The sequence below is a fragment of the Photorhabdus akhurstii genome (genome assembly GCF_018448925.1).
GTDB classification, from domain to species: domain Bacteria; phylum Pseudomonadota; class Gammaproteobacteria; order Enterobacterales; family Enterobacteriaceae; genus Photorhabdus; species Photorhabdus akhurstii.
Window position 1 is genome coordinate 230,687 of the sequence record NZ_RCWE01000004.1, and the last position, 115,343, is coordinate 346,029.

The 115,343-nt window shown below is 43.1% G+C and carries 84 protein-coding genes, 2 tRNA genes and 1 other annotated feature (1 of these 87 cut by a window edge); of the genes, 60 read left to right on the forward strand and 26 right to left on the reverse strand.

Annotation, left to right across the window (positions count from 1 at the left end; all coding sequences use genetic code 11):
• From EAE93_RS07590 to EAE93_RS07675, 18 genes are all read left to right on the forward strand, one after another.
• Nucleotides 1–21,306: the end of a non-ribosomal peptide synthase/polyketide synthase gene (locus tag EAE93_RS07590; protein ID WP_214039425.1), read on the forward strand. It extends 27,810 nt beyond the left edge of the window; only the last 21,306 of its 49,116 coding nucleotides appear in the window; the start codon falls outside the window, past its left edge; its stop codon occupies nucleotides 21,304–21,306.
• 406 nt (nucleotides 21,307–21,712) lie between these two features.
• Nucleotides 21,713–23,641, forward strand: coding sequence for a threonine--tRNA ligase (thrS, locus tag EAE93_RS07595; protein WP_036775941.1), 1,929 nt, complete (start codon nucleotides 21,713–21,715; stop codon nucleotides 23,639–23,641).
• A 3-nt stretch (nucleotides 23,642–23,644) separates the two neighbouring features.
• Nucleotides 23,645–24,184 (forward strand): translation initiation factor IF-3, encoded by a 540-nt coding sequence (gene infC / locus EAE93_RS07600; protein WP_071647077.1) that lies wholly within the window; start codon nucleotides 23,645–23,647, stop codon nucleotides 24,182–24,184.
• A gap of 97 nt (nucleotides 24,185–24,281) precedes the next feature.
• Nucleotides 24,282–24,479, forward strand: coding sequence for a 50S ribosomal protein L35 (gene rpmI, locus EAE93_RS07605; RefSeq protein ID WP_011146889.1), 198 nt, complete (start codon nucleotides 24,282–24,284; stop codon nucleotides 24,477–24,479).
• Between the two features lie 41 nt (nucleotides 24,480–24,520).
• Nucleotides 24,521–24,877, forward strand: coding sequence for a 50S ribosomal protein L20 (gene rplT, locus EAE93_RS07610; protein ID WP_036775937.1), 357 nt, complete (start codon nucleotides 24,521–24,523; stop codon nucleotides 24,875–24,877).
• Nucleotides 24,878–24,979: 102 nt separating this feature from the next.
• Nucleotides 24,980–25,104: a sequence feature (Phe leader region), on the forward strand.
• A 211-nt stretch (nucleotides 25,105–25,315) separates the two neighbouring features.
• Nucleotides 25,316–26,299 carry a phenylalanine--tRNA ligase subunit alpha gene (pheS, locus tag EAE93_RS07615; protein WP_036805277.1) on the forward strand — a complete coding sequence of 328 codons (984 nt, stop codon included), beginning with the start codon at nucleotides 25,316–25,318 and terminating at the stop codon, nucleotides 26,297–26,299.
• A gap of 15 nt (nucleotides 26,300–26,314) precedes the next feature.
• Nucleotides 26,315–28,702, forward strand: coding sequence for a phenylalanine--tRNA ligase subunit beta (pheT, locus tag EAE93_RS07620; RefSeq protein WP_214039426.1), 2,388 nt, complete (start codon nucleotides 26,315–26,317; stop codon nucleotides 28,700–28,702).
• Between the two features lie 4 nt (nucleotides 28,703–28,706).
• Complete coding sequence (gene ihfA, locus EAE93_RS07625) at nucleotides 28,707–29,003, forward strand: integration host factor subunit alpha (RefSeq protein ID WP_011146885.1); 297 nt, start codon at nucleotides 28,707–28,709, stop codon at nucleotides 29,001–29,003.
• 66 nt (nucleotides 29,004–29,069) lie between these two features.
• Complete coding sequence (gene btuC, locus EAE93_RS07630; protein WP_036805290.1) at nucleotides 29,070–30,077, forward strand: vitamin B12 ABC transporter permease BtuC; 1,008 nt, start codon at nucleotides 29,070–29,072, stop codon at nucleotides 30,075–30,077.
• A 34-nt stretch (nucleotides 30,078–30,111) separates the two neighbouring features.
• Nucleotides 30,112–30,858 carry a vitamin B12 ABC transporter ATP-binding protein BtuD gene (btuD, locus tag EAE93_RS07635; protein ID WP_214039488.1) on the forward strand — a complete coding sequence of 249 codons (747 nt, stop codon included), beginning with the start codon at nucleotides 30,112–30,114 and terminating at the stop codon, nucleotides 30,856–30,858.
• Between the two features lie 173 nt (nucleotides 30,859–31,031).
• Entirely contained in the window at nucleotides 31,032–32,177 is a 1,146-nt protein-coding gene (gene arnB / locus EAE93_RS07640; protein WP_214039427.1) for a UDP-4-amino-4-deoxy-L-arabinose aminotransferase, read from the forward strand.
• Complete coding sequence (gene arnC, locus EAE93_RS07645; RefSeq protein WP_036805296.1) at nucleotides 32,178–33,155, forward strand: undecaprenyl-phosphate 4-deoxy-4-formamido-L-arabinose transferase; 978 nt, start codon at nucleotides 32,178–32,180, stop codon at nucleotides 33,153–33,155.
• On the forward strand, nucleotides 33,156–35,138 hold the full coding sequence (gene arnA / locus EAE93_RS07650; protein WP_214039428.1) for a bifunctional UDP-4-amino-4-deoxy-L-arabinose formyltransferase/UDP-glucuronic acid oxidase ArnA: 1,983 nt from the start codon (nucleotides 33,156–33,158) through the stop codon (nucleotides 35,136–35,138). It abuts the gene before it with no gap.
• Nucleotides 35,138–36,031 carry a 4-deoxy-4-formamido-L-arabinose-phosphoundecaprenol deformylase gene (arnD, locus tag EAE93_RS07655; RefSeq protein WP_036805301.1) on the forward strand — a complete coding sequence of 298 codons (894 nt, stop codon included), beginning with the start codon at nucleotides 35,138–35,140 and terminating at the stop codon, nucleotides 36,029–36,031. The genes arnA and arnD overlap by 1 nt, the downstream gene beginning before the upstream one ends.
• A 7-nt stretch (nucleotides 36,032–36,038) precedes the next feature.
• Nucleotides 36,039–37,700, forward strand: a complete 1,662-nt coding sequence (arnT, locus tag EAE93_RS07660) for a lipid IV(A) 4-amino-4-deoxy-L-arabinosyltransferase (protein WP_214039429.1) — start codon at nucleotides 36,039–36,041, stop codon at nucleotides 37,698–37,700.
• Complete coding sequence (gene arnE / locus EAE93_RS07665; protein WP_214039430.1) at nucleotides 37,697–38,038, forward strand: 4-amino-4-deoxy-L-arabinose-phosphoundecaprenol flippase subunit ArnE; 342 nt, start codon at nucleotides 37,697–37,699, stop codon at nucleotides 38,036–38,038. The genes arnT and arnE overlap by 4 nt, the downstream gene beginning before the upstream one ends.
• Nucleotides 38,035–38,415, forward strand: coding sequence for a 4-amino-4-deoxy-L-arabinose-phosphoundecaprenol flippase subunit ArnF (gene arnF / locus EAE93_RS07670; RefSeq protein WP_214039431.1), 381 nt, complete (start codon nucleotides 38,035–38,037; stop codon nucleotides 38,413–38,415). Before arnE ends, arnF begins: the two co-directional genes overlap by 4 nt.
• A 95-nt stretch (nucleotides 38,416–38,510) precedes the next feature.
• Nucleotides 38,511–38,996: a C40 family peptidase gene (locus tag EAE93_RS07675; protein ID WP_214039432.1), complete on the forward strand. Its 486-nt coding sequence runs from the start codon at nucleotides 38,511–38,513 to the stop codon at nucleotides 38,994–38,996.
• Nucleotides 38,997–39,267: 271 nt separating this feature from the next.
• Here the strand turns inward: EAE93_RS07675 and EAE93_RS07680 are convergent, their stop codons facing one another.
• Nucleotides 39,268–40,071, reverse strand: coding sequence for a YrpD family protein (locus tag EAE93_RS07680; RefSeq protein ID WP_214039433.1), 804 nt, complete (start codon nucleotides 40,069–40,071; stop codon nucleotides 39,268–39,270).
• A 445-nt stretch (nucleotides 40,072–40,516) separates the two neighbouring features.
• Between EAE93_RS07680 and EAE93_RS07685 the strand changes: the two genes are divergently transcribed.
• The gene (locus EAE93_RS07685) at nucleotides 40,517–41,452 is read left to right on the forward strand and encodes a hypothetical protein (RefSeq protein ID WP_214039434.1); all 936 of its coding nucleotides are present in this window, start codon (nucleotides 40,517–40,519) and stop codon (nucleotides 41,450–41,452) included.
• Between the two features lie 174 nt (nucleotides 41,453–41,626).
• Nucleotides 41,627–41,851 carry a type II toxin -antitoxin system TacA 1-like antitoxin gene (locus EAE93_RS07690; RefSeq protein ID WP_044467082.1) on the forward strand — a complete coding sequence of 75 codons (225 nt, stop codon included), beginning with the start codon at nucleotides 41,627–41,629 and terminating at the stop codon, nucleotides 41,849–41,851.
• A 100-nt stretch (nucleotides 41,852–41,951) separates the two neighbouring features.
• On the opposite strand, the gene EAE93_RS07695 is transcribed toward EAE93_RS07690, so the two are convergent.
• Entirely contained in the window at nucleotides 41,952–42,374 is a 423-nt protein-coding gene (locus EAE93_RS07695) for a flagellar protein FlhE (RefSeq protein ID WP_332008543.1), read from the reverse strand.
• Nucleotides 42,375–42,694: 320 nt separating this feature from the next.
• Nucleotides 42,695–43,108 (reverse strand): flagellar protein FlhE, encoded by a 414-nt coding sequence (locus tag EAE93_RS07700; protein WP_214039436.1) that lies wholly within the window; start codon nucleotides 43,106–43,108, stop codon nucleotides 42,695–42,697.
• A gap of 319 nt (nucleotides 43,109–43,427) precedes the next feature.
• Between EAE93_RS07700 and EAE93_RS07705 the strand changes: the two genes are divergently transcribed.
• The 16 genes from EAE93_RS07705 (at nucleotide 43,428) to EAE93_RS07780 (ending at nucleotide 65,900) form a co-directional block, all read left to right on the forward strand.
• Nucleotides 43,428–44,171, forward strand: a complete 744-nt coding sequence (locus tag EAE93_RS07705) for an ABC transporter ATP-binding protein (RefSeq protein WP_250150930.1) — start codon at nucleotides 43,428–43,430, stop codon at nucleotides 44,169–44,171.
• Nucleotides 44,164–45,378: an ABC transporter permease gene (locus EAE93_RS07710; RefSeq protein ID WP_250150931.1), complete on the forward strand. Its 1,215-nt coding sequence runs from the start codon at nucleotides 44,164–44,166 to the stop codon at nucleotides 45,376–45,378. Before EAE93_RS07705 ends, EAE93_RS07710 begins: the two co-directional genes overlap by 8 nt.
• Nucleotides 45,371–46,849 carry a TolC family protein gene (locus EAE93_RS07715; RefSeq protein WP_214039437.1) on the forward strand — a complete coding sequence of 493 codons (1,479 nt, stop codon included), beginning with the start codon at nucleotides 45,371–45,373 and terminating at the stop codon, nucleotides 46,847–46,849. Before EAE93_RS07710 ends, EAE93_RS07715 begins: the two co-directional genes overlap by 8 nt.
• A 43-nt stretch (nucleotides 46,850–46,892) precedes the next feature.
• Nucleotides 46,893–48,116, forward strand: coding sequence for an efflux RND transporter periplasmic adaptor subunit (locus EAE93_RS07720; RefSeq protein ID WP_214039491.1), 1,224 nt, complete (start codon nucleotides 46,893–46,895; stop codon nucleotides 48,114–48,116).
• Nucleotides 48,117–48,395: 279 nt separating this feature from the next.
• Nucleotides 48,396–48,884, forward strand: a complete 489-nt coding sequence (locus EAE93_RS07725) for a hypothetical protein (protein WP_040150591.1) — start codon at nucleotides 48,396–48,398, stop codon at nucleotides 48,882–48,884.
• A 487-nt stretch (nucleotides 48,885–49,371) separates the two neighbouring features.
• Nucleotides 49,372–54,462 (forward strand): RHS repeat-associated core domain-containing protein, encoded by a 5,091-nt coding sequence (locus tag EAE93_RS25295; RefSeq protein ID WP_214039438.1) that lies wholly within the window; start codon nucleotides 49,372–49,374, stop codon nucleotides 54,460–54,462.
• A 395-nt stretch (nucleotides 54,463–54,857) separates the two neighbouring features.
• Entirely contained in the window at nucleotides 54,858–55,313 is a 456-nt protein-coding gene (locus EAE93_RS07735) for a hypothetical protein (RefSeq protein WP_036805339.1), read from the forward strand.
• Nucleotides 55,314–55,700: 387 nt separating this feature from the next.
• Nucleotides 55,701–56,765 (forward strand): cell division protein ZapE, encoded by a 1,065-nt coding sequence (zapE, locus tag EAE93_RS07740; protein ID WP_046394508.1) that lies wholly within the window; start codon nucleotides 55,701–55,703, stop codon nucleotides 56,763–56,765.
• A 42-nt stretch (nucleotides 56,766–56,807) separates the two neighbouring features.
• Nucleotides 56,808–57,554: a sulfite exporter TauE/SafE family protein gene (locus EAE93_RS07745; protein ID WP_036775912.1), complete on the forward strand. Its 747-nt coding sequence runs from the start codon at nucleotides 56,808–56,810 to the stop codon at nucleotides 57,552–57,554.
• A gap of 33 nt (nucleotides 57,555–57,587) precedes the next feature.
• Nucleotides 57,588–59,114, forward strand: a complete 1,527-nt coding sequence (locus EAE93_RS07750) for a 4-hydroxyphenylacetate 3-hydroxylase family protein (RefSeq protein ID WP_214039439.1) — start codon at nucleotides 57,588–57,590, stop codon at nucleotides 59,112–59,114.
• Nucleotides 59,115–59,316: 202 nt separating this feature from the next.
• Nucleotides 59,317–60,357 carry an aromatic ring-hydroxylating dioxygenase subunit alpha gene (locus EAE93_RS07755; RefSeq protein ID WP_051560629.1) on the forward strand — a complete coding sequence of 347 codons (1,041 nt, stop codon included), beginning with the start codon at nucleotides 59,317–59,319 and terminating at the stop codon, nucleotides 60,355–60,357.
• Nucleotides 60,358–60,382: 25 nt separating this feature from the next.
• Nucleotides 60,383–61,738: a diaminobutyrate--2-oxoglutarate transaminase family protein gene (locus EAE93_RS07760; protein ID WP_044467214.1), complete on the forward strand. Its 1,356-nt coding sequence runs from the start codon at nucleotides 60,383–60,385 to the stop codon at nucleotides 61,736–61,738.
• 24 nt (nucleotides 61,739–61,762) lie between these two features.
• Nucleotides 61,763–63,067, forward strand: coding sequence for a SidA/IucD/PvdA family monooxygenase (locus EAE93_RS07765; RefSeq protein WP_214039440.1), 1,305 nt, complete (start codon nucleotides 61,763–61,765; stop codon nucleotides 63,065–63,067).
• A gap of 140 nt (nucleotides 63,068–63,207) precedes the next feature.
• A complete protein-coding gene (locus tag EAE93_RS07770) occupies nucleotides 63,208–63,813 on the forward strand; it encodes an FMN-binding negative transcriptional regulator (protein ID WP_214039441.1) in 606 nt (201 codons plus the stop codon).
• Nucleotides 63,814–64,687: 874 nt separating this feature from the next.
• Nucleotides 64,688–65,176: a hypothetical protein gene (locus tag EAE93_RS07775; RefSeq protein ID WP_214039442.1), complete on the forward strand. Its 489-nt coding sequence runs from the start codon at nucleotides 64,688–64,690 to the stop codon at nucleotides 65,174–65,176.
• Nucleotides 65,177–65,564: 388 nt separating this feature from the next.
• Nucleotides 65,565–65,900, forward strand: a complete 336-nt coding sequence (locus tag EAE93_RS07780; protein ID WP_214039443.1) for a hypothetical protein — start codon at nucleotides 65,565–65,567, stop codon at nucleotides 65,898–65,900.
• A 100-nt stretch (nucleotides 65,901–66,000) separates the two neighbouring features.
• Here EAE93_RS07780 and EAE93_RS07785 read toward each other — a convergent pair whose 3' ends face one another.
• Entirely contained in the window at nucleotides 66,001–66,366 is a 366-nt protein-coding gene (locus tag EAE93_RS07785) for a helix-turn-helix domain-containing protein (protein WP_036775906.1), read from the reverse strand.
• Between the two features lie 263 nt (nucleotides 66,367–66,629).
• Between EAE93_RS07785 and EAE93_RS07790 the strand changes: the two genes are divergently transcribed.
• Nucleotides 66,630–67,244 carry a hypothetical protein gene (locus EAE93_RS07790; RefSeq protein WP_040149853.1) on the forward strand — a complete coding sequence of 205 codons (615 nt, stop codon included), beginning with the start codon at nucleotides 66,630–66,632 and terminating at the stop codon, nucleotides 67,242–67,244.
• Between the two features lie 49 nt (nucleotides 67,245–67,293).
• Here the strand turns inward: EAE93_RS07790 and EAE93_RS07795 are convergent, their stop codons facing one another.
• The 8 genes from EAE93_RS07795 to ppsR form a co-directional block, all read right to left on the reverse strand.
• Complete coding sequence (locus tag EAE93_RS07795) at nucleotides 67,294–68,088, reverse strand: heme ABC transporter ATP-binding protein (RefSeq protein ID WP_036775904.1); 795 nt, start codon at nucleotides 68,086–68,088, stop codon at nucleotides 67,294–67,296.
• Nucleotides 68,088–69,089 (reverse strand): FecCD family ABC transporter permease, encoded by a 1,002-nt coding sequence (locus EAE93_RS07800; protein ID WP_040149854.1) that lies wholly within the window; start codon nucleotides 69,087–69,089, stop codon nucleotides 68,088–68,090. The genes EAE93_RS07795 and EAE93_RS07800 overlap by 1 nt, the downstream gene beginning before the upstream one ends.
• On the reverse strand, nucleotides 69,086–69,907 hold the full coding sequence (locus tag EAE93_RS07805; RefSeq protein WP_040149855.1) for a heme/hemin ABC transporter substrate-binding protein: 822 nt from the start codon (nucleotides 69,905–69,907) through the stop codon (nucleotides 69,086–69,088). Before EAE93_RS07805 ends, EAE93_RS07800 begins: the two co-directional genes overlap by 4 nt.
• Nucleotides 69,904–70,977: a hemin-degrading factor gene (locus EAE93_RS07810; RefSeq protein ID WP_214039444.1), complete on the reverse strand. Its 1,074-nt coding sequence runs from the start codon at nucleotides 70,975–70,977 to the stop codon at nucleotides 69,904–69,906. Before EAE93_RS07810 ends, EAE93_RS07805 begins: the two co-directional genes overlap by 4 nt.
• 30 nt (nucleotides 70,978–71,007) lie before the next feature.
• Entirely contained in the window at nucleotides 71,008–73,029 is a 2,022-nt protein-coding gene (locus EAE93_RS07815; RefSeq protein ID WP_214039445.1) for a TonB-dependent hemoglobin/transferrin/lactoferrin family receptor, read from the reverse strand.
• Between the two features lie 89 nt (nucleotides 73,030–73,118).
• The gene (hemP, locus tag EAE93_RS07820) at nucleotides 73,119–73,316 is read right to left on the reverse strand and encodes a hemin uptake protein HemP (protein WP_082300897.1); all 198 of its coding nucleotides are present in this window, start codon (nucleotides 73,314–73,316) and stop codon (nucleotides 73,119–73,121) included.
• A 173-nt stretch (nucleotides 73,317–73,489) separates the two neighbouring features.
• Complete coding sequence (locus tag EAE93_RS07825; RefSeq protein WP_214039446.1) at nucleotides 73,490–74,536, reverse strand: 3-deoxy-7-phosphoheptulonate synthase; 1,047 nt, start codon at nucleotides 74,534–74,536, stop codon at nucleotides 73,490–73,492.
• 141 nt (nucleotides 74,537–74,677) lie between these two features.
• Nucleotides 74,678–75,559, reverse strand: coding sequence for a posphoenolpyruvate synthetase regulatory kinase/phosphorylase PpsR (gene ppsR / locus EAE93_RS07830; RefSeq protein WP_214039447.1), 882 nt, complete (start codon nucleotides 75,557–75,559; stop codon nucleotides 74,678–74,680).
• Nucleotides 75,560–75,773: 214 nt separating this feature from the next.
• Between ppsR and ppsA the strand changes: the two genes are divergently transcribed.
• A complete protein-coding gene (ppsA, locus tag EAE93_RS07835) occupies nucleotides 75,774–78,152 on the forward strand; it encodes a phosphoenolpyruvate synthase (RefSeq protein WP_036775898.1) in 2,379 nt (792 codons plus the stop codon).
• A 568-nt stretch (nucleotides 78,153–78,720) separates the two neighbouring features.
• Here ppsA and ydiK read toward each other — a convergent pair.
• Nucleotides 78,721–79,830: an AI-2E family transporter YdiK gene (gene ydiK, locus EAE93_RS07845; protein WP_214039448.1), complete on the reverse strand. Its 1,110-nt coding sequence runs from the start codon at nucleotides 79,828–79,830 to the stop codon at nucleotides 78,721–78,723.
• A gap of 223 nt (nucleotides 79,831–80,053) precedes the next feature.
• On the opposite strand from ydiK, the gene ydiJ reads away from it, so the two are divergent.
• Entirely contained in the window at nucleotides 80,054–83,113 is a 3,060-nt protein-coding gene (gene ydiJ, locus EAE93_RS07850) for a D-2-hydroxyglutarate dehydrogenase YdiJ (RefSeq protein ID WP_214039449.1), read from the forward strand.
• Nucleotides 83,110–83,526, forward strand: a complete 417-nt coding sequence (gene menI / locus EAE93_RS07855) for a 1,4-dihydroxy-2-naphthoyl-CoA hydrolase (protein WP_036805375.1) — start codon at nucleotides 83,110–83,112, stop codon at nucleotides 83,524–83,526. The genes ydiJ and menI overlap by 4 nt, the downstream gene beginning before the upstream one ends.
• A 402-nt stretch (nucleotides 83,527–83,928) precedes the next feature.
• Here the strand turns inward: menI and EAE93_RS07860 are convergent, their stop codons facing one another.
• Nucleotides 83,929–84,087, reverse strand: coding sequence for a Hok/Gef family protein (locus tag EAE93_RS07860; RefSeq protein WP_071647127.1), 159 nt, complete (start codon nucleotides 84,085–84,087; stop codon nucleotides 83,929–83,931).
• Nucleotides 84,088–84,605: 518 nt separating this feature from the next.
• Entirely contained in the window at nucleotides 84,606–84,764 is a 159-nt protein-coding gene (locus EAE93_RS07865; RefSeq protein WP_071824117.1) for a Hok/Gef family protein, read from the reverse strand.
• Between the two features lie 762 nt (nucleotides 84,765–85,526).
• On the opposite strand from EAE93_RS07865, the gene sufA reads away from it, so the two are divergent.
• From sufA to EAE93_RS07900, 7 genes are all read left to right on the forward strand, one after another.
• Nucleotides 85,527–85,895 carry a Fe-S cluster assembly scaffold SufA gene (sufA, locus tag EAE93_RS07870; RefSeq protein ID WP_036805386.1) on the forward strand — a complete coding sequence of 123 codons (369 nt, stop codon included), beginning with the start codon at nucleotides 85,527–85,529 and terminating at the stop codon, nucleotides 85,893–85,895.
• Between the two features lie 12 nt (nucleotides 85,896–85,907).
• Nucleotides 85,908–87,404, forward strand: a complete 1,497-nt coding sequence (gene sufB / locus EAE93_RS07875; protein ID WP_046395357.1) for a Fe-S cluster assembly protein SufB — start codon at nucleotides 85,908–85,910, stop codon at nucleotides 87,402–87,404.
• Nucleotides 87,405–87,460: 56 nt separating this feature from the next.
• Nucleotides 87,461–88,207, forward strand: a complete 747-nt coding sequence (sufC, locus tag EAE93_RS07880; protein WP_040149869.1) for a Fe-S cluster assembly ATPase SufC — start codon at nucleotides 87,461–87,463, stop codon at nucleotides 88,205–88,207.
• On the forward strand, nucleotides 88,182–89,495 hold the full coding sequence (sufD, locus tag EAE93_RS07885; protein ID WP_214039450.1) for a Fe-S cluster assembly protein SufD: 1,314 nt from the start codon (nucleotides 88,182–88,184) through the stop codon (nucleotides 89,493–89,495). Before sufC ends, sufD begins: the two co-directional genes overlap by 26 nt.
• Nucleotides 89,492–90,730, forward strand: a complete 1,239-nt coding sequence (gene sufS / locus EAE93_RS07890; protein ID WP_214039451.1) for a cysteine desulfurase SufS — start codon at nucleotides 89,492–89,494, stop codon at nucleotides 90,728–90,730. Before sufD ends, sufS begins: the two co-directional genes overlap by 4 nt.
• Nucleotides 90,731–90,765: 35 nt before the next feature.
• A complete protein-coding gene (gene sufE, locus EAE93_RS07895; protein WP_036805400.1) occupies nucleotides 90,766–91,182 on the forward strand; it encodes a cysteine desulfuration protein SufE in 417 nt (138 codons plus the stop codon).
• A 115-nt stretch (nucleotides 91,183–91,297) separates the two neighbouring features.
• Nucleotides 91,298–92,368, forward strand: coding sequence for a L,D-transpeptidase family protein (locus EAE93_RS07900; protein ID WP_214039452.1), 1,071 nt, complete (start codon nucleotides 91,298–91,300; stop codon nucleotides 92,366–92,368).
• A gap of 109 nt (nucleotides 92,369–92,477) precedes the next feature.
• Here EAE93_RS07900 and EAE93_RS07905 read toward each other — a convergent pair whose 3' ends face one another.
• The gene (locus tag EAE93_RS07905; RefSeq protein WP_036805405.1) at nucleotides 92,478–92,714 is read right to left on the reverse strand and encodes a major outer membrane lipoprotein; all 237 of its coding nucleotides are present in this window, start codon (nucleotides 92,712–92,714) and stop codon (nucleotides 92,478–92,480) included.
• A 440-nt stretch (nucleotides 92,715–93,154) separates the two neighbouring features.
• On the opposite strand from EAE93_RS07905, the gene EAE93_RS07910 reads away from it, so the two are divergent.
• Nucleotides 93,155–94,006 (forward strand): enoyl-CoA hydratase-related protein, encoded by an 852-nt coding sequence (locus EAE93_RS07910; protein ID WP_214039453.1) that lies wholly within the window; start codon nucleotides 93,155–93,157, stop codon nucleotides 94,004–94,006.
• A gap of 1,178 nt (nucleotides 94,007–95,184) precedes the next feature.
• Here EAE93_RS07910 and pykF read toward each other — a convergent pair.
• From pykF to EAE93_RS07930, 4 genes are all read right to left on the reverse strand, one after another.
• Nucleotides 95,185–96,594 carry a pyruvate kinase PykF gene (gene pykF / locus EAE93_RS07915; protein ID WP_214039454.1) on the reverse strand — a complete coding sequence of 470 codons (1,410 nt, stop codon included), beginning with the start codon at nucleotides 96,592–96,594 and terminating at the stop codon, nucleotides 95,185–95,187.
• 460 nt (nucleotides 96,595–97,054) lie between these two features.
• A tRNA-Val gene (locus tag EAE93_RS07920) sits at nucleotides 97,055–97,131 on the reverse strand.
• Nucleotides 97,132–97,190: 59 nt separating this feature from the next.
• A tRNA-Val gene (locus tag EAE93_RS07925) sits at nucleotides 97,191–97,267 on the reverse strand.
• Between the two features lie 170 nt (nucleotides 97,268–97,437).
• Nucleotides 97,438–98,811, reverse strand: a complete 1,374-nt coding sequence (locus tag EAE93_RS07930) for an MATE family efflux transporter (protein WP_036805411.1) — start codon at nucleotides 98,809–98,811, stop codon at nucleotides 97,438–97,440.
• A gap of 224 nt (nucleotides 98,812–99,035) precedes the next feature.
• Between EAE93_RS07930 and EAE93_RS07935 the strand changes: the two genes are divergently transcribed.
• From EAE93_RS07935 to EAE93_RS07950, 4 genes are all read left to right on the forward strand, one after another.
• The gene (locus EAE93_RS07935) at nucleotides 99,036–99,692 is read left to right on the forward strand and encodes a riboflavin synthase subunit alpha (RefSeq protein ID WP_110091281.1); all 657 of its coding nucleotides are present in this window, start codon (nucleotides 99,036–99,038) and stop codon (nucleotides 99,690–99,692) included.
• 424 nt (nucleotides 99,693–100,116) lie between these two features.
• Nucleotides 100,117–100,875 (forward strand): leucyl aminopeptidase, encoded by a 759-nt coding sequence (locus EAE93_RS07940; RefSeq protein ID WP_250150932.1) that lies wholly within the window; start codon nucleotides 100,117–100,119, stop codon nucleotides 100,873–100,875.
• 60 nt (nucleotides 100,876–100,935) lie between these two features.
• A complete protein-coding gene (gene tnpA, locus EAE93_RS07945; RefSeq protein WP_040154654.1) occupies nucleotides 100,936–101,364 on the forward strand; it encodes an IS200/IS605 family transposase in 429 nt (142 codons plus the stop codon).
• Between the two features lie 141 nt (nucleotides 101,365–101,505).
• On the forward strand, nucleotides 101,506–101,682 hold the full coding sequence (locus EAE93_RS07950) for a hypothetical protein (RefSeq protein WP_250150933.1): 177 nt from the start codon (nucleotides 101,506–101,508) through the stop codon (nucleotides 101,680–101,682).
• Nucleotides 101,683–101,868: 186 nt separating this feature from the next.
• On the opposite strand, the gene cfa is transcribed toward EAE93_RS07950, so the two are convergent.
• Together cfa and punC are read right to left on the reverse strand one after the other, a co-directional pair.
• The gene (gene cfa, locus EAE93_RS07955) at nucleotides 101,869–103,020 is read right to left on the reverse strand and encodes a cyclopropane fatty acyl phospholipid synthase (protein WP_214039455.1); all 1,152 of its coding nucleotides are present in this window, start codon (nucleotides 103,018–103,020) and stop codon (nucleotides 101,869–101,871) included.
• Nucleotides 103,021–103,317: 297 nt separating this feature from the next.
• On the reverse strand, nucleotides 103,318–104,514 hold the full coding sequence (gene punC, locus EAE93_RS07960; RefSeq protein ID WP_250150934.1) for a purine nucleoside transporter PunC: 1,197 nt from the start codon (nucleotides 104,512–104,514) through the stop codon (nucleotides 103,318–103,320).
• 147 nt (nucleotides 104,515–104,661) lie between these two features.
• On the opposite strand from punC, the gene punR reads away from it, so the two are divergent.
• Complete coding sequence (punR, locus tag EAE93_RS07965; RefSeq protein WP_110086981.1) at nucleotides 104,662–105,570, forward strand: DNA-binding transcriptional activator PunR; 909 nt, start codon at nucleotides 104,662–104,664, stop codon at nucleotides 105,568–105,570.
• 6 nt (nucleotides 105,571–105,576) lie between these two features.
• On the opposite strand, the gene purR is transcribed toward punR, so the two are convergent.
• On the reverse strand, nucleotides 105,577–106,602 hold the full coding sequence (gene purR / locus EAE93_RS07970) for an HTH-type transcriptional repressor PurR (protein ID WP_036805429.1): 1,026 nt from the start codon (nucleotides 106,600–106,602) through the stop codon (nucleotides 105,577–105,579).
• 693 nt (nucleotides 106,603–107,295) lie between these two features.
• Here purR and EAE93_RS07975 point away from each other — a divergent pair.
• The gene (locus EAE93_RS07975; protein WP_036805431.1) at nucleotides 107,296–107,643 is read left to right on the forward strand and encodes a Grx4 family monothiol glutaredoxin; all 348 of its coding nucleotides are present in this window, start codon (nucleotides 107,296–107,298) and stop codon (nucleotides 107,641–107,643) included.
• A gap of 113 nt (nucleotides 107,644–107,756) precedes the next feature.
• Here EAE93_RS07975 and rnt read toward each other — a convergent pair whose 3' ends face one another.
• Both rnt and gloA read right to left on the reverse strand, forming a co-directional pair.
• Complete coding sequence (gene rnt, locus EAE93_RS07980; protein WP_214039457.1) at nucleotides 107,757–108,413, reverse strand: ribonuclease T; 657 nt, start codon at nucleotides 108,411–108,413, stop codon at nucleotides 107,757–107,759.
• Nucleotides 108,413–108,826 (reverse strand): lactoylglutathione lyase, encoded by a 414-nt coding sequence (gloA, locus tag EAE93_RS07985; RefSeq protein WP_214039458.1) that lies wholly within the window; start codon nucleotides 108,824–108,826, stop codon nucleotides 108,413–108,415. The genes rnt and gloA overlap by 1 nt, the downstream gene beginning before the upstream one ends.
• A 172-nt stretch (nucleotides 108,827–108,998) precedes the next feature.
• Between gloA and EAE93_RS07990 the strand changes: the two genes are divergently transcribed.
• Entirely contained in the window at nucleotides 108,999–109,238 is a 240-nt protein-coding gene (locus tag EAE93_RS07990) for a DUF1289 domain-containing protein (RefSeq protein WP_214039459.1), read from the forward strand.
• Nucleotides 109,239–109,797: 559 nt separating this feature from the next.
• The gene (gene slyA, locus EAE93_RS07995) at nucleotides 109,798–110,229 is read left to right on the forward strand and encodes a transcriptional regulator SlyA (RefSeq protein ID WP_036805437.1); all 432 of its coding nucleotides are present in this window, start codon (nucleotides 109,798–109,800) and stop codon (nucleotides 110,227–110,229) included.
• Nucleotides 110,230–110,315: 86 nt separating this feature from the next.
• Here the strand turns inward: slyA and EAE93_RS08000 are convergent, their stop codons facing one another.
• A complete protein-coding gene (locus tag EAE93_RS08000) occupies nucleotides 110,316–110,786 on the reverse strand; it encodes an outer membrane lipoprotein (protein WP_214039460.1) in 471 nt (156 codons plus the stop codon).
• A 347-nt stretch (nucleotides 110,787–111,133) separates the two neighbouring features.
• Between EAE93_RS08000 and anmK the strand changes: the two genes are divergently transcribed.
• The 4 genes from anmK (at nucleotide 111,134) to pdxY (ending at nucleotide 115,307) form a co-directional block, all read left to right on the forward strand.
• Nucleotides 111,134–112,246: an anhydro-N-acetylmuramic acid kinase gene (gene anmK / locus EAE93_RS08005; protein WP_036806540.1), complete on the forward strand. Its 1,113-nt coding sequence runs from the start codon at nucleotides 111,134–111,136 to the stop codon at nucleotides 112,244–112,246.
• Between the two features lie 49 nt (nucleotides 112,247–112,295).
• Nucleotides 112,296–112,949 carry a pyridoxamine 5'-phosphate oxidase gene (gene pdxH / locus EAE93_RS08010; protein ID WP_105398752.1) on the forward strand — a complete coding sequence of 218 codons (654 nt, stop codon included), beginning with the start codon at nucleotides 112,296–112,298 and terminating at the stop codon, nucleotides 112,947–112,949.
• A 119-nt stretch (nucleotides 112,950–113,068) separates the two neighbouring features.
• The gene (gene tyrS / locus EAE93_RS08015; RefSeq protein WP_105398751.1) at nucleotides 113,069–114,343 is read left to right on the forward strand and encodes a tyrosine--tRNA ligase; all 1,275 of its coding nucleotides are present in this window, start codon (nucleotides 113,069–113,071) and stop codon (nucleotides 114,341–114,343) included.
• Between the two features lie 100 nt (nucleotides 114,344–114,443).
• A complete protein-coding gene (gene pdxY, locus EAE93_RS08020; RefSeq protein ID WP_214039461.1) occupies nucleotides 114,444–115,307 on the forward strand; it encodes a pyridoxal kinase PdxY in 864 nt (287 codons plus the stop codon).
• Nucleotides 115,308–115,343 lie beyond the last annotated feature (36 nt).

Sequence of the window (115,343 nt, forward strand, 5' to 3'; positions counted from 1 at the left end):
ACCTCCGGCTCAACGGGCACGCCTAAAGGAGTGATGGTACCGCATCGGGCAGTGGTTCGGCTGGTGATTAATAATGGGTACGCCGAAATCGGGCCGGATGATCGGGTAGCGTTTGAAGCTAACCCGGCTTTCGATGCCAGTACCTTTGAAGTTTGGTCGCCGTTGCTCAATGGTGGCGCACTGGTGGTGATTGATCACGCCACGTTGCTAATGCCTAAAGAATTTGTTCAGGCATTACAGACTTATCGCATTACCGTGCTGTGGCTAAGTGTCGGGCTATTTAACCGTCTGGCGGCAGAGTTGTCCCCGGCTCTCCCGCAGCTCAAAATCCTCATTGTCGGCGGCGATGTGCTGGATCCACATGTGATTAGGCAAGTTCTGCGTGATAATCCACCGCAACAGTTATTGAATGGTTATGGACCAAGTGAGGGCACTACCTTTACCACCACCTACCGAATCACGGCATTATCGCCAGAAGTGGCGAGAGTCCCCATTGGTCGACCGATAGCTAATACACGGGTTTATCTGTTGGATGCTTATGGTCAGCCGGTGCCGCAGGGAGCAACCGGTGAGATTTATATCGGTGGAGATGGCGTTGCTTGTGGCTATCTTAATCGTTCTGAATTGACGGCTGAACGTTTCCTGGCAGACCCGTTTAGTCATATTCCAGATGCTCGGATGTACCGCACCGGGGATTTAGCCCGTTACCTGCCGGACGGTAATCTGGAATTTCTGGGTCGTAACGACCAGCAGGTGAAAATCCGTGGTTTCCGCATTGAACTGGGGGAAATCGAAGCCCGATTGCTGGAACACCCAGCAGTGCATAAAGCGGTTGTGCTGGTGATGGATGACGGTCAGGATAAACGGCTGGTAGCTTATGTGGTGGCAGAAGTGGATGAGGGATTGGTCAATTGTCTGCGTACTCACTTAAGTTCGATTTTACCGGATTATATGGTGCCGGCCGCTTTTGTACGTCTGGATACCTTCCCGCTGACGCCAAATGGAAAACTAGATCGGCGGGCATTACCAGCCCCAGGGGAGGAAGATTTTGCCCGGCAGATTTACGCTGTGCCGTCAGGGGAGATAGAAACCACATTGGCGACTATCTGGCGTGAATTACTGGGTGTCGAGCGGATTAGTCGATATGACAACTTTTTCGCTTTAGGCGGCCATTCGTTGTTGGCAGTACGAATGATGAACCGGATAGCGGCATTGGGGATTGAATTGCCATTGTCCACGTTGTTTACATTCCCTGTTTTAACCACTTTTGCTGAAGCGATAAGCGCCCAGTTTGGTGAATCGGACAGGATATTACCCGCTATCGTTCCGTTATCTCGTGAGAGCCAATTGCCGTTGTCATTTGCGCAACAGCGTCTGTGGTTCTTGACCCAGTTTGACGGGGTGAGTGAGACTTATCATATTCCGCTGGCCTTACGTCTACATGGTCGGCTGGATATCGCCGCCTGGCAACAGGCGCTTGATACACTGTTTGCCCGCCATGAAGCGTTGCGCTCTGTCTTTGTTGCTGTCGATGGTCAACCGCAGGTGGAGTTGTTGCCAGCGGCATCAGGCTTGCCGATGAGAAAATATGATCTGCGTGACACGCCTGATGTGGATGCGCAGCTTGCGTCCCTCTCTGCTCAGGAAGTTGAAACACTATTTGATCTTGCCTGTGGCCCATTAATTCGTGCCAGTCTGGTACAACTGGCTGATGATAATCACGTTTTCTTGCTGACCCTGCATCATATTGTTTTTGATGGTTGGTCTGTCAGTGTATTGATGCGTGAATTGAGCACTCTTTATACCGCGTTTCTGGCGGGGCAGTCAGATCCGTTGCCACCGTTGATGATTCAGTATCCTGATTATGCCGCCTGGCAACGTCAATGGTTGTCGGCTGAACGCATACAATCTCAATCTGATTATTGGCGTGCGAGACTGATTGATGCACCGGTTCTGCTGGATTTACCTACTGACCGTCCTCGTCCGCCTCAGCAGTCATTTGCCGGGGCTTTATTGCCCGTCAGTCTGGATACCGAGTTAACCCAATCTCTTAAACGCCTGAGTGAGCAACAGGGCGTCACGTTATTTATGACTGTGTTAGCTGCCTGGGCAACAGTGCTGTCACGCCTGTCAGGTCAGGAAGATCTGGTTATCGGTACGCCAAGTGCTGGTCGCGGGCGTCAGGAAGTGGAATCCCTGATTGGCTTCTTTGTGAATACGCTGGCGTTGCGGATGGATTTATCCGGTGCGCCAAATGTGGCGGAATTGCTGGCACGTGTACGACAAACTGCGCTGGCGGCACAGGAACATCAGGACCTGCCATTTGAACAGGTGGTGGAAATCGTGCAACCGCCGCGCCAACTGGCGCACACCCCGTTGTTCCAGGTGATGTTTGCCTGGCAGAACAATGAGAACACGGAATGGCAACTGCCGGGAGTGGCGGTTTCACCGGTTGAGCAAGCTTTTGATGTGGTTAAGTTTGATCTTGAGCTGAATTTGTTTGAGGTGGAAGGCCAGATTGTCGGTTATCTGAATTATGCCACCGCGCTATTTGATCAAGCTACCATTGAGCGGCAGGTGGGCTATCTCCATACCGTACTGCGAGAGATGGCAGCTAATCCTCAACAGTCGGTCGGGGAAATTAATATCCTGACCGTGGCGGAGCGCAAGCTGTTATTGGAAACCTGGAATGCAACTGAAATGCCGTATTCTGCTCACTGTTGTATTCATCGGCTGTTTGAGCAACAGGCAGAGAGAACCCCGGATGCCACGGCACTGATGTATACAGGGCAAGTCCTCAGTTATGCCGAATTAAATGCCCGTGCTAATCGGCTGGCGCATCAACTGATTACGTTAGGAACGGTACCGGATCAGCGGGTGGCAATCTGTGCCGCGAGTTCGCCAGCGCGGATAGTGGGGCTGCTGGCAGTACTGAAAGCGGGTGGTGCTTATGTACCCCTAGACCCGTCCTATCCTGGGGAACGTCTGGTTCATATTTTAACCGATGCTGCGCCGGTTATTGTGCTGGCGGATGATGCTGGACGTACCGCGTTAGGCGAAAAGGTACTGGTAGGTCTGACTGTACTGGACCCAAATTCATTGCCTGACCAGCCAGATAGCAACCCGCAGATATCGGTATTGACTCCACAACATCTGGCGTATGTGATTTATACCTCCGGTTCGACCGGTATACCCAAAGGGGTGATGGTCGAACATCGTGGTTTGGTTAACCTGATTCAAGAAAAAATTGTTCAGTTTGATATTCATCCGGGTAGCCGAATGTTGCAGTTTGCCTCATTTGGTTTTGATGCTGGTGTTTGGGAAACCATGATGGCGTTGTGTAGTGGGGCTATTTTGTCTATCCCTGCCGATACGGTTCGTCAGGACCCCCGCTATCTCTGGCATTATCTGGAAGAACAGGCGATAACCCATGCTTGCCTGACCCCGGCCCTACTTCGGGAGGGGACCGATGTGCCGGAGATGACAATAAGACTGACGTTGATACTCGGTGGTGAAGCGCCCAGCGCAACGCTGCTTCAAGCACTGAGTCGTCGAGCAACGGTGTTTAATGCGTATGGTCCAACGGAAATCACGGTGTGTGCAGCTACCTGGCGTTGTCCGTCAGACTACACTGAGGGTGTCATTGCTATTGGGCGTCCGACAGCTAATACGCGGGTTTATTTGCTGAATACTGACGGTCAGCCGGTACCGTTAGGCTCAGTCGGTGAGCTCTATATTGGCGGTGTCGGGGTAGCGCGAGGTTATCTCAACCGGCCTGACTTGACGGCGGAACGTTTTCTGGCCGATCCGTTTAGTGGTGAATCCGATGCCCGGATGTACCGGACCGGGGATTTGGCCCGCTACCTGCCGGATGGCAATCTGGAATTCCTGGGCCGTAATGACCAGCAGGTGAAAATCCGTGGTTTCCGTATTGAGCCGGGGGAAATCGAAGCTCGATTGCTGGAACACCCAGCGGTGAGTGAAGCGCTGGTGCTGGCTTTGGGTGACGGTCAGGATAAACGGTTGGTGGCTTATGTGGTGGCAGAAGCAGATGAGGCGTTGGTTAATCATCTACGTACTCATCTGAGTGGGATTTTACCGGATTATATGGTACCGGCCGCTTTTGTGCGTTTGGATACCTTCCCGTTGACACCGAACGGTAAACTGGATCGCCGGGCGCTACCGGCACCGGGGGGAGATGCCTTTGCCCGTCAGGTTTATGCCGCGCCGCAAGGGGAGACAGAAACGCTGCTAGCCGCTATCTGGTGCGAGTTGTTGGGCATTGAACAGGTCAGTCGGCATGACAGTTTCTTTGCTCTGGGCGGTCATTCGTTGCTGGCGGTACGGATGGTTGAACGTCTGCGTAATGTAGGGTTAACCCTGGCGGTACGGGATTTATTCCAATCTCCAGTGTTATCTGAATTTGCCCAAACAGTAGGGCAATCACAGGCAGTGGTGGTACCGGCGAATGTCATTACCCCGGAGACTACGGAACTTATACCAGCGATGTTGCCGTTGATTGAGCTGACCCAACTTGAGATTGACCATATCGTGGAACAAGTGCCGGGTGGAGTGGCTAATATTCAGGATATCTATGCCCTGTCACCGTTGCAGGATGGCATTCTGTTCCACCATTTGCTGGCGAATAAAGGCGACCCGTATTTGCTGGCTGGTCAGATGGTCTTTGCTGACCGAGCCCTGTTGGATGGCTATTTGGTGGCAGTGCAACAGGTGATTAACCGTCATGACATTCTGCGTACAGTTTTTATCTGGCAAGGATTGTCCACGCCGGTTCAGGTGGTCTGGCGTCAGGCTTCATTGTTAGTCACCGAACTGACATTGAACCCGATTGATGGGCTAGTCCGTGACCAGTTAGCTCAACGTTTTGATCCGCGTCGATATCGTATTGATCTGCAACGAGCACCTTTGCTGCATTTTGTAGTGGCTCAGGAGGAGGATGGCCGCTGGAGCGTATTACAATTGTTGCATCATTTGATTGGCGACCATACGACGCTGGAAGTGATGAACCGTGAAGTTCAGGCTTATCTTGCCGGACAGGAAGATAGTCTGCCCGCGCCAGTCCCTTTCCGCAATTTGGTGGCGCAAGCCCGGTTGGGGGTGAGTCAGGCCGAGCATACCCGTTTCTTTACTGACATGTTGGCTGAAGTGGATGAACCGACTCTACCGTTCGGGTTGACGGAAGTCCATCGGGATGGTTCACAAATGGCGGAGTCGCACCGGATGTTGACGCCTGAGCTGAATGACCGCTTGCGTAACCAGGCCCGGCGTCTGGGCGTCAGTTTGGCTGCGTTGTGTCATCTGGCCTGGGCACAGGTGTTGTCGCGTACCAGTGGACAGGCGAAAGTGGTATTTGGCACCGTACTGTTTGGGCGGATGCAGGCCGGGGAAGGGGCTGACAGCGGCATGGGATTGTTTGTCAACACTCTGCCGTTGCGGCTGGATATAGATGATACCTCGGTACAGGAGAGTGTGCGGTTAGCCCATACCCGGTTGGCCGGATTGCTGGAGCATGAACATGCGTCACTGGCGTTGGCTCAACGTTGCAGTGGGGTACAAAATGAAATTCCGCTCTTTAGCGCCTTATTGAACTACCGGCATAGTACGTCGCCGATAGCCACGGATGAAATCATCAGCGGTATTGAATTTCTGGGCGGGCAAGAGCGAACGAACTATCCGTTGGTGCTCTCAGTGGAGGATTTTGGTGATGCACTGGGATTGACGGCACAAATCGTTCAACCGATTGATCCAGAGCGGATATGTGGTTATATGCAACAGGCATTGGAAAGTCTGATACAAGCGCTTGAACAGCAGACGGAAGCTCCAATACGGTTACTGAATATTTTGCCGGCAGCAGAAAAGAGGTTGTTACTGGAGACCTGGAATGCGACTGAGGCGCCATATCCTGACCAGTGTTGTATTCACCGGTTATTTGAACAACAGGCAGAAAATACCCCTGATGCGATAGCGTTGGTGTATGGAGAACACATTCTCAACTATGCCGAATTAAATGCCCGTGCCAACCAACTGGCTCACTGGTTAATTGGGCAGGGGATACTGCCGGATAACCGGGTCGCTGTGCAGTTAGAGCGTTCTATTGAACTGGTGGTGGCTCAGTTGGCTATCCTCAAAGTCGGAGCTGTTTATGTGCCGATCGATCCCAGAGTGCCGGACGAGCGGAAGCACTGGCTGATGACCGACTGTTCAGCCAAGTTATTGCTTACTGATATCCCGGTTAACTTGGTTGATGAGATCGGCGCTGTTAGGGCGGAAGATTACCGCAATCCTGACTTGCCCCGCTCCAGTACTGAGCTGGCTTATATTATGTATACCTCTGGCTCGACCGGCACACCCAAAGGGGTAATGGTGTCGCACCGGGCGGTGGTTCGGCTGGTGATTAATAACGGATACGCTGAAATTGGGCCTGATGATCGGGTGGCGTTTGAGGCTAATCCGGCTTTCGATGCCAGCACCTTTGAAGTTTGGGCGCCATTGCTCAATGGCGGTACGCTGGTGGTGATTGATCATGCGACTGTGCTAACGCCCAAAGAGTTTACCCAAGCATTACAGAGTTATCGCATTACCGTACTGTGGCTGAGTGTCGGGCTGTTTAACCGGCTGGCGGCAGAGTTGTCGCCAGCTCTTCCGCAGCTCAAAATCCTGATTGTCGGCGGCGATGTGTTGGACCCGCATGTGATGGCGCAAGTTCTGCGTGATAGCCCGCCGCAACAGTTATTAAATGGCTATGGACCAAGTGAGGGCACCACCTTTACCACTACCTACCGTATTACAGCGTTACCGTCGGGAGTGGTGAGAATTCCCATTGGCCGACCGATAGCCAATACGCGAGTTTATCTGTTGGATGCCAATGGTCAGCTAGTGCCGTTGGGAGCGGAAGGGGAAATTTATATCGGCGGAGATGGGGTTGCCTGTGGCTATCTTAATCGTCTTGAACTGACTGCGGAACGTTTCCTGTCAGATCCGTTTAGTGATAAACCGGATGCCCGCCTGTACCGGACCGGGGATTTGGCCCGTTACCTGCCGGACGGCAATCTGGAATTCCTGGGACGTAATGACCGGCAGGTGAAAATCCGTGGTTTCCGCATTGAGCTTGGAGAAATCGAAGCCCGGCTGATGGAACATCCGGTGGTGAGTGAAGCCGTTGTTCTGGTGTTGGGCGATGGTCAGGACAAACGGTTGGTGGCTTATGTGGCGGCAGAAGCGAATGAAGAGTTGGTCAGTCGTCTGCGTACTCACTTAAGTGCAGTGTTACCGGATTATATGGTGCCGGCCGCTTTTGTCCGCCTGGATACTTTCCCGCTGACCCCGAATGGCAAGCTGGACCGTCGGGCGCTACCGGCGCCGGGGGAAGAGGCTATTGCCCGGCAGGTTTACTCCGCTCCATCAGGGGGGATGGAAATCACATTGGCAGCTATCTGGCGTGAATTACTGGGCGTTGAACGAATTAGCCGGTATGACAACTTTTTCGCATTGGGCGGCCATTCGCTGTTGGCGGTGCGGATGATGAACCGGATAGCGGCGTTGGGGATTGAATTACCGTTGTCTATGCTGTTTAAATCACCGGTTTTAGCTGCTTTTGCCGAAGCAATGAGCGCCCAATTCGATGAGCAGAGTGACAAATTACCGGCCATTATCCCACTGTCTCGTGAGGACAAATTGCCGTTGTCATTTGCGCAACAGCGCCTGTGGTTCCTGGCGCAGTTTGAGGGGGTGAGTGAGACCTATCATATTCCGCTGGCCCTGCGTCTATATGGTCAGTTGGATATTGTGGCTTGGCAGCAGGCGCTTAATATGCTGTTTGCCCGTCACGAAGCGTTGCGTTCTGTTTTTGTTGCTGTTGACGGCCAGCCGCAGGTGGAATTGTTGCCGGCGGCATTAGGTCTGCCGATGAAGAAATATGATCTGCGTGACGTGCCGGATGCGGATAATCAACTTGCGTCTCTCTCTGCTCAGGAAGCCGGAGCCCCGTTTGATCTTGCCTGCGGCCCATTAATTCGTTCCAGTCTGGTACAACTGGCTGATGATGATCATGTTTTCTTACTGACCCAGCACCATATTGTTTCTGATGGCTGGTCTTTAGGGATACTGAAATCAGAACTGGAGACGCTTTATTCGGCTTACTTGAACCAACAGCCAGATCCACTGCTACCGTTGACGATTCAATACCCGGATTACGCCGCTTGGCAACGTCAGTGGCTGTCGGCTGAACGCATACAGTCTCAATCCGATTATTGGCGTGCAAGGCTAGCTGAAGCACCGGTATTGCTGGATTTGCCTACTGACCGGCCACGTCCATCTCAGCAATCATTTGCCGGAAATATCTTGCCTGTCAGTCTGGATGCAGAGTTAACCCAATCCCTTAAACGCTTGAGTGAGCGGCAGGGCGTCACGTTATTTATGACGGTGTTGGCGGCTTGGGCAACGGTTCTATCGCGTTTGTCAGGTCAGGAAGATCTGATTATCGGTACGCCGAGTGCCGGCCGTAGTCGGCAGGAAGTAGAATCCCTGATCGGCTTTTTTGTGAATACGCTGGCGTTGCGGATGGATTTATCCGGTGAACCCAATATGGAGGAAATATTGGCGCGGGTGCGACAAACCGCGTTGGCGGCACAGGAACACCAAGATTTACCGTTTGAACAGGTGGTGGAAATTGTGCAACCGCCACGCCGACTGGCACATACTCCGCTGTTCCAAGTGATGTTTGCCTGGCAGAACAATGAGAATACGGAATGGCGGTTGCCGGGACTGGTCGTTTCACCTGTCGAGCAAGCTTTTGATGTGGTTAAGTTTGATCTTGAGCTGAATTTGTTTGAGGTGGAGGGCCGGATTGCCGGTTATCTGAATTATGCCACCGCTCTATTTGATCAACCGACCATTGAGCGGCATGTGGGATATCTCCATACCGTACTGCGGGCAATGGTAGCTAACTCTCAACAGCCGGTCGGGAAGATCGATATCCTGACCGTAGCGGAGCGCAAGCTGTTATTAGAAACCCGGAATGTCATTGAAACCCGGTATCCTAAGCAGTTATGTATTCATCAGTTATTTGAACAACAGGTGGAGGATGCGCCTAATGAGACGGCAGTGGTATATGAAGAACAGACCCTCAGCTATGCCGAGCTCAATGCTTGTGCCAACCGTCTGGCACATCAACTGATAGCGTTGGGAGTCACACCGGACCAACGGGTGGCGGTTTGCGTGTCACGTTCATCGGCAATGGTGGTGGGGGTATTAGCGGTGCTGAAAGCCGGGGGGGCCTATGTGCCGCTAGATCCGGTCTATACCGGTGAGCGTCTGGCACATATCCTGACCGATGCGGCCTCCGCTATTTTGCTGGCGGATAAAGTCGGGCGTGATGCGCTGGGTGAGAATACGCTGGCAGGGCTGACAGTACTTGACCCGAATAATCTGCCAGATCAGCCGGACAGTAACCCGCAGGTGCCGGCATTGACGGCACAACATCTGGCGTATGTGATTTACACCTCGGGCTCGACCGGCACGCCGAAAGGGGTGATGGTGGAACATCGTCATATCCTGCGTTTGTTTGACGCGACTGAATCCTGGTATCGCTTTAACCGGCAGGATATTTGGTGCCTGTTCCATTCCATAGCGTTTGACTTCTCGGTATGGGAATTATGGGGGGCATTACGCTACGGCGCTAAACTGGTGCTGGTTCCGCACGCGATTGCTCGTTCACCTCAAGAGCTGCATCAATTCGTGTGTCAACACGGCATCACGGTGTTGAATCAGACCCCCAGTGCCTTCAAAGCCTTTATTGCCAGTTATATCGCCAATCCATTACCGGACTGCTTGCGTTATATCATCTTTGGCGGGGAAGCCCTTGATCCGAGTATTTTGAAGCCGTGGTATGCCTTGCGTGAGGAGACGTTGCCTCAGTTGGTGAATATGTACGGTATCACCGAGACCACGGTTCACGTCACTTACCGGGCACTGGGCCGCCATGATGCAGAACAGACAACGAGTCCTATTGGCACGCGTATTCCGGACTTAACCCTCTATTTGTTGGATAAGTATGGTCAGCCAGTACCGTTAGGCGCTGTAGGTGAGTTATATGTTGGCGGGGCCGGTGTGGCACGGGGTTATCTCAATCGTCCTGAACTGACTGCGGAGCGCTTTCTACCGAATCCGTTCAGTAGTGAACCGGATGCCCGGATGTATCGTACCGGGGATTTGGCCCGTTACCTGCCGGATGGCAATCTGGCGTTTCTGGGCCGAAATGACCAGCAGGTGAAAATCCGCGGTTTCCGCATTGAGCCGGGTGAAATCGAAGCCCGATTAATGGAACACCCGGCGGTGAGTGAAGCGGTTGTACTGGCGCTTGGCGACGGTCAGGACAAACGGTTGGTGGCTTATGTGGCGGCAGAAGTGGATGAGGCGTTAATTAATCATCTGCGTACTTACTTAAGTGCGATTTTACCGGATTATATGGTGCCGACAGCGTTCGTCTGTCTGGATGTCTTCCCGTTGACACCGAACGGCAAACTGGATCGACGGGCGCTACCGGCACCGGGGGAAGATGCCTTTGCCCGTCAGGTTTATGCCGCGCCGCAAGGGGAAACAGAAACCCTATTGGCTGCTATCTGGAGCGAGTTGTTAGGCATTAAACAGATCAGCCGACACGACAGTTTCTTTGCTTTGGGAGGCCATTCATTGCTGGCGGTGCGAATGATTGAACGTTTGCGTAACGCGGGGTTAACGCTGGCGGTGCGTGATCTGTTCCAATCCCCGGTGTTGTCCGCATTTGCTCAAACAGTAGGGCAGTCACAAGCGGTGGTGGTGCCGCCGAATGTCATCACCCCGGCAATCACTGCCCTTGCACCTGAGATGTTGCCATTGATTGATCTAACTCAGACTGAGATTGATCATATCGTTGAACAAGTGCCGGGTGGGGTTGCTAATATTCAGGATATTTATGCCCTGTCGCCGTTACAAGACGGTATTCTGTTCCATCATCTGTTGGCGAATAAAGGTGATCCGTATCTATTAGTCAGTCAGACGGCTTTCGCTGACCGATCTCTGTTGGACAGTTATTTGGCGGCAGTGCAACAGGTGGTTAACCGCCATGACATCTTGCGTACTGCTTTTATCTGGCAAGGATTATCAGCACCGGTTCAGGTAGTCTGGCGTCAGGCGCGGTTATCAGTGACTGAGTTGACGTTGGATTCCGTTGATGGACCGGTTTATGAGCAACTAATTCAACGTTTTGACCCGCGTCATCACCGTCTCGATTTGAGCCAAGCCCCCTTGTTGCGCTTTATGGTGGCGCAAGAAACGGATGGTCGCTGGATTGCCCTGCAATTGCAGCATCATCTGATTGGCGATCATACGACGCTGGAAGTGATGAACCGCGAAGTTCAGGCGTACCTTACCGGGCGGGAAGAGAACTTGCCTGCGCCGGTCCCTTTCCGCAATCTGGTGGCTCAGGTCCGGTTGGGAGTGAGCCAGGTCGAACATACCCGTTTCTTTACTGACATGTTGGCTGACGTGGATGAACCGACGCTGCTATTCGGGTTAACGGAGGTACATCGAGATGGCTCGCAGGTGACAGAATTGCACCGGATGTTGCCCGCCATATTGAATAATCACTTGCGTAGTCAGGCCCGGCGTCTAGGCGTCAGTTTGGCGGCGTTGTGTCATCTGGCTTGGGCACAGGTGTTGTCACGTATCAGCGGACAAGAGAAAATGGTGTTCGGCACTGTGCTGTTTGGGCGGATGCAGGGTGGGGAAGGCGCTGATAGCGGCATGGGACTGTTTGTCAACACCTTACCGTTGCGACTGGATATAGATGATACCCCGGTGCGAGACAGTGCACGGTTAGCCCATACTCGGTTAGCCGAATTGCTAGCGCATGAACATGCTTCACTGGCGCTGGCTCAACGTTGCAGTGGAGTGTCGGGGGAAACGCCCCTCTTTAGTACTTTGCTGAACTACCGGCATAGTGCGCAGCCGATCACCGTAGATGAAACTATCAGCGGTATAGAATCCTTTAATGGGCAGGAACGTACCAACTATCCGTTTGTGCTATCGGTGGAGGATTTTGGTCACGCTTTGGGATTGACTGCACAGGTGGTGCAACCATTTGATCCAGAACGGATATGCGGCTATATGCAACAGGCGCTGGAGAGTTTGGTGGAAGCACTTGAACAGGAGCCGGAAACACCGGTACGGACACTGAATATTTTGCCAGAAGTGGAACGCCGGTTGTTGCTAAAAACTTGGAATGCGACTGAAACTGTCTACTCTGAGCAGTTATGTATCCATCAGTTATTTGAACAACAAGTGGAGAAAAACCCGGATGTCACGGCACTGGCGTATGAAGAACAGACGTACAGCTATGCGGAACTAAATACTCGTGCTAACCGACTGGCTCATCAACTGATTGCGCTAGGTGTTGCGCCAGACCAGCGAGTAGCGATTTGTGTGACACGTTCATTGGCGATGGTGGTGGGCTTGCTGGCGGTGTTGAAAGCGGGAGGGGCCTATGTTCCACTGGACCCGGCTTATCCAGGGGAACGTTTGGCACATATTTTGACTGATGCAGCACCGGCTATTGTGCTGGCGGATAATGTCGGATGTATCGCACTGGGTGAGGAGGCACTGGCAGGACTCACTGTGCTGGACCCGAATATTTTGCCTGATCAGCCGGACAGTAACCCGCAAGTGACCGCACTGACTGCGCAGCATCTGGCGTATGTGATTTACACTTCGGGTTCAACTGGCACACCAAAAGGCGTGATGATTGAGCATCGTGGGCTAATTAATCTTGTTCAGGATAAAATCGCCCAGTTTGACATTCGCTCGGATAGCCGGATGTTGCAGTTTGCCTCGTTGAGTTTTGATGCAAGTGTTTGGGAAATCATGATGGCGTTGGGGAGTGGGGCTTGTCTGATTATTGCTGTCGATATCGTCCGTCAGGACCCGCTTCGTCTCTGGCATTATCTGGAGCAACAGTCGATGACTCATGCCTGTCTGCCCCCGGCACTGCTCCGGGAAAGGATCGATTTACCGGAAATATCGATAAGACCTACGTTGATACTCGGTGGTGAGGCACCTAGCGCAATGCTGCTTCAGGCACTGAGTCGTCGGGCGACGGTGTTTAATGCCTATGGCCCGACAGAAATCACGGTGTGTGCGACGACCTGGCGTTGTCCGCCAGACTACACGGATACGTTAGTGCCTATCGGCTATCCGACGGCGAACACCCAGATTTATTTGTTGGATACCTACGGCCAGCCAGTACCATTGGGGGCCGTGGGTGAATTGTATGTGGGTGGTGCGGGGGTGGCGCGTGGCTACCTTAATCGTCCTGAACTGACGGCTGAACGCTTCTTAGCTGACCCGTTTAGTGAGATGCCGAATGCGCGGATGTATCGGACTGGGGATTTGGCCCGTTATCTGCCAAACGGCAATCTGGAATTCCTAGGCCGCAATGACCAACAGGTCAAAATTCGTGGTTTCCGTATTGAACCGGGGGAAATCGAAGCCCGACTGATGGAATACCCAACTGTGCAAGAGGCTGTTGTGTTGGTGCTAGGTGATGAGCAGGGCAGACGGTTGATAGCTTATGTGGTGGCAGAAGCGGATGAGGAGTTAGTTAATCGTCTGCATACACACTTGAGCGCAATTTTACCGGATTATATGGTGCCAGTGGCTTTTGTACGCCTGAATGCCTTCCCGCTGACCCCGAACGGTAAGCTGGATCGTCGCGCATTACCGATACCGAGGGAAGAGGCTTTTGCCCGGCAGATTTACGCCGAGCCGTTAGGAGAGATGGAAAGCACATTGGCGGTTATCTGGCGTGAATTACTCGGTGTTAATCGGATTAGCCGGTATGACAACTTTTTCGCTTTAGGCGGCCATTCGCTGTTGGCAGTGCGGATGATGAACCGGATAGCGGCGTTGGGGATTGAATTACCGCTGTCCACGTTGTTTAAATTCCCGACCTTAGCCGATTTTGCTGAAGCGATGAATACTCGATTTGATGAACAGAGCAGCAAATTACCAGCTATTATCCCGCTATCCCGTGAGGGTAAATTGCCGTTGTCATTTGCACAACAGCGTCTGTGGTTCCTGGCCCAGTTTGAAGGAGTGAGTGAAACTTACCATATTCCGGTGGCATTGCGTTTACGTGGTCGGCTGGACATCGCTGCTTGGCAGCAAGCGCTTAATACGCTGTTTGCCCGCCACGAAGCGTTACGCTCTATCTTCGTTGCTGTTGATGGTCAGCCACAGGTGGAGTTGTTGCCGGCGGAATCAGGCTTACTGATGAAAAAATATGATCTGCGGGATACACCTGATAGGGATGCGCAGCTTGCGTTTCTGTCTACTCAGGAAGCCGGGACGCCGTTTGATCTTGCCCGCGGCCCATTAATTCGCGCCAGTCTGGTACAACTAGCTGACGATGACCACGTTTTCTTGCTGACTTTACATCATATTGTTTTCGATGGCTGGTCTGTCAGCGTGTTAATGCGTGAATTGAGCACCCTTTACACCGTTTTCTTGGCAGGGCAATCAGATCCGTTGCCACCGTTAGCGATTCAATATCCTGATTACGCCGCTTGGCAGCATCAGTGGCTATCGGCTGAACGCATACAGACTCAATCTGACTATTGGCGCACAAGGCTGGCTGATGCGCCGGTACTGTTGGATTTACCTACTGACCGGCCACGTCCACCTCAGCAGTCGTTTGCCGGGGCTTTATTGCCCGTCAGTCTGGATACGGAATTAACCCAATCCCTCAAACACCTCAGTGAACAGCAGGGCGTCACTTTATTTATGACGTTGTTGGCTGCCTGGGGGACAGTTCTGTCACGCTTGTCAGGTCAGGAAGATCTGGTGATCGGTACGCCGAGTGCGGGCCGTAATCGGCAGGAAGTGGAATCTTTGATCGGTTTCTTTGTGAATACGTTGGCGTTGCGGATGGATTTATCCGGTGCGCCAAATGTAATGGAATTGCTAGCGCGTGTGCGGCAAACCGCGCTGGCGGCACAGGAGCATCAGGATCTGCCGTTTGAACAGGTAGTGGAAGTCGTACAACCACCGCGTCAACTGGCGCATACCCCATTGTTCCAGGTGATGTTTGCCTGGCAGAGCAATGAAAACAAGGGTTGGATGTTACCCGGACTGGACGTTTCACCTGTTGAACAAACTTTTGATGGGGTTAAATTTGATCTTGAACTGAGTTTATCTGAGGTGGATGGCCGAATTGTTGGTTATCTGAATTATGCCACAGCCCTGTTTGATCAACTCACCATTGAGCGACAGGTGGGATATCTCCATACCGTACTGAGAGAGATGGCAGCTAACCCACAACAGCCGGTCGGGAAAATTAATATCCTGACCGAGGCGGAACGCAAGCTGTTACTGGAAACCTGGAATGCAACCCAGGTGCCGTATCCTGACCAGTTATGCATTCACCGGCTGTTTGAGCAACAGGCAGAGAAAACCCCTGATGCAGTAGCACTGGTGTATGAAGAACAGATTCTCAGCTATGTGGAATTAAATGCCCGTGCCAACTGGCTGGCCCGCCAGTTAATCGAACAGGGGATACGGTCGGATGATCGAGTTGCAGTGCTGTTAGAACGCTCTATTGAGCTGGTTGTGGCTCAGTTGGCTATTCTCAAAGCCGGGGCTGTTTATGTGCCGATCGATCCCCGCATACCGGACGAACGGAAAAACTGGTTGATAAACGATTGTTCCGCCAGATTATTGCTCACTGATATCCCGGTTGATTTGAATATTCCCCAGTATTGTCTTGCTGATGAGATGGGCATTATCAAGGAGGAGGATTACCTTAATCTTGACTTATCCCGTTCCAGTACTGAACTGGCCTATATCATGTATACCTCCGGCTCGACCGGCACACCAAAAGGGGTAATGGTGCCGCATCGTGCGGTGGTTCGGCTGGTGATTAATAATGGGTACGCTGAAATCGGGCTGGATGATCGGGTGGCTTTTGAAGCGAATCCGGCTTTTGATGCCAGTACTTTTGAAGTCTGGGCGCCGTTGTTAAATGGCGGCTCATTAGTGGTGATTGATCACGCCACCTTACTGACGCCTAAAGAATTCGTCCAAACACTACAGAGTTATCGTATTACGGTGCTGTGGTTGAGTGTCGGGCTGTTTAACCGGTTGGTGACAGCGTTGTCTCCGGTGTTGCCACAAATCAAAATTCTGATTGTTGGCGGTGATGTCCTTGATCCCCATGTGATGGCGCAGGTTCTGCGTGATAGCCCGCCTCAACAGTTATTGAATGGCTATGGACCAAGTGAGGGTAGCACCTTTACCACCACCTATCGTATCACGACGTTGCCATTGGGAGTGACTCGGATACCTATTGGTCGGCCAATAGCCAATACACGAGTTTATCTGTTGGATACTTATGGTCAGCCGGTGCCGCAGGGGGTAACCGGTGAGATTTATATCGGTGGTGATGGTGTTGCTTGTGGCTATCTCAATCGTCCTGAACTGACCGCAGAACGTTTTCTGCCTGATCCATTTAGTGGTGAACTAGATGCTCGCATGTATCGAACCGGGGATTTGGCCCGTTACCTGCCGGATGGCAATTTAGAGTTCCTAGGCCGCAATGATCAACAGGTGAAAATCCGTGGTTTTCGCATTGAGCCGGGGGAAATCGAGGCTCGGCTAATGGAACATCCGGCGGTGAGTGAAGCGGTTGTATTGATACTAGGTGACGGTCAGGACAAACGGTTGGTGGCTTATGTGGAGGCAGAAGCGGATGAAGAGTTAGTTAATCACTTGCGTACTCATCTGAGTGCCATTTTGCCGGATTATATGGTGCCGGCAGCGTTTGTCCGTCTGGATTCCTTCCCGCTGACGCCAAACGGCAAGTTAGATCGTCGGGCGTTACCGGCACCGGAAGAAGAAGCGTTTGCCCGGCAGGTTTATGAAGCGCCGCAAGGGGTGACAGAAACCACATTGGCCGCTATTTGGAGCGAGTTGTTGGGTATTGAACAAGTCAGTCGGCATGACAGTTTCTTTGCGTTGGGTGGTCATTCATTGTTGGCGATACAGATGATTGAGCGTCTGCGTAGTGCGGGGTTAACGTTGGCGGTGCGTGATCTGTTCCAATCTCCGGTACTGTCCGCATTTGCCCAAACAGTAGGACAGTCTCAAGCGGTGGTGGTACCGGCGAACGTCATCACTCCGGCGGCTACAGCACTCACGCCTGAGATGTTGCCGTTAATTGAGCTGACCCAACTTGAGATTGACCATATTGTGGAACAAGTGCCGGGGGGAGTGGCTAATATTCAGGATATCTATGCCCTGTCACCGTTACAAGATGGCATCCTATTCCACCATTTATTAGCGAACAAGGGCGATCCATATCTGCTGGCCTATCCTATGAGTTTTGCTGATCGTTCGTTGCTGGATTGTTATTTGACGGCAGTGCAACAGGTGATTGATCGCCATGATATTTTGCGTACTGCCTTTGTCTGGCAAGGATTATCAGTTCCGGCTCAGGTAGTCTGGCGTAAGGCACCGTTATCAGTGACTGAGTTGACGTTGGATTCCTCAGATGGACCGGTTTGTGAACAACTGGCTCAACGTTTTGATCCGCGTCAGCATCGTCTTGATTTGGGTCAAGCACCACTGTTACGTGTTGTTATTGCACAAGAAACGGATGGTCGTTGGATCGTATTGCAGTTGCAGCATCATTTGATTGGTGACCATACTGCAATGGAGGTGATGAATCGCGAAGTTCAGGCGTACCTCGCCGGGCAGGGGGGCCGCTTGCCTATTCCGACTCCTTTCCGCAATCTGATAGCTGAGGCCCGGTTGGGGGTGAGTCAGGTTGAACATACTCGCTTCTTTACCGATATGTTGGCAGGGGTGGATCAACCGACGTTGCCATTCGGATTGATGGAAGTACATCGGGATGGTTCACAGGTGGCACAATCACACCGGATGTTGCCCGCCACGTTGAATGGCCGTTTGCGTAGTCAGGCTCGGCGTCTGGGAGTCAGTTTGGCTGCGTTATGCCACTTGGCTTGGGCACAGGTATTGTCACGTACCAGCGGACAGGAGAAAGTGGTGTTCGGTACCGTGCTGTTTGGGCGGATGCAGGCAGGACAAGGAGGTGACAGCGGCATGGGACTGTTTATCAACACCTTGCCGTTACGACTGGATATGGATGATACCTCGGTGCAGGACAGTGTACGGGCAGCACATGCCCGGCTGACTGGATTACTGGAACATGAGCACGCTTCACTGGCATTGGCTCAACGTTGCAGTGGGGTACAAAATGAAATTCCACTCTTTAGTGCTTTGTTGAACTACCGACATAATGCGCCAATAATCGCCACGGATGAAGTTATCAGCGGCATTGAATTTCATGGCGGGCAAGAGCGCACTAACTATCCGTTTGTTTTGTCGGTGGAGGATTTTGGTAATGCTCTGGGGCTGACGGCACAAATCGTTCAACCGATTGATCCGGAGAGGGTATGCGGTTATATGCAACAGGCGCTGGAAAGTCTGGCAGCGGCGCTTGAACAGCAGCCGGAGGCTCCAGTACGGTTACTGAATATTTTGTCGGCAGCAGAAAAGCGGCTGTTGCTGGAGACCTGGAATGCGACTGAGGCGCCATATCCTGACCAGTGTTGTATTCACCAGTTGTTTGAACAACAGGCAGAGAAAACCCCTGATGCGATAGCGCTGATGTATGAAGAACATATTCTCAGCTATGCGGCATTAAATGCCCGTGCTAACCGGCTGGCCCGCCGGTTAATCAGGCAGGGGATACGGTCAGACGATCGCGTGGCGGTGCTGTTAGAGCGTTCTATCGAACTGGTGGTAGCTCAATTGGCAATCCTTAAAGCCGGGGCCGTTTATGTGCCTATCGACCCCCGAGTGCCGGACGAGCGGCAGCATTGGTTGATAAACGATTGTTCAGCCAAATTGTTGCTTACAGATATTCCGGTTAACTTGGATATTCCCCTGTATTGCTTTGCTGATGAGATGAGTGATATCGAAGAGGAGGATTACCTTAATCTTAACTTACCTCGGTCCAATATCGAGCTGGCTTATATCATGTATACCTCCGGCTCGACCGGTACGCCTAAAGGGGTGATGGTGCCGCATCGTGCTGTGGTTCGGCTGGTGATTAATAATGGCTACGCTGAAATAGGGCCGGATGATCGGGTAGCTTTTGAGGCTAACCCGGCTTTCGATGCCAGCACCTTTGAAGTTTGGGCGCCATTGCTAAATGGCGGAACTTTGGTGGTGATTGATCACACGACTGTGTTGACGCCTAAAGCGTTTGTCCAAGCATTACAAGCTTATCGAATCACAGTGATGTGGTTGAGTGTTGGGCTGTTTAACCGGTTGGCGGCAGAGTTGGCTCCGGCTCTTGCGCAACTTAAGATCCTGATTGTCGGCGGCGATGTGCTGGACCCGCATGTGATTGCGCAGGTTCTGCGTGATAGCCCGCCTCAACAGTTATTGAATGGTTATGGGCCGAGTGAGGGTACCACTTTTACCACTACTTACCGTATCACGGCATTATCATTGGGGATGACCCAGATCCCCATTGGTCGACCGATAGCCAATACGCGGGTTTATCTGCTGGATGTCTATGGTCAGCCGGTACCTCTGGGGGTAGTAGGGGAGTTGTATATTGGGGGAGCAGGTGTAGCGTGTGGTTATCTCAATCGCCCTGAGCTGACGGCTGAACGCTTCCTTGTTGATCCCTTTAGTGATTTACCTGATGCCCGCATGTATCGGACCGGGGATTTAGCCCGTTACCTGCCGGATGGTAATTTGGAGTTCCTTGGCCGTAACGATCAACAAGTTAAAATCCGCGGCTTCCGCATTGAGCCGGGTGAGATTGAGGCTCGATTGGTGGAACACTCAACGGTACAAGAGGCCGTGGTGTTGGTGCTAGGTGATGGGCAAGATAAACGTTTGGTTGCTTATGTCGTGGCACGACAGGATGAGGGACTGGCTAATAGCTTGCGCATTTACCTGAGTGCCATTTTACCGGATTACATGGTGCCGTCGGCTTTTGTGCGTCTGGATGATTTTCCGTTGACCCTTAACGGTAAATTGGATCGTCATGCACTACCTGCCCCAAGCAATGAAGCTTTTGCCCGGCAGATTTATGAAGCGCCACAAGGAGAAACGGAAACCGTATTGGCGGCTATTTGGTGTGAATTACTGAGCGTTGAGCAGGTCAGCCGGTATGACAATTTCTTTGCCTTGGGTGGTCACTCATTGTTGGCTATGCGGATGATAAATCTTATAGCTAATCATGGATTTATTTGCACATTGAATGATCTGTTTCAATTCCCTGTGCTGTCTGAACTGGCAGCAAAAATGACATCAGATACGTTGTCTCAACCGCGAAACAGTGCAATATCGGTGCGACTTGGTGGAACGGGCCTGCCGTTATTCTTTGTGCCTAGCGGGATGGGTGATTATTCCTATGTGTTCGGGTTGTCTCAGCAGCTTCATTCAGGCTACCCGATTTATGCATTGCCGTGGCCATCCATAAGTGAAGAGCCGATGTCGACTATGGAAGAGCAAGCCGCAAGAATGATCCACTTTATGAAAGTGGTTCAACCGGAAGGTCCATATCAGATATGTGGTTACTCTTCCGGTGGCATATTGGCTTATGCGATTGCCCAGCAACTTCTGTATTCTGGTGAAGCGGTTAATTTCCTTGGTCTGATAGATACGCCAGTTCCTCATTATTACAGGCCGCGGATAACGCCGCCAAAATTCCAATTTTTTATCGAGTTGGCAAGACAAGCAGAAGACGGACATATTGAAGAAATTACGGCACTGTACCAACAAATTGATGAATTAGATTTGGTGCAATTTATCGAAATGGCGCAGAAATTGGCGTTATATCCGGCAAATCTGCGTGCTGATTTAATCGCAAGACGTTGGGAACAGATAGCAAATTATGCACAAATAGTTAAAAACTATGAGCCGCAAGTATCGGCGATAACACTGCATCAATTCTACGCAATGGAGCCTTCTCCACCTGTATCTGTTGTTATGGAAACTAATGCTATGGATACTAAAGTTATGGATGTTGAATCACCGCCTTTAAACAGGGATATGTCGTTAGGCTGGGCGCGGATATTGCCTGATTCTTCGCTTCGGTTAATTCCAATTTCGGGTAACCATTTTAGTATGTTGGAGAATAATGAGGATAGAGCTGTTTTAGTTCAGGCTTTAAATATGGCGTTGGCGGAGGGGGGTGACGAGGAAGTTCAGTAATGGCTTAAAAGAGACTAAACGATCCTGTATCCATATGTATGATAATCCGGCATATATAACTTATGCCGGATTTGTTCTATGTGTGTTTTGAAGAGCATGTTATCTGTTTTTCCTTAAAACATATTATTTCATTATAAAATTATTTTTTATAGTTTGTGCATTTGCATAAAAATAAGTGCAAATGATTGTACCTACACTAAACATCGCCGTGACCTGAATGGTTGTTGGTGGTATATTTTCGCGATGTTTAGGTATTGAAGGCAGTCACTTTTTACATTGTGTACCAATTTTAGTACCAAACTTTAATGGATTGACGAGATAATAATTTAAATCGTTATTTTAGTTGAATATCAAACTCCTTCAAGTGACCTTTCGTGTGGGTCACCACTGTAGATAAGGATTTTAAATGCCTGTTGTTACTCTTCCTGACGGTAGCCAACGCCAGTTTGACCGTGCCGTTTCTGTAATGGATGTTGCCTGTGATATTGGTCCAGGTTTAGCGAAAGCATGTATTGCTGGCCGCGTAAATGGTGAGCTAGTGGATGCTTGTGAATTAATCGATTCAGATGCAAATCTTGCCATCATCACTAGTAAAGATGATGCAGGGCTGGAAATTATCCGCCACTCATGCGCTCATCTATTAGGCCATGCGATTAAACAACTATGGCCAGATACGAAAATGGCTATCGGTCCGATTATTGATAATGGTTTTTACTACGATGTTGATATTGGCCGTGCTCTGACGCAGGAAGATATTACGCTGCTTGAAAAGCGTATGTTGGAACTTGCCAAAAAAGACTATGACGTCATCAAGAAAAAAGTGAGCTGGCAAGAAGCTCGTGATACTTTCGTTGCTCGTGGTGAGGATTATAAGGTACAGATTTTGGATGAAAACATCAGTCGTGATGATCGTCCCGGCCTCTATAATCATGAAGAATATATTGACATGTGTCGTGGCCCACATGTGCCAAATATGCGTTTCTGCCACCATTTTAAGTTGCAGAAAGTCGCAGGAGCATATTGGCGTGGTGATAGCAACAATAAAATGTTGCAACGAATATACGGTACCGCGTGGGCTGATAAGAAACAGCTCAATACTTATCTGCAACGTTTGGAAGAAGCGGCTAAACGTGACCATCGTAAAATTGGTAAACAATTAGATCTGTACCATATGCAGGAAGAAGCTCCTGGTATGGCATTCTGGCATAACGATGGTTGGACTATTTTCCGTGAGCTGGAAACTTTTGTTCGCACTAAACTGAAAGAATACCAATATCAGGAAGTTAAAGGTCCGTTTATGATGGACCGTGTAATGTGGGAAAGAACGGGTCACTGGGAAAACTACGGTGAGCATATGTTTACCACTTCTTCAGAGAACCGTGAATATTGCGTTAAGCCGATGAACTGCCCGGGGCATATTCAGATTTTTAATCAAGGCTTAAAATCCTATCGTGATTTGCCGTTACGTATGGCTGAATTCGGTAGTTGTCACCGTAATGAACCATCGGGGGCATTACATGGTTTGATGCGTGTCCGTGGTTTTACTCAGGATGATGCTCATATCTTCTGCACAGAAGAGCAAATTCACCGGGAAGTCAGCAGTTGCATTAAGATGGTGTATGACGTTTACAGCACTTTTGGTTTTGAAAAGATCGTGGTTAAGCTGTCAACCCGCCCGGAGAAGCGCATTGGTACTGAGGAACAATGGAATCAAGCGGAAGCAGCTTTGGCGGCAGCACTACAAGAAAATGGCGTTCAATTTGAATATCAGCCGGGCGAAGGCGCCTTCTACGGACCGAAAATTGAATTTACTTTGCATGATTGTTTGGATCGTGCGTGGCAATGTGGTACTGTGCAGCTCGACTTTTCACTACCAGGCCGTTTGAGTGCGTCCTACGTAGGTGAAAATAATGAACGTAAGGTTCCTGTAATGATTCACCGTGCGGTTCTAGGTTCACTGGAACGGTTTATCGGCATCCTGACCGAGGAGTATGCGGGTTTCTTCCCGACATGGATTGCTCCACAGCAGGTGGTAGTGATGAATATCACCGATAACCAGGCTGATTATGTACAGGAATTAGTAAAAAAACTTCAAGATGCGGGCATTCGTGCAAAAGCAGACTTGAGAAACGAGAAGATTGGTTTTAAAATCCGTGAACACACTCTTCGTCGTGTTCCCTACATGCTTGTCTGTGGTGAAAAAGAGGTCGAATCAGGAAAAGTTTCCGTTCGTACCCGCCGTGGTAAAGATTTGGGTAGCATTGATGTTAACGAGTTCATCGAAAAACTGCTTATAGAAATACGCAGTCGCAATCTTCATCAATTGGAGGAATAAGGTATTAAAGGCGGAAAAAGAATTCAAACAGCGCGTCCTAATCGCATTAATGGAGAGATTCGCGCTTCTGAAGTTCGTTTAACAGGTTTAGATGGCGAACAGATTGGCATTGTCAGTCTGAGGGAAGCTCTTGAAAAAGCTGAGGAAGCGGATGTTGATTTAGTTGAAATCAGCCCGAATGCCGAGCCGCCGGTTTGCCGTATTATGGACTACGGCAAGTTCCTCTATGAGAAGAGTAAGTCGATCAAAGAGCAGAAGAAAAAACAAAAAGTTATTCAGGTTAAGGAAATTAAATTCCGTCCTGGTACAGATGAAGGCGACTATCAGGTCAAACTACGCAACCTGATTCGCTTTCTTGAAGATGGCGATAAAGCCAAAATCACCCTGCGTTTCCGTGGGCGTGAAATGGCGCACCAACAGATTGGCGTCGAAATGCTTAACCGCATCCGCGACGATCTGGATGAACTGGCGGTAGTTGAATCCTTCCCTTCGAAGATTGAAGGCCGTCAGATGATAATGGTGCTCGCTCCTAAGAAGAAATAGTTAGGCAATCAAGTAATAAGCTCCAGTCGGTTCATCTGGTTGGGGCTTGTTCGCCTGATTAATTCGTTGTAATTCACAATGCGAAGTGGAAATTAAAATGCCAAAGATTAAAACAGTACGCGGCGCCGCTAAACGCTTTAAAAAAACTGCAAGTGGTGGTTTTAAGCGTAAGCGCGCTAACCTTCGTCACATTCTGACTAAGAAATCAACCAAGCGTAAACGTCATTTACGTCCAAAGGGCATGGTCTCCAAAGGTGATCTGGGCCTGGTTGTTGCTTGCTTGCCTTACGCGTAAGCAATTTTTAGATTAGAACTCAGAGACGATAGGAGAAGTATATGGCTCGCGTAAAACGTGGTGTTGTCGCCCGTGCACGTCACAAGAAAATTTTAAAGCAAGCGAAAGGTTACTACGGTGCCCGTTCGCGCGTTTACCGTGTTGCCTTCCAGGCAGTAATCAAAGCAGGGCAGTACGCTTACCGTGACCGTCGTCAGCGGAAACGTCAGTTCCGTCAACTGTGGATTGCACGTATCAACGCTGCTGCACGTCAGAATGGTATCTCTTACAGCCGTTTCATTGATGGTCTGAAAAAGGCTTCTATTGAAATCGACCGTAAGATCCTGGCTGACATCGCTGTGTTTGACAAAGCGGCGTTTGCTGCTTTAGTTGAAAAAGCGAAGAGCGCTCTGGCATAAGTTAGGGTAGTAAGGAGGGAGCATGCTCCCTCTTTTACTTTGTTGTCAAATGCGGTTTACAAGAGTGTTGTTGCCAAAACAGAATTTTATTCCGAGAGAACCAACATTATGTCCTTAGCTTTTTTTCGCATCTTTTTTTACTTTAGCACCTGAATTCAGGGGGCTTTGCGCGTAAGAAAAGAAACGAAAAGTAGCGCCTGAGCCTCCGTTGTGGAGGTTTTTTTGTTTTTATGACAGTAAAAGCAGAAATAGGTATACCCTATGGATTTTAAAGTGCGTCGCGACGGTAAGGGAGCGAATCCCCGGGAGCATAGCAAACTATGTGGCCGTGGGAAGCGAGTTCAGCCAACAAAGAGGCAACTTGAAAGATAACGGGTATATATAAGGTCATTAACGATCATTACTAGCAGGCCGTTAGGCCGAAGGAAGAGGAAAACGATGCCACATCTCGCTGAACTGGTTGCAAAAGCAAGAGCAGCCATAGAAGATGCCCAGGATGTTGCTGCGTTGGATTTGGTGCGTGTTGAATATTTAGGCAAAAAAGGCCATTTAACTCTCCAAATGTCATCGCTGCGTGATCTGCCGGTCGAAGAACGTCCAGCAGCAGGGGCGGTTATTAATCAGGCTAAGCAGGAAGTTCTGGAATCTCTGAATATCCGTAAAGAAAAATTGGAGACTGAACTTCTGAACTTCCGTTTAGCAGCGGAAAAGATTGATGTATCATTGCCTGGTCGCCGTATGGAAAATGGCGGACTACATCCGGTTAACCGCACAATAGAGCGTATTGAAACTTTCTTTGGTGAATTAGGGTTTTCTGTAGAATCAGGCCCTGAGATTGAAGATGATTATCATAATTTCGATGCGCTGAATATTCCTGCTCACCATCCTGCCCGTGCTGATCATGATACTTTCTGGTTTGATGCCAAACGTCTGTTGCGTACTCAGACTTCAGGTGTTCAGGTTAGAACTATGCACAGTCAACAGCCGCCAATTCGCGTCATTGCACCGGGGCGCGTGTATCGTAATGACTACGATCAGACACACACACCCATGTTCCATCAGGTAGAAGGTTTGATTATTGATCGTGATATCAGTTTTACCAATCTGAAAGGAACGTTGCACGATTTCCTGACTAACTTTTTTGAAGAAGATTTGCAGGTTCGTTTCCGGCCTTCTTACTTTCCATTTACAGAACCTTCGGCGGAAGTTGATGTCATGGGTAAAAACGGCAAATGGCTGGAAGTATTGGGTTGCGGTATGGTTCATCCCAATGTATTGCATAATGTTGGCCTTGATCCTGAAATTTATTCTGGTTTTGCTTTCGGTATGGGGGTGGAGCGCCTGACAATGTTACGTTACGGTGTAACTGATTTGCGTGCGTTCTTCGAAAATGATCTGCGTTTTCTCAAACAGTTTAAATAAAGGCGGGAATATCTCATGAAATTCAGTGAACTCTGGTTACGCGAATGGGTAAACCCAGCCATTAGCAGTGAAGTATTATCTGATCAAATTACCATGATAGGTCTGGAAGTTGATGGCGTTGAAGCCGTTGCCGGTCAATTTCATGGTGTAGTTGTCGGTGAAGTTGTTCAATGTGCCCAGCATCCAAATGCAGATAAGCTACGGGTAACAAAAGTGAATATCGGTGGTGAACGACTGCTGGACATTGTTTGTGGTGCGCCAAATTGCCGCTTGGGGTTGAAAGTTGCAGTAGCAACCGTGGGTGCTGTATTACCGGGTGACTTTAAAATCAAGGCGGCAAAACTGCGAGGTGAGCCTTCCGAAGGGATGCTATGTTCTTTTTCTGAACTGGGTATTTCTGAGGATCACGACGGTATTATTGAATTGCCGATTGATGCTCCTTTAGGTGTTGATCTGCGTGAATATCTGAAGCTGGATGATAAAGTCATTGAAATTAGTATTACGCCTAATCGCGCTGACTGCCTAAGTATTATAGGGGTTGCGCGTGATGTGGCGGTTGCTAATAAAATGCCCCTATCTGAGCCACAAATTGAAGCAATAAAACCGACAACAGATGCTGTTTTCCCTATTCGTGTTGAAGCAACAGAAGCTTGCCCACGTTACCTGGGACGGGTAATTAAAAACATTAATGTGAAAGCGGCAACGCCACAGTGGATGCGTGAAAAATTACGTCGTGGTGGTATCCGTTCTATCGACCCGATTGTCGATGTGACTAACTATGTATTGCTTGAATTAGGCCAACCATTGCATGCGTTTGATTTGGAACGTCTGAATGGCTCAATTACTGTGCGTATGGCGAAGCAGGATGAAAAATTAGTGCTGCTGGATGGTACAGAAGCCAACCTTTCTACTGATACGCTAGTTATTTCTGATGAAAAACAAGCTGTTGCAATGGCAGGTATTTTTGGCGGTGAACATTCAGGTGTGAATGAAGAGACGCAAAATATTTTACTTGAATGCGCATTTTTTGCCCCTTTAGCGATTGCTGGCCGTGCTCGTCGCTATGGTTTACACACTGATGCTTCTCACCGCTATGAACGTGGAGTTGATTCTCAGCTACAACACAAAGCAATAGAGAGAGCGACTCAACTGCTGATTGATGTTTGTGGTGGTGAAGCGGGTCCAATTATTGATGTTACTGATGAATCTCAATTGCCACAGTCTGCGACAATCACATTACGTCGTGAAAAACTGGATCGTTTGATTGGTCACTATATACCTGATGAACAGGTTGGTGACATCCTGACCCGTTTAGGTTGCAAGGTCACTATTCAGGAAAATGGCTGGCAAGCGGTTGCGCCAAGCTGGCGTTTTGATATGGAGTTGGAAGAAGATCTGGTGGAAGAAGTTGCCCGTATCTACGGTTACAACAATATTCCAGATGTACCGATGCGTGCCGATCTTATCATGAAAAAACATCGTGAAGCGGATCTTTCCCTGCAACGAGTTAAAACGATGCTGGTTGACAGAGGTTATCAAGAAGCGATTACTTATAGCTTTGTTGATCCCAAAATTCAGGCACTGTTACATCCACAGCAACAAGCGTTGATGCTGCCTAATCCAATTTCGGCGGATATGTCAGCAATGCGTTTATCTCTACTCACGGGTTTATTAACGACGGTGGTATATAACCAGAACCGTCAGCAAAACCGTGTGCGCTTATTTGAAACGGGTTTACGTTTTGTTCCTGATGAAAATGCGGAGCAGGGCATTCGTCAGGAGCTGATGTTGGGGGGAGTCATTACCGGCAATCGTTTTGAAGAACATTGGTCACTGGACAAACAGTCAGTTGATTTCTTCGATATGAAAGGCGATTTGGAAGCCATTCTGGAGTTAACTGGAAAATTATCTAAGATTTCTTTTAGAGCAGATGTAAATCCGGCGTTGCACCCAGGTCAAAGCGCCGGGATTTATTTGGAAAATGAATACATCGGATATATTGGTGTAGTTCACCCAGAATTGGAAAGCAAACTTGACTTAAATGGCCGCACAGTGGTATTCGAAGTACTCTGGAACAAGCTGGCAAGCCGCGTGATTCCTGATGCGAAAGAGATTTCACGTTTTCCGTCAAACCGTCGTGATATTGCGATCGTAGTGCCTGAAAATATTGCTGTAGAAGATGTTTTGGCTGAGTGCAAGAAAGTTGGCGTAAATCATATAGTTGGCATAAACTTGTTTGACGTGTATTGTGGTAAAGGTGTAGCAGAGGGTCATAAGAGCCTTGCTATAAGTTTTATCTTGCAGGATACCGCGCGTACACTGGAAGAAGAAGAGATTGCTGCGACTGTTAATAGATGTGTTGCAGTGCTGAAACAGCGATTCCAAGCATCCTTGAGGGACTGAACCTATGGCGCTTACTAAAGCTGAAATGTCAGAAAATCTGTTTGAGAAACTGGGAATTAGCAAGCGTGATGCTAAAGATCTGGTTGAATTATTCTTTGAAGAAGTGCGTCGTTCTTTGGAGAATGGTGAGCAGGTAAAATTGTCTGGATTTGGCAACTTTGATTTACGGGATAAAAACCAACGTCCGGGGCGTAATCCTAAGACTGGTGAGGACATTCCGATTACAGCTCGCCGAGTAGTGACATTCCGTCCTGGTCAGAAGTTAAAAAGCAGGGTTGAGAAAGCCACGCCTAAAGAATAATCAAAAAGGCCGCATCGATAGCGGCCTTTTTCTTAAACGAATCCTCCCTCATGAGCTTGATTTACCATGCAACCCATCTCTTCCATCACTGAATTAGTGACTCGCCAGAAAAAGCGTGATTATCGTTTTCTGGCGATTCTCACTTGTTTATTTCTATTGGTTCTTTTTCTCTCACTCTGTGCCGGGGAAAATTGGATCTGGCCTGATAAATGGTTTTCTGAAACAGGTCAGTTGTTTGTGTGGCAATTGCGTTTTCCCCGTGTATTAGCTGTAGTTGCTGTGGGTGCAAGCTTGACTGTGGCGGGTGCCGTAATGCAGGCACTGTTTGAAAATCCGTTGGCGGAACCTGGGCTATTAGGCGTCAGTAATGGTGCTGGCGTGGTGGTAGTGTTTTTGGTGTTGATGTTTCATGGTATTGCGCCATTCTGGTTACTAAGTATTAGCGCTGTGCTCGGAGCGTTGACTGTCACAATGATATTGCTGACTTTTGCAAGAAAGCGTTATTTGAATAATGCCCGTTTATTATTGGTAGGGGTTGCTTTTGGTGTCGTTTCAGGTGCGTTAATGACCTGGATGGTTTATTTCAGTACTAGCCTAGACTTGCGTCAGCTAATGTATTGGATGATGGGAAGTTTCAGTGGAATAGACTGGAGGCAGCAATGGTTAGTCGTTGCTTTGTTTCCTTTGATCATTTGGTTGAGCAGGCAAGGAAAAGTACTTAATTTTCTGTCACTGGGAGAAACACAGGCTCAACAGTTGGGTATCTCGCTTTATTATTGGCGTAATTTATTTGTATTTGCTGTTGGGTTATTGGTCGGGTTAAGTGTTGCACTTGCTGGAACGATCAGCTTTATTGGTTTGGTTATTCCACATATTTTACGTTTATGTGGTCTGACAGATTATAAAACACTACTGCCCGCCTGTGTTCTATCCGGCGGTTGTGGATTATTGTTGGCTGATTTATTTTCTCGCCTTAGCTTGAATAATGCAGAAGTGCCGATTGGCGTTGTGACTGCAACATTGGGTGCGCCGGTATTTATTTGGTTATTATTGAGAGTCAGAGACTGGAGTTAAGAACGTGGACAGTGTGCAAGTGACCAATCAGTTGATGGCTCTCAATCAAGTATCAGTACGAAACAGATTAATGCCGCTGACCGCATTGGTGCGACAAGGTGAACAGGTACATCTCATTGGGCCGAATGGTTCAGGAAAAAGTACATTACTGGCCTGTATGGCCGGTATTTTACCCTATAGTGGCGCAATCAATTTGCAACAAAAGTGTCTTAGTCAATATAGTCACTGCCAATTAGCACGGCACAGAGCATGGCTTAGCCAGCAAATTTCTTCTGTGCCAATAATGCCGGTTTTTCAATATCTGCAACTGTACTTAGCTGCCCATCTTGTTAATTGTGACAGTGTGTTGTCAGAACTTTGCTCCTTTTTTAAGTTGGGAAAACTTCTGGAGACACCTGTAGGTCATCTATCTGGTGGTGAATGGCAAAGGGTGCGATTAACAGGGGTTTTTTTGCAAGTCTGGCCGACAATCAATTCGGAAGGCAAATTATTGCTCTTGGATGAGCCTACGAATAATCTTGACATCACTCAGGTAGCCGCACTTGATCTATTAATAAAGAAATTTTGTGAACTCGGTGGAACCGTAGTCATGAGTGGTCATGATCTCAATCATAGCTATGATAAAGCTGATCGGATCTGGTTGCTTGCCAATGGAACACTAGTTGCGAATGGAAAACCGGATGAGGTAATGAAAGAAAATACGCTCTCTAAAGTTTTTGCTGCTGACATCAAATGTGTGCCAGAAAGGACAGATAAGTATTGGCGGGTTTTCTTACCTTAATTATAGTCCCGCCGTATGTGCCTACCGTGAATCTGTACGTATCGTGGATCTGTACGTACCGTAGATCTATAGTAATTTCCACTTAATTTGTTAAATCATACCTGTGTTTACGATTCGTTAAAATATAGTCATCTAATATATCGTTATATTATGAATGAATTGGACTGTGTTTTATGGATCGTTTTCTTCCATTTTCTCGTCCTGCGATAGGTGATGAAGAAATTCAGGCAGTAGAAAAGGTTCTTCGTTCGGGTTGGATTACAACAGGCCCGCAAAATCATCAATTGGAACAGGACTTTTGCCGCATGTTTGGTTGTAAACATGCGGTTGCATTGGCCTCTGCGACGGCGGGTATGCATCTGACGCTAATGGCGTTGGGAATTGGCCCTGGTGACGAAGTGATTACACCATCTCAAACTTGGGTTTCCACAATAAATATGATCTGCTTGCTTGGTGCTGAACCGATCATGATTGATGTTGATCGTCATACGTTAATGGTCGACGCGCAGGCAGTAAAAAAGGCGATTACTTCCAGAACCAAAGCGATTATTCCTGTTCACTATGCCGGTGCGCCTTGTGATTTAGATGCATTGCGTGGGATTGCTCAGGAGGCGGGTATTCCATTGATTGAAGACGCGGCTCATGCATTAGGAACCCGTTATAAGAATGAATGGATTGGTGAGCATGGTACTGCGATTTTCTCTTTTCACGCCATAAAAAATGCCACTTGTGCGGAAGGGGGGTTAATTGCTACTGATAATAATGAACTTATTGAACGAATTCGGTGTCTAAAGTTTCATGGATTGGGTATTGATGCTTTTGATCGTCAGATTCAAGGCAGAAGACCACAGGCAGAAGTTGTAGAACCGGGCTACAAATATAATTTATCTGATATTCATGCTGCGATTGCTGTTGTGCAATTAAGTAAATTGGAATCAATGAATATTCGCCGTCGGCAAATTGTTGCCCGTTATTCAGCGGCATTAAAAGATTCGCCTTTGCAGATGTTAAGTGTGCCTGATTATGAGCATATGCATGCACATCATCTATTTATGGTGCGGGTTGATCAGGATGTTTGTGGCATTGATCGCGATACGTTAATGGAACGTTTGAAAGAGAAAAATATTGGTACAGGTTTGCATTTCAGGGCTGCGCATACACAAAAATATTATCGGGATCGGTATCCGCAATTGTCATTACCCGAATCAGAATGGAATTCAGTAACACTTTGTTCATTGCCGCTCTTTCCTGATATGAGTGATGACGATGTGGATTATGTCATTGATGTTTTACAAGAAATTATTTCGGAGCACAGATAAGTGTTATTTGAACAAATTAAAAAAGTTTCTGTTGTTATTCCGGTTTATAACGAAGAAGAAAGTTTACCTCTTTTATTGGAAAGAACCTTAGCGGCCTGTAAACAGTTGACTCAGGAATATGAGCTTATTCTTGTCGATGATGGCAGTAGTGATAGATCTGCGGAAATTCTGATTCAGGCTGCCGAACAATATGAAAATCATATTGTTGCAATTTTACTTAATCGTAATTATGGTCAGCATTCAGCGATTATGGCGGGGTTTAATCAGGTCAGTGGCGATTTAATTATTACGCTTGATGCCGATTTGCAGAATCCGCCAGAAGAGATCCCCCGTCTGGTTAAAACGGCTGAACAAGGTTATGACGTTGTGGGTACTCGCCGGGCTAATCGGCAGGATTCTCTGTTTCGTAAAACAGCTTCAAAACTCATCAATGCACTGATTACTAAGGCAACAGGCCGCTCTATGGGAGATTATGGCTGTATGCTCCGTGCCTATCGCCGCCATATTGTTGAAGCTATGTTGCAGTGTCATGAGCGCAGCACCTTTATTCCTATTCTGGCAAACACGTTTGCCCGTAAAACCATTGAGATTGATGTCGCTCATGCAGAGCGTGAATTTGGCGATTCTAAATATAGCTTCATGAAGCTGATTAATCTGATGTATGACTTGCTGACCTGTCTGACAACCGCGCCTTTACGTTTGCTGAGTGTGGTAGGTAGTGTGATTGCAGTTTCTGGTTTTTTGCTGGCTGTATTATTGGTGGTTTTACGTCTGATTTTCGGCGCCATATGGGCAGCAGAAGGGGTATTTACTCTATTTGCCATCCTTTTCATGTTTATTGGCGCGCAGTTCGTCGCGATGGGCTTATTAGGTGAATACATAGGCCGTATCTATAACGATGTTCGGGCGCGCCCACGTTATTTTATTCAAAAAGTGGTCGGAAATAAAAAGACCAACAACAACCAGGAAGAGTACTAAATGAAAGCAATTGTATTTGCCTATCATGATATCGGCTGTGTCGGGATCAATGCCTTAACTAAAGCGGGTTTTGATATTCAGGCGGTATTTACCCATACAGATGATCCTAATGAAAACCATTTTTTCTCTTCTGTTGCCCGTTTAAGTGCAGATTTAGGACTACCGGTTTTTGCGCCAGAGAATGTCAACCATCCACTTTGGATTGAACGTATCCGGGAACTAAAACCTGATGTGATTTTCTCTTTTTATTACCGAAATATGCTGAGCGAGGATATTTTATCGCTGGCGAGCACAGGCGCATTTAATCTGCATGGTTCACTGTTGCCAAAATACCGTGGTCGCGCCCCGATTAACTGGGCGATTTTAAATGGTGAAGTGGAAACCGGTGTAACCTTGCATAAAATGGTGTTGAAACCTGATGCAGGGGATATTATTGCTCAACACAAAGTTACTATTGCAGAGACAGATACCGCGTTGGCTTTGCACGGTAAAATTCGTGAGGCAGCTGAAAAACTGCTTAATCACATATTACCTCAGATTAAAGCAGGAACTTATCCAGCGATACCTCAAGATGAAAGTCAGGCAACTTACTTTGGGCGTCGTACTGCTGCGGATGGTGAGATTGACTGGAGCAAATCAGCCGCTGAAATTAACAATCTTGTCAGGGCAGTGACTGAGCCATATCCAGGGGCGTTTACTTTCTTAGGCGAGCGTAAGATTACTATCTGGCGTGCTTCTCCGTTGAATGAAACGCATGACAAACAGCCGGGAACAGTATTATCGGTAGATCCGTTAATTATTGCCTGTGGAGAAGGCGCGTTAGAAATTATTAATGGGCAAAGCGAATCAGGTTTATATGTTCAGGGCCATCGTCTGGCGGTAGATATGAGCATGGTGACTGATATCCGTGTTGGTCCAAAGGCAACCGCTCAAATTAGCCACCGGAAACGTGTATTAATTCTCGGTGTAAATGGCTTTATCGGTAATCATCTAACAGAACGTCTATTACGTGATGGCAACTATGATATTTATGGTATGGATATCGGTTCTTCCGCCATTGAGCGTTTTATTGGTAATCCGCGTTTCCACTTTATCGAAGGTGATGTCAATATCCATACTGAATGGATCGAATATCACATTAAAAAGTGTGATGTTGTTTTGCCATTAGTAGCCATTGCGACTCCAATTGAATATACCCGTAATCCGCTGCGTGTATTTGAATTAGATTTTGAAGAGAATCTAAAAATTGTCCGTTATTGCGTTAAATACAATAAACGGATTATTTTCCCATCCACATCAGAAGTTTATGGCATGTGTGATGATAAAGAATTTGATGAAGATGACTCTCGTCTGATCGTTGGTCCTATCAACAAACAGCGTTGGATCTATTCTGTATCAAAACAATTGCTAGATCGTGTTATTTGGGCATATGGTGAGAAAGAAGGACTCAAATTCACACTATTTCGTCCATTTAACTGGATGGGGCCACGTTTGGATAATTTGAACTCCGCGCGTATTGGCAGTTCCAGAGCGATCACACAATTAATATTGAACTTAGTTGAAGGTTCACCGATCAAACTAGTGGATGGTGGTGAACAGAAACGCTGTTTTACTGATATTAATGATGGTATTGAGGCGCTGTTCCGTATTATTGAAAACCGGGATGGGTTATGTGACAGCCAAATTATCAATATTGGCAATCCAACTAATGAAGCCAGTATTCGTCAATTAGCGGAAATATTACTTGATAGCTTTGAAAACCATGAATTGAGAGATCATTTTCCTCCGTTTGCTGGATTTAAAAAGATTGAAAGCGGCAGTTACTACGGAAAAGGTTATCAGGATGTTGAACACCGTAAACCAAGTATTAGAAACGCGGAGCGGTTATTAGGTTGGAAGCCAACCATCGACATGAAACAGACGATAAATGAAACACTGGATTTCTTCTTGCGTGGCGCAGTGGAAGAATTAGGGAAAAATTAATGAAACAAGTTGGCTTGAGAGTTGATGTGGATACCTATCAAGGAACCGTTGAAGGGGTGCCGCAATTACTCAAGATTTTGGCAAAACATCAGATTCAGGCCAGTTTTTTCTTTAGTGTTGGGCCGGATAATATGGGGCGCCATTTGTGGCGTCTTTTACGGCCGAAATTCTTATGGAAAATGTTGAGGTCAAATGCAGCGTCTCTATATGGTCTTGATATTTTACTGGCGGGAACGGCATGGCCGGGTAAGAAGATCGCTAAGGATTTAGGCTATTTAATGAAACAAACTCTGGATGCAGGCCATGAAGTGGGTCTGCATGCTTGGGATCATCAGCGTTGGCAGGCGAAAGTCGACCGTTGGTCAGAAGCTCAGTTAACAGAGCAGGTTAAACTGGGGGTGGATGCATTGGTACAGGCAATTGGCCAACGGGTAACTTGCTCTGCTGTTGCGGGTTGGCGGGCTGATGAACGCGTACTCGCGGTAAAGCAACAGTTTGGTTTTGATTACAACAGCGATTGTCGAGGAACTCATCCATTCAGGCCCATTTTGCCTGATGGTACTCTTGGTACGGTGCAAATTCCGGTGACGTTGCCAACTTATGACGAAGTGATAGGAATTCAGGTTAAAGATGAAGATTTTAACCAATTTATCCTTGATAAGATGAAAAACAGCCAGGGAGTTCCGGTATATACCATCCATACGGAAGTTGAAGGGATGTCCAAGTCCACAGAATTTGCAATGCTGTTGGAAATGGTTCATCAGGAAAACATACAATTTTGTGCATTGAGTCATCTGCTGCCTGAAAATATACAGCGACTTCCTGTCGGGAGAATTATTCGTTCCGAATTTCCCGGCAGAGAAGGATGGTTAGGATGCCAACAAGAGGTTTAACTTATCTATGTTAAATAACCGGGCGTGTAAAGTGGGGGCCTTTCTGATGGCTCTTTTTTTTATCCTCACCTACTTATTACCCCTTAATGGCCGTCTGCTATGGCAGCCTGATGAAACCCGTTACGCAGAAATTAGTCGAGAAATGCTGCAACGAGGGGATTGGATTGTTCCGTATTTGCTGGATATTCGTTATTTTGAAAAGCCAGTAGCGGGTTATTGGATTAATAATATTAGCCAATGGATCTTCGGCGATAATAATTTTGCTGTTCGTTTTGGGTCGGTTTTCTGTATTTTTATCAGCGCGATTTTATTATATCGACTTGCTATGATGATGTGGCATAACCGGCATATTGCTTTTGCCGCCAGCCTTATTTACATCTCAATGTTTCTGGTATTTGCCATTGGTACTTATAGCGTACTTGATCCAATGTTTTCTTTATGGATAACGGCTGCCATGATATCTAGCTTCTGGGCGTTAAAAGCCGATTGTACTAAACAGCGGATTATGGCATATCTGGTACTTGGCTTATGTTGTGGTATGGGATTTATGACCAAGGGATTTCTGGCATTGGCCGTTCCGGTCATTGCGATGTTGCCCATTGTCATTTATCAGAAGCGGGTTCTGCAAATAATATACTTTGGCCCACTTGCCATTATTTCGGCGGTAGCAATCAGTTTGCCGTGGGTGATTGCGGTTGCCCAACGGGAGCCTGACTATTGGCATTATTTTTTCTGGATTGAGCATATTAAGCGTTTTTCTTCCGATGACGCACAGCATATTGCACCATTCTGGTATTACATACCGATTCTTATTATTGGTGTGATCCCGTGGTTGGGATTATTACCCGGCGCGGTAATTAAAGGTTGGAAAGAGAGAAAATCCAATCCTGAAATGTTTTTTCTACTTTGCTGGTTTGTCGTACCATTTTTATTTTTCAGTATCGCGAAAGGAAAATTGCCAACCTATATCTTGCCTTGCATGGCGCCATTGGCAATGATGATGGCTAAATTTGGCGTTGATTGCGTAAGAGATGGCAAAATGAAATTGCTGAAGATCAATGGAATGGTTAACGTATTGATTGGTCTGATGGCGGTAATGATTCTGTTTGCTATGGAAGCAGTAACAAAACACTCTTTATATCAGCCATCAGAATGGCCTAAATGGGTTTTAGCGATTGTTGCTTTTGGTATTTGGGGAATTATTGGTTATCTGTGTTTTGCGTTGAATGGAAAATACTGGTTGTGGTCGGCATTTTGTTCCATAGTTGTCAGTTTAGTGATAGGTAATGCGTTGCCTGAGAATACCGTTAATTCTAAATTACCGCAAAGTTTTATTAATTTACATCATCAGGAACTTGCAGACAGTCGGTACATTTTATCGGAAAGCGTTGGTCTTGCAACCACGGTGGCTTGGGAGATGAAGCGTAGCGATATTTATATGCTTGAGAATTGGGGTGAGTTGGAATATGGGTTGAATTATCCAGATAGCCGATATCGATATATCAGCTATAAAGATTTTCCACAATGGTTAGAGAAAGCGCGTAAAGAAGGGCGGGTATCAGTACTGTTTCATTTATATAAAAATGAAAAATTACCTGATTTGCCAAAAGCGGATCACATTAATCGCAATTATCGCTTTGCTATTTTAGTTTATGAGAAGCGACCATGATAAATTTCACTTTATTGTTGCTGGTTAGCTTACTGACATGTGCTGGTCAGTTATGTCAGAAACAGGCTGTGATATGTTGGCAGAGTGATATTTATCAGCGGGTATCTGCGCTGAAATGGTTGATAGGGGCTGTGATTCTATTGGCTGTTGGCATGTTATTCTGGCTTCGTCTATTGCAGATATTGCCATTAGGAATTGCTTATCCCATGTTAAGTATAAATTTTATTATGGTCACGTTAGCGGGGAAATTTTTCTATCAGGAGAAAGCAGGCAGAAAACATTGGAGTGGAGTTGTATTTATCATGTTAGGAATTTTGCTGATGAGCTTGAATGAATGAAAGGTTATATTTGGGGATTAGTTAGCGTATTACTGGTGACAATAGCCCAGTTATTACTGAAATGGGGTGTTGTCAATTTACCGGTATTGAATCTTGGTTTGGATTGGTTTGATATTGAGTGGCTGTGGAGTCATCGCCATTCTCTGATGATGGTAATGGCTGGTCTGGCTGGGTATCTATTATCTATGCTGTGTTGGTTATTTACGTTAAAATATTTACCATTAAATAAAGCCTATCCGTTAATAAGCTTAAGTTATGTATTTGTCTATTTAATGGCGGCTTTATTGCCTTGGTTTAATGAAACCATCACATTATTGAAAACCGCGGGTGTCATTTTCATTTTGTGTGGTATCTGGTTGATTAGCCGGCCAGAATGAAGAATATTTAACTGTTTTACTTAAAGTACAACCTTGTTTTTTTATCGAGTGCCGGATAGAGTTAACTTGTTTTGCTGATCTTATGAGGAGGGGGAATGATAATAAGAACAAAAGAGTTACTATTGTTGCTCAGTCTGTTACTTATTGGCTGTTCCAGCCACGCCCCCAGGACACCGGCGCCTGAGTTAAAAACGGCGCTTTCTGATCCCATCATGGTAATTGCTCAACTTAAGGAGCAGCTTAATCAATGGCATGGTACGCCATATCATTATGGAGGAATGGATCGTCGGGGAGTAGATTGTTCTGGTTTTGTTTACCGTACTTTTAGTGACCGGTTTGATATTCAGTTACCTCGCACTACCGATGGGCAAATAAAATTAGGCACTCGTATTGATAAAAGCGATTTAATGCCGGGTGATTTGGTCTTTTTCAGAACAGGTAGTGGCGAACATGGGTTACATGTTGGCATTTATGATGCTAATAACCAGTTTATTCATGCATCAACCCATAAAGGTGTTACTCGCTCATCTATGAATAATGTTTACTGGAAAAAAGCTTTTTGGCAAGCCCGTAGAATTTAAATGGATTTTTATCAACGATCTGTAAAAATTATTCTTATTAGGATAGCTGTTATATTTAAATTTCAGTAATTAATAGCAGTAATTTTATCAATTGAATTTTAATCATTGGGAATAATAATGATTTTATGACAGTAAATAAATTATCCATACTGTATTTAACTTGGTCAGGGAATACTTGATTTTGATTTAAGATATATTGGTTAAAAAAGATTAAAAATAAATAACCAGTTCCTTAGATATTAGGAAACTGGCTAAAGTGTCTATTATGGTATTATCTGGTTGTTATTTTTATTGCGGCACTGTTCGAACTTGTATTAATACTTGCTCCTTTTGTTGCATGAATTATTGGATTAACAGATTTATTATCTATAACTACATTTTTAAATGTAGCAATGTATTCTTTATGAACTTTAATATTTCCTTCTGGTGTTCCACTAGGTATAGCGATTGTGGATAATATTTTCCAGTGACTTACTGAGCTGACATGAGTATTTTTTATCTCTGAAATCAGTCTGCCGGCATAACCATTATTGGAGGTTCCCCAATATGTCGCTCTTGTTGCACCATTTAAATTTTTATATATGGTAAGTTGTACCTCACTACCGGGTTTAAAACCATTTTTATAAGTAAAGTTATCTTTTCCTTCAATATATTGAACCGTGTCTTGTCCACGGCTTCCTACTTTCATATATGGTTTCCAGACATTATAGGTAGTACTATATTGGAAACCAACATCTGATTCTACTTGACCAGAAAAACCAGAGTATACATATAGCGTTCCACCCGATGCTTTAAACGAAGAACCTTGTTTAATCTCTGGCAAGGTTACTTTTGTGGTGAGAATAGCTCCTTGACTATTCAGAATTGCTCTTCCTCCGATACCGCCTTTAATAGTTTCTTCACGAAGAGATGATCTATTTGAAAACGATTCTGTTTCCGCTGCTTTAACTTCATATGCGTTAATTATTGAGAAAGTATTAATTACAATTATACTGGCTAAAGCTATTTTAGTGAGTTTATTACTTGAGGTGACAATATTATCTCTCATAGAAAATTTATTTTTAAATTGAATCATATTATTTTTCTCATTAATGTATTTTTAAGTTTAGTTATCAATATGAATAATATTGACAGGGTTATATTAATATAATGCCATAATTTATTGTCAGTAAATCATATATTTTAATGAATTTTTCATTCATTAATAAAATACCATTAATTCCAAACACAACAAAAAACATTTTTATTTTGTTTTATGATAAAAAAGGCTTAAATATTATTTATCAAACTGACGTGTTTTTATGGATTATATTTTTGTTTGCTTGATTACACTGGTGAGTGTATTTTTTAAGATGAAATATAAATAACTGGTCTGTGAAGCGCAATATTTAAAACAGTTTTACATTCTCGGATTATAAATGTGATTAATTAACCAGATGATTTTTATCTGCCAGAAATTAATTATTATTTTGGCGAGAGGAATAGACCTAATAACTTAAATCATCTTAAGAGGAAAACTGATGACAGATAAACATCCCTATTCACCGGAAATAAAATATTCTCCGTGGGCGCCCAATGATGCTCCATTATTTATCATACTTGGGCAATCCAACAGTTATGGTCATGGAACACAACTACCACAAGATGAAGAAATTACACAAGGTTTAAAAAACGTATTCACATTATCTCTGCCAGAAGTTTACAGCGTTGACTTTCCCGCAATTAACTGGACAGGGCTGACTAGCCTTGGTAATGCCAATATTGGCGCTCCTATCGGTTTACCTATTGGCAATCAGGATCACTCTGTTAATGCCGCTAATCGTTTTGCCAAACTCTGGCAAGACCATATTAACCGGGGTAATGCGCTTAATTTGCCTGATCTTTATGTCATTTTAATGGGGTGGGGCGGCCAGGGCATGTATCTGGATAATCCGCCGGATAACCGTTGGGCGCCTGAGCGAAATCCCTGTGATGTGGAATCGCTCTATCCGCGTGCTATCAGAACCTTGCGTATGGCGGTCGAATCACTGCGTAAACTAGGCAAAAATCCTCGTATTTTGGCTGTTCATTGGAACCAGTGGGAAGCAGAAACCGAAAGTTTATTAGCGGCACAGGCATCAGAGCGGAATTTTACCCGCATCATTACTGGTATCAGTGATGCTTTGGGTTCTCGCTGTATACCGTGGAGATTGTATTATCCACTTTCGGTTGTATTTGAACCCATTAACACTCGTTATGTACTTGAAGCAATTAACAATGTTATCGCTGATGCTCCCCAATACCGAACGCTAATTGATGCACGGAATTCTCCTGACTATACCGGAAAGGCGCCGGAGTTTGGTGTTTTTCTGCCTGATAGTGTTCATTATGATGACAAAACCCAGACATGGTTTGCCCAACAGGAGTGGGAATTGATTTTATCTGGTTATAAAGGGGTTCAATTACCGCAGGATTAATTATCTGAGGGAGACTAAGATGGCGGCCGAGGCCGTCGTCATCTATTATCAGGTAGAAAATAATACATTCTTGGATGTTCATATTGTGCCTTTTCGACATACATATTAATGAACGTCTATTTTTTATGCCATAATGGCACCATGTTTATATGGATTAAAAATGCAGATGAAATCATGGCTACTAATACAGAACGCAAAGAGACTCGTTTAGTTGCAAGAATTTCCACAGAGATTCAAGAGATCATACAAATAGCGACTGAACGAACTGAAACCTTACATCTTTCGATGAAGGGGGCTGATGCTTTGTTGGCAGCTTTGGAAAATCCGCCAAAAGCAAACTCTAAGCTACTTAAAGCCGCGAAGCACTATAAGGATAGGGTGAATGTCCGTAATCATTGAAGAAATCATCTAGCAACTTTCTTAGATCCTACAATATTCAAAGCAAATCAAAATTGCCGCCTATAATACAGACGGCAATCTTTGGAGAGTTATTGAAATATTATTCCCAGTTGACAGTAACTGTTCCGGTTTGGCCAGATACAGGTACTGTTCCACCACTTGCAACTCTCAGAGCATAAAAGAATTGCTGTGCCGGGTCTCTATTATTGAATGCGGTAGTCGTCATTCTTTGAATGCGTGATACATCTAGGCAACTGTTGGTATCTCCGTGGCAAAGATAAACGGATAGTCCTTGAGTATTAGCAGGCCATCCAGCAACGCTCCAAACCCAAGATACTTGAGTAATACTACCCGTCGTTGGTGTAGATCCAACAATAGGAAGATAGGCAATTTCCGTGAAGTTTCTGGAGTATACCGTTGGTAGAGTAATCGAAGATGTATAGCTCCAGCTTGTCGTGAATCCTGTTTGTGGAAACATTGTTAACAATAATGCACTGCTGATGCCACAGAGGGTTGTGAGCACTTTCTTTTTCAATTTCATAATTGCTCCCGATAACTTAATGTTTTCTGTTGCGAGGGCCGGGATGTCTCCTGCGATCTCACACTTTTCGCCACCTAAATCATAAGTGAGGATAGATAAAATACATTAGATGACTTTATTAATTGAGGTATTTTTTCCTCGAGTTGTCAATGAAAAATGGGAATTTAAATTAAATTTATCTAATGAATTAATGAAATGAAGCCAGAGTTGGAAGACTATTTAGCAGACTATATTGATATTCAAAGCAAATCAAAATTGCCGCCTATAATACAGACGGCAATCTTTGGAGAGTTATTGAAAAGTTATTGCCAACTGACAGTAATTTCTCCGGTTTGACCTGCTATTGGCATAACGTTACCGTTTCCAACACTTAAGGCGAAAAGGAACTGCTGGGCTGGGCTTCTATTATTAAATGCGGCTGTCGACATTCTTCGCGTGCGTGATATATCTACGCAACTGCTGGTATCTCCCTGACAAAGATAAACCGATAAATTCTTAGGCCATCCAACAACGTTCCAAGTCCAAGATACATTGGAAATCTTTCCTGTTGCAGGGGGAGAACCGACAATAGGAACGTTAGCAGTTTCTAAGAAATTTTTGGAATACAGTGTGGGCAGAACAACTGAAGAGTGATAGCTGCCACTTGCCGCAGCTGTCTGTGAGAGCATAGTTAATAATAAAGCGCTACCAATCCCAAAGATTTTTTTCAATTTCATGGTTGTTATCCTGATAATTTAATTTCTTCATATTGATGAGATCTTGGATATGTCTTTCGATCTCGCTCCCTTTTGCTTCCTCAATTTCATAACAACACCCACCATGTACTAAAGGTGGTAGCATCAATTTGGGTGCATTAACCCTATTACGTCAATGGGTAATGTTGATTTTTGTTAAATAACTCTAATTAATTTTTGGCATCTGATGTTTTTGTCTTTTATTCAGACGGCAATCTTTTACAACAGGATCTCCCCATGATATAAAACCTGCTAAGCAACCCAGTGGAGTCAGTAATACGTTTAATGGATGCCAAAAACGATGAATAAATCAGACATGACAATCACGACTTCCCTATGTCAGGAAGCATTGATTCACATGGAAAATATTTGTCGATCTTATCGTATGGGGGAAAAATATTACCCAGTGCTTGATAAAATATCATTCACTATCATGCGTGGACAAAGTTGTGCGATTGTCGGCGCTTCCGGCTCGGGTAAAAGTACTCTACTCAATATTCTTGGTTTACTGGATCAACCCACTTCTGGCTATTTTCAGTTTAGGGACGTTAATATAACAAATGTTACTCCTAATGAACGGGCGAAAATAAGAAATCAGGAAATTGGTTTCGTGTTTCAGAGTTTCAATTTACTTCCCAGAATGCAGGCGTTAGATAATGTCGCGCTACCATTATTATATCGCGGATATTCTCGTTCTCTAGCTCGGCAGGAGGCGAAATACCAGCTTGAGTTGGTTGGTCTGGCTGGCCGTATTTACCATCGTCCGGCTGATCTCTCCGGGGGACAGCGGCAACGTGTCGCCATTGCCAGAGCCTTGGTTGGTAAGCCTTCTCTGATTTTGGCGGATGAACCGACAGGCAATCTCGATAGTGCGACGGCGCGAGATATCATGGCGCTTCTTCTGTCATTGAACCGTGAGCAAGGCGTTACGCTTGTCATGGTTACGCATGATGAAACCATAGCCAAAAACATGCGGCGCTGTCTCTATGTTAACAACGGGCGGCTTTCCGAAACCGATCTGTGGCTGGGTAGCCCCGATGCTTAATGTGAATTCTGGCCGCTACGGTTTTTCCTTCACGCAAGCCCTGCGAGAATCACTGGGTAGTCTGCGCCTGCTAGGAAAACGCTCCTTGCTTGCTTTGCTTGGTATTGCAGTCGGATGTGCTTCGGTTATTGCACTTTTAAACATCGGTCATAACGCTGTTAATGAAGCTATCAGCACTTTTAAAAGTATGGGAAGCAATATTTTAGTTGCTCATTTTGCTTTTATTCCCGGTGTCGATGTCAAACCCGCGCCCTCTACGCTGGATACTCAGGCGCTGACTCGTACAATACCGACTATTACACATGCTGCGCCCATCACGTTATATTCGACTCGTGTACGCTTTCACGGGCAAGGAATCGATACGAATATTACCGGTACCTCCTCTGATCTGGCTGCGGTGCTGGATTTACAGATCGAGCAGGGACGTTTTCTATCGGATTATGATCGCCAAACCACCTATGCCGTGCTTGGCGCGGATATTGCCAAACAATTAAAAGTAGCCAATCAACCTATTCGAGTAGGCAGTCAATTACAAATCGGGGAATATCTGTTTGAAGTGATAGGAATTCTCGCGGCTCAGGGGCCGAACCCTTTACTCCCCGGCTCTATTGATCATTCCATCATACTGCCCATTGAAGCAATGCGACGGTTGCGGTCTGCGCCAGAAATTGGCAGCGTCGTTGCCAGAGCGCGTGACACAACAACGCTAAGCAGTGACGCGGTATCGCTACGTGATTACCTGGTCTCATTATCAAAAGGTCGTCGTGTCGAAGTTGAGATTCCGAAACAATTGCTTGATGGATTGACGCGTCAGGCAAGGACATTCTCCTATTTGCTCGCGGGCTTAGGGGGAATTTCGTTGCTGGTGGGAGGAGTGGGCGTGATGAATGTCATGCTGATGAATGTTTCGGAACGCAGGCGTGAAATTGGTGTTCGTATGGCTTTGGGCGCTCGGCCTGTTGATATTGGTATGCTGTTTATGTTGGAGGCTGCCATTCTGTCCATTGCCGGTGCAATGATTGGTTCATTGTTGGGGGTTGCGGCAGGGTACCTATTTGTAAAATTTTCGGGCTGGGTATTTACGTTATCTCTATTCTCTTTGCCTCTGGGTATCGCCAGTTCATTAGTGATCGGTCTGTTTTTCGGTATCAATCCGGCATTATCGGCGGCCAGATTACAACCTGTAGAGGCGCTTCGTGATGATTAGCCAAGTTTTTCAACGTGCTATTGGCATCATCATTGCCTTGATAATAGCTGCATCTGTCAAACAGGCTTTAGCGGAGCCGTTGAATCCATCACAGGCAACCATGCCTGCAACAAAGACAATTTCGCTTAATCAGCAAACTATTGGTCTGACGCTCAGTGATGCAATCTATTTAGGGTTACGAAACAATCGTTCGATTCGCAGTGCTTATCTGGATCGGATTGCGCAGAAATTCGATTTACGCGTTGCTGAGGATCGTTTTACGCCCAAGTTACTGATTAATAGCCGTTATATCGCTGCCCGTAATCAGAGCGATCGTTATCGCCAAAGTGAGATTACCCCCACCTCTACGCTGCTTGGAGAATATGGCACTCGATTTAGTTTGTCTTGGACGAATCGAACGACATGGGCAGACAATGCGGGTCGTAGCCGTAATGATGGTGTTTCATTTTCAGTTATTCAGCCCCTGCTGCGTGGTGCCGGCAAAGATGTGGCGACAGCGCCTGTGCGCCTTGCTCAATTGATGGAGCAGACAAATCGTTTGAACCTAAAAGCGACGGTATCCCAGACTATCACGCAAATTATTATGGCTTACCGTGAATTGTTGCGTGCTCAAGAACAATTACAAATTGCCCGTGATGCTCTTGAACGTTCGCGTCAATTGCTGGAAGTTAACAAAGCCATGATCTCCGCAGGCAGAATGGCGGCTTTTGAGATTGTCCAGACCGAGGCCGATGTTGCAATGCAGGAACTGTCTGCGGAGGAAGCAGCTAATCAATTGGATACCAGTCGTTTGGAACTACTGCGTCTGCTTGCCTTAGACTTACAAACTCAGGTCAAGGCGACTGATAGATTGGAAGCTAAACGCGTAGATATTAACCTGCTACAGGCGCAGAATTTAGCACAAGAGCAACAACCATCGTATCTTACTCAATTGATTACTGCGGAACAGGCTGCAATTAACCTGACAGTTGCCCGTAACGAACGTTTATGGGATGTCTCTTTGGTTGGTGGAGCCAGCCAGATACGAGATCGAACAGGGTCAAATAGTTCCCGTAATTGGGAAAATTACGCCGGTGTTCAGGTAGAGATACCCATTGGTGATTTGAGTCGGCGTCAGGCGGAAGTGCGGGCGCGGGTTGATGTTCAGAATCAGGACATTCGTCTTGCAGAGGCAAAACAATCACTGGAACGTAATGTGGGTAATGCGGTGCGCGATATTGGTACGCGTTGGCGTCAATATGAGATCGCGCAGCGTGCCAGGGATCTATCCTTGCGCAAGTTAGAAATTGAACGTGAAAAATTGACGGTGGGCCGCTCCAGTAACTTTCAAGTATTGAGCTTTGAAACCGATTTGCGTAATGCCGAGAATGTTCGTCTTAATGCGTTGATCACCTACTTAAATGCACAAGCGGAGTTGGACGAAACATTGGGCACCACGTTAGGGAGTTGGGATATTGCACTTAACGACTAAGATCAAGGGACTTGCCCGTTCCAAATATAAGACGCGTTGGCTGATGACACTTGCCATTGCATTAGTCATTGGAGCTGCCATTGCTTATGTTTTCCTCTCTTCCTCAACTGATACATCATCACCGCAACGGTGGGTACATGTTGAACCTCAATTACTGGAAAATCGTCTTGGGTTAGTTGGTCGCATTCAGGCGGCAACCAGTTTGACGATCGCCGCGCCATTTGATGGCGTTATTGCCGAAGTGATGGTAACGGAAGGCCAGCGCGTTAAGCGCGAGCAACCGCTGTTGAGCCTTGACACGACACAGTTGGACATTCAGTTGCGGCAGGCGCTCACGGAACTATTGAAAGCCCAGAAGACTGTACAAGATTTAGTGGGGTGGGAGAACAGTCCCGATGTCGCCAGGGTACGTAGAACTTTAACCAATGCCCAGTTAAGTTTGAGTGATACCGAACGCAAGCTAATCGATACCCGGGCTTTGTTTGAGCGTGGCATTGTTCCCCGTATGGAGGTTGATACGCTGGAACAACAGGTCAGAGTCCAACAGCTTGATCTTGCCGCCGCTAAGGCGGAGTTGAGCACTGCTCTCGATAAGGGTACAGGGGAGAATCGCCAAATTGCTGATATGGAATTAGCCAATGCCCAATCGCGTTATCAGGCGCTTCAGGCCCAGCAAGCCCAACGTGAATTGGTTTCTCCTTTTGACGGCATTGTTATTCGCCCCCAGGTACCGGAATCAGATAAGGGGCTATTTATTCAAAAGGGAACACGAGTCACTCAGGGAACACCTCTGCTAGGGATAATCAATTTGGAACAAATTCAAGCGGTAGCCCGTATTGAAGAGGCTGACCTTCATCAAGTATATGAAGGAATGCCGGTTGAGATCACCGGCGATGGTTTTGCCGGGCTATCTCTAAGGGGGCAAATTAAGACAATTGGTGTACAGGGGAATTCAAAGGAAATGCAGGGAGCGGGTGTAACCTATGACTTATTAGTGGCGATTGATCCTCTGACTTCTGAACAGCGGCGGCGTATCCGGCTGAATATGAGTGCGAAACTGGCTATTGTCACCTATCGCAATGAACGTGGATTAGCCGTGCCAGCGGAGGCATTACATACCGGCTCTGATGGACGAACTTTCGTTAACTATCGCAGTGAATTAAACGCACAAACTCAGCAGATTATAGTGACGCCGGGGCATGCTGTTCCTCAAGGTGTAGAGGTGAGCGGATTGGAAGCAGGCTATGTTGAAGTCCCTGGGCAGTAATGACTGATTCGAATTAAGTGCAGACATAACCGATTATATCCCGTTTGCCGCTGACGATTGTCTGCGGTGCTGGATATATTTTGCTGTTTTTCGGTAGACAAAATGTGCTCTCGATAATACTTTCTCGATTTTTTGATATAGATCAAATTTCATATTTGCGCTGATGAGAATGTATTACTTTAATTAGATATTAATTGGCATAGACTTCTGCTAACAGTAAATATGAATATATAGCCGTTCAAAATATTAATTAAATAATGAAACTTTGAGGTAGACATTATGAGTATTATTCGTCATTCGCTATCGGTTATTTCATTCGTCGCTCTGATTCATCTATCTGGACATGCATACGCATTTGGTTTGCCTGAAAATAATATTCCAACTTCTCATGATCCAGCTTGCTGGGCCGTTTCCAATCAAATTCAATTTGATCGATTAATGAAAGAGATGGAATCAGTTGATGGCGATTCTGAGAGAGAAAAGAGAGAAATTGTGCGGCAGATAGGGAAATATGCTACTCCGAAAAAAATCCATATAGATGTTAAGGTAATTCAGGAAAAACCGGGGGATAAGATTAAACTCGATGCCAGCGGCTCTACGGTACCCAGTGGAAATATCGGATATAATTGGAATAAAAAAGGGCCCGACCAAGCTGTCATTGAAGTCGCTCCAGGTAGTTCAAGGACTTATTATCAACAGAGTGTTCAAATTATTGATAAAACCTGTGGGATTTATAATGCAACGATGATTAATGTACATTCAAAATAGTGATTGCTACTAATTATTAAATATCGTTATTTTCTCATCAATACGTTAATTAATTCTTGACGAATATTATATTTGTTTAATTAAATAATATCTGTGTTTGAATTGAGGATTTTCATTCAAATCATGAGGTTTTATTTATGTAAATATCCGTCTTTTATCAGGTTTTATTATTCTCTATCAGACAAAAAGCATTGTGCGAAATACACGGAATTATCTTTCCAGTAAGAGTATATCCGGGAATTTATCCATATACTCCAGGTATATATACTATCATTAATATTAAGGATTTATAATCATGTCCACAAGAACACATAGCGGTAAGGTAAATTTTCATAGTTATATTGAAAGCGGGGTTGATACTCGCACGGGGACTTTTTCTTCAAATATATGTCTCTCAAGCCTCATAGAAACTCAATTTGATATTCGACTTCTCTATTCACCATTAAATCAGAAAAATGTTGGGCTAGGAAAGGGATGGCGAATCCCAGTGACAGTCTATAATGAAGACAAAAAACTGCTTTCTCTGGCTGATGGTAGATTATTTCATGTGACTGAGAAAAAAGGTGCTCTCATATTAGAAGGGGGTATTGGTGATGTGTTCTTTGAGAAAATAGATAAATTCTATAAAGTCACTTATCGTAACACTGGGATGATTGAATTACTTAAAATAAATGATTTTAGTGATAACAAACCCTGCGTATTTCGTAGTTCGTCTTTGGGGGAAATATTAGAATTTAATTGGCATAAAGAAGGTAAAGAAGTTAAATTAACCGATATAAACAGATATACCGATGCGCAAGAGATAAAGAAATCATTGGTCACTATTTCCTATTCAAATGAGAAAGTGTCCCTGCTAGTTTTCCCTGATAGTAATGAAAAAAAGGAATTTAATCTAACTATAAATAATAATCTCCTGACTGGAATAGAAAATGCTTCATTCAGCACACCATTAAAATGGAAATTATCCTACACTGAATTGTCAAATAAGAATTCGGAAAAAACAGCTTATCTTACAGAAATTGTTTCTCCGCTAAATAAGATAGAAACCGTTTCGTATGAAGACGATGGTCATAATAGTTTTAAAGTCTGTTTTCATAAGATTGCAGATGGAACGGGAAAAAGTGAAGCTATTTGTACATATTATAGTTATGAAGTTAGTTATAATTCATATTATGATGATAATAACGATAATATGTTCTCTTATGGTTACTCAATTGGTTCTCCATTTGGTTCCCCTATGTATATCACCACAGTTCAAAAGCAAAAACATAACTATTCACGTTTATATAATAAAACAATTTATATTTACAATGCTCTTTATCTTGAAGAGTTTAATTGTGATATTATTGGTTCCTATGATGAGAATATGAAACATGATAGAGATTCGATACAATATTATGATCCTATGTTGAGACGTGGAAGTAATATAGAAACTTATCTTAATGATCCAGGTATTATTAAGGCCAACATCAGTAAATATCGGGCAATTAAAGATAAGCCTTTTCCAGAGCAACCAGAATTTTTCTCTTTAAAGAAAGAAGAAAAAACAGTCTATTTTGAGTATAAAGATAATAGTAACTCATTGAAAAATAAAGGTAATAGTGACATAAATAGGAAGGTAAAACTAGGAACAGTAGAAATAATAGAAACTAGCGTAACATTAAAATCGATAGAAGATAATACCATTGATTCTGTCTCAATATTAACAACCCGATTTGAATATGATAATGAGGGGCGCATTATAAAGAAAGAGCACCCCGATGGTAGTATTGATAATTATAGTTATTTTAAAGGAAAGACACTGCTTTTGGAGACGGAAAAGCATATCCCCTCCTCTAATAAAGGTAATGAGAAAACGTATATAAAGAAATATATTTATGATAGTTTTCCGGTGAAAGAGAAGAAAGGCTTTCCTGTTAATCTTGGTAATTGTGATTTAATGGCGTGTATGTTGATGCAACATACAGATGATAAATCTGGTGTAGCCACATACGAAATTAATCGGGCATTTTATATAAATAATCCTTCTCATTTTAATCATGGAAAATTGGAAAAATCAATTGATTATCTGATTAATGATAAGCTGTTATTGGGCAATGTTAAATCTTCCTCTGAAATTGATAATTTAGTCAATAAAGATGCAAAAATTAACGCTGTATCATATAAATATTCATTTTATGAGGGTAATCTTAAAGCAGTGATGACGTTTACCGGGCATGATGGAAAAAACTCTATGACTGAAAAAGTGATTTCTATTCAGACGGGTTTAACGTTAAGTGAAAAAGATAAATATGAAAATATATCTGAATATGAATGGGATGCGTTATCAAGACTGAAAAAGATCAAAAATAACCCTAAAAAGGAATTTAGTACAACAGAAAGCTACGATCATGGGATTATTATAAATGATGATTATACTACGGTTTTTAAAGAGAAAGTCGATAATGCCAGATTTGCAGGATATATCATGCATACTAATGCACAAGGTGTGAAAGTTCTGACTGGTCATGATGTATTTAATCGAGAGGTACAGATATGGAAATCTTCCCCTGAGAAAGGTCAGAATAAGTGGCTGTTGGTGTGTGATAAACAATATGATGAAAATTTCCTTGTTACGGTTGAAAAGAGATTTGATTTATTACCAGACGTAAAATCAGGGGATATTATTGTCACTGAGGATATTTACAGAACCTATTATATTTCACCATTCTGTTATTTCAATTTACATAGACGTCATGATCAACAGTTCGATATAACGTATACTTTCATCAATGAGGTCAAGAAAACACGGAAAACTATTTATATTGACTCAATTAATATTGATGATGAACATGAAGTGACCGAAGATTATATTCTATCGTTGTTGAAAAAATATCAGAAATCATCATTTGTCTGTTATGATTCTACTAGTTTTTATTCTCTTAATTATAATTACCCAACACAAGATAATAACAAGGATGATGAATCAAAACTTTGTATACCGGCTATTATGTTGAAATCGGGGAAAGATATTGCGTGGTTTACCGAAGAAACTTTCGATAGTCATGGCAATGTGATTAAGAATAACCGATATACATTGGATTCTGAGGTTAAGGATGATGAATCTAAGGATGAAGATGAAATTATCAGGAAATTAATTCTATCACCAATATTATATTCTGCTACAGAGCATCAATATGGTGCCAATAATAAGCTTATTTCGTTGACTGATGAAATAGGAAACAAAACGGATTTTATTTATGATATCTACCATCGTGTAATAGGGATTATACAACCGAATGGTGTGAAAATTAATAAACAATATGCTCCCCATACAGATAAGGAACTTGTCACACAAATTAGTATCACCAATGCGAATAAAACATTTATTCCTGGCAGTCAAAAATTTGACTCTCTGGAGCGATTGATTGAGGTAAATAATGGTGGTCGTATTCAGAAATATACTTATAAAGATTCATCTCCAGTTCCAGATACAATGATCAAACCGGACGGAACGGTATTGCAATATCAAAATATCCATGAACTTGGTGATGTGATTAAATCAATTAAAGGTGGTAATATTGACCACCAATTTGATTATGACAAAACAACCGGTCAGCTTAAACGTTACAAAGATCAAAGTGGTTATATTAGCCAATTAACTTATGATGGTCTGGGTAATATTACTGGGGAAAACATTACTCCTATTGCAGAAGGTGTTGAGCAATCCTTGTCTCAAATATTTTCAGTAGGTGGTAAATGTATTGAATATAATGATATTACCGGTAAGAAACAGGAACATCTTTATAATTTACAAGGGAAACTTATTAAAGTCGTTGATGATGATATCGAGACTGAGATGGAATATGCAGCCTTTGATCGATTGATGCGCCAAAGTGTATTAAATAAACGTGATCAGACTAAATTAGTGATGGAATTTGGTTATGATATATTTGGTCGTGAAATTTCCCGCACGATAACCCCATCAGGGCAGGCTGATAAGATGCTGACTATGACACAACGTTGGCATAAAAACGACCAGTTGGCATCACGTATGATATGTAATGGCACAATCGTACTGCGCGATGAAACCTTCAAATATAATTCACTCAATATGTTGGTGGAATATATTTGTACCGGCGATGAATTACCCCTTGATGGCTATGGGAAACCTATTTCCAAGTTGACATTGAGTTATGATGCGTTAGGCAATATTACCCAATGCATAACCCAATTTAATAGTGAACAGGATGAGGCTCGTTTTATCTATTCAAGTCCTCACGATCCCTGCCAATTGACGGAAGTTAGGCACACTCACAAAGATTATCCTGTGTTGATAACATTGGAGTACGATGCAAATGGTTGTATGACGAAGAACGAACAAGGTCAAATTCTGACTTATGATGCGCTTAATCGGTTAAAAACATTAAAAGCCGGGGAAGACATTTATCTCTATCACTATGATCCCCAAGGTAAACTGGTATCCCGCAGTAAGCTTGAAACCCGTAGAGAATGGTATTATCAACAAAATGCCAATTATCCGTTGTTGAGTAATGAGTTGGCGGGGGAACTCAAAACCCGGGTGTCGCGTGTTTCAGAACAAATTACCGGCATTATTACCTCTGGCCTGAAAGATGATAAGCAGCGAGACAATATATTGCTCATTGGTGCAGATGAAATGAACTCACCAATATTAACGCTGAATAAGGAAGGGAAAAGTAGTTTACTCAGCTATAGCCCGTTTGGTTCTTCTGCCGTACCGCTGATTGTCGGGTTTACCGGGCAGATGGTTGATGATGTTAGCGGTGTCTATCATTTGGGTGAACGGCAATACAGCCCTTGTCTGTTCCGTTTTACAACACCTGACAGTTGGAGTCCCTTTGGTGACGGTGGGCCAAATAGTTATGCCTATATCGACCCAATTAACTGCCGTGATCCGCAAGGTCATATCTCTTGGGGAGGGATATTTGGGATTATTTTTGGTGTCATTACCGTTGTCGTTGGTGTTGTGACACTCGGTGCAGGATTGGCCGCAATGGCTGCCGCGGGTATGACTTTGGCTGTAGGGTTATCGGTCATCGGCGGTGTAGCAACCGTTGCTTCTGGCGGATTTGCCATTGCTGCCGGTGCAATTATGGATACTAACCCTGAACTTGCAGAAACATTCAGTTGGGTTGCGTTTGGCCTTGGTGTAGTGGGCATGTGTGCGACTATGGGAGCAGGATTTGCGCAAGGGGCGGGAGCGACGATGATGAGGTCAGTCAGTTCGAATGCGCCCAGAATTGGCAGAATGGGGGGAAGGTATGTTGTACAAGAGAGAGTGTTAGGTAGTGTTTCTAGGGAATTATTAGGTCCTGTGACAAGCCGCTCAGGTGTGGCAATGGAAAGCCATTTTATGCTGACAGGTACGCGAATGGGAGGAGGAACTGCTGCTTCGATGATAGGGAGTGGACCAAGTGTAGGGAGTGCTCTGTTTCTGGATATGCTCGGCAGTATTGCTGCTTCCGCTCCAGCCAGAATGATAGGACTTACTATAGGCATGGAGGCATTACTGGGATTGGGGCTGGCGGGATTCTGGCACTCAAAAAAGAGTAAATAGACCTAACTTATAGAAGGTAATAATTAAAACAAGCGTGCTGCTTAAAGGCAGTGCGCTTTGGCCTTGCTATTAGACTAGGCAAAACCGCAGGCTATATTGGTGGATTGTGAATGTTTTCCGTTATCAAATTACGGTTTTCTTAACTAATTACGGTTTTTTTAACTATCAAGCCGTTATTAATTTCTTAAGGTCAGAGTATTTGTCAATTTTATGACGGAGAACCTCTTACTCTTTTAAATAAGTTCTGCAAAGTGGTCTATATTAATAGGGACATAAAGTGGAAATTTGCTTTATGGGGTTGAACATATATTGTACGAAAAAATAAATTATAGAAAAGAAAGTTGTATTGAAACGCAGTAAGCCATTCCAAACAACATATAAGGAGAGTATCTAACATGTTAGTACGTAAATCGTTGTTGGCCCTGTTTGCAACTGCTTCCTTAACTGCCGCAGGTATCGCTTATGCAGGCCCGCCGGTAACAGTTACATTTAAGCATCTTGGTGCGTCTGGTAGCGGAGATGCTGTTTATACCATCATTACTAATAATGAATCCGGTACCTATGTCAATGCGACACCCAAACCTACTCCAAACGTAGCGCCAGGAGGAGTCGATATTTATCAGGTTCAAAGCCCGCTTTCACCGGACGTAAACTATGCGATGGTGCGATATAAGATAGGGGTTAAAACCTGCGAATTTATGACTACCTTTGTGAACGGATATGTTAATGGCGTTAAAATTCCAAAATGGAATAAAGGAGCAACACCGAGTGGAGGCGCAGTTTGTAATGCAACCATCACTTCTACTAATATTGCGACCTACGCATGGTCAGTTGAATTCACGATGAAGTAGCAGAGGCGAGCCAGATACTTTATGAGATATGTCTGGCTCATCATGTTTTTCACTTGGTTTATTGAGAGTGAGATCATATTTTTTCAGTTAATTAATCTTTCCGTTGCATAATTGATGATAACAAGATCCTTAAGAAGAGCTTGTTACTATTATCAAAAGCCTGTGAATTTATTGAAAAATGTGTCAAAGAACATAGTGGTATGACATTATTATTCCTATGTGATACATATGTGATAGGAATCATAAAAATCATAAAAACAACTTTAGGGTATTGTGTAGTTCCCTTTGTTGGTGTTTATTTATTTTAGGGAAAAATTTTCTAAAAATGGACTGCGATTTTATTAGTTTTTATTTTAATAAGTTAAACACTAAGGGTCTGGTTTATATATGGAAAAGCGAGCGAAAGGTATAGAGCTACAACAAGCTATTCAAAAAAAAGCTCAATTGTATAAATACACGCTTGATAAATATCAAATATCTGTCGTTGAGAATATGGTATGTTTAATTAATACGATGCTTCATCGCTCTTGGTTTAAACGTCCCTGTGTAAAGGGAATTTATATTTGGGGCCCGGTAGGAAGAGGCAAGAGTTTCATACTAGATGCTTTTTTCGAGACGGCGCCTATAAAAAATAAACGTAGAGTCCATTTCCACCATTTCTTTCGTGAACTTCATCAATTAATGAACCTTCAAGCAGGAAAGAAGGATTCAATGGAAGCAACTTTACATACTCAGCTACAAAACTGCCAATTATTGTGTTTCGATGAATTTCATCTGCATGATATTGGAGACGCAATGCTTATTAGCCGGCTTTTAAATTTTATCTTTCAGCGTGGTATAGTCTTGATAACGACTTCAAATTATCCCCCTAATGATTTACTGGCAAACCCCCTTTATCATGAGCGGTTTTTACCTGCTATTCAGCTAATTGAAAAAAATATGAAGATAGTTTCGATGGAGGGAGAAATTGATTATCGATGTCTGGCTGGCAATGATGTCGATCCTTTTTGCCAAGGTGCTTATGTTTGGCCTGGGAATGAAGAACAACGTATTAAGCTATCTTTGCCAGAACGCCTTATGTCTACTATAGATCTAAAAGTTGGCTACCGTATGTTGTCTGTATTATCTGCTGCCAATGGCACAATTCATTTGACTTTCCAAGATCTGTGCATCAGTCCGACAGCGGTAATGGACTACCTTGCTTTAAGTGAACGCTATCAGTGCTGGATTATTGAGGATGTTCCTGAATTAGGTCAGGTCTCCAGCGCTGCTCAACAACGTTTTATTAATGTGGTCGATGTGCTTTATGACCAACGCTGTCAGCTCTTTTTGATCGGTTGTCGCCCACTGGATGATAAAATGTTTGATGGTGTTGAATTGGCAGATATTTCGCGTACACGCAGCCGCCTTAGTCAATTGAAACAATATGGTTTGGGCTGTTCTATAGCGTGAATATGATCTCATTAACCACTTATAAAATAGGCTAAGAAAAAAATGTTGGATGCTTTAACTTACTCAAATTATGCCGTAATAGTCGGTGCTCTGTTGATTGCTTACATTATATTTGGAATTGCTGGTTTTGGTACGGCCTTAATTGCCAGCCCGGTACTAGCGTTATATATTCCGGTGGCTAAAATTGTTCCCTTGCTGGCACTACTAGATATGTTTGCCGCGATCGTTAATGTTAGTCGTGACGGACGTAAAGCCGATTGGAAAGAATTAAAACGCCTTGTTCCATTAATGATTTTCGGTAGCCTTATTGGTGCGGCGATATTACTTAAAACTAAACCTGAAATACTCTTGCTTGCCTTAGGTGTATTTGTTGTTCTCTATTCTGTCTACTCTTTGAGTGGCTTAAAACCAAATCGGAATTTTTCATCGACTGCTTCGTTCCCTTTCGGATTAATTGGCGGCGTATTCAGTGCATTATTTGGTAGCGGTGGTTTTCTATATGCGATTTATCTAAGCGGGCGGATTGAAAATAAAGAGGCTATGCGTATCACTCAAACAACGCTTATTGGTCTCAGTACATTAACGCGAGTAGTAATTTTTGGTTTAGCTGGCGTATATTTCGATACTGATTTGATTTTGTTGGTGTTGGTACTTGCTCCTGGCATGTTAGTTGGTATTACATTTGGTCGGTATATTACGTTGAGAATGTCGCGTGAGCAATTCTTAAAACTGGTTAATATTGTAGTATTAGTTTCTGGTGTGATGTTAATAGTTAAATATTTTTATTAATACTCAAGATAGAGAGTTATAAGGAGTAATAGTATGGCAAGTGTTGATAAGAATGAAATGATGACCGGTGAAGAATATCTTAGTAGCTTAGATGATGGACGTGATGTATTAATATATGGGCAAAAAGTGCGTAATGTTACGACACATAAGGCATTCCGCAATAGTGCTTATTCGATATCTAGACTCTATGACGCGTTACATAATTCAGATTCTCAGGAGATATTAACCGATATTGATCCTGACGGCTATCGAACGCATCGGTATTTCATGCCGTCCAAGTCCGCTAAGGATTTATTAAAAGCACGAGATGCCATAGCACATTGGGCAAAATTAACCTATGGATTTATGGGAAGAACACCAGATTATAAAGCAGGGTTTACGGCTACGTTGCGTTCAACTCCTGAAATATATGGTTCGTTTAGTGATAACGCTCTGTCTTGGTATCGTAAAAGTGCGCGGAAGGTACTATTTCTTAACCACGTATTAGTTAATCCCCCTGTTGGCAGGGCTAAGAATGTTTCAGATATGAGAGATATTTATTTGCATGTCGAAAAGGAAACTGATGCGGGAATCATTGTCAAAGGGGTAAAAATGGTTGCGACGAGTGCGGCAATTTCAAATGCTACCTTTGTTGCACAAAACAGTGCCACTCATTATGAGAAGGGCAGGGAAGAGGATTTTGCTCTATGTCTTATAGTGCCAATGAATTCTCCTAATCTAAAAATAGTATGTAGAAAATCTTATGAGTTGGCGGCATTAAGCCCGTTTGATAATCCTTTATCGAGTCGTTTTGACGAAAATGATTCGGTCTTGATTTTCAATGACGTTTTTGTTCCGTGGGAAAATGTATTGATTTATCGAGATATAGAGAGAGCACGAAATTTCTATTCAGTATCTGGTTTTCTCAATCGTTACCCTTTGCAGTCAGGTACAAGATTGGCCGTTAAAATGGATCTGATATGTGGGTTGTTTGCTAATGTTTTGAAATCCAATGGTTCAGATCAATTCAGAGGAGTCAGAAGCCATTTGGCTGATATTGTTGCTATACGCAACCTAATGTGGTCGTTAACAGAAAACCTTTGTCAAAATCCTGAAAAAAGAGATGACGGTTCTGTAATACCTAAATTGGATGCAGCTACAACGGTGAGATATTTCAGCACTCAAGTCATGTCACAGTTAAAACCTATATTCAACACGATCTTGGGAGGCTCGCCTATTATGCAAGTTTCAAGTTGGTTGGATATTGAAAATACGGAGATTAGGCCACTGATTGATTGCTATTATCAGGGTACTGACCAATCCGCTATTGAACGCCAGAAACTGATTAAACTTCTTTGGGATGCATTGGGCAGTGAGTTCGCCGGGCGTCATGAACTATATGAACATAATTATGCCGGTAATCATGAGCAAATTCGCCTTGATATGCTGAAACATTGTGAAGCTACTGGAATAATGGATCAATGTAATGATTTAGTGACTCAATGTTTATCTGACTATGATTTGAATGGTTGGGTAGATAACGGTTGGCGCTTTGATCCTAATAACATAGAAACATTATAGTCATATTATTTAAATCGTATTTCTATCAGCATTATTACACTATTTAAAGTTCTATTATAGCCTATGGATTTCAAGTTGCATCGCGACGGCAAGGGAGCGAATCCCCGGGAGCATAGATAACTATGTGACCGGGGTGAGTGAGTGCAGCCAACAAAGAGGCAGCTTGAAAGATAACGGGTATATATTAATGGTGGAGGTTACGATGTTGTATTCAGGAAAATGGAATAGAGAGGAGCTTGATTATTGTGCTTTAAATAATCAATGGCATGTTGTTGCAGATTCTAAGGAGGTCAAAAATAATCGACCAAAAGCGATTCGTTTATTAGGTGAAGAATTGGTGCTTTGGCGAGATAGTGAGAATAAAATACATGCATGGAAAGATTATTGTGGACATCGGGGCGCTAAACTATCATTAGGTTGTATTAAAAATGGGAATATTGAGTGTCCATATCATGGATGGCGATATGACGCTAAAGGGAATTGTACTTTTACACCCGCTCATCCGAATAATATCCCACCTTCGTCAAAAAGATTGATTTTCCGTCACTATGCAGAAGAAAAATATGGTTTTATATGGGTAAGCCTATTAGAACCATTGCGTCCTATTCCTTTCTTCCCTGAATGGGATAAACCCAATTTCAGGAAAGTGGTTGCAGGTCCTTATTATTATAAAGCTAATGCGTTAAGGTCATTGGAAAACTTTATAGATGCCTCGCATTTTCCTTTTGTTCATGCCAATCTTAACGGCTTGCCTGATGCTCCAGAGGAGATAAAGAAATATACTGTTAATCAAGATGATCGTGGGCTCCACTCTTCTGAAATTAGCGTATTTCAACCTTATGGCGACCATCGGGGAATACCGGTTACTGCACGTTATTGCTATTCAGTACTCAATCCTACTACGGCTTATTTTGAGAAAAAGACCGGGGATATTGAGCGTTTTTGTACTTTCTTCAATGCGACCCCAGTTGATGAAGATGAATGTATTATATGGCTGATTGTTGCAATTAATTTTGGTCATGATCTCACATTGGAGCAGATACTTTCCAGACAAGATACTGTATTTGAACAAGACAGAATTATTGTTGAATCCCAACGACCAGTAAGATTGCCGCTTGATCCACGGCAAGAAATGCACCTCAGTAGCGATCGAATGGGGTTGGAATACCGTCGATGGTTAAAAATATTGGGGCTTAAAGCATGTGAAGTCATTCTCTCAGAAACAAGAGAATCTGATTTTTAATTTCCTATTTAAAAAAGGTATTAGAATGAATAATGATTTTAGATTATATCGACTTGTCGATCGCGAATCTAATGCGCGTACTTATTCGCGAAATATAGACAGGATATTAAGTAAAGGGAAATTGTCTTATGTATATGACAGTGAAAATAAAGAATATATTGATTGTTTAGCTTGTGCCGGCGCTTTACCACTCGGGCATAATCATCCTTTTGTAAAGCAAAAAGTTATTGAGTTTTTGGAGTCTGGTCAATTACAGCAGGCTTTGGATATAGCAACCCCCGCGAAAATTAACTTTGTTGAACAGCTTTATCAAATATTGCCTCAAAGTTTTGCTCGTCAGGCAAAAATACAATTTTGTGGTCCAACGGGGACTGATGCGATAGAAGCAGCGTTAAAATTATTTAAAACAGCCACCGGGAGGCGTTCTATTATTGTATTTCAGGGGGCTTACCACGGTATGACTCATGGCGCACTTTCTTTGATGGGTAATTTGACACCAAAGAGATCTGTGACAGGGCTTTCTGCTGAAATTCAGTTTCTACCTTATCCATATACTTTTCGTAGCCCTTTTGGTGCAAATACCAGTGTCAGCGAAACGGAGCGCTTGAGTCTTGTAAGCCTGGAAAATCTCCTTAGTGATCCAGAAAGTGGTATAACCAAACCCGCAATGGTGTTGGTTGAAGTTATTCAGGGGGAAGGTGGCTGTATTCCGGCGAGTGCTAATTGGTTACATCAGATCCGGGAAATAACCGCGCGACATGATGTTCCTCTGGTTATTGATGAAGTACAGACAGGAATTGGGCGTACGGGTGATATGTTTGCTTATGAATTTGCTGATATCACGCCTGATGCGATTATTCTTTCTAAAGCGATAGGGGGAGGATATCCGCTTGCTGTGCTTCTCTATCGAGACATATATGATCAGTGGTTGCCGGGTGCACATGCCGGTACATTTCGGGGTAATCAGATTGCTTTAGTCAGTGGCGCTGCTACTTTAGATTTCATCCAGCGAGAAAATCTTCTCGATCAGATTAAATATACAGGTAATCTCCTGAAAAACAGATTACTTGAATTACAAGATGATTATCCTGCTATTGGTGATGTGCGTGGTCGGGGGCTTATGTTGGGTCTAGAATTGATTGATTTAAATTCCCCTCCTGATGCGCTTGGGCATCCTCTAGCTAATGGAAAATTAGCTCAAATGGTAAAAAAATGTTGTTTTGATGCAGGCTTAATTATCGAAAGTGGAGGGCGGCAAAGTGCTGTTTTGAGGATGTTGCCTCCTTTGATCATTACTCCTCAAGACGTAAATAATATTGTAGAGCGTTTAAGAACAGCATTTTCTATTGCTTGCTCAAACTATAATTATCAGCCATCGTGAAGCAAAATAATTTAAGGAGAGATTATGAAAAACTCTTCATCAATTTATGATATCTTGGGTATTGGATTTGGGCCTGCTAATATTGCTTTGTCTATCGCTTTAGAGGAATTAGCCCCGCATTTTTCAATCCGGTTTATTGAACGTCAACAAAGCGCATGTTGGCAGCCAGGAATGATGTTGCCAGGATCTGATATTCAAAATCATCCGTTGCGTGATTTGGTTACGCCAAGAAATCCCAAAAGTCATTATTCGTTTACCAATTTCCTTTATGAAACTGACCGATTATATCAGCACCTTAATTTACCATTGCATTATCCTTTGCGTTTAGAATATGCGCAATATATAAGTTGGGTGGCGAATTTTTTCAATGATCAGGTTGATTACGATTGTGAGGCGACAGAGATTTTTCCTGTTCTGGACGGCCAAAATGAATATATAGATCATTATTGTGTCAATACCGTTAAAGGAGATATCTATAGAGCGAGAAGTATTGTCCTTGCTCCCGGCCGTACTCCTTTCATACCTGAACCTTTTAATCAATTGAAAGATGCGCGTGTTGTTCATCCTAACCATTATTTGCCTTCATTAGATCAGGCCAGGAAATACAGTAATTCTTTAAGCGTTGCGGTTATTGGCGGCAGTCAAAGCGCAGTAGAAATTCTATTACATGCGAGTACCCAAAATGATATCAAAAGACTCGTTGGCGTCACCCGGAATTTTGGATTTCGGCAGAAAGATACGAGTCCTTTCTCTGATGAGGTTTATTTCCCTGAATTTGTCGATACATTCTATGAAGCTACGCCGGAGAATAAGGCTCGCCTTCGTCGAGAATTGGTACATACGAATTATTCGTCGGCAGATATTGATGTTTTGAATCAACTGTATATTAAACAGTATGAAAATAAACTGTCACATCAAAATTCAATGCAGATATTAACTTGCAATGAAATAGTTGATTGCCGGAGTATTTCAAATGGTATACTGCTAAAAAGTCGAAACTTTATTAATAGCAATGAATTTGAAGAGTGTTTTGATTTAGTTGTACTTGCTACTGGATTCCTTGATTTAGGCACTGGAGAACGCCAGGAGCTTTGTCCTAAATTATTATTACCTATTAAGAAATTACTGACCAATCAGGGAGATATATTGTCTATAGGAAGAGATTACAGGGTGCAATATTTGACGAAGGGAGATTTTACCCCTATTTATTTAAATGGATTGTGTGAATCGACTCATGGTATGGGTGATGCTGGTTCATTTAGCTTGCTTGCATTGCGTTCTAAAACAATTGTCGATTCGTTAAATCAATATCTATCCCGAACCAGATGAGTATAAGGAATGTGCCTAACATTTTGTGCTAGAAATGATTGAATTGTCTATTGAGAGTAAAATATATAGTATTAAGGGTGGAAATATTATTTAAATAGACGTTGAAATTAATGAAGAAAATTTAGAGGATAATTAATATTATGAAAATTTTCCCGTTCCATTATCATGAATTCATTTGCAAAAATGTAGAATTATTATGGCGATTTATTGATGCATATCCTCTGGCACTAATAACGCGTTACATGAATAATGGTTTTATTACCAGCCATATTCCTTTATTCCAAGGTGTTGATAAGATGTTATTCGGGCATACAGATCGTCGTAATCCTATGGTTAATGATCTCGTTTCATTTGAAGCTCATATTGTATTCATGGGACCATCCAGTTATATCCCTCCTGAAGCTTATAAGAATAGGCAGTTGCCTACGTGGAATTATACCGCAGTACATATGGATGCCAGTATTGATATTATTGTAGAATCTTCAATGAATTTAAATATTTTGCTAGAAACCAGTGAGCGTTTGGCGACTAGCAAAGGTTCTTTCCGACCAAATAAGGAAGATCCTCGTGTAGTTAAGAATTTACCTGGAATTCTGGGGCTGAAAGTTGTACCGAAATACATTGAAGGTCGTTTTAAATTATCTCAGGATAAACCATTCGTTGATTATGAGTCAGCTATGCAGTGGCTGTTAGATAATAATCCATCGGAGTTTGATTCATTAATTAAAAGTTTAATCAATGGTTAGAGTTATTTTTATGATAAAAGAATAAATAATATATTAATAACAATGAGGGTTATCATGCCTATAGTAAAGATAGACGATATATTTAAACGGTAGTGCCTTGCCAGAAGCGCAATCATTATAAGATAGGGTTTAAGACCTGTAAATTTATGACCACTTTTGTCAAGACATATGCTAATGGCGTTAAAATTCTAAAATAGAATAAAGGAGCAACGCCGAGTGGAGGTGCTATTTATAATTCAACCATCACTTCTACTAATATTTCGACTTACACATGGTCAGTTGAATTTACCATCAAGTGGTGAATAGTGAGTCGGATTATCCATTAGAGATATCTGGCTCATTTTATTTTTTGACATTTTTCCTGATGTGGTGGCTGTTATTCAACCGGCTATTGTGATTTTTAATAGCTGATCTGATTTCGATGCGAAATATCTCGCTCTATTGCTATAACTATGTGAATCTTAGATTATCTATTAGCTATATTTTCTATCTTGAATTTTATGTTGATCATATAATTACGGACCACTATTATTAGGAGGATTTTTTCTTTACTGTATGTTTAATGTAAATAACACAATATATGAACCATGTAGCACTAGGTTAAAAATAGAAAAACATACGGTAATCTAATTTGTTATTATAAATTAATGTTGAATGCTTATTTTTTTTAGTTTTAATTTTCTTTGGTATTTTATTGACGCACTATTGGTTCTGCACTATTTTTAAAGTTGAAAAGTGTGTTTATTTTTTATAAGTTTATGGATTATGGTGGTTGAATATGGATGTTCAGTAAATTAGTTAAGTTTTTTAGTTTAATATGATTTTCTATATTTATAACTTGGTGTGAATTCAACCTTATAAGGAATAATATATTATGATTGATCAAAACAATTCTAATAATATAGTTGCACCTAATGTAACGATTTCTGATGTAACTGTGTCTTCCATTCAAATTGCTCCAGAGATAGCCAGAAACAATGTTCATGTAGTAATTGTTGATGATAAAGGTGCTTCACGGGATTTTCTTTTGGATAATTCTGATGGTGGTTATCAAGGGAGTGGTGGTTTAATAGCTTTGATTCTTGCACATCTTAATTCAAAGAAAGTCACTATTAGAACTACCGGATATGAATATAATAAACATGGATATATCAACGGTGTATTAATTAAGGAGGATAAGGGATCTGGCGGCGGAACTGGTGGTGGAACTGGCGGCGGAACTGGTGGTGGAACTGGCGGCGGAACTGGCGGCGGAACTGGTGGCGGAACTGGCGGCGGAACTGGTGGTGGAACTGGTGGCGGAACTGGCGGTGGAACTGGTGGCGGAACTGGTGGTGGAACAGGCGGCGGAACTGGTGGATAATAAAGGACGGTAAAAATTAGGAATGATAGAAGTGAGAATTCCTGTGGAAAATATTATTCGCTATTATTTACGTTAAGGTATTAAAAGTCTATCCCATTAAATTATTTTATTTGCCATTTTAAAATTTGGCCGTATTCAAACTGTCAGCAAAATAATGCCCATTGGGATAAATAGTTAATTGGAATTAATTTCGAATAAAAACCCTGAGGTTTAATCTTTAGGGTTTTTACTCTTTAATAACTGAACATACATGGAGCTTGAGGAAAAAGACACTTATAAATACCTGATATATATTTTTTCAGTTTTCTTCTGCTGGGTTGTTAAGTGCTATTAAAAAGTCATTTTAATTAATACTATTTAATAAATAAGTAGCTTTCGTTAATATACATTGACTAAAAATAAGCAAGATGGTGTTTTTATGTTTTTTATCTGTTTGCTGGCAGTAAAAGATTGTATTTATGGTTGGATGAAGATATTTCATATTATGGTTATGATTTATATGAAAATATTTTTGTTTTTAAATTATACTAATTGGTTTATTCGCAGTGGATTAATAGAACTGAATGAATTTTATTGTCATTTAATAAAATTATTTTCTGAGATAATTTATGCTGGTATATATGGTAATTTTCCTGGAAGACTTATAGAAATTTTTTCTCCATTTCCAGAAAATAACGCGGGGTTAGCCAATAGTTATCTGAAAAGTCTTTATTTGGTTCTTTGAACAATTAGGACGTTAATGAATTCAGATAGCATAAAAATTAAATGGCCAATAAAATATTGACCATTAGGGAATACTATCAATAAGGTTATTATGGACCCGGTTATTGCTTATGATCTAAGAAGTACATTAATTCAGGTAGATTGCCATTTTCTCTGAATCTGGCAGGCGTGGTATTAAAGTGTTTTTTAAAGATCCGAGTGAATGTTGCCTGAGAGCTGAACCCATACTGTAAGGCGATATCAAGGATTGGTAAGTTTTCTTCACGTAGAGATCTTGCTGCTTCATGTAAACGCCGTTTGCGAACATATTCACCCAGGGTATAGCCTTTCACTTCTTTAAACACTCTTTGTAGATGCCACTTTGAATAACCGCTTTTGTCAGCAATGGTCGCTATTTTTATACCTTCGTTACGTTCGAGCTGAGTTTCGAGCCATCTGACAATATCATTTACTACATTTTCTGACATTTTCACCTCCCACTAATGGTGGGCTAGTTGCTAAAGCATTAGATTTCGTTAGTTATTTTCATAAGGATAATAACGATGGTTACTAATGTGTGTATTTTAAAATAAATCCGGGATATCTATAGGCAAAAAGTGCTATTTATAATTGATAATTATTATCATTTGTGCAAATTCCCTTTGTTTTAATAATAATTAGCATCAAATGATCTTCACTAATTTATTTAAAACAGTATCATCGTTCGTCATTTAATTTAATGGAGGTTGTAATGCAATCGGACTTGATTTTTTTAACGAAAAAGTTGGCATTTTTTGTTCTTTATGCTCTGATTTTAACTATAGTTATAGGCTTACTCTTTGTTGATGTTATCTATTTGCAGAATGCGGTAAAGGAGAACTCAGTAACTGAAATTTCTCAGGAAAGTATACTGTTTGTTATTTCTGCTGTATTTCTATTAGAAGCAAAGAAGAATTGTCAATTACGTCCCTCATTAGTCTTGATATCAGGTTTTTTTGCTTGTTTATTGATAAGAGAGCTGGATGCTATTTTCGATGAAATATTTCATGGCGCCTGGGCGTGGATTGCTATTCCGTTAGCGCTAATTTGTATTTTTTACGCTGCTTATAAAGGCAGGGATACGTTGGTTGGTCTTGTTCATTTTACCCGCCATCAAAGTTACGGCATGATGGTTGCGGGTATTTTGTGTGTACTCGTTTTTTCCCGTTTGTTTGGTATGGGAGAATTATGGAAAGGTTTGATGCTCGAAAATTTTGATCGAACCGCAAAAAACATGGTTGAGGAAGGGTGTGAACTTCTGGGTTATTGCTTGTGTTTGATTGCAACTTTTTGGTATCTGCCCGATGCAATAAAATTTCGTAAGTGAAAAGTAAGACAGGCAAGAGATTGAAATAATTTGCCTGTCAGATTTGCTGTTATTGCCTCAAATAAATCTGAGGTTGCTGAGTTTCAGGATGGCGGGTAATACCAAGATCTGCTTGGTACCATTTTCTCAGAGTATGATCATTTAGTACCTCTTCTGGTGTACCCGCAGCGACAAGCTTCCCTTTATGTAACAGAAAGATTTTATCTGCATAGAGAGCAGCAAGATTCAGGTCATGTAGAACACAGCACATAGCCATAGGTTGTTCCCGCGTTAGTCGGTAAAGCAGGCGCAAAGTATGTTGCTGGTGGTAGAGATCCAGGGCTGATGTCGGTTCGTCAAGAAATAAACAGCATTCTATTGGTGTTGGATACCAAAGTTGAGCCAGGACGCGAGCGAGTTGTACTCTTTGCTGTTCACCACCGGAGAGTTGCCGGTAGTCGCGGTGACGTAACTCCTGGCAGTCCGTTTGCTCAATGACGGTATCGATCGCTGTCTGTTTATGATGTGTGCCATGAGGAGAACGTCCCATAGCGACCACTTCTTCAACACTGAAAGGGAAGGAGAGTGAGTTATGTTGACGCATGACGGCGCGAGTACGGGCTAATTGTTCCGCCGGCCATTGCTCAATGGGTATTCCATGTAAATAACATTGCCCATGTTCAGGTTTTATATATCCCGTTAATAGTCGCAATAATGTGGATTTCCCAGCGCCATTTGGCCCAATGATGGCGACAATTTCGCCTTTATTTACCGAGAGCGAAACATTATCAATTATTTTCTGGTTGCCAATTGAGTAGCTTAAATTCTGTGCTTGCAGAGAAATATTGTTTTTTATGGCATCCATTATGCACGGTTCCCCGGTTGTTTGAGTATCAACCATAGAAAATATGGACCGCCGATTAAACCAGTGATAAGGCCAACGGGCATTTCTGCCGGGGAGACCAATGTTCTTGCCAGTGTATCCGCGGTAAGCAAAAGAGAAGCTCCGCCTAACGCAGCACCGGGAAGCAGCCAATTATGATCACCGCCAAATCGCATTCTGATCAAATGTGGGACAATTAGCCCAACAAATCCAATAACGCCACTTAATGCAACAGCGCTGCCAATGAGCAGGGCGCTGAGTAGTAATAACTGGAATTTAGTGCGCTGGACATTTATACCAAGATAGTGGGCCTCTTCATCTCCTAATTGCAGTAAATTCAGTTTGCGGGCCTGGCTGAAAGTTAGGATAGTGGCGGGAATAATTAAAGAAGCGGTAATTGCCAACGTCGGCCACTCTATTTGGCTGAGTGAACCCATCATCCATAAGGAGAATTGGCGTAGCTGTTGATCGTCACTGATATAGCTCAGGACGCCAATAGCAGACATACAAAGGGCATTGATAGCAATCCCGGCGAGTAATAAGCGGGCCAGATTTCCGTAGTTATATTTATTGAGTGAAAAAATCAGTAATGAAATTAGCAGGCTGCCAATAAAAGCAGCGATAATATGTCCGTACATAGCAATTGCAGATGGCAGGCTAACGGGCAGAACAATTGCCATTGCAACCATCAGTGCGGCTCCACTGCTGATACCTAGCAGACCAGGATCAGCCAGTGGATTGCGAAATAATCCTTGCATTACAGCGCCGGAAGCCGCTAAAGCACAGCCAACCAGTATGGCTAATAGCACCCTTGGCAATCTGATATTAAGCCAGATTTGCCACTGGGGATCACTAATGGAAGATTCCCATAATGTCTTGAAAGATAATGATAATGCGCCAATATTGGCAGAGCCGATAGCCAAGCCGGATAATATCAAACAAAGAAACGCTAAACCCAATCCCGGAGACTTCATACGGCTCATTGAGTCTTCTCCGCCGCCTGTCTGAGTTGTTTCATTACTGAGGGGGTTTCGAGGCCAAAACCGAGTAGCCCCATATCATCTACAATTAAAACCTGTTGTTTCTGGCCGGCAGGGGTATGTTTCAAGCCGGGCAATTGCCAGATTTTATCCAAACCGCCCATTGATTTAATCCCATCTTCCGTTACCAATAGCAGATCTGGTGCGCTGGCAATAACACCCTCCTGGGAAAGTGGACGATAATTATTGAAACCTTGCATGGCATTAGTGGCGCCAACAGCGCGAATCATTTTGTCCGCGGCGGTTTTTTGCCCGGCGGCCATTGGCATGATACCCCCGTGACTCATTACAAACAGAATACGGGTGGGCAATGTCGTTGTCGGTATTTCTGCCAGCGATTTTTGATATTGTTGAATCAGTTGTTCACCGCGTTCAGCCTGATTGACCGCCTTAGCGACGGTCTTAATTTTTTCAGGAATGGCTTCTAACGCTGCTTTTCCGGTTATCTGAATAACTTCTACGCCAGAATCTTGGAGTTGCTTAAGTGCCAGTGAAGGTTTTGCCAACTCACTGGTTAGAACCAGTGTCGGATTCATAGAGAGAATACCTTCAGGATTGAGCATTCTCATATAGCCGACATCGGGTAAAGTAAGCAATTCGGTTGGTTTCTGGCTGGTGCTGTCTCTGGCGACAACTTTTTCACCTTCACCAAGTGCAAAAACAATTTCAGATACATCGCCACCGATAGTGACGATCCGTTCAGTGGAAAAAGCACTGGACGATAATACCGCAAGGGCAAATGTCAGAAGCCATTGTTTCATGCTATACACTCTTCCTGTTTTGATTGCAGTTTTGGCAGAGCAGCTATTTGCTCACGCCACTGAGTTTGTTCAGGAGTGCCTTCTGTACGCTGACCAAACAGTTGAGCAATTTGGTTGCCATTAGCATCAAATAGCTCAAGGCTAGTGACAAAACCATCCTCTGTTGGCTTACGAGTTACCCAGCTTTCAGCGATAGCACTCTCTATTAAATGTAGTGTGAAATTGCGGTTAAAGATATTAATCCATTTTTGATCTGAGTTTTCTTCCTGATGTGGCATCAGTCGTTCCAGCTTTCCGGTGAAAATTTGTACGCAGCCGTGGTTGCTAACGAAAATCATGATTTCATTCTGATCGTTATAAGCGGTGTTGATGAGCTCATTCAGCGCAGAATTTTCCACCTTGTAAGCCAGATCATCCTGTACCGCATTGAAAACTTGCTGGCGGTTCAGATTATGACGTTTAAGTAACGTAAAGAATTGATGAACGTTAGTCATTGCTCGCCACTCTTCATCAAGCTGGGCTTTCAGTTCATTTGTTACGGTTGAATAGGTGGTTTCTTCTATAGGTTTGATGACCAATTCAGGGTTGTCTTCTGTCTGGTATTTTTCAATCAGCGCTTCCCAGGCTGCCATATTAGTATTGTTTGTTGCATAAACTTTATGCAATGCATCACCCTGATGATCAAAAAATTGAATGCTATGGCGCATACCATTTTTTGCGGGTTCAACCAGATAAAATATACTACTCCAAAGTTCAAAGAATATCCGCAAGTCGAGTTCACGAGGATTCAGGACTAGCCCTGCATGGCTGTTGAAACGTGTATTTTCATAACGGCCAATCTGTTCATGAACAGCAAAATCGTTGCGGGTGATCGCTTTAGTTTCACCAACAATAGCTAACTCTTCCAGTAAAGTTGGGGCGTCAACGTTAAGGCGTTTGGCATCGATGCCAACGCGGCTATGCAATAATTCACCTTCACTGACATTCAGATAGGCAGCTAAATCACGGGCATATTTGGCCTTATTATCAGTTTTGGCTTGCAAGTAACGTTCATAAAGTGACGAATTCACAGTTTAACTCCTTGAAATATATTTATTTAATTACCACTGGTAACTGACTAACAGTTTGGCGTTGCGGCCATCCTGAGGCGTTCCTTGTGGCGAGTAGTATTCTTTATCAAAAGCATTGCCCAAAACTGCCGTGGTAGTCACACCTTTTAGCATTCCTTCACCTTGATAGCTGACATAGAAATCATTAACACCGTAGCCAGCTTGTTGTTTAGGATCTCTACCTCTGGCATCTTTACCTTTGAAATTAGTATGCTTGGTGAATTGACCTACCCAGCCGACAGAGAAACCGGTTTGTGCAATAGGGATATCCAAGATGCTGGTGATAGTATCTGGGCTAAGGTTATCTAGAGAATCACCGCTTTGTTCATCTTTACCTTCTGTGCGGTTGTAAGCCAGTTCCCAGGAGAACAGATTGGATTCATAGTTTATGGAAGCATCCCATCCCCAGATCTTGGCTCTAGATATATTGATAGATGTTGTATTCCTTCCTCGATTGACTACATCTGACTTAATATAATCTTTAGCTTTAGTATCAAAATAACTCGCTTTGAATTTCAGTTCGTCATTATCTGCCAGTAGATTATCGAAACGTAAACCAAAACCAGACTCCCACGTTCCATTAGTTTCTGGGCGGAGATTTGGATTGGGAATCCAGAAATTTCCGGGATAGTGCATAGAATCGTTATACATTTCTCCCATTGTCGGGGCACGGAAGGCTTGAGCGTAAGAGGTAAACAGCATCGACCAGTCAGTTGGCGTGATACTGATGGCGCCTTTGGAAGACCATTTATCTGCGCTGACAGCCTCATCTTTAGAATTCGTTCCCTTATAGTTGTCATAGCGAGTGCCGGCGATAATAGAGACCGGTAGGTCGCGCAGCGTCATCTCATCTTGCAACCAGCCTGAATAAAAACGGATATCAGCATCGGGGAAGCTATCTGTATTGCCGTTTGGGGTCTGTTTCTGTTTGTAAGTTTCGCCACCGTAGGTAAATTGATGCGCCAGCGGGCTATCTGTCCACAGGCGGGAGCGGTTTTCCAATTTTACGCCATAGGTTTTCTGTTCACGGCCTTCGAACCCTTTTCCTTTAGTACGGGCATCAATAGTGATATCAGAATAATAGAGGTCAGTTTTAGCATTTAACCAATCATATTCCGCTGGATTTAATTGGTAGCTAAGTTGGGCATCACGTTGAGTTGTCGTGCGGTCAGTCCAAGTGCTAGGAGCTTTATTTTTTCCGGTGAGTGTTTGTGGATTTTTAGGTTGATTCGCCTCATTACGGTAGTAGCGTAACTGACTGCTCAGGGACTGGTTGTCATCAATTTTCCAGCTGCCTTTTGCCATCAGGTTACTGATAAATTCATCATTATCGCCAACCACACCACCACCGTGGCGGATATTACCTGAATCACGGGTACTGAAGGCAAATACACCATCCAGGGATTCAGTTTTTGCGAAAGTCGCACCACCAAAGCCCATACTATGGTCGCCGGTTGCACCGCGGGCAAAAACGCGGAATCCGTGATCTTGACCTGCTTGCAAAAGGTCTGCTGCATCAACGGTTTGATAAGCGATCACACCACCTAAGGCGCCACTGCCGTAAAGTAGGGCAGAAGGGCCGCGTACAACTTCGACTTGTTTAATTAATGCCGGGTCCAGGAACGTACCATTGATATGACCGGTATCGGTACCTTGGCGAATACCGTCAATCAATGTCAAAACACCTTTTGGACCATAACCGCGCAGACTAACATCTTGCCCATTAGCACGGTTTGTTCCGGCTATGTTAATGCCGGGTATTTTTCTGATGAGATCATTAGCATTACCTGCTGTCTGACTTTGTGGTGACTTACTGTTTATCACAGTGACCATCATGGGAGCTTCGAAACTATCCCTTTCATTACCTGTGGCATAAACAGTTATCACATCACGGGATGATGATTTATCACTGCCGGAATCGGACGATTCTGTTGCTGCATGAGCAGAAATAGTACTAATAATCGCTAAACTTAATGCTGATAGTTTAAGTGTTGATCTTGCAGATTGAGACATCAGACGAATCTCCATAATAATATTTTATGAGTTATGGATATAGCTGGCTGCCCCGATACGCGATCCGGGTGGCTGGCTGAGTTATTATTTTATTTAGTTAGTATCAGCTTACCGGCTTTAGTTTGGCGTAATTGGTAGAATTCTCCTTGGTGACGAATTCTGGTAATTCCTAGCTCACCTAATAGTTGTTTACTGTCAATGTAGCCAATTTCTACAATTTCAGTAGGATAGATGTTGTAATGTTTTTCAAGCGCAATGCAAGAATGTTGGTGACATATTTTAGTCATAAAACCACTTTGCGAATACTAACTATTATCATAGTGAGAATTATTATCGTTATATGAAGGGGCGACTTCAAGCAATATTTTTGGTGGTCATGATCATCACATTAATAAAATTTTACTAATTTGTTGTCAGTTAGCCTTTTATGAATGAATAAAGGCTAACTCAGAATAAGGATTCAGAAACGATAACTTACTGCTTCGGCGAGAATGTCAATAAGTTGTTCTGTATCTTGCCAGTTTAGACAAGGATCTGTGATCGATTGACCGTAATTTAGCGGTTGTCCTTGAATGATTTTCTGGGTGCCTTCAACCAGAAAACTTTCAGCCATCACACCGACAATAGCGGTAGAACCCTCTTGAATCTGTTGGCCCACCTCTTTTGCTATAGTCAGTTGGCGTTTATGTACTTTCTGACAATTGCCATGACTGAAATCGACAACTAAATGTTCTGGTAAATTAAATTCGCGTAGTTGGGCGCAAGCTATAGCGATATCTTGGGCACTGTAATTAGGCTGTTTGCCTCCACGCATAATAATGTGGCCGTATGGGTTGCCTTCGGTTTGATAGATAGTCATTTGACCGTGCTTATCTGGTGAAAGAAATGTGTGATGGACACTGGCTGCGCGGATTGCATCTATGGCGATACGGATGTTGCCGTCCGTTCCATTTTTAAAACCAACAGGACAGGAGAGGGCGGATGCCATTTCACGGTGAATCTGGCTTTCTGTTGTTCTGGCTCCGATAGCGCCCCAACTGATCAGATCGGCAATATATTGGCCGGTCGCCATATCCAGAAATTCGGTTGCCGTGGGTAAACCCAACTCATTGACGTCGACCAGTAATTTCCGGGCCAAAGTAATTCCCCGATTTACCTGGCAAGAGCCGTCGAGATAGGGATCTGAAATTAAACCTTTCCAGCCTACTACTGTGCGCGGTTTCTCAAAATAGGTGCGCATAATAATCTCCAGTCTGTGCTGGTATTTTTCACGCAATCTGTTCAGTCGCTGTGCATAATCTAAAGCAGCATCAATATCATGAATAGAACAAGGACCGATGATTACCATAAGCCGTGGGTCATTCCCGCAGAGAATATCAGCAATGCGTTTCCGTGACGCTGTAACATTGTTAGCGATTTTTTCGGAGACGGGAAATTGAATTGCAAGAGCTTGAGGTGTTACCAAACTATCGACACGGTGAGTCCTTAAACCATCTGTTTTGTACATATATTTTCTCAAAGTTCGTTTCACATTAGCAGGCATATCTATAGGTAATTGAAATTACAATAAACGAAAACGACTAAGTTAAACAAATGATATAATTAATCATATGATGAATTTTTTTCCGTTATTCCTATTGATATATTTTTAAAACATTCGGCGGTTTAGCTTCATCATGTCGATTATTTTGGTCGAGATTTCTTCAACAGAATAATTGGTGGTGTTAAGATAATTAATCTTATTTTTGCGGAATAAAGCTTCAACTTCTGAAATTTCTATTCTACATTGCCTTAATGATGCATAACGGCTATTTTCTCGACGTTCTTCCCTAATCGCCGCCAGCCGTTCAGGGCTTATAGTTAAACCGAATAACTTATGCTGAAATTGTTTTAATGTCGCAGGTAATTGTAAATTGTCCATATCATCCGCCGTAAAAGGATAATTTGCAGCCTGAATACCAAATTGCATGGCTAAATAGAGGCTGGTGGGTGTTTTTCCACAGCGAGATACGCCCAATAGGATAACCTGTGCCTGGTCCAGATTACGTAAAGAGATACCATCATCATGGGCCAGGGCATAATCAATAGCCGCTATGCGTGCATCGTACTGACTGAGATTCTTTTCAGTCAGACCGTGGGTACGATTAAGTTCGGGTTTGGGTTCTAATCCGGTTTCTTGCTGTAATGGGGCAACCAGTGTCTGTACAATGTCCTGACAAAATCCTTCGCTGCTGGTAATAATATTTTTCACTCCAGAAGAGATAATGGAATAGAAAACTAAAGGTCTTATACGCGTATCTTGATATATCTGGTTTATTTGTTGCTTTATTTCTTTTGCGCGGGTTTCACTGGCGACAAAAGGAAGAGTATAAGCAGTTATTTTGATGGGAAATTGTGATAAGACAGCATGGCCCAATACTTCTGCGGTAATTGCCGTGCCATCTGAAATAAAGAAAACGGTACGTTCAACATTCTCAACGCCTTCAACATTATTACGTTCCTCTGATGTTGCTAATCTGAATTCTGCCATGATATTTATAGTGACCTTTTATCTTGCAATTGTTGAGTTGAATAAAACTGGGTATCGATTTTCTGCAAAGTATACCTAAGAAAAAAATAATGTGTTGGGTTGATCGATTCACCTTTCTATGTATGCGAAAACATTGTGTTAGTCTATTTATGGCTGCTCTATGCAGCGCCAATTTTCCGATTTGTATCTTACGAATGTTAAAAGGATTGTTTGAATGCCCAATAATGACCTCACCCCGCATAATGTGCTTTGGTATAACCAATTAGGTATGCATGATATTGACCGGGTTGGTGGTAAAAACGCCTCCTTGGGAGAAATGATCACTCATCTGTCAGAATTGGGGGTTTCTGTCCCGAATGGTTTCGCTACGACAGCACAGGCATTTAATGATTTCTTGGAACAAAGTGGTGTCAATCAGCGTATTTATGACTTGCTGGATGAAACGGATGTTGATGATATTAATCAACTCTCTAAAGCCGGCGCACAAATTCGCCAATGGGTGATTGATACGCCATTTACGCCACAACTGGAAAAAGATATTCAGGATGCTTATCAACAGTTGTCTGACGGAGAGCCGGAAGCCTCTTTTGCTGTACGTTCTTCGGCCACCGCTGAAGATATGCCTGATGCCTCTTTTGCCGGGCAGCAGGAAACTTTTCTAAACGTGCAAGGCATTGATGCGGTGATGGTTGCTATCAAGCATGTGTTTGCTTCATTGTTTAATGATCGCGCTATTTCCTATCGTGTCCATCAAGGATATGACCATCGGGGGGTTGCGCTGTCTGCGGGTGTACAACGTATGGTGCGTTCTGATCTCGCCTCTTCCGGTGTGATGTTCACTATTGATACTGAATCAGGGTTTGATCAGGTGGTTTTTATTACCTCTGCTTACGGATTGGGTGAGATGGTTGTTCAGGGCGCTGTGAACCCAGATGAGTTTTATGTCCATAAATCAACTCTGAATAAGGGAAAACCGGCAATTGTGCGGCGTAATCTGGGTTCTAAAAAACTGCATATGATCTATGCTGACAATAAAGAACACGGTAAGCAGGTACGTATCGAAGATGTAGCAGAATCACAACGCAATCGTTTCTCTTTAGCGGATGAAGAAGTTGAGGCATTAGCGCGTCAGGCGTTATTAATTGAAAAACATTATGGCCGGCCAATGGATATTGAATGGGCTAAAGATGGTCATAACGGCAAGTTGTACATTGTTCAGGCGCGTCCTGAGACTGTCCGCTCAAACCAGCAGGTTATGGAGCGTTACCAACTGAATGAACGAGGTCAGGTGTTGGTGGAAGGACGCGCCATCGGCCATCGTATTGGCGCAGGTCGAGTAAAAGTTATTCACAATTTGAATGAAATGGATCGTATCCAACCGGGTGATGTTCTGGTCACTGATATGACCGATCCCGACTGGGAACCTATTATGAAAAAAGCCGCTGCGATTGTGACTAACCGAGGCGGACGGACCTGTCACGCAGCGATTATCGCCCGTGAATTGGGCATTCCCGCAGTTGTTGGATGCGGTGATGCAACGGAACGTTTGAAAGAGAATCAGCCGGTGACAGTTTCCTGTGCCGAAGGTGATACGGGTTTTGTTTATCAAAATCAACTGGACTTTACTGTACAAAGTTCTCAGGTCGATCAGTTACCGGAGCTTGATGTAAAAATTATGCTAAACGTCGGCAACCCAGATCGTGCATTTGATTTTGCCCGATTGCCGAATGACGGCGTAGGTCTTGCTCGTTTGGAGTTTATTATTAATCGGATGATTGGCGTACATCCTCGCGCATTACTGGAGTTTGATCAGCAAACTCTGGAGTTACAGCAGGAGATAAAATCGCTGATGGCCGGTTATGACAATCCGGTTGAATTCTATATTGGGCGCTTGACTGAGGGGATTGCTACTCTGGCGGCTGCGTTCTGGCCGAAACGGGTTATTGTGCGTTTGTCTGACTTTAAATCTAATGAATATGCCAATCTGGTTGGCGGTGACATTTATGAACCTGATGAAGAGAACCCCATGCTAGGTTTCCGTGGCGCAGGGCGTTATGTCTCTGACAGTTTCCGTCGCTGTTTTGCATTAGAGTGCGAAGCGGTTAAACGCGTACGTAATGATATGGGGTTGACCAACGTCGAAATTATGATCCCGTTTGTTCGTACGGTAGCTCAGGCTGAAGCGGTTATTGCTGAACTGGCATCCCAAGGGTTGAAGCGTGGTGAGAATGGCTTGAAAGTCATTATGATGTGTGAGATTCCGTCCAACGCAATTCTGGCAGAACAGTTCCTTGAACATTTTGATGGCTTCTCTATTGGTTCTAATGACATGACTCAATTGACTCTTGGCTTGGATCGGGACTCTGGGGTGGTGTCTGAACTATTTGACGAACGTAATGATGCGGTCAAGGCCATGCTCTCATTAGCTATTCAGGCGGCCAAACGTCAAAACAAGTATGTGGGAATTTGTGGTCAAGGGCCTTCAGACCATCAGGATTTCGCTCACTGGTTGATGAAAGAGGGTATTGACAGCCTGTCATTAAATCCAGATACCGTTGTAAAAACTTGGTTAGGATTAGCAAAAGTGAGCTAATTGAGAATAATACGCAATTGACATTAAAGGCCCGTCAAAATAATGGCGGGTTTTTTCACGATTAAGGTTGCTGATTACAGTTTCTGTGGAAAAGCATAAAAGTAACGAAAAAAAAAGCCTATCATGGGCGTGATAGGCAAGGACTACACACAGCAATATAGGAGCTTCTAACAAGTAGAACCATCAAAAGGAGAAATAAACGTCTCGTTCATAGCCTGTTTATATTAATTTAGTTATATGGTTTATTCATTAAGAATTGTCCTAATTTCCGTATTATTTACGACTAAAATGAGCCAGATTTAACTAAATTTTAACAATTTTTTCACAATAATTATATTTAATGAATAAGTGCCGCAAAAGAGTGGTAAGTTTTATAAGATTATGCTTTAGCGAAAGAGCTAATTCTCTTTCGCTGTGTAAGTCAGAATTAATTATACCCTATGGATTTCAAGATGGATCGCGACGGCAAGGGAGCGAATCCCCGGGAGCATAGATAACTATGTGACCGGGGTGAGTGAGCGCAGCCAACAAAGAGGCAACTTGAAAGATAACGGGTATATCATACAAATTATTCTGACAATCCTTGTTCCAGATATTTTTCCGTTTCGGCTAAATCATTTTCAGGCTCTGGGACTTCATTCATCCATACGATTAATAAACGATAAGCAACCGCTAATACAACGGGACCGATAAATAAGCCAATCATGCCAAATGAGAGTATTCCACCAATAACGCCTATTAATATCAGCGCCATAGGTAAATCTGCGCCCAGACGAATTAAAAATGGGCGAAGAAATCCATCCATTGTTGTTACGATGCAGCTCCAGACCAGTAATACCGTTCCCCAGGTTGTATCACCTGTCCAGTAAAGCCAGGCGACAGCAGGAACTAAAATCAGTAATGGGCCAAGCTGAGCGACACAGCAGACAAACATCAGTACGGTCAGCAACGTAGCATAAGGAATGCCTGCAATAGCCAAGCCGAGACCACCGATAATGGCTTGAACCAGCGCGGTAACTACTACGCCGAGCGCTACGGCACGGATGGATTGTGCCGCCAACAGGATGGCGGCATCTCCGCGTTTATTTGCCAGGCGAATGGCAAAATGGCGAATACTTAGCGCCACCTGTTCGCCTTTCAGATATAAGAATATGCTAAATAGCACCATTAAGCCGAGATGGAATACGAAGCGCCCGGCATTTGCCGCTTGAGTAAAGAACCAGGTTGCTGCTTCTCCAACATAAGGTTGGACTTTAGCTATCAGCACATTTCCACCATCAGTAATGAGCGAGTTCCAACCGCTGTAAAGTTTATCGCCAACCAGAGGAAGACTATTCAGCCAGGTCATTGTCGGTATCTGAAAATGGGAGGGGGATTTAGCCCACTGGATTAATGGTGCGCTGTTTTCCAATAAGCTACTGACCAGTAATGCGACAGGGATCACAAACAATAGAATTAGCAGTAGCGTCATGATGGAGACGGCAATCCAGCGTTTACCCCATAAACTGTTTTGTAGTTTTTCTAATAATGGCCAGGTAGCGATAACAACCATACCCGCCCAGACAAAACCGAAGATAAAGGGCTTTATCACCCAAAAACTAGTAACAATTAACAGTGACAAGAAAATTAAAGTAAAGAATAACTTTGGTAGATCATAATGCGGTTGAGATTTGTCCATAAGTTAATTTCTCTCAGGGATTGAGTGGCGCTAAAGATAATGAATAAATAGGATGTTATCTATAGGTTACTCAAAATGGGTGAATATTATGATAAGGTAAACGCTTGCCTTCTCAGACAAATCAGTTAACGGTGGTAAATGATTACGGCTGATTAAGGCATTGATTCAAAGATAGTATAAATGGAGCAATGTGGACACTCATTTTAAAAGGGTCAAAACGACAATGATCCCACGCATATCACAAGCACCGCACGTCAGTGAGGTCGCACAGAAGTTCTTGGATACATTAAAGGAACAAGGATTTACCGGAGATGTTGCAAGCAGTTATGCCGATCGTCTGACAATGGCGACAGATAACAGTATCTACCAACTCTTACCACAGGCTGTCGTTTTCCCCCGATCCAGTGCCGATGTGGTTTTATTGGCTCGTATCGCCGGTGAAAAAGAGTATCAGCATTTGACATTTACTCCACGCGGTGGCGGTACAGGCACAAACGGTCAGGCGCTTAATGATGGCATTGTGGTGGATATGTCCCGCTATATGAATCGTATCCTTGAGATTAACCCGGAGCAAGGTTGGGTCAGAGTTGAAGCGGGGGTGATTAAAGACCAACTGAACCAATATTTGCGTCCATATGGTTATTTCTTCTCACCAGAGCTTTCAACCAGTAACCGTGCAACATTGGGCGGCATGATTAATACCGACGCATCCGGTCAGGGTTCACTCGTCTATGGTAAAACTTCTGATCATGTTCTTAGCCTGCGGGCCGTTCTATTAGGGGGGGAATTACTTGACACCCGCGCTATGGATATAGCCCAGGCGGAATCGATTGCGCAAGAAGATTCGGTTGTCGGTCGCATTTATAACACGGTGCTTAGTCGTTGCCGTGAACAACGTGAACTTATTGTTGAAAAATTCCCTAAACTCAATCGTTTTCTGACTGGTTATGATTTGCGCCATGTTTTCAGTGACGATATGCAGAAATTTGACTTGGGGCGTATCTTAACTGGTTCAGAAGGAACACTCGCTTTTATTACCGAAGCGGTTTTGGATATTACCCCGTTGCCGAAAGTCAGGCGGTTGGTGAATGTGAAATATGATTCATTTGATTCTGCATTGCGTAATGCCCCTTTTATGGTGGAGGCAAAGGCGTTATCGGTTGAAACCGTGGATTCCAAGGTGTTGAATTTGGCGCGTGAGGATATCGTCTGGCATTCAGTTAAGGAATTGATCACTGATGTTCCTAACAAAGATATGCAGGGGTTGAATATTGTTGAATTCAGTGGCGATGATCAACCTTTGATAGAGCGGCAAGTAGAAACACTTTGTCAGCGCCTTGATGAACTGATGGATAGCAAGCAAGCAGGGGTTATTGGCTATCAAATTTGCCGAGAGTTAGCTGATATTGAGCGTATTTATGCAATGCGCAAGAAAGCGGTTGGCTTGTTGGGTAACAGTAAAGGTGCGGCGAAACCCATTCCTTTTGTGGAAGATACGTGTGTGCCGCCACAGTATCTTGCTGATTATATTGTGGAATTTCGACAGCTATTGGATAGCCATCATCTCAATTATGGTATGTTTGGTCATGTGGATGCGGGGGTGTTGCATGTTCGGCCAGCGCTGGATATGTGTGATCCTCAGCAAGAGATACTGATGAAACAGATTTCTGATGAAATTGTCAGTCTTACGGCACGTTATGGTGGTTTATTGTGGGGAGAGCATGGTAAAGGATTTCGTGCTGAATACAGCCCTGAGTTTTTCGGTAGCATCTTGTATGAAGAATTACGCCGGATTAAGGCTGCCTTTGACCCGAATAACCGCTTGAATCCGGGTAAAATTTGTCCGCCGATGGGGATTGATGTCCCTATGATGAAAGTCGATGCTGTTAAGCGAGGAACATATGATCGGACAATTCCGGTAAATGTCAGGAGTACATTCCGTGGCGCTATGGAGTGTAATGGGAATGGGCTTTGCTTTAATTTCGATGTAAAAAGCCCGATGTGTCCATCGATGAAAGTGAGTCAGCAACGTATCCATTCGCCGAAAGGACGTGCGACACTCGTGCGTGAATGGCTGCGTCTTTTAACTGAACAGGGTGTGGCTCCGACACTACTGAAACAGGGATTAGAACAAAAACGACCAAGTTTACGTGGGTTGATTGAGAAGACTCGCAATAGCTGGCAGGCATGGCGCGGGGAGTATGACTTTTCTCACGAAGTGAAAGAGGCAATGTCGGGTTGTCTGGCATGCAAAGCTTGCTCAACACAGTGCCCGATTAAAATTGATGTTCCGTCATTTCGCGCACGTTTTCTTGAGTTATATCATGGTCGCTATTTTCGCCCTTTACGTGATCATATTGTGGCGAGTGCGGAAAGCAGCACGCCATTAATGGCTAAGGTTCCTCGGGTCTTTAATTTCTTCCTGAAACAGCCGTGGATACAAGAATTGAGTCGCCGAACTATCGGCATGGTGGATTTACCCTTGTTATCCAGCCCGACGCTGCACCAACAACTGGCGGGTCATTATGTGCTTTCTACCACGCTGGAACAGCTTGAAAAAATGGGTCAAGCCCATCGTGACGAATATGTGTTGATCGTTCAGGACCCATTCACTAGCTATTATGATGCTAAAGTTGTGGCTGATTTTGCCTGTTTGGTAGAGAAATTGGGATATAAACCAGTACTACTGCCATTTTCGCCAAACGGTAAAGCACAACATATCAAGGGATTCTTATCCCGTTTTGCTAAAACGGCCAAAAAGACATCAGATTTCCTCAATCGGGTTGCTGAGTTGGGAATTCCTATGGTCGGTGTCGATCCGGCGCTGGTTTTGTGCTACCGGGACGAATATAAAGAAATTCTGGGAGAACAGCGTGGAAAGTTTGAGGTTCAGCTTGTTCATGAATGGTTGATTAACGCCTTGCCAGAAAAAAGTGATCATGAAGAAAAATCAGGTGATAAATGGTATCTATTTGGACATTGTACTGAAGTGACTATGCTACCGGGCAGTAATCAACAATGGGGAAAAATTTTCCATCGGTTGGGTAGCAAGCTGGATAATATCAGTGTAGGCTGCTGTGGCATGGCTGGAATCTATGGTCATGAAAACAAAAACATAGAACACTCTATTGGTATCTATAAATTATCCTGGCAACCTGCCTTGCAGAAATTACCATTGGAGCGCTGTCTAAGCTCCGGTTATTCCTGCCGCAGTCAGGTTAAACGGATAGAAGGGCAAGTACTTAAGCATCCGTTGCAAGCTTTATTGGAGATAATCCCATGATTTGGAAACGTGATATTGGACTGGATAGCCTGAATCAAGTAAATAGCCAATGTATGATGGGCCATCTGGGCATAAAAATCACGCATATCGGTGATGACTATATTGAAGGCACAATGCCGGTTGATCATCGCACCCGTCAGCCATTTGGTTTATTGCATGGCGGGGCATCTGTTGTGCTGGCAGAATCACTCGGTTCTTTAGCTGGGTATCTCTGTTCCGAAGGTGAGAAAAAAGTTGTTGGATTGGAAATTAATGCTAACCATATTCGGTCGGTTCGTAGTGGTGAAGTGAAAGGCGTGTGTAAACCTCTTCATATTGGCCGTAATCACCAAGTGTGGCGAATTGATATTTTTGATGAGCGGCAACATTTGTGCTGTACCTCTCGGTTAACCACATCAGTTTTGCCTGGATAAAATATAAAACAAAAGTGAAAGTAGGTTATTGTATGGATAAATAACCTACTATTTAAGTGAAAAGGTTATTTTTCACAGTAATTGAATTTAATTGTGATAACCTTTAAGAAGTATATATATTTATGTAACTTATCGATGTTTTTATAATATTATGGGTTGTTTGATTGTATATGTCTGATGAATAGGAATGGTGAATTATCTTAAAAGAATTAATACTCTAATAGGGAAAGATCTAATTGAAAATTCTTATTCAAATCTATAAATGCTGATATATTAATTAATGCTAAAGTTTCAGCAGTTTTAATTTGCGCTAAATTCCGCTTAAATATGAAGGGTGCCTGAGAACCAAGTCATAACAACATCTAAAAGGGCGGGAGTAAAAACCTCCCGCCTAAGGTTGCCTTACCTGTTGCTGGATTCGTAAGCCATGCTTGCCGCAACCTCTGTATTACCTCGTTTGATATGGAGTTTACAGATTGAACCCCTGGTTATCCACGTGAATATGAGTAACGTCACACAAATAATGATCAAACTCAATATTGCGATTTTTTGCGGCTTCATAGCCTTCTCTCCTTGCTTTTTGTCAGGTAAGAGGCTAGCCTTATGTTGTTGGACATAGGAGTAGCCTCATTTCGATTTATAGTCGGATGGGGCTTTTCTCTTTCTGCCTGGAACATAATGCTCAAGACAGAAAGTCTCAAGCACCCGGAGGCAGTATACTTTTATTCATCTAAGATGCAAGATATTGAAAATATTTATTATAGTCACGTAATACCTTCGAATTAAATTAACCAGCTAGTAAAGCCATTAATAAAGAAAGGAAGGGGTGTTGATGATGGAATATATAGATAAAATTGTTTTTTAATGCATTTGATTAATTAAATAGAAAATATATAATAACAACCTCTATTTTACATCTCCGGTTAACGATGTTGCACTTATTATGTGAATCCAAGAATGACAGAGTTTCAGTAGCTTTAATTTATGCTTAATGCCGCTTAAATATGAAGGGTGCCTGAGAACCAAGTCATAACAACATCTAAAAGGGCGGGAGTAAAAACCTCCCGCCTAAGGTTGCCTTACCTGTCGCTGGATTCGTAAGCCATGATTGCCGCAACCTCTGTATTACCTCGTTTGATATGGAGTTTACAGATTGAACCCCTTGTTATCCACGTGAATATGAGTAATGTCACACAAATAATGATCAAACTAAATATTGCGATTTTTTGCGGCTTCATAGCCTTCTCTCCTTGCTTTTTATCAGGTAAGAGGCTAGCCTTACGTTGCTAGGCATAGGGGTAGCCTCATTTCGATTTATAGTCGGATGGGGCTTTTCTCTTTCTGCCTGGAACATAATGCTCAAGACAGAAAGTCTCAAGCACCCGGAGGCAGTATACTTTTATTCATATAAGATGCAAGATATTGAAAATATTTATTATTGTCATGTAATACCTTCGAATTAAATTAGCCAGCCAGTCAAACTATTAATAAAAAGGGAAGAAATGTTGAAAATGGAATATATAGATTAAATTGTTTCTTAATGCGTTTAATTAATTGCGTCGATTAAATAGAAATTTAATTTGCATATACAATAATAGCAATCCCCATTCTTTATCTCCGGTTAACGATGTCAATTTTGTTTGACTGCTATGTCTGACTGCTATTTTCATACCGGTGAAGGAATCATTCTCCGGTGTGTCTGAAAACTCACATCAAATTGGTATTTCTGATGAACTTTTTGTGCTTTTGTTTTACGCCAAGAAGTAAAGAATAGCACAATTGATTAAACTAATAATTTATAGATAAAACAGTAAATTAAAGAGATACCTTCATATGAAATGAACATAAATTATCGCGTTCGAATAAAATTTAACCTTCTTAAGGTATATCCTCTTAAAACAAATGGTTGAAGTGATAAAGGTTATCATTACCATTATACGGAAGGAGAACACTCCGATAACGGCGGCAAAAATAGCTATAAAACAAATGTGAGGTCAACTATGACAAACAGCGTTGAAACCTTTTCTCTAAATGAAACCGCATGGCAAGGAATTACCATCACCGCGAGAGCCGCAGCGCAGATCCTAAAGTTGATGCAGCAAAACCCACAAAGTAAAGGATTATATCTGGGGGTTAAGCAGTCAGGATGTGCCGGTTTTGGCTATGTGTTTGAGATGGTTAACGAACCCGCGCCTGATGATCTGAGGTATGAAAGTGAAGGAGCATGTCTATATGTCCCTTTGAAAGCCATGCCCTTTATTGATGGTACTGAAGTGGATTTTGTTCGTGAAGGTTTAAATCAGATATTTAAATTCAATAATCCAAAAGCACAACATGCCTGTGGGTGTGGTGAAAGCTTTGGTATATAAGTGTACCAATATATGTCTCAGAGCAATGTAGAAATCAGCGATGATGTGCAGACTTGGCTCAGCGATCATCGCTATAAAGAAGGCTTCTTCACTCAGGTGGCGACGGATGAGCTGGCTAAAGGTTTGAGTGAAGAAGTTGTGCGGGCTATTTCCGCAAAACGCAATGAGCCAGAATGGATGCTGGAATTTCGGCTGGAGGCTTATCGCCATTGGTTAGGAATGGAAGAGCCTCATTGGTTGAAAGCAAATTATCCCAATCTTGACTATCAGGATTACAGTTACTATTCAGCACCTTCATGTGGTGCTTGTGATGATAGTTGCAATTCACAATCTGGTGTTGTTCAAGGGACAGGGGCGGAGCAAGCTAATAGCTATTTAACCGCGGAAATTGAAGAAGCATTTGGTAAGTTGGGTGTTCCTGTACGGGAAGGTGAAGCGGTTGCGGTAGATGCTATTTTTGACTCCGTTTCTGTTTCAACCACCTATCGGGATAAGTTAGCGAAAGAAGGGATTATTTTCTGTTCATTTAGTGAAGCGATACAGGAATATCCTGGATTGGTCCGTAAATACCTCGGCAGTGTGGTTGCAAGCCACGATAACTTTTTTGCCGCATTGAATGCCGCAGTGGCTTCTGATGGTACTTTTGTTTATGTGCCAAAGGGCGTTCGATGCCCAATGGAGCTATCCACCTATTTTCGTATCAACGCTGCGAAAACGGGACAATTTGAGCGCACTATCCTGATTGCTGATGAAGGCAGTTATGTCAGCTATATAGAAGGATGCTCCGCGCCGGTGCGTGATAGCTATCAACTTCATGCCGCTGTTGTCGAAGTGATTATCCATAAAGATGCTGAAGTGAAATATTCCACGGTACAAAACTGGTTTTCAGGTGGCGACAGTGCAGGGGGGATTCTCAACTTTGTCACTAAAAGAGCGTTATGTGAGGGCGAAAATGCCAAAATGTCTTGGACGCAATCGGAAACAGGTTCCGCAATTACCTGGAAATATCCCAGTGTGATCTTGAAAGGAGATAACTCGATTGGCGAATTTTTCTCCGTTGCGCTGACTAACGGTACTCAACAGGCAGATACCGGCACCAAGATGATCCACATTGGCCGTAACACTAAATCGACCATCATTTCAAAGGGCATTTCTGCCGGTCGTAGTCAGAACAGTTATCGTGGGTTGGTCAAAATATTACCGGGAGCAGAAAACGCCCGTAACTATACCCAATGTGACTCCATGTTGATTGGTACTGAATGTGGCGCGCATACATTCCCTTATGTAGAAGTACAGAACAATACGGCGCAACTGGAGCATGAAGCGACAACTTCTCGCATTGGTGAAGATCAATTGTTCTATTGTTTGCAACGTGGCATCAGTGAAGATGATGCGATTTCCATGATTGTTAATGGATTCTGTAAGGATGTGTTCTCTGAACTTCCCCTTGAATTTGCCGTTGAAGCACAAAAATTGCTGGCGATCAGCCTTGAACACAGCGTCGGATGAGTTTTCCCGGTTTCTTTTTTTATGACAGAACGTTAAGTCGTTCGAAGGCATGTAATATGTTAAGTATTAAAAATTTACGAGTCAGTGTTGAAGGTAATGAAATCTTAAAAGGATTAAACCTTGAAGTTAAACCGGGTGAAATTCATGCCATTATGGGGCCGAATGGCTCCGGTAAAAGTACATTATCAGCAACGTTAGCTGGCCGTGAAGAGTATGAAATTGGTGATGGTGAAATCACCTTTAAAGGTAAAGATTTACTTGCATTTGAGCCAGAAGAGCGAGCCGGGGAGGGGATTTTCCTCGCTTTTCAATATCCGGTGGAAATTCCGGGTGTCAGTAATCAGTTTTTCCTACAAACCGCAGTAAATGCTGTCCGCCAATATCGCCGTCAGGAGCCGCTGGATCGCTTTGATTTTGCCGATTTTATCGAAGAGAAAATTGAATTGTTGGATATGCCGCCGGATTTGCTGACACGTTCAGTCAATGTCGGCTTTTCCGGTGGCGAGAAAAAACGTAATGATATTCTGCAAATGGCCGCGCTGGAGCCGACACTTTGTATTCTGGATGAGACAGATTCAGGGCTGGATATTGATGCATTGAAAATTGTGGCTAATGGCGTGAACTCTTTACGTGATCCAAACCGCTCATTCATTATTGTGACCCATTACCAACGTATTTTGGATTATGTGACACCTGATTTTGTGCATGTACTTTATCAGGGCCGAATTATTAAATCCGGTGATTTCAGTTTGGCGAAAAAGTTGGAGGAGCAAGGTTATGGCTGGCTTATTGACCAACAGTGAAAAAGCTGAACAGGTGCGGCAGGTTGCAGAACGTAACCAGCAAGCATTAGCACGTTTTGCAAATTTATATCGTTGTCGTCATGGTGAGGATTCATCGCATGCCAGTTTGCATTGGCAACGAGTCACTCAAACCGGCTTTCCCCAATTCAGACATGAAGATTGGCGTTATACTCCGCTGGATAAATTGTTAAATCAGCAATACAGCAGCGAAACTTGGGAATTGACAGTAGCACAATGTGAACAACTGGCGATTCCAATGGATTGTTGGCGTGTCGTTATGGTGGATGGTTGTTTTTCACCTTTATTGAGTTCCTGTGATTTTGGACCCTATCAGCTCAATTTACTGGATAATAAAAGTGGGCTTCCGGCACCGGTACAGGGTGAGATTTTTCTGCATCTGACAGAGAGTTTGGCCCAACAGCCTTTGGTTATTACGTTAAAGGCTGGACAAGTAGCAGAAAAGCCCTTGTATCTGTTGAATATAACCAGTGGTCATGGTAGTGAAGAATTGAATACCAGTCATTACCGCTACCATATTGTCGTAGGCACGAATGCGAGTGCCAGCGTGATCGAACATTTCGCCAGTATTGATGGACAGCAACCCCATATGACAGGAAGCCGATTAACTGCGGAGGTGGGGGACAATGCTCATTTTGCCCATATAAAACTGGGAGTTGAGAATAGTGCAAGTTATCACTTTGCACATAACGATATTGTGATTGGTCGTGATGCTCAAGTAAAAAGCACCAGCTTTTTATTAGGTTCTGGGCTTGGCCGACACAATACCAGTGTTAAGTTGAATGGCGAAGGGGCCAATCTGTCGTTGAATAGTTTACTGTTGCCACAAGGAAAAGAGGTCGCCGATACTCGTACTTATTTGGAACATAATAAAGGGCATTGTGAAAGCCGTCAGTTGCATAAAACCATTGTGATGGATCAGAGCAAAGCGGTATTTAACGGCGTGATCAAAGTGGCGCCTCATGCATTGAAAACTGACGGACAAATGACTAATAACAATTTGTTGTTAGGTAAACAGGCAGAAGTAGATACCAAACCTCAACTGGAAATTTACGCTGACGATGTGAAATGCAGTCATGGTGCGACCGTTGGTCGGATAGATGAAGAACAACTGTTTTATCTGCAATCACGCGGTATCAACCGACGTGATGCAGAGCATATGATGGTATTTGCTTTTGCTGCTGAACTTACTGAATCTATTGCAGATGAATCCCTGAAAAGCGTTGTTATGAAACATATTAAGCACCGTTTAGCGGGGGTGGAAAAATGACTTTTTCTGTAAAAAAGGTGCGACAAGATTTTCCGGTGTTAGCTCAACAGGTTAATGGACATCCACTGGTTTATCTAGATAGTGCTGCCAGTGCTCAGAAGCCGGTTTCGGTTATTGAACGAGAAAGTGAATTTTGTTTGCACCAGTATGCGGCAGTTCACCGGGGAATTCATACCCTGAGTTCTGCGGCTACTCGGATGGTTGAAAATGTGCGTCACCAGATGGCGCAATTTATTCATGCCCGAAGTGATGAAGAGATTGTATTCGTCAAAGGTACGACGGAAGGGATTAATCTGGTTGCTAACAGTTATGGCCGCAAATTTATCAATAGCGGCGATAATATTGTTATTACTGAAATGGAGCATCACGCCAATATCGTTCCGTGGTATATGCTGGCAGAACAGATTGGGTTTGAAATCAGAATATGGCCGTTGAATGAGAATGGTGAATTGAATCAAGCAATTTTAGCCTCTTTGATTGATTCACGTACTAAATTGCTCTCTTTTACTCATCTCTCTAATGTACTTGGCACCGTGAATCCTGTACGTCAAATCATCAAACAGGCAAGAAAACTGGCTGATGAGCATGGGAGTTGGTTACCTATTCTGGTCGATGGCGCTCAAGCCATTATGCATAAGAAAGTTGATGTGCAGGATCTGGACTGCGATTTCTATGTTTTTTCCAGCCACAAATTATATGGTCCAACAGGCATTGGTGTGCTTTATGGGCGTAAATCCCTGCTGGATGCTATGCCGCCTTGGGAAGGGGGTGGCGCGATGATAAAACAGGTTAGCCTGCAAAAGGGGATAACCTATGCAGAACCACCGTGGCGATTTGAGGCGGGAACCCCAAATATTACGGGAATTATTGGGCTTGGCGCTGCTGTCGATTATGTTACTTCACTTGGGCTGAATGAAATTCAGCGATATGAACAGGCACTGATGGATTATGCGATGGTACGATTGAAAGAGGTCAGAACCCTGAAATTGTATGGTCCTGAGCGACGTCAGGGGGTTATTGCTTTCAACCTTGGTCAGCACCATGCTTATGATGTGGGAAGTTTCCTTGATCAATATGGAATAGCGATCCGTACCGGACATCATTGCGCCCTTCCTTTGATGGAGCATTATCACGTTTCCAGTATGTGTAGGGCGTCATTGGCGATTTATACTACACAAGAAGATATTGATGCGCTTGTTGTTGCATTGCGGCGAATAGAACAGTTACTGGGTTGACCTGGTATAGATCAAAAGAGTGTAAGGAAAAAGTCATGGCAAGTTTGCCCGACACAAATAAGTTGTTACGTAATTTTTCCCGTTGTCAGAACTGGGAAGAAAGATATCTCTATATGATTGAATTGGGGGCGAGGTTGCCTCCTCTTACTGACGAACAACGCCAACCTGAGAATTTAATCGCAGGTTGCCAGAGTCAGGTGTGGATACTGCTGAGAACGAATCACCAAAACAAAGTGGAATTTATTGGCGACAGTGATGCCGCTATTGTTAAAGGATTGGTTGCGATTGTCTTTATCCTGTTTCAGGATAAAACGCCCCAGGAGATTTTGGCTTTGGAGGTGACTGAATATTTTGGAAAATTGTCTTTGGAGCAACATTTGACACCCTCACGCACGCAGGGGCTGCATGCGATGATATGCGCCATCCGAAATAGGGCAAGTAAAATGGTTTAAATACTAGTCTTACGAGTTTCTTTCACTACTGATAACATATACGGCCGATAAGGCTTCAACCTTTTACACTTAAATTTATTCGATAACCATTCAGAAGTCATTCCAGGAAGCAAGCATGAAACGAGTTTTAACGTTTATTGGCATGTTATTGTTAAGTGGATTAGCTAACACCGTTAGCGCCACAGAATATACTTTGCCAGCGGCCAATAGCCGTTTAATTGGCGAAAATACGACATTGGTTGTACCCGATGATGGGCGTTCTTTGGAAGCCATTGCTGCCGAATATGAAATTGGTTTATTGGCAATGCTGGAAGCTAACCCTGGTACCGATCCTTATTTGCCTACTCCGGGTTCTGAACTGATTATTCCGTCACAAATGCTGTTGCCTGATACACCGAGGCAGGGGATTGTGATTAACCTTGCAGAACTTAGACTTTACTACTTCCCTAAAGGAAAAAATAAAGTCATCGTTTATCCGATTGGTATTGGGCAACTTGGTCGTAATACGCCAGTGATGACAACATCTGTCAGCCAGTTAATTAAAGATCCAACTTGGACGCCGACTAAGAATATCCGTAAACATTATGCTGAACAGGGGATTACCTTACCTGCGGTTGTTCCTGCTGGTCCTGAAAACCCAATGGGCTTATTTGCGTTGCGCTTAGCTGCCGGGCGCGGAGAATACTTGATCCACGGCACGAATGCTGATTTTGGTATCGGCATGCGGGTGAGTTCCGGTTGTATCCGTTTACGTCCTGATGATATTGAAACGTTATTCAACACTGTGCCCCGTGGAACGCGAGTACAAATTATCAATGAAGCGGTTAAGTATTCTGTAGAACCAAATGGTGAGCGTTATATTGAAGTACACCAGCCGTTGTCTAAGAAAGAGAATGATGATCCACAGACATTACCTATTGTCCGATCAGTCGATTTGAACAAGTTCATTGATAATAGCAAAACGGATAAAAACATTGTTGAACAAGCGATAGTACGCCGTTCTGGTATGCCGGTATTGGTAAGTCAAGGCATAGAACTTGAAACACAACAGGAGTTGCAGGAAGAGAATATCGTGCGGGTAGAGGATGATGTTAAAGGTGCTGAACAAGCGGTGAATAAAGATATATCTGAATCGTTTAAATTACCACCGTTATATCAGCCTGGGCCAATCTATCGGGAAAATTAATATTTTATTGCGGACAGGGAAGTCAGCAAATATTTATCTAACAGAATCCGATGATAAAAAACGGCGCACAGATAGACTGTGCGCCATTTTTGTACATAATTACAAAAAATTACTTTTTGTAGGAACGAACTTGATTATCCAGACGCTGATTCGCACGAGCTGCATCGTCTTTAGCGGCTTGAATGTCAGTACGTACTGCGTTCACGTCATTGCTCAGTTGATCAACTTTTGCATTCAGAGTCTGAATATCAGAAGTCAGTTGGTCAACCTTAGCAGTGCTTGAACAACCAGCCAACAGAGTAGAAGCCAGAACTACTGCACCCAGTACAATTTTAGTACGATTCATTATAATACCCTCTAGATTTAAGTTAATCTCCAAGTAGCCATGTAAGTATTACACAAAGTTTTTTAGAAAGAGAATAAATTTTTATCATGAAAACCAATTATTTCAATTTTTCTCTTTAACGAGTGGATAATTTTTATCTGAATGTAAAAAAACAAAACCGTTGAGTAACATTTTAATCAAAAAAAGCCTATTCCATGAGGGAATGATATTCTTCGAAATAATTTTAGTTAAAAATTCTTATAAATAAAAAATACAACATCCAGATCATCTTGCATCTATTGAACCATCAGGACATCTCTTTAAGGAAGCCATTTTTTATACATAAATTTAGGGTTTTTCTTAAAACAAATTTGTTAACTGAATCTTACTGTAGATGAACAACTTGACAATGTTCAGGTTGAATCCTAGGCTCAAATGCAAACTGGTAAGAGGAGTTTGTTATGTTAACTGATCAATCTAACGAATATTTTGACATCAACATTGACAACGGAGTCGCTCATTTACAACTCAGTCGTCCCGAAAAGGCAAATAGTTTGGCGCTTGGGTTCTGGAAAAGGTTTCCTGAGGCAATAGAGCAACTTAGTCGTTCAGGTGAGGTTCGGGCAATGGTGATCTCAGCACAAGGAAACACATTTTGTGGTGGGCTTGATCTGCAAATTTTTGCTTCTAGCAAAGAGGCTAATACGGCTAATCCTAATGAGCGGGAATCGATGCAGTTCAGCTTATTACAAATGCAGGAGGCGATAAGCGTATTGGAGCGTGCGCGATTCCCTGTTATTGCCGCGGTGCAAGGCACCTGTCTTGGCGCGGGTTTTGACTTAATTGCCGCATGCGATTTTTGTTTTGCTGCTGAACATGCGAAGTTTCGTATAGAAGAAACCAATATCGGTATGATGGCTGACTTAGGTATTCTTCAACGTTTGCAACATTTGATCCCTGGGGGTATGGCCCGCTATTTTGCCCTTACTGGAGATACACTGAGTGCGGCTCAGGCTCATGATTTGGGGCTGGTGGTAAAAGTGTTCCCTTCTACAGAGACATTAATCGAAGGTGCTCTCGCAACTGCCCGACGCATTGCTGATCGGCCTCCTGTTGCCATTAACGGGATTAAACGAGCTATGCTTTACAGCCGTGATCATGGTGTTTATGAATCGCTGCAACAAATAGCACTTTTGCAAGCTTCGATTTTTAGTCGTCAAGATATTCTGTGCTCGATTCAGGCGAAAGCGGCCGGAACAAAAAGTGAGTTCCAGAATTTAAGTGAAGTCGGTAAAGCTTTCGATGAACCATGATTAAGGAAAAGATATTAATGACATACAAAGTGAGTTCTCCGCAAATGATGTAGTGCTGGAAAATGTCATCATTGTCGAGGTTTACGCCATTTTCTGACCATGAGAAAACAGAGAATGGCATTATTATCAATCAGCATATAAGTGGATGGAATAATTTTATCCATATAATGAATATATTAAATGATTTTATTTTCTGTTAATAAATAACTTATAGCCAGATTGTAAATTTTCATAAAAACCAAAATAAATATATTACAATAATATTCCTATTATTATTTAATTTTGATTTATTATTCATGTTGTTATTTATCATTAATAATATTTTAGGTGTTGATAAAATATTATTATTGTTAGATCTTATTTGACATTCGTGATTAATGATTGGATTGTAGAAATAGTAGTTAATGAGGAATTTTTAATAACTTTAGATTAGAGATTATATACCCTATGGATTTCAAGTTGCATCGCGGCGGCAAGGGAGTGAATCCCCGGGAGCATAGAGAACTATGTGACTGGGGTGAGCGAGTGCAGCCAACAAAGAGGCAGCTTGAAAGATGACGGGTATAGTATTAAAAGCGATATTTTTCAGGAGTGAGTTAATCTATTGTCATGTTCATCAACTGAGCTTTTTGCATGTCATTACATGAACGCCAATGAAACTGGCTGGTAATCTGTACTTGCCGTTAGCCAGATGGCGCGGGAAGCAAGGTAGAGATAATATTAATAAGAAAAAGATATTAAATGAAGGAAATAATAAAGGTAGAAGTAAATAACAAAGATACATTATTATATTTTAAAGTTATTAATATAATCATAGGATTTTCTCTGTGTAAATTATTTTTTGATTAAGTAGATAATCTTATTATTTTATGTGTGTTAATAATTCTCATTGTTTTTAAAATACATATGTATTATGGCTGATTATTAAATCTATTCTATTTTAAAGGGATAATTTAAAAACCAAAATTGAAAATGGAGGTTTTAAATATTTGGCTAATGGTAAATAAGAAAAATAAGATTATTTTATCACTCATTTAAATAAGGTCGAAATAAATCCGTGAGCATAACTATCGGGAAAATAATTTGGTATTGCATCAGTTGATGGAGAAAATTAGATATTTAATGTTCTGAAATACCGCTATATTTGCGGTATCTCAGAAATAAAACAACTTATTAAATTAAAGTACGTGAACAGACGAGGTGTTGGTTGTACCGCTTGGAACCAAGGCGCCGGATACCATAACCACGATTTCACCTTTCTCCGCCAGGCCACTTGCTAGTGCTGCTTCTTTACCAATGCGGTAGAAATCGTCGGTAGAGGCGATCTCTTTAACAATTTGGGTAGAAACGCCCTTAACAAGCAGTAATTGGCGGGCAGTCACTTCATTAGTGGTCAATGCCAGAATAGGAGCGCCAGGGAAGTACTTACGAATGGATTTGGCAGATTTACCGCCATAGGTTGCGACCACAATCAGAGGGGCTTCCAGCTTTTCTGCTGTTTCAACGGCGCCACGACATACCGCTTCGGTTACGCGCAGGTTACGGCAATTGACGGCTTCAATACGGCTTGGCATTACGCGGTCTGTACGTTCACAAATCGTTGCCATGATAGTCACCGCTTCTATTGGATATTTACCTTTTGCACTTTCACCGGAAAGCATAACCGCATCAGTACCATCCAGAATGGCGTTAGCGACGTCACCGGCTTCCGCACGGGTAGGGCGCGGGTTTTTAATCATGGAGTCGAGCATTTGAGTTGCAGTGATAACAACTTTGCGAGCAATATTACATTTTTGAATCATCATCTTCTGAGCGAAGATCACTTCTTCTACCGGGATTTCAACGCCTAGATCACCACGGGCAACCATGATCCCGTCAGAAGCTTCCAGAATTTCATCAAAATTGTTCAGACCTTCCTGATTTTCAATTTTAGAGATGATTTGAATATTTTCACCACCGTGTGCTTTCAGATGTTCACGGATTTCCAGAACATCAGAGCGTTTGCGGATAAAAGAAGCGGCGACGAAATCAACACCTTGTTGGCAACCAAAGATCAAATCTTGTTTATCTTTTTCAGCCAGAGCAGGCAGGCTAATAGAAATACCCGGCAGATTAACACCTTTATTTTCACCGAGGTCACCGTTATTCAAAACTTGGCAAATGACTTCTGATTTAGTGACTTCTTTGACTGTCATGCCGATCAAACCGTCATCGACTAGCACGGTATTACCGGGAGCCAGATCCGCAGGGAAACCACTGTAAGTGACAGCTACACGGTCTTTATTACCGATAACGGAAGTGTCAGTGGTAAAAGTGAAAGTCTGACCAGCGGTTAGAGTGACATCATTACCGCCTTCCAGCTTCATGGTGCGAATTTCTGGACCTTTGGTATCCAGCAAAATAGCGGCTTGTTTGCCTGTCTTAGCCATAACTGAACGGATATTTTGAATACGCTGACCGTGCTCCTCATAGTCTCCATGTGAAAAGTTAAGGCGCATAACATTCATGCCGGCATTCAACAGTTCGGTCAGTTTTTCTTCGGATTCTGTTTTTGGCCCGATAGTACAAACAATTTTGGTTTTTTTCATGACAATCTATCTACAGGTTTTAATTGGATAAAATAGTGAAACCGCCAACTTTATGGCTTGCGCAGATACCATATAGTGTTGAATGTTGCGCAACATCATTAAGGACAGGTGGCGGGGAAGACATGCGGTGCTTTTTGTGCAAGGTTAGGCACATGTAATTATGTGAGTTTATACATACGATTAATCTATAACTTTTCAGTGTTCGGCAAACTAATGAGCTGAAACCATTCAACTGTAAATTGCGCCGTATTATAGAGACTTATTTCTGTGAAATGAATCGAAAAATGATTATGTGAATTAATTATAACGATAAACTGGAAAAATGACGCAGATCTTAACAAAGAGGAGTTATGACTCATTGCGGAAACTGCTTGTAAACAGCTAACAGTGTATTTTGACGCAGCAAGCAGATTGAGTACAACCAAGAGATAATAAAAGCAAGAAAAGAGATTTGTAGACTTGGTGCGTCCGAGTGGACTCGAACCACCGACCCCCACCATGTCAAGGTGGTGCTCTAACCAACTGAGCTACGGACGCACTAATAAGATTATGTTATCAACCAAACAATATTAACCAAACAATATTAACCAAATAATTGGTGCGTCCGAGTGGACTCGAACCACCGACCCCCACCATGTCAAGGTGGTGCTCTAACCAACTGAGCTACGGACGCAATCTAAATTGCATTGGTGACAACGGGGACGAATATTAGCGGCGAGTTAGCCTTCTGGCAAGGGAATAATACAAATTATTGTTTAACTGTTCGTATTTGCATCTACATACAGTGAATTTGTCGCTTATTCCACCAATTAAGTATTCGTCCCCGGCTTTATAGAAAATAAATCAGCGAGTTGAGCGTTGTAAAACTATCTCATCTGGCTGTTTTTGTATCCACAAAATGCGGGTAAATACCATCACTGCTGATGCAGTCAGGCCAATAATAAAGCCAATCCAGAACCCTTGTGGCCCCATAGCGGGTACGAAATAGTCAGTTAATCCCAGAATGTAACCGCTTGGCAGCCCCAAAATCCAGTAAGCGATAAAAGTGATATAAAAGATAGAACGCGTATCTTTATATCCACGTAAAACACCAGCCCCTACAACCTGTACGGCATCAGATAATTGATAAAGCGCGGCAAATAACATCAGATGCGATGCCATGATGATAACTTCAGGATTGTCGTTATACATCAAAGCGATCGGCTCTCGCAGAATAATAGAAAAAGTTGCGGTTAAACAAGCAAATACCAAACCAACCATAATTCCGGTATAGGCTGATATCCGGGCATTATCGGTAGACTTTTGTCCTAAATTGTAGCTCACGCGGATAGTGGTTGCTGCGGCTAAAGATATTGGGAACATAAACATTAATGAGCCGAAATTTTGTGCAATTTGATGCCCTGCAACAGCAGTAATGCCTAAAGGAGAGATCAGCAATGCCACTATGGCAAATAGGGTAATTTCAAAAAACATCGCCATCGCAATAGGAAAACCGAGAGCTGAAATACGTTTCAGAATATGCCAATCTGGTGCGGCAAAACGATGTTTAGGGCGGATATCCTTTTGTGATGACGAATGTCTCACATACCAACGCATGAGTAGGAACATGGCCCAGTAAACGCTGGCGGTTGCAACGCCGCAACCAACGCCACCCAAAGCGGGCGCGCCGAATTTACCGTAAATGAGTATGTAGTTAATTGGAATATTGATCAGCAATCCTAAAAAACTAATCACCATGCCTGGTTTGGTTTTCGATAAACCTTCACATTGATTACGCAGCACATGATAAAACAGGAAGCCTGGCGCACCCCACATGATTGCGTGGATAAATCCAACTGCTTTCTCGGCTAAAAGTGGATCTATATTATGTTGCCTGTCAATCAGGAACTTGCTGTTGTATAAAATAGCGATAATGATAATGGAGAGGAAAATCGATAACCAAAATCCTTGTTGAGTTTGGTTAGCAATGAGATTCCTGCGTCCAGAGCCATTCATTTGCGCAATAATGGGTGTTAAAGCTAATAGTAAGCCGTAACCAAATAAAATAACTGGCAGCCAGATAGAGGTACCAACGGCAACCGCGGACATATCGGTTGCACTAACGCTACCCGCCATAACGGTGTCCACAACTCCCATTGCAGTTTGTGAAAATTGGGCAATAATGACGGGGATCCCCAGAGCGAGCAAACTACGCGCTTCTTTTAAATATTTCTGCACGCATCACACCTTATTTTAAAAGTAGAAAATATTAAGAAAAACGCCTGTATATAAGAAACGATTTTCGAAAAATCAACCGTTTACTAACCGGGGTATTGTATCTATTTGATACTATATTACAACAATCATGCTGAGTTTATATTCAAATGTTTAGGTGGTATTTATCAATGACAACTTGATATAAACTAATTAATAATTATACACAGTCATTAAGAGGTTCTTCTATGTTTACGGGCATCGTTCAGGGAAAGGCACCCTTGGTTGCTATTGATGAAAAGAGCAATTTTCGGACTCATGTTGTTAAATTCCCGGCTGAATTATTGCCAGGTATTGAAACTGGAGCGTCGGTTGCCAATAACGGTTGTTGTCTGACGGTAACTAAAATAGAAGGCGATGAGATTAGTTTCGACTTAATGAAAGAGACTCTACGTCTGACTAATCTTGGTGATTTGCAGATAGGGGATTATGTGAATTTGGAGCGGGCGGCTAAATTTGGGGATGAAATTGGTGGACATTTGATGTCCGGTCATATCATCACGGTTGCTGAGATAGTTAAAATTTTCACTTCAGAAAATAACCATCAAATGTGGTTCCGTATCCATGATAAGCAATTAATGAAATATATCCTACATAAAGGGTTTATCGGCATTGATGGAATTAGCCTGACAATTGGTGATGTGGTTAATAATCGTTTTTGCGTTCACCTTATTCCTGAAACATTGGAACGTACAACATTAGGTAAGAAACGTCTTGGTCAGAGAGTGAATATTGAGATTGACTCACAGACTCAAGCGATTGTTGATACTGTGGAGCGCGTTCTTGCCCAGAGAGAGCGGGAACAGGCCGTCTCTCAGCAGCCAGAGACATTGATGGAAGAATGATCAATAAATGAGGAGCGACAGGATGAGCCTGCTTGTCGCTTTTAAACAGAATTAACTGCGTTAATTAAGGGAGCATTGAACCAGCGATGCTCCTTTTTGTGATTTATGTAGCAGTGTTTTGTATATTGTGTTAACTAATATAATTAACATTGTTATTATTGTGTTAATGCTCTTTCTCGTAAAGCGCAGACTAATCCCCACGATGATATTTTTAGAGGCTACTTTATGGAAAACCCGATTGAGTTAGATGAATGGCTTGAAGAACCTACACACGATGATGCTGTTGAAATGATGAATGCGCAAGCTGTTGTACCTTTTGGTACGGCACTTTGGCCTTAACAGTTGTTTATAATTAAGATTCTTTATAATAAATAGATAAGTAAGGGGAGTCTCCCCTTACTTAAAAATAAACAGGATTGTCCTCATGGATAAAAGTCTTGAGAATATGTATCGTTGTTTATCACATCATCCTGCGATTTCGGATAAAGTAAGAAATGATGAATGTATAAAGATATTTATCGGATCTGATACTGAACATGGCGATATTGCGCAGAAGATGCATGTGTATAAAAAGCATTTCGATGTGAAATCTGATTTCGCTTTGTTAGAAAAAACGCCGCCAGACGATGTAAAACAAAAAATAGCCGATTGTGATTTGTTTATTTTTCTTTACGCATCATCAACATTAAAGAATGCATCTCCACAAGGGCCAGAATATCTAACCAAAATAAGAAGCTTTATTACTGAATCATGGAAGAAATCTGTACTGTTTAAAGATTATGGTCCGCATTTTATTGAAGCATTCAGTGAGCTACCAGCATCAATAACAGAAAGGAATCAAAAACTTATTGGATTATCAAGTCGATCACAGAAGATTCAATATACAGATAATAAAGGGAACTCGATTGTAGGTTATTTAGAAAAGGACCATAAATGGACTTCCATTGATGGCAACGGAAATATTGATGTTATTCCTGGGGAAATAGCAAGTCATATAAAGAACCTTAACGGCAGTATCAGCTTTAGTGGTACCTTTTTGAGCACTGCGCCCTTTGCCATAAAGTATGGGGTTGTCAATGATATGATGACTATAAATATAAAAGAGGGTGAAATTATTGGGTTTGATTGTGGGAATGATGAATTTAGTAGAGATTTTAATTTATTCTTCCATATGAAAGGTTAAAACCACCGACTTTAGTCGGTCAGCTTTAGCTGAGATACTGTGTTGCATGGGAGGTGCAACATGGATTACAGATACGGTAGTCACACAGTATTTCAGATTGAATACCATTTTGTGTGGGTAACGAAATACAGGCACAAAGTGCTGATAGGTGAAGTAGCAATACGGGTGCGCGAATTAGTTCGTCAGACATGTGAAGCATTTGAAATCAGGATATTAAAAGGGGTCGTGAGCAAAGATCATGTTCACATACTGGTGAGTAGTCCCCCGACATTATCTCCCTCAGAAATCATGAGGAGACTGAAGGGAAGGACAGCGAGTAAGTTGTTTGAAGAGTTTTCGCATCTAAAGAAACGCTACTGGGGTCAGCATTTTTGGGGCAGAGGCTATTTTTGTGCGACGGTGGGTCAGTTAACGGAAGAGATGATAAAGGCTTATCTGGAGCATCATTTTGAACCAAACCCGGATGATAACTTCAGGATGGACAATTGACGCATCGTTCAGCCGATGCGTATCCGGACTTTCAGTCCGTTAATCACTAACCCACCGACTTTAGTCGGTGGTTGTTGAGATCTAAATCATAATCATGGAAATAGAATTGTTGAAGAGTTTGGTATTGGTACTAACACCGGTGTGAAAGCGCTTTATGGCAGAAATGCCGGTTTTGAAGAGCGGCATCCTGGCTTACATCTTGGTTTAGGTGGTGGTGTAAAAGGGAGTCATCATTTAGATTTGATATTTTCTGGTGGAAAAATAGCATTTGATCAAACCGTTTTCTTTGATAATGGTTATGTGGATGATTTCCGTTAGTGAGAAATATACCCGTCATCTTTCAAGTTGCCTCTTTGTTGGCTGCACTCGCTCACCCCGGTCACATAGTTTGCTATGCTCCCGGGGATTCACTCCCTTGCCGTCGCGATGCATCTTGAAATCCATAGGGTATAGATATATTGCATTGAATAAAAGCTACAGTGGAAACCTGTAGCTTTTGGTTAACTATCGGGCTACCCGTAACCCGCCTTCAATGCCTTTTAGACTGAATATGACTTGCCATAATTGAATATCGCGAGCACGAAATGCACCGGCACAGGCATTCAGATAATAGCTAAACATGCGTTTAAACGTTGGACTATAATTATCTTGTATTTCAGGCCAACTGGAGATAAATCTTTCATACCAGGCCATCAATGTTCGATCATAATCTGCGCCAAAGTTATGCCAATCTTCCATAACAAAACAGTGTTTGCTGGTGCGAGCTATTTGCTCAATCGAAGGCAAACAGCCATTAGGAAAAATATATTTGCTGATCCACGGGTCAGCACTGGCTTTGGCTTTGTTGGAACCAATAGTATGTAGCAGGAATAGGCCATCAGGCTTCAAGTTTCTTTGAACAACGTCGAAGTAAGTTGCATAATTTTTAGGTCCAACGTGTTCAAACATACCGACAGAAACAATTCTGTCGAACTGTTCATGTAAATCCCGATAGTCTTTCAGAATGATCTTTACATCCAGATTTGTACATTGATTCTGTGCATATTTTTGTTGTTCGGCTGAAACTGTTATGCCTGTGACGGAAACGCCATAATTCTTAGCAGCATAAGCTGATAGTCCACCCCAACCACATCCAATATCAAGCAGGGTCATACCTGGAGAAAGTTCCAATTTCTCGCAGATGAGTTTCAACTTATCAAGTTGAGCCTGTTCCAGTGTTTTAGCTTGTTTCCAGTAACCGCAGGAATATTGCATATAAGGGTCAAGCATATGGGTAAAAAGATCGTTTCCTAAATCATAATGCTGATGACCGACAATCCATGACCGTTTTGGCGTTTGCAGATTACGTAAGCGGGTTATTGCGATTCTCATTGTGTCTTTGAGATTATTGGGCATTTTATTTTCTAATCCAGCGCGTAAAACGCGATAAAAGAAAATATCTAACCGCTCACAATCCCACCAGCCATCCATATAACTTTCACCTAATCCTATCGAACCTTGTTGTAAAACTCTTTTATAGAAATTAGGATTTTTTATCTGGATATCATAAGGATTGTGACCATTAATTTGAATACCTGCTTCTTCTAGCATCTCATTGGCAATTCTCTGCCAAGAGTTAATGGCTGTTTTCGGGTTTTCAATACAGGATGAACTCATATACTCTCCAACGTTAGGGTGATGGAATATTGAGGAGCTCGTTTTAGCTAACAAAGCAGGATGCGAAGACGCAAAATGCAAAAAATAACAAAGAATTAAAGTAAAAAATCTTAAAGATGACTAATCCATGAGTTTAATAGGGGCAATCATTGCTCCTGAAAACCTCAAGTTCCAGGTTATTTGTAATAAAGATCTTGATTGAGTATAAAAGTGTAAAATTGTTTTATCAATTAATAAATAAAGGCAGCAATTAATTGGTAATTGGCAGCCTTTATTGAGATAACAATTTGATTAATATCAAGAATTTTGTTCAATTGTTTGAACGCGGCGATCAGCGTTTTTTTTCCGCTGTATAAAATATCCTAATGTCATTGGAATAACGGTAGAAACCATGACTGTGGCTGTGGATATCAGTGGATTGCTGATAAATGCTGATACAACCAGACTGGCAATAAAACAGAGTCCTAATTGAAGCGTGTTTTGTAATGCAGTAGCTTTTCCACTGTCTTGTGGATAAGCGGATAAAGCGTTTGCTACTGCAATTGGATATGACGCGCCATTCATTGCAGCCATAAAGCAAAAAGGGATCAGAATAGTGAATAGCGTTGGCTCGCTAAATTTTGCAATCAAATAGAGCGCAATCATGCTGACAGCATAGCCAATTAACAGATAAGGAAAAATAGTCTCACTTTTTATTTTGGCTAAAATACTGCGGCATCCATAACCTCCAACGATAAAGGCCAACGTTTGAGGGATATAACTCAGACCGATGTCATCGGGGGTATATCCCATTTCACCGAGAATTGAAGGGGAGCCGGTTAACCAGGCAAAAAAGCCGGCGCTGCACGATGCGAATATCAGAACGTTGCCATTAAACAGTGGTGATTTTAATAGCGTAAGGAAAGAGACATTATTTGTTTGCACTTGAGTTTCACGGTTTTTGCGATTTTCTTGCAAAAATAGAGTAAAAAACAACAGCATTAATGTAATGGTCAATAAGACTAGGAAAATTATACGCCAGCCGCCATGTTGCAACAACCAGGCTCCCATTAAAGGCGCCAGGGCAGGGGAGAGTGCAACCAATGGCATAATCGTGGCGAAAACACGTTTGGTACGGTGGGAATCGTAACGATCAATAACTAATGCTTGCCATGAGACGGCGGCTGAACAAACACCGATGGCTTGGATAAAACGTAAAGCTAAAAGTTGGGTGGAATCTGTTATCCAAATCATTCCCAGACAGCCAATAGAAAACAGGGACAGACCGGTGATAATAATCGGTTTTCTGCCAAAGCGATCTGAAAGAGGCCCCCACAAAAGTTGCGCAAAGGCGAAACCTGCAAGAAAGATGCTTAGGCTGGCACTAATTGCGTTTGCTGATGTCCCTAATTCTTGTTGCATAGCACCGAATGCTGGCAGATACATATCAATAGCCAGATAGCCTAGCATACTCAAGCCTGCAAGGTAGAACATGAACTGACTTGAGTTTTTCATTTGATTACTCTCTTTGAATGTCATGATTGAAATAGTTTGCAGTGATAGGTAGATAACAATATTGACACATATTCTATACGTCGTGATTTTTACTTGTGAAATGGTAATATTTGCATAGTGCTGTGAAAAAAATTGAAAGGTAAAATTATGTGGTCGGAATATTCACTTGAAGTCGTGGATGCGGTTGCTAGAACAGGCAGTTTTAGTGCCGCGGCATCGGAGCTTCACCGTGTCCCTTCTGCGATCAGTTATACCGTAAGACAATTGGAAGAGTGGCTGGCCGTTTCGTTGTTTGAGCGTCATCATCGGGATGTAGAATTAACTGAGGCAGGCGCTATTTTTATCAAAGAAGCTCGCTCTGTTATCAAAAAAATGATTGATACTCGTCACCAGTGTCAACAAGTTGCAAACGGCTGGAGGGGGCAATTTAATATTGCTATTGATCGCGTTGTCAAACCAGAACGTAGTCGTCAGCTTATTCTTGATTTTTACCACCATTTTCCTGATATAGAACTTTTTATTCATCAGGAAGTGTTTAATGGTGTGTGGGATGCGCTGGTGGATAGTCGAGTTGATGTTGCCATTGGGGCAACCCGGGTAGCTCCAGCCGGGGAAAGATATAGTTTCCGAGATATGGGGTTTATGCCCTGGCTATGTGTGGTTAGCGCAGGCCATGAGTTAACTCAGTTGCCGGGGCCGCTAGCTGATGACCAAATGCGGCCTTATCCAAGTTTGTGCCTTGAAGATACATCCCGTAATTTGCCGAAGCGTGACACCTGGAATCTGGATAACCAGCGCAGGCTGGTAGTTCCTGATTGGGAGTCTGGTCTGTCTTGTTTAAACGAAGGGTTATGTGTAGGAATGGTGCCTAAGCATAGGGCAATGCCGCTTATTCGGCAGAAGAAATTAGCCGTGCTGGAATTGGAACAGCCTTTACCAGACAGTCCATGTTGTTTGGCATGGGTACAAAACAGCCATTCTCCAGCATTAAGTTGGTTGCTTGACTACCTTGGAGATAGTGAAACTCTTAATGCTGAATGGCTTCAAGATGAATAAAGCGGGTTAACGGCGGTAGTCGATAAATGGACCATCGACGACAGAGCGTCGTTCAACCAAGCGTGGATGTACTTCAATAGTTTGTGCATCTTCACGTTTGTTGATGATCCTATCCAATAACATAGAAAACGCCATTTGTCCCAGTCGTTCTTTTGGCTGATGAATGGTGGTCAATGCCGGAGAGAAATAACGAGCGTTGCGTATATTGTCATAACCGATGATAGAAATATCCTGCGGGACGCGTAATCCTGATTCATCAGCAGCGCAAATAGCCCCCATAGCCATAACATCTCCGCCGCAGAAAACCGCAGTCGGACGCTGTTTTTGATGCAGAATTTGATGCATGGCTTTATAGCCCGATTCTGGCTCAAAATCCCCCTGAATAATCCATTCTTCTCTGATCGGAATATTGGCTTCTTTTAACGCCTTCAAGAATCCTTGATGGCGACCACCGCCGGTATTTCGTGCCAGAGGGCCGGGGATCGCGCCAATATCACGATGGCCACGCTCGATAAGATAACGACCAGCTAGATAACCTCCGTGGAATGCGTTATCAATAATCGTATCAGTGAAGTCGCTTCTGGCTTGACCCCAATCCATGACGACCATTGGAATATTGCGATAATCTTCCAGCATTCCCAGCAACTGTTCCGGGTATTCTGAACACATAATCAGCAGTCCATCCACACGTTTTTGTGCCAGCATGGCGAGATAGGCTTTCTGTTTATCAATGTTATTGTGTGAGTTACATAAAATCAGCGTATAGCCTTTGCTATAACAACTGTTTTCAACAGCCTCAATGACTTCAGCAAAATAGGGGGCTTCACTAGACGTTGCAAGTAATCCGATCGATTTTGTGTGGTTAACTTTCAGACTGCGAGCGACGGCGCTGGGTGAATAATTCAGTGTCTTAATAGCAGCCCAAACGGCAGCTTTAGTATCTTCAGCGACGAAGCGGGTTTTATTAATAACATGGGATACGGTAGTGGTTGAGACACCAGCGTGTTTGGCCACATCTTTGATCGTTGCCATGAGGTGAAAGACTCCTGACCTTTTGGTCTAAATTTAAAACGCTTTGTTAATCATTTGCCAGCCCTTTTACGCAAGGGCTGGTAATAAGTTAGCGATAAATCTTGGATTTTGTCTGATCTGGCTCAAAAGTGAAAGCAATAATCAGTGTTATAAAATGAATGGTAATCGCTATTTATGCTTTTCCTTATGTAAGGGCAATTAACCATCTCGATAGACTGGTTTTTGTCGTTATAAACTTTTTATTCTGAGGAGGCTTTATGAATACCGATTTGAAACTTGGTTTATTTACTGCTGTTAGCACGTTGGTGATGATTGCCATTTTTGCCGCTCTTTGCTTGATCTTTGCCTGATTTGAGCTAATGAGATGGATTAAAAATGGGACTTTACGTTGAAAAGAAATTGGGCAGATAGCCTCAGTGGTTTATCTGCCCTTTGCCTTTGGGGGTTAAAACAGAGAGTAATGAATTAATCTGATGGTTGTTAAGCCCACCCCAGAACCAAAAGCTTTCACTGCTGTGCCGGTAAATTTCTGGTCATCCTGGCAAACTTCTACGATAAATAACAGTGAAAATGATGTCATCTGCATCAGGATAAGAAAAGATCAGGATACATCTTAGTGAGAGAAAATGGTATTCTCCGTAATATTGTGACGATGTTGGTTATCAACATAGTGTTGGTTTAAAGGAAATAAAAATGATGACTATTGAGAAGATTGAGCGCCAAATTAAAGAAAACCCAATTTTATTGTATATGAAGGGTTCTCCTAAATTGCCAAGTTGTGGATTTTCTGCGCAGGCTGTTCAGGCTTTATCTGCATGTGGTGAACGTTTTGCTTACGTAGATATTTTGCAAAATCCAGATATTCGTGCAGAATTGCCAAAATATGCTAATTGGCCAACCTTTCCTCAACTTTGGGTAGAAGGTGAGTTGATAGGTGGATGCGATATTATCATTGAAATGTATCAGCGTGGTGAGTTACAAACATTAATCAAAGAAACTGCTGATAAATATCGTCCCGAAGACGAAGACGCGACAGAGTAATTTTTTAATTACTTGCAGACAGGTTATTATACTATCTCCCCATATATTGATATATGGGGGGGTATTATTGCTTAAATTTAGATTTGGTTATATTAATCTAGCCGTTCAACTATTTATCCGTTTTTTTCTTCTGTTGTGGTCGTTAATGGCCAGCCACCAAGTTGTTTCCAACGGTTAACCATTTCACAGAATAATTCAGCGGTACGATCAGTATCATATAAAGCGCTGTGAGCTTGATGATTGTCGAATGGAATACCGGCGGTGATGCAGGCTTTTGCTAAGATTGTTTGTCCTAATACCAGACCACCTAAAGCAGCGGTGTCAAAAGTTGCAAACGGATGGAACGGATTTCGCTTTAGTCCGGTGCGTTCCGCGGCAGCCATAACAAAGCTATGATCGAAGCTAGCATTGTGAGCAACGATAATTGCCCGATTACAATGATTATTTTTTATCCCTTTACGAACCATTTTAAAAATAGCGTGTAGAGCTTCATATTCGCTCACTGCTCCACGTAGCGGATTTAATGGATCAATGCCGGTGAACTCCAGGGCTGCTGGTTCAAGATTGGCTCCTTCAAATGGCTCAATATGGAAGTGAAGCGATTCGCTAGGCGTTAGCCAACCTTCACCATCCATCTCCAGTGTAACGGCGGCAATTTCAAGTAATGCGTCTGTTTTGGCATTAAAGCCGCCAGTTTCAACATCAATAACAACAGGGTAATAACCTCGAAAACGTCCACTAAGGACGTTTGGCTCTTTTTTATCAGACATCAGATCGAGTTACCCAGAGCGTTGCTGGCATTTTTATTTTCAATCAGTTCAATTTTGTAACCATCTGGATCTTCAACGAAAGCAATAACGGTTGTTCCGCCTTTTACAGGGCCTGCTTCACGGGTAATGTTGCCACCGGCTTGGCGAATAGATTCGCAAGTGGCTGCGACATCATCAACACCTAATGCAATGTGACCAAAAGCATTCCCCATTTCGTAATGGTTAACTCCCCAATTATAGGTTAACTCGATTACGGCTCCTTCGCTCTCATCAGCGTAGCCAACGAAGGCGAGCGAGTATTTATATTCGATGTTTTCACTGGTGCGTAGCAGGCGCATGCCTAACACTTCAGTGTAAAAATTAACGGAGCGTTGTAGATCACCAACACGGATCATGGTATGGAGTAAACGCATAATTACCTCTAATTTAATGGTTTTACCAATATTTTTGTGCGGTAGGTCGCACAAAAACCACTAACTATAACGTGTCTTACGGTTACAGTTCAATTTTCCCATAATTATAATTTATTCTTATCTAGGTTTATAATTAAATATAGTATGTGAATTGTATAGGAAACGGGATGTGATGGCTGAGCAACTGGAGTTTTTTGCTATTCCCAGTCCTTGTCGAGGAATTTGTCAGGCTAATGAGCGAGGTTTTTGTCTGGGGTGTTATCGCAGCCGGGAAGAAAGATTTAATTGGATGAAAATGTCTGATGGGCAAAAGCGTGAAGTATTGCGACTGTGCCGACAAAGATATTTACGTGCATTGAGAGCACAAAATCAGACAGATGAAGAACCACCTGAGCAGTCATCACTATTTTAATTATAAATTTTTGAAGTTATTAAAGTTAACAATTCAATGATTTACTTATATAGGGTTATATTTTTGGCGAAGTTATAAATGTTCTACTATAATCTTAAGTATTTTGTTTGTTATTTTTTTATTTTTTACTTAACGAAAAGACTAAGTGAGCTTATTTGGGATTTTTTATAACTTTATGTTTTAAATGGAATTTTAAGCCTAATTGTGTGATAAATGTAAAATAAAAACAACATTAATGTAAAAATAGATAGCTTAGCATTTAGATGACAGCTATTCTTATAGTACTTTGAATAAAGTATTGAATGATATTTATTGGTTTCTGTTTGCTTGTATTCATAGTTCTGATAGTTTTTATGGTAAAAATATTGTATGTTAATTGTTTTGTTCTGAGTTTAAATTAAGTTTAGTTGTTCTTGGTTATAGTTACCTGAATTAGTTAGTTGCTAAGAATTTACTGTGATTATACAGAAGTTATATATACTTTTTTAAGGCTAGTTAGCCTGATTTAGAAAAATTTGGCTGTTATGTTTAGTAGGCTAGTTTATTTAAGGAGGGACAATTGGAATCTACATTGGGATCAGATCTGGCACGGTTAGTTCGTATTTGGCGTGCTTTAATTGACTACCGTTTAAAGCCGTTAGAATTAACTCAGACTCATTGGGTAACGTTGTACAATATTAGCCGGTTACCTCAGGAGCAATCTCAGATACAGTTGGCGAAAGCTATCGGTATCGAGCAACCATCTTTGGTCAGGACATTAGATCAGCTTGAGGAAAAAAAACTTATCACTCGGCATACTTGTGCCAATGATCGTCGTGCAAAGAGAATCAAGCTAACTGAAGATTCTGCATCGGTTATTAGGGAGTTGGATGGTGTTATTGAATCCACAAGAAATGAGATTCTGGAGGGTATTTCACGCGAGGAACTTGCTTTTCTTTCCACTTTAGTGCAGAAGTTAGAGCAAAATATTATCCAATTACAGAGTAGATAGTAATTACGATAGCCATGAAATGCTAACCGGATGAAAGAAGACCGCGACTTACCAAAATGAAGTCACGGTTTTCTTATTTCTATATCTTATTGTCGAGGTGAAACAGTAATATTACTGCCTTGGCCTGCGATTCTTACTCGTTGACCTTTATGGAAAACAGTTTTACCTTGCTTTTGAACAACAATGATACTTTCACCGCTGTCACGACGAATTTCGAGTTCCACACCTTTAGTTGTGTTAAGAGCCCCCTGAACGTTTTGGCCTGCAACACCACCGGCAATCGCACCAGCGGCAGTCGCCAATGTATTGCCACTACCGCCGCCAATAGTATTACCAACCAAGCCTCCTAGAACTGCGCCGCCAATTGCGCCTAATACATTCTCATCGCTACCCGCCTGAATATTGATAGGACGAACAGAAACAATTGTACCGTAAGAGACAGTCTGGACCTGCTTAGCTTGTCCAGCGGTATAGGTATCACCAGAAAGAGAATCGGTGTTGACACAGCCTGATAATGAAGCAACGGCAACCGCGCTAACTAAAAAGTGCTTAAACATAGTAACTCCTAATTTCGATGCCTGACTGCGGAAATCTGATAGCTTACTGGGCAATCAGGCTAACAACCGGCATTGGCAATAAGTAATAAAAAGTTTATCCAAATAGAATGCCAGTACATTAGCAATCTAGTGCTAAACATATATTAAACGTCAATAGAGATTTTTAAAAGAAATAGCTATTAATGAGAAATTCAGCATTTTTTGTGAAGTTGTTTCCAAAACTCAGGTTTTATTCCTTAGTTTGTCTATTAGCCATATACAGCCAAAACCACTGCGCTTTATAGTTATTGGCGTGGTTTCTGATTTTATCAAGACAGATTTTAAGCAGGAAGGCAAATTAAATGGTTATGAAGTCAGGTCGTTATATTGGTGTAATGTCGGGGACAAGTCTGGATGGCGTTGATGTGGTGCTTGCAGCAATCAATGATAAAGTTGTTGCTCAACAAGCCAGTTATTCACATCCATTCCCACACGAATTAAAACAGAAAATTCTTGCAGTCTGCCAAGGGCAGCAAACGACATTATCAGCAATTGGTCGGTTAGATTATGAACTTGGTTCTTTATTCGCTGAAGCAGTGCAAGGCTTACTGATTAAAACAGGGTTAACCACCAGTGACATTATCGCTGTGGGATGTCATGGACAAACCGTTTGGCATGAGCCAGATGGTCACACGCCTTTCACTATGCAGCTTGGCGACAATAACCGTATCGCAGCTTTAACTGGGATGACTGTGGTTGGCGATTTTCGTCGGAGAGATATGGCATATGGCGGGCAAGGAGCGCCATTAGTTCCCGCTTTTCATTTCGCCGTCTTAGGGCATCCGACAGAACGCAGAATAATTCTCAATATCGGTGGTATTGCCAATATAACGACGCTATTACCGGGATCACCGGTCAAAGGTTATGACACAGGTCCGGGTAATATGCTGATGGATAGTTGGGTGTGGCGTCATCAGAAAAAACCTTATGATAAAGATGCGCAATGGGCGCGGGAAGGTACGGTTAATAACCAGCTACTTAGACAAATGCTTTCTGATCACTATTTTTCACGACCAGCGCCTAAAAGCACAGGCCGGGAGTATTTCAATATGAGTTGGCTGGAGGCGCAATTAGCTAACTTTCCTGACATATCTCCAGTTGATGTCCAGGCAACACTGGCCGAGCTGACTGCGGTGTCTGTGTCACAGCAAATCATGTTGAGTGGCGGATGTGAACGTCTGTTGGTTTGTGGCGGCGGCGCACGTAACCCACAGATAATGAGTCGACTTTCTGCATTATTACCGGGAACGGAGGTTTGCCCGACAGATAAATATGGCTTAAGCGGCGATGATATGGAAGCACTGGCATTTGCCTGGTTGGCATTCCGTACGATGTCAGGCGCGTCAGGGAATTTGCCCTCTGTTACCGGTGCGAGTACTGAAACCATTTTAGGGGCAATTTATCCTGTTAATAATCAATAACAATGATAAGCTGTCTGGTATTTAGTGAGTCATAAACAGAGCTACGTTAATGTCAGAACATAATGAATTTGATGTTGCAGAATTACGCCGTGAATATATTCGTGGTGGGTTAAGACGTAAAGATTTAACTAAAGAACCTATCGAACTTTTTGAGCGTTGGCTCAAGCAGGCATGTGAAGCTAAGTTGAGTGATCCAACTGCAATGTGTATAGCAACGGTTGATGAGAATGGTCAACCGTATCAACGTATTGTGTTATTGAAGCATTTTGATACAAATAGTTTGATTTTTTATACAAATTTAGGCAGCCGGAAAGCAAAACATTTGGCGCGCAATAACAAAATCAGCCTCCATTTCCCTTGGCATCCTCTGGAAAGGCAAGTCTCTTTTCTTGGTAAAGCAGAACGTCTTTCTCCTGTTGAAGTGATGAAATATTTCCATAGTCGTCCCAGAGATAGCCAGATTGCCGCATCGGCGTCACAACAATCCTCTCGTATTTCCGCACGCAGTGTTTTGGAAGGGAAGTTCCTTGAGTTAAAACAGAAATTCTTGAATGGCGAGGTGCCTTTGCCTAGCTTTTGGGGAGGATTCAAAGTGACTTTTGATTCTGTTGAATTTTGGCAAGGTGGCGCAAACCGGCTCCATGACCGGTTTATTTATCAACGGGAAGGCGATAGTTGGCATATTGACAGGCTTGCGCCATAAATCGTGGATTATCGTTTTTAATACTAGCACTTATAGTATTGGCGTTTTATGCTATGCCGCACTCTTTTTAAGTCGCGATTTATACAACAGACAAAATACACAAATTGATGGAGTCATTAATGTCTAGCAATAACCTGATAAAACAACTGCAAGAGCGGGGCCTCATTGCCCAAGTGACGGATGAGAATGCGTTAGTGGAGAGACTGGCGCAAGGCCCTGTCTCCCTCTATTGTGGTTTCGATCCGACCGCTGACAGCTTGCATTTGGGGCATCTGGTTCCCTTGCTGTGTTTAAAACGATTCCAGCTGGCCGGGCATAAACCCGTGGCGTTAGTTGGTGGGGCTACGGGTTTGATTGGCGATCCAAGCTTCAAAGCTACTGAACGTAAACTGAATACTGAAGCTACCGTTAAAGAGTGGGTAGAGAAAATCCGTAGACAGGTTTCACCTTTCCTCGATTTTGATTGTGGTGAAAATAGTGCTAAAACAGCCAACAATTATGATTGGTTTGGCAACATGGATGTTCTGACTTTCCTGCGTGACATCGGCAAACATTTCTCAGTTAATCAGATGATTAATAAAGAAGCGGTTAAACAGCGTTTAAACCGTGATGATGTGGGTATCTCTTTCACTGAATTTTCTTATAACCTACTGCAATCCTATGACTTTGCTCGCCTGAATGAAGTACATGGCGTTGAGTTACAGATTGGTGGTTCCGACCAGTGGGGAAATATTACTTCTGGTATTGATCTAACTCGTCGTATCAACCAGAAACAAGTATTTGGCATGACTGTTCCCCTGATCACGAAATCTGATGGCACTAAGTTTGGCAAAACAGAAGGTGGCGCTGTTTGGTTGGATCCGAAGAAAACCAGCCCGTACAAATTCTATCAATTCTGGATTAATACTGCGGATGCCGATGTCTATCGCTTCCTGAAATTCTTTACCTTCATGAGTCTTGAAGATATTGATGCTTTGGAAGAAGAAGATAGAAATAGCGGCAAAGCTCCTCGTGCTCAGTACGTGTTGGCAGAACAAGTTACTGGTATGGTGCATGGTGAAGAAGGGTTGTCAGCCGCTAAGCGGATTACAGAAAGTTTATTCTCTGGGGCCGTTGCTGATTTGACCGAAGCGGATTTTGCTCAATTGGCACAGGATGGTATGCCGGTAATTGAGCTGGAAAAAGGTGCGGATTTGCAACAAGCTTTAGTTAATGCTGGGTTAGTACCTTCTCGTGGTCAGGCGCGTACTATGATCAGTTCCAACGCTGTCGCAATTAATGGTGAAAAACAATCGGAACCTGAATATCTGTTTACTGACAGTAACCGTCTGTTTGGTCGTTACACCCTGTTGCGTCGTGGTAAAAAACACGATTGTTTGATCTGCTGGAAATAACTGATATTGCATTATAATGGGGCAACACAAATGTTGCCCTTTTTCTTACCATGACTTTAATCTTATAAACAGAAGCCAGAATAAAATATAGGCCGTCATTGTGAAAAATATTCTCTCAATTCAATCCCATGTTGTCTTTGGTCACGCTGGTAACAGTGCTGCGGAATTCCCTATGCGTCGGATGGGGGTGAATGTATGGCCATTGAATACCGTACAGTTTTCAAATCATACCCAATATGCTCAATGGAAAGGGTGTGTTATGCCGGCGAATCATCTTACGGAAATCGTTCAGGGCATTGAAGAAATTGAACAGCTTAAATCTTGTCATGCGGTACTGAGTGGATATATCGGTTCACCGGAACAGGGGAGCCATATTATCGATATAGTGAAACGGGTAAAAGCGGTGAATCCTGATGCTTGGTATTTCTGTGATCCCGTCATGGGGCACCCAGAAAAAGGTTGTATTGTTGCGCCGGGGGTGGCTGAATTTCTGTGTGAAGAAGCACTGCCTGTAAGTAACATTATTGCACCAAATTTACTGGAGCTTGAAACACTGAGTATGCAGAAAGTGGCTAATGTAGAACAGGCTGTTGTGGCTGCCCGAACACTATGTGAGAAAGGGCCGGATATTGTACTGGTTAAACATCTTAGTCGTGCTGGTTATCGGGCTGATTGTTTTGAAATGCTATTAGTGACTAAAGAGCATAGCTGGCATGTAAGTCGGCCTTTGGTGGATTTTGGCGAACGTCAGCCGGTTGGTGTGGGTGATTTAACCAGTGGCCTGCTATTGGTTAACCTATTAAAAGGCGAGTCTTTACAAACTGCCCTCGAACATGTTGCTGCTGCGGTTTATGAAGTGATGGTAACAACGAAAGATATGGGCGAATACGAACTACAAATTGTGGCTGCGCAGGACAGAATGGTGACTCCTGGTTATAAATTCTGTGCGACGCAATTGGATTAAAATATTAACCGTTCCACTGACATTGTGTGGAATGAC

What these genes read in the sequence shown, in the direction of transcription:
- EAE93_RS07750 (WP_214039439.1), top strand. Translation starts at nt 57,588, where the DNA reads ATGGCAAGTGTTGATAAGAATGAAATGATGACCGGTGAAGAATATCTT.
- anmK (WP_036806540.1), top strand. Translation starts at nt 111,134, where the DNA reads ATGAAGTCAGGTCGTTATATTGGTGTAATGTCGGGGACAAGTCTGGAT.
- EAE93_RS07675 (WP_214039432.1), top strand. Translation starts at nt 38,511, where the DNA reads ATGATAATAAGAACAAAAGAGTTACTATTGTTGCTCAGTCTGTTACTT.
- pheT (WP_214039426.1), top strand. Translation starts at nt 26,315, where the DNA reads ATGAAATTCAGTGAACTCTGGTTACGCGAATGGGTAAACCCAGCCATT.
- EAE93_RS07705 (WP_250150930.1), top strand. Translation starts at nt 43,428, where the DNA reads ATGAATAAATCAGACATGACAATCACGACTTCCCTATGTCAGGAAGCA.
- EAE93_RS07900 (WP_214039452.1), top strand. Translation starts at nt 91,298, where the DNA reads ATGAAACGAGTTTTAACGTTTATTGGCATGTTATTGTTAAGTGGATTA.
- EAE93_RS07690 (WP_044467082.1), top strand. Translation starts at nt 41,627, where the DNA reads ATGGCTACTAATACAGAACGCAAAGAGACTCGTTTAGTTGCAAGAATT.
- EAE93_RS07790 (WP_040149853.1), top strand. Translation starts at nt 66,630, where the DNA reads ATGCAATCGGACTTGATTTTTTTAACGAAAAAGTTGGCATTTTTTGTT.
- sufC (WP_040149869.1), top strand. Translation starts at nt 87,461, where the DNA reads ATGTTAAGTATTAAAAATTTACGAGTCAGTGTTGAAGGTAATGAAATC.
- EAE93_RS07755 (WP_051560629.1), top strand. Translation starts at nt 59,317, where the DNA reads ATGTTGTATTCAGGAAAATGGAATAGAGAGGAGCTTGATTATTGTGCT.
- purR (WP_036805429.1), bottom strand. Translation starts at nt 106,602, where the DNA reads ATGGCAACGATCAAAGATGTGGCCAAACACGCTGGTGTCTCAACCACT.
- sufE (WP_036805400.1), top strand. Translation starts at nt 90,766, where the DNA reads ATGGCAAGTTTGCCCGACACAAATAAGTTGTTACGTAATTTTTCCCGT.
- btuC (WP_036805290.1), top strand. Translation starts at nt 29,070, where the DNA reads ATGCAACCCATCTCTTCCATCACTGAATTAGTGACTCGCCAGAAAAAG.
- EAE93_RS07905 (WP_036805405.1), bottom strand. Translation starts at nt 92,714, where the DNA reads ATGAATCGTACTAAAATTGTACTGGGTGCAGTAGTTCTGGCTTCTACT.
- punC (WP_250150934.1), bottom strand. Translation starts at nt 104,514, where the DNA reads ATGAAAAACTCAAGTCAGTTCATGTTCTACCTTGCAGGCTTGAGTATG.
- EAE93_RS07935 (WP_110091281.1), top strand. Translation starts at nt 99,036, where the DNA reads ATGTTTACGGGCATCGTTCAGGGAAAGGCACCCTTGGTTGCTATTGAT.
- EAE93_RS07770 (WP_214039441.1), top strand. Translation starts at nt 63,208, where the DNA reads ATGAAAATTTTCCCGTTCCATTATCATGAATTCATTTGCAAAAATGTA.
- ppsA (WP_036775898.1), top strand. Translation starts at nt 75,774, where the DNA reads ATGCCCAATAATGACCTCACCCCGCATAATGTGCTTTGGTATAACCAA.
- EAE93_RS07725 (WP_040150591.1), top strand. Translation starts at nt 48,396, where the DNA reads ATGAGTATTATTCGTCATTCGCTATCGGTTATTTCATTCGTCGCTCTG.
- tnpA (WP_040154654.1), top strand. Translation starts at nt 100,936, where the DNA reads ATGGATTACAGATACGGTAGTCACACAGTATTTCAGATTGAATACCAT.
- rpmI (WP_011146889.1), top strand. Translation starts at nt 24,282, where the DNA reads ATGCCAAAGATTAAAACAGTACGCGGCGCCGCTAAACGCTTTAAAAAA.
- ydiK (WP_214039448.1), bottom strand. Translation starts at nt 79,830, where the DNA reads ATGGACAAATCTCAACCGCATTATGATCTACCAAAGTTATTCTTTACT.
- EAE93_RS07735 (WP_036805339.1), top strand. Translation starts at nt 54,858, where the DNA reads ATGTTAGTACGTAAATCGTTGTTGGCCCTGTTTGCAACTGCTTCCTTA.
- sufA (WP_036805386.1), top strand. Translation starts at nt 85,527, where the DNA reads ATGACAAACAGCGTTGAAACCTTTTCTCTAAATGAAACCGCATGGCAA.
- pykF (WP_214039454.1), bottom strand. Translation starts at nt 96,594, where the DNA reads ATGAAAAAAACCAAAATTGTTTGTACTATCGGGCCAAAAACAGAATCC.
- thrS (WP_036775941.1), top strand. Translation starts at nt 21,713, where the DNA reads ATGCCTGTTGTTACTCTTCCTGACGGTAGCCAACGCCAGTTTGACCGT.
- hemP (WP_082300897.1), bottom strand. Translation starts at nt 73,316, where the DNA reads ATGACTAAAATATGTCACCAACATTCTTGCATTGCGCTTGAAAAACAT.
- ihfA (WP_011146885.1), top strand. Translation starts at nt 28,707, where the DNA reads ATGGCGCTTACTAAAGCTGAAATGTCAGAAAATCTGTTTGAGAAACTG.
- zapE (WP_046394508.1), top strand. Translation starts at nt 55,701, where the DNA reads ATGGAAAAGCGAGCGAAAGGTATAGAGCTACAACAAGCTATTCAAAAA.
- rnt (WP_214039457.1), bottom strand. Translation starts at nt 108,413, where the DNA reads ATGTCTGATAAAAAAGAGCCAAACGTCCTTAGTGGACGTTTTCGAGGT.
- EAE93_RS07765 (WP_214039440.1), top strand. Translation starts at nt 61,763, where the DNA reads ATGAAAAACTCTTCATCAATTTATGATATCTTGGGTATTGGATTTGGG.
- EAE93_RS07865 (WP_071824117.1), bottom strand. Translation starts at nt 84,764, where the DNA reads ATGAAGCCGCAAAAAATCGCAATATTTAGTTTGATCATTATTTGTGTG.
- cfa (WP_214039455.1), bottom strand. Translation starts at nt 103,020, where the DNA reads ATGAGTTCATCCTGTATTGAAAACCCGAAAACAGCCATTAACTCTTGG.
- ydiJ (WP_214039449.1), top strand. Translation starts at nt 80,054, where the DNA reads ATGATCCCACGCATATCACAAGCACCGCACGTCAGTGAGGTCGCACAG.
- EAE93_RS07795 (WP_036775904.1), bottom strand. Translation starts at nt 68,088, where the DNA reads ATGGATGCCATAAAAAACAATATTTCTCTGCAAGCACAGAATTTAAGC.
- pdxH (WP_105398752.1), top strand. Translation starts at nt 112,296, where the DNA reads ATGTCAGAACATAATGAATTTGATGTTGCAGAATTACGCCGTGAATAT.
- arnF (WP_214039431.1), top strand. Translation starts at nt 38,035, where the DNA reads ATGAAAGGTTATATTTGGGGATTAGTTAGCGTATTACTGGTGACAATA.
- EAE93_RS07975 (WP_036805431.1), top strand. Translation starts at nt 107,296, where the DNA reads ATGATGACTATTGAGAAGATTGAGCGCCAAATTAAAGAAAACCCAATT.
- EAE93_RS07860 (WP_071647127.1), bottom strand. Translation starts at nt 84,087, where the DNA reads ATGAAGCCGCAAAAAATCGCAATATTGAGTTTGATCATTATTTGTGTG.
- sufS (WP_214039451.1), top strand. Translation starts at nt 89,492, where the DNA reads ATGACTTTTTCTGTAAAAAAGGTGCGACAAGATTTTCCGGTGTTAGCT.
- EAE93_RS07800 (WP_040149854.1), bottom strand. Translation starts at nt 69,089, where the DNA reads ATGAGCCGTATGAAGTCTCCGGGATTGGGTTTAGCGTTTCTTTGTTTG.
- rplT (WP_036775937.1), top strand. Translation starts at nt 24,521, where the DNA reads ATGGCTCGCGTAAAACGTGGTGTTGTCGCCCGTGCACGTCACAAGAAA.
- EAE93_RS07700 (WP_214039436.1), bottom strand. Translation starts at nt 43,108, where the DNA reads ATGAAATTGAAAAAAATCTTTGGGATTGGTAGCGCTTTATTATTAACT.
- arnE (WP_214039430.1), top strand. Translation starts at nt 37,697, where the DNA reads ATGATAAATTTCACTTTATTGTTGCTGGTTAGCTTACTGACATGTGCT.
- arnT (WP_214039429.1), top strand. Translation starts at nt 36,039, where the DNA reads ATGTTAAATAACCGGGCGTGTAAAGTGGGGGCCTTTCTGATGGCTCTT.
- punR (WP_110086981.1), top strand. Translation starts at nt 104,662, where the DNA reads ATGTGGTCGGAATATTCACTTGAAGTCGTGGATGCGGTTGCTAGAACA.
- arnD (WP_036805301.1), top strand. Translation starts at nt 35,138, where the DNA reads ATGAAACAAGTTGGCTTGAGAGTTGATGTGGATACCTATCAAGGAACC.
- EAE93_RS07825 (WP_214039446.1), bottom strand. Translation starts at nt 74,536, where the DNA reads ATGTACAAAACAGATGGTTTAAGGACTCACCGTGTCGATAGTTTGGTA.
- gloA (WP_214039458.1), bottom strand. Translation starts at nt 108,826, where the DNA reads ATGCGTTTACTCCATACCATGATCCGTGTTGGTGATCTACAACGCTCC.
- pheS (WP_036805277.1), top strand. Translation starts at nt 25,316, where the DNA reads ATGCCACATCTCGCTGAACTGGTTGCAAAAGCAAGAGCAGCCATAGAA.
- EAE93_RS07785 (WP_036775906.1), bottom strand. Translation starts at nt 66,366, where the DNA reads ATGTCAGAAAATGTAGTAAATGATATTGTCAGATGGCTCGAAACTCAG.
- tyrS (WP_105398751.1), top strand. Translation starts at nt 113,069, where the DNA reads ATGTCTAGCAATAACCTGATAAAACAACTGCAAGAGCGGGGCCTCATT.
- EAE93_RS07805 (WP_040149855.1), bottom strand. Translation starts at nt 69,907, where the DNA reads ATGAAACAATGGCTTCTGACATTTGCCCTTGCGGTATTATCGTCCAGT.
- ppsR (WP_214039447.1), bottom strand. Translation starts at nt 75,559, where the DNA reads ATGGCAGAATTCAGATTAGCAACATCAGAGGAACGTAATAATGTTGAA.
- EAE93_RS07910 (WP_214039453.1), top strand. Translation starts at nt 93,155, where the DNA reads ATGTTAACTGATCAATCTAACGAATATTTTGACATCAACATTGACAAC.
- EAE93_RS07710 (WP_250150931.1), top strand. Translation starts at nt 44,164, where the DNA reads ATGCTTAATGTGAATTCTGGCCGCTACGGTTTTTCCTTCACGCAAGCC.
- EAE93_RS07775 (WP_214039442.1), top strand. Translation starts at nt 64,688, where the DNA reads ATGATTGATCAAAACAATTCTAATAATATAGTTGCACCTAATGTAACG.
- EAE93_RS07720 (WP_214039491.1), top strand. Translation starts at nt 46,893, where the DNA reads ATGACACTTGCCATTGCATTAGTCATTGGAGCTGCCATTGCTTATGTT.
- EAE93_RS07760 (WP_044467214.1), top strand. Translation starts at nt 60,383, where the DNA reads ATGAATAATGATTTTAGATTATATCGACTTGTCGATCGCGAATCTAAT.
- EAE93_RS07745 (WP_036775912.1), top strand. Translation starts at nt 56,808, where the DNA reads ATGTTGGATGCTTTAACTTACTCAAATTATGCCGTAATAGTCGGTGCT.
- EAE93_RS07815 (WP_214039445.1), bottom strand. Translation starts at nt 73,029, where the DNA reads ATGTCTCAATCTGCAAGATCAACACTTAAACTATCAGCATTAAGTTTA.
- EAE93_RS07715 (WP_214039437.1), top strand. Translation starts at nt 45,371, where the DNA reads ATGATTAGCCAAGTTTTTCAACGTGCTATTGGCATCATCATTGCCTTG.
- EAE93_RS07990 (WP_214039459.1), top strand. Translation starts at nt 108,999, where the DNA reads ATGGCTGAGCAACTGGAGTTTTTTGCTATTCCCAGTCCTTGTCGAGGA.
- btuD (WP_214039488.1), top strand. Translation starts at nt 30,112, where the DNA reads ATGGCTCTCAATCAAGTATCAGTACGAAACAGATTAATGCCGCTGACC.
- arnB (WP_214039427.1), top strand. Translation starts at nt 31,032, where the DNA reads ATGGATCGTTTTCTTCCATTTTCTCGTCCTGCGATAGGTGATGAAGAA.
- arnA (WP_214039428.1), top strand. Translation starts at nt 33,156, where the DNA reads ATGAAAGCAATTGTATTTGCCTATCATGATATCGGCTGTGTCGGGATC.
- EAE93_RS07685 (WP_214039434.1), top strand. Translation starts at nt 40,517, where the DNA reads ATGACAGATAAACATCCCTATTCACCGGAAATAAAATATTCTCCGTGG.
- EAE93_RS07680 (WP_214039433.1), bottom strand. Translation starts at nt 40,071, where the DNA reads ATGATTCAATTTAAAAATAAATTTTCTATGAGAGATAATATTGTCACC.
- sufD (WP_214039450.1), top strand. Translation starts at nt 88,182, where the DNA reads ATGGCTGGCTTATTGACCAACAGTGAAAAAGCTGAACAGGTGCGGCAG.
- menI (WP_036805375.1), top strand. Translation starts at nt 83,110, where the DNA reads ATGATTTGGAAACGTGATATTGGACTGGATAGCCTGAATCAAGTAAAT.
- EAE93_RS08000 (WP_214039460.1), bottom strand. Translation starts at nt 110,786, where the DNA reads ATGTTTAAGCACTTTTTAGTTAGCGCGGTTGCCGTTGCTTCATTATCA.
- sufB (WP_046395357.1), top strand. Translation starts at nt 85,908, where the DNA reads ATGTCTCAGAGCAATGTAGAAATCAGCGATGATGTGCAGACTTGGCTC.
- EAE93_RS07940 (WP_250150932.1), top strand. Translation starts at nt 100,117, where the DNA reads ATGGATAAAAGTCTTGAGAATATGTATCGTTGTTTATCACATCATCCT.